Source organism: Cytobacillus purgationiresistens (assembly GCF_030813235.1).
GTDB lineage: Bacteria > Bacillota > Bacilli > Bacillales > Cytobacillaceae > Cytobacillus > Cytobacillus purgationiresistens.
In genome coordinates this window covers 1-115,343 of sequence record NZ_JAUSUB010000015.1, presented here as the reverse complement: position 1 = coordinate 115,343, position 115,343 = coordinate 1, and the positions used below count along the sequence as shown (strand labels likewise).

113 protein-coding genes and 3 pseudogenes (1 of these 116 running past the window's edge) are annotated in these 115,343 nt (G+C 38.6%); 35 read left to right on the top strand and 81 right to left on the bottom strand.

The window, feature by feature from the left end:
- The 11 genes from J2S17_RS16780 to J2S17_RS16730 form a co-directional block, all read right to left on the bottom strand.
- Window positions 1-664 carry the beginning of an FtsK/SpoIIIE domain-containing protein gene (locus tag J2S17_RS16780; protein WP_307476821.1) on the bottom strand. Its footprint begins 677 nt before the window's first position, so 664 of the gene's 1,341 nt are visible here — the first part of the coding sequence; the start codon lies at window positions 662-664; its stop codon lies off the left edge, out of view.
- Entirely contained in the window at window positions 664-1,044 is a 381-nt protein-coding gene (locus tag J2S17_RS16775) for a YdcP family protein (RefSeq protein ID WP_307476819.1), read from the bottom strand. The genes J2S17_RS16780 and J2S17_RS16775 overlap by 1 nt, the downstream gene beginning before the upstream one ends.
- Window positions 1,045-1,056: 12 nt before the next feature.
- Complete coding sequence (locus J2S17_RS16770) at window positions 1,057-1,371, bottom strand: YdcP family protein (RefSeq protein ID WP_307476817.1); 315 nt, start codon at window positions 1,369-1,371, stop codon at window positions 1,057-1,059.
- 107 nt (window positions 1,372-1,478) lie between these two features.
- Complete coding sequence (locus J2S17_RS16765; RefSeq protein WP_307476815.1) at window positions 1,479-1,664, bottom strand: hypothetical protein; 186 nt, start codon at window positions 1,662-1,664, stop codon at window positions 1,479-1,481.
- A 76-nt stretch (window positions 1,665-1,740) separates the two neighbouring features.
- The gene (locus J2S17_RS16760; RefSeq protein ID WP_307476813.1) at window positions 1,741-2,802 is read right to left on the bottom strand and encodes a DNA cytosine methyltransferase; all 1,062 of its coding nucleotides are present in this window, start codon (window positions 2,800-2,802) and stop codon (window positions 1,741-1,743) included.
- Between the two features lie 209 nt (window positions 2,803-3,011).
- Window positions 3,012-4,403: a 23S rRNA (uracil(1939)-C(5))-methyltransferase RlmD gene (gene rlmD / locus J2S17_RS16755; RefSeq protein ID WP_307476811.1), complete on the bottom strand. Its 1,392-nt coding sequence runs from the start codon at window positions 4,401-4,403 to the stop codon at window positions 3,012-3,014.
- Window positions 4,404-4,423: 20 nt separating this feature from the next.
- Window positions 4,424-5,278, bottom strand: a complete 855-nt coding sequence (locus J2S17_RS16750; protein WP_307476809.1) for a DNA-3-methyladenine glycosylase family protein — start codon at window positions 5,276-5,278, stop codon at window positions 4,424-4,426.
- A gap of 119 nt (window positions 5,279-5,397) precedes the next feature.
- Window positions 5,398-6,189: a delta-lactam-biosynthetic de-N-acetylase gene (gene pdaA, locus J2S17_RS16745; RefSeq protein WP_307476807.1), complete on the bottom strand. Its 792-nt coding sequence runs from the start codon at window positions 6,187-6,189 to the stop codon at window positions 5,398-5,400.
- 150 nt (window positions 6,190-6,339) lie between these two features.
- Window positions 6,340-7,884, bottom strand: a complete 1,545-nt coding sequence (locus J2S17_RS16740) for a fumarate hydratase (RefSeq protein WP_307476805.1) — start codon at window positions 7,882-7,884, stop codon at window positions 6,340-6,342.
- Between the two features lie 200 nt (window positions 7,885-8,084).
- Window positions 8,085-8,267: an SE1561 family protein gene (locus J2S17_RS16735; RefSeq protein ID WP_307476803.1), complete on the bottom strand. Its 183-nt coding sequence runs from the start codon at window positions 8,265-8,267 to the stop codon at window positions 8,085-8,087.
- 143 nt (window positions 8,268-8,410) lie between these two features.
- Entirely contained in the window at window positions 8,411-8,962 is a 552-nt protein-coding gene (locus tag J2S17_RS16730; protein WP_307476801.1) for a hypothetical protein, read from the bottom strand.
- 139 nt (window positions 8,963-9,101) lie between these two features.
- Between J2S17_RS16730 and yfkAB the strand changes: the two genes are divergently transcribed.
- Window positions 9,102-10,235 (top strand): radical SAM/CxCxxxxC motif protein YfkAB, encoded by a 1,134-nt coding sequence (gene yfkAB / locus J2S17_RS16725; protein WP_307476799.1) that lies wholly within the window; start codon window positions 9,102-9,104, stop codon window positions 10,233-10,235.
- 379 nt (window positions 10,236-10,614) lie between these two features.
- On the opposite strand, the gene J2S17_RS16720 is transcribed toward yfkAB, so the two are convergent.
- Together J2S17_RS16720 and cax are read right to left on the bottom strand one after the other, a co-directional pair.
- The gene (locus tag J2S17_RS16720; protein ID WP_307476797.1) at window positions 10,615-11,436 is read right to left on the bottom strand and encodes a YfkD famly protein; all 822 of its coding nucleotides are present in this window, start codon (window positions 11,434-11,436) and stop codon (window positions 10,615-10,617) included.
- Window positions 11,437-11,806: 370 nt separating this feature from the next.
- Window positions 11,807-12,865, bottom strand: a complete 1,059-nt coding sequence (gene cax, locus J2S17_RS16715) for a calcium/proton exchanger (protein ID WP_307476795.1) — start codon at window positions 12,863-12,865, stop codon at window positions 11,807-11,809.
- Between the two features lie 151 nt (window positions 12,866-13,016).
- On the opposite strand from cax, the gene J2S17_RS16710 reads away from it, so the two are divergent.
- Together J2S17_RS16710 and J2S17_RS16705 are read left to right on the top strand one after the other, a co-directional pair.
- Window positions 13,017-14,180 (top strand): MFS transporter, encoded by a 1,164-nt coding sequence (locus tag J2S17_RS16710; RefSeq protein ID WP_307476794.1) that lies wholly within the window; start codon window positions 13,017-13,019, stop codon window positions 14,178-14,180.
- 196 nt (window positions 14,181-14,376) lie between these two features.
- The gene (locus tag J2S17_RS16705) at window positions 14,377-16,305 is read left to right on the top strand and encodes a heavy metal translocating P-type ATPase (RefSeq protein ID WP_307476793.1); all 1,929 of its coding nucleotides are present in this window, start codon (window positions 14,377-14,379) and stop codon (window positions 16,303-16,305) included.
- 302 nt (window positions 16,306-16,607) lie between these two features.
- Here J2S17_RS16705 and J2S17_RS16700 read toward each other — a convergent pair whose 3' ends face one another.
- Both J2S17_RS16700 and J2S17_RS16695 read right to left on the bottom strand, forming a co-directional pair.
- A complete protein-coding gene (locus J2S17_RS16700) occupies window positions 16,608-17,432 on the bottom strand; it encodes a YihY/virulence factor BrkB family protein (RefSeq protein ID WP_307476791.1) in 825 nt (274 codons plus the stop codon).
- A gap of 17 nt (window positions 17,433-17,449) precedes the next feature.
- Complete coding sequence (locus tag J2S17_RS16695) at window positions 17,450-17,797, bottom strand: YtxH domain-containing protein (RefSeq protein ID WP_307476789.1); 348 nt, start codon at window positions 17,795-17,797, stop codon at window positions 17,450-17,452.
- 198 nt (window positions 17,798-17,995) lie between these two features.
- Here J2S17_RS16695 and J2S17_RS16690 point away from each other — a divergent pair, with 198 nt between their 5' ends.
- Window positions 17,996-18,223 carry a DUF1128 domain-containing protein gene (locus J2S17_RS16690; protein WP_307476787.1) on the top strand — a complete coding sequence of 76 codons (228 nt, stop codon included), beginning with the start codon at window positions 17,996-17,998 and terminating at the stop codon, window positions 18,221-18,223.
- A 542-nt stretch (window positions 18,224-18,765) separates the two neighbouring features.
- Here J2S17_RS16690 and map (J2S17_RS16685) read toward each other — a convergent pair.
- Entirely contained in the window at window positions 18,766-19,515 is a 750-nt protein-coding gene (map, locus tag J2S17_RS16685) for a type I methionyl aminopeptidase (RefSeq protein WP_307476785.1), read from the bottom strand.
- A 92-nt stretch (window positions 19,516-19,607) separates the two neighbouring features.
- The gene (locus J2S17_RS16680; protein ID WP_307476783.1) at window positions 19,608-20,123 is read right to left on the bottom strand and encodes a type 1 glutamine amidotransferase domain-containing protein; all 516 of its coding nucleotides are present in this window, start codon (window positions 20,121-20,123) and stop codon (window positions 19,608-19,610) included.
- A gap of 152 nt (window positions 20,124-20,275) precedes the next feature.
- Between J2S17_RS16680 and mnmH the strand changes: the two genes are divergently transcribed.
- Together mnmH and J2S17_RS16670 are read left to right on the top strand one after the other, a co-directional pair.
- A complete protein-coding gene (gene mnmH / locus J2S17_RS16675) occupies window positions 20,276-21,331 on the top strand; it encodes a tRNA 2-selenouridine(34) synthase MnmH (protein WP_307476781.1) in 1,056 nt (351 codons plus the stop codon).
- Between the two features lie 137 nt (window positions 21,332-21,468).
- Window positions 21,469-21,789, top strand: a complete 321-nt coding sequence (locus tag J2S17_RS16670) for a helix-turn-helix domain-containing protein (protein WP_307476779.1) — start codon at window positions 21,469-21,471, stop codon at window positions 21,787-21,789.
- A 73-nt stretch (window positions 21,790-21,862) separates the two neighbouring features.
- Here the strand turns inward: J2S17_RS16670 and J2S17_RS16665 are convergent, their stop codons facing one another.
- The gene (locus tag J2S17_RS16665; protein ID WP_370875050.1) at window positions 21,863-22,003 is read right to left on the bottom strand and encodes an anti-repressor SinI family protein; all 141 of its coding nucleotides are present in this window, start codon (window positions 22,001-22,003) and stop codon (window positions 21,863-21,865) included.
- A gap of 688 nt (window positions 22,004-22,691) precedes the next feature.
- Between J2S17_RS16665 and J2S17_RS16660 the strand changes: the two genes are divergently transcribed.
- Window positions 22,692-23,060 carry a helix-turn-helix domain-containing protein gene (locus J2S17_RS16660; protein ID WP_307476775.1) on the top strand — a complete coding sequence of 123 codons (369 nt, stop codon included), beginning with the start codon at window positions 22,692-22,694 and terminating at the stop codon, window positions 23,058-23,060.
- Window positions 23,061-23,135: 75 nt separating this feature from the next.
- Here the strand turns inward: J2S17_RS16660 and J2S17_RS16655 are convergent.
- A pseudogene (locus J2S17_RS16655) lies at window positions 23,136-24,047 on the bottom strand (pseudouridine-5'-phosphate glycosidase).
- Window positions 24,048-24,062: 15 nt separating this feature from the next.
- A complete protein-coding gene (locus tag J2S17_RS16650) occupies window positions 24,063-25,160 on the bottom strand; it encodes a carbohydrate kinase (RefSeq protein ID WP_307476772.1) in 1,098 nt (365 codons plus the stop codon).
- A 265-nt stretch (window positions 25,161-25,425) separates the two neighbouring features.
- On the opposite strand from J2S17_RS16650, the gene J2S17_RS16645 reads away from it, so the two are divergent.
- Window positions 25,426-25,842 carry a MarR family winged helix-turn-helix transcriptional regulator gene (locus J2S17_RS16645; protein ID WP_307476770.1) on the top strand — a complete coding sequence of 139 codons (417 nt, stop codon included), beginning with the start codon at window positions 25,426-25,428 and terminating at the stop codon, window positions 25,840-25,842.
- 60 nt (window positions 25,843-25,902) lie between these two features.
- Entirely contained in the window at window positions 25,903-27,114 is a 1,212-nt protein-coding gene (locus tag J2S17_RS16640; RefSeq protein ID WP_307476768.1) for an MFS transporter, read from the top strand.
- A 65-nt stretch (window positions 27,115-27,179) separates the two neighbouring features.
- Here J2S17_RS16640 and motB read toward each other — a convergent pair whose 3' ends face one another.
- The 3 genes and pseudogenes from motB to J2S17_RS16625 all read right to left on the bottom strand — a co-directional run.
- Window positions 27,180-27,938, bottom strand: coding sequence for a flagellar motor protein MotB (gene motB, locus J2S17_RS16635; RefSeq protein WP_307476766.1), 759 nt, complete (start codon window positions 27,936-27,938; stop codon window positions 27,180-27,182).
- Window positions 27,931-28,725, bottom strand: a complete 795-nt coding sequence (motA, locus tag J2S17_RS16630; RefSeq protein ID WP_307476764.1) for a flagellar motor stator protein MotA — start codon at window positions 28,723-28,725, stop codon at window positions 27,931-27,933. The genes motB and motA overlap by 8 nt, the downstream gene beginning before the upstream one ends.
- A 339-nt stretch (window positions 28,726-29,064) precedes the next feature.
- Window positions 29,065-29,229, bottom strand: a pseudogene (locus J2S17_RS16625) (DnaJ family domain-containing protein); the annotation flags it as partial.
- A 138-nt stretch (window positions 29,230-29,367) separates the two neighbouring features.
- Between J2S17_RS16625 and J2S17_RS16620 the strand changes: the two are divergent.
- Window positions 29,368-29,532 (top strand): hypothetical protein, encoded by a 165-nt coding sequence (locus J2S17_RS16620; RefSeq protein WP_307476762.1) that lies wholly within the window; start codon window positions 29,368-29,370, stop codon window positions 29,530-29,532.
- A gap of 39 nt (window positions 29,533-29,571) precedes the next feature.
- Here J2S17_RS16620 and hutH read toward each other — a convergent pair whose 3' ends face one another.
- Window positions 29,572-31,050 carry a histidine ammonia-lyase gene (gene hutH / locus J2S17_RS16615; RefSeq protein WP_307476760.1) on the bottom strand — a complete coding sequence of 493 codons (1,479 nt, stop codon included), beginning with the start codon at window positions 31,048-31,050 and terminating at the stop codon, window positions 29,572-29,574.
- A 248-nt stretch (window positions 31,051-31,298) separates the two neighbouring features.
- Window positions 31,299-31,751 carry a GNAT family N-acetyltransferase gene (locus tag J2S17_RS16610; protein ID WP_307476758.1) on the bottom strand — a complete coding sequence of 151 codons (453 nt, stop codon included), beginning with the start codon at window positions 31,749-31,751 and terminating at the stop codon, window positions 31,299-31,301.
- A 164-nt stretch (window positions 31,752-31,915) separates the two neighbouring features.
- On the opposite strand from J2S17_RS16610, the gene J2S17_RS16605 reads away from it, so the two are divergent.
- The 5 genes and pseudogenes from J2S17_RS16605 (at window position 31,916) to J2S17_RS16585 (ending at window position 38,954) form a co-directional block, all read left to right on the top strand.
- Complete coding sequence (locus J2S17_RS16605) at window positions 31,916-34,009, top strand: DNA topoisomerase III (RefSeq protein ID WP_307476756.1); 2,094 nt, start codon at window positions 31,916-31,918, stop codon at window positions 34,007-34,009.
- Between the two features lie 653 nt (window positions 34,010-34,662).
- Window positions 34,663-35,975 (top strand): annotated as a pseudogene (locus tag J2S17_RS16600) (short-chain fatty acid transporter).
- A gap of 146 nt (window positions 35,976-36,121) precedes the next feature.
- A complete protein-coding gene (locus J2S17_RS16595) occupies window positions 36,122-36,451 on the top strand; it encodes a PadR family transcriptional regulator (protein WP_307476754.1) in 330 nt (109 codons plus the stop codon).
- Window positions 36,448-37,629 (top strand): DUF2812 domain-containing protein, encoded by a 1,182-nt coding sequence (locus J2S17_RS16590; protein ID WP_307476752.1) that lies wholly within the window; start codon window positions 36,448-36,450, stop codon window positions 37,627-37,629. The genes J2S17_RS16595 and J2S17_RS16590 overlap by 4 nt, the downstream gene beginning before the upstream one ends.
- 92 nt (window positions 37,630-37,721) lie before the next feature.
- Window positions 37,722-38,954 carry an aminopeptidase gene (locus J2S17_RS16585; RefSeq protein ID WP_307476750.1) on the top strand — a complete coding sequence of 411 codons (1,233 nt, stop codon included), beginning with the start codon at window positions 37,722-37,724 and terminating at the stop codon, window positions 38,952-38,954.
- 188 nt (window positions 38,955-39,142) lie between these two features.
- On the opposite strand, the gene J2S17_RS16580 is transcribed toward J2S17_RS16585, so the two are convergent.
- Window positions 39,143-40,312, bottom strand: coding sequence for a hypothetical protein (locus tag J2S17_RS16580; protein WP_307476748.1), 1,170 nt, complete (start codon window positions 40,310-40,312; stop codon window positions 39,143-39,145).
- 276 nt (window positions 40,313-40,588) lie between these two features.
- Here J2S17_RS16580 and mscL point away from each other — a divergent pair, with 276 nt between their 5' ends.
- From mscL to tatC, 6 genes are all read left to right on the top strand, one after another.
- Window positions 40,589-40,972 carry a large conductance mechanosensitive channel protein MscL gene (gene mscL, locus J2S17_RS16575; RefSeq protein ID WP_307476747.1) on the top strand — a complete coding sequence of 128 codons (384 nt, stop codon included), beginning with the start codon at window positions 40,589-40,591 and terminating at the stop codon, window positions 40,970-40,972.
- 119 nt (window positions 40,973-41,091) lie between these two features.
- Window positions 41,092-41,730 carry a Bax inhibitor-1/YccA family protein gene (locus J2S17_RS16570; protein WP_307476744.1) on the top strand — a complete coding sequence of 213 codons (639 nt, stop codon included), beginning with the start codon at window positions 41,092-41,094 and terminating at the stop codon, window positions 41,728-41,730.
- A 222-nt stretch (window positions 41,731-41,952) separates the two neighbouring features.
- Window positions 41,953-42,711, top strand: a complete 759-nt coding sequence (locus tag J2S17_RS16565) for a gluconate 2-dehydrogenase subunit 3 family protein (RefSeq protein ID WP_307476742.1) — start codon at window positions 41,953-41,955, stop codon at window positions 42,709-42,711.
- 24 nt (window positions 42,712-42,735) lie between these two features.
- On the top strand, window positions 42,736-44,445 hold the full coding sequence (locus J2S17_RS16560) for a GMC family oxidoreductase (RefSeq protein ID WP_307476740.1): 1,710 nt from the start codon (window positions 42,736-42,738) through the stop codon (window positions 44,443-44,445).
- 21 nt (window positions 44,446-44,466) lie between these two features.
- Window positions 44,467-44,688, top strand: a complete 222-nt coding sequence (gene tatA, locus J2S17_RS16555; RefSeq protein ID WP_307476738.1) for a twin-arginine translocase TatA/TatE family subunit — start codon at window positions 44,467-44,469, stop codon at window positions 44,686-44,688.
- A 16-nt stretch (window positions 44,689-44,704) separates the two neighbouring features.
- Window positions 44,705-45,436, top strand: a complete 732-nt coding sequence (gene tatC / locus J2S17_RS16550; RefSeq protein WP_307476736.1) for a twin-arginine translocase subunit TatC — start codon at window positions 44,705-44,707, stop codon at window positions 45,434-45,436.
- Window positions 45,437-45,480: 44 nt separating this feature from the next.
- On the opposite strand, the gene J2S17_RS16545 is transcribed toward tatC, so the two are convergent.
- From J2S17_RS16545 to cls, 4 genes are all read right to left on the bottom strand, one after another.
- Complete coding sequence (locus tag J2S17_RS16545) at window positions 45,481-45,765, bottom strand: hypothetical protein (protein WP_307476735.1); 285 nt, start codon at window positions 45,763-45,765, stop codon at window positions 45,481-45,483.
- A 71-nt stretch (window positions 45,766-45,836) separates the two neighbouring features.
- Entirely contained in the window at window positions 45,837-46,559 is a 723-nt protein-coding gene (locus J2S17_RS16540) for a 5-formyltetrahydrofolate cyclo-ligase (RefSeq protein WP_307476733.1), read from the bottom strand.
- Window positions 46,560-46,698: 139 nt separating this feature from the next.
- Complete coding sequence (locus J2S17_RS16535) at window positions 46,699-46,884, bottom strand: GNAT family N-acetyltransferase (protein WP_307476731.1); 186 nt, start codon at window positions 46,882-46,884, stop codon at window positions 46,699-46,701.
- Between the two features lie 339 nt (window positions 46,885-47,223).
- Entirely contained in the window at window positions 47,224-48,738 is a 1,515-nt protein-coding gene (gene cls, locus J2S17_RS16530; protein WP_307476729.1) for a cardiolipin synthase, read from the bottom strand.
- Window positions 48,739-49,016: 278 nt separating this feature from the next.
- On the opposite strand from cls, the gene J2S17_RS16525 reads away from it, so the two are divergent.
- Window positions 49,017-49,361, top strand: a complete 345-nt coding sequence (locus J2S17_RS16525; RefSeq protein ID WP_307476727.1) for a GNAT family N-acetyltransferase — start codon at window positions 49,017-49,019, stop codon at window positions 49,359-49,361.
- A gap of 80 nt (window positions 49,362-49,441) precedes the next feature.
- Here J2S17_RS16525 and J2S17_RS16520 read toward each other — a convergent pair whose 3' ends face one another.
- The 4 genes from J2S17_RS16520 to J2S17_RS16505 all read right to left on the bottom strand — a co-directional run bounded on the left by J2S17_RS16520 (window position 49,442) and on the right by J2S17_RS16505 (window position 51,845).
- Window positions 49,442-49,768, bottom strand: coding sequence for an SCP2 sterol-binding domain-containing protein (locus tag J2S17_RS16520; RefSeq protein ID WP_307476725.1), 327 nt, complete (start codon window positions 49,766-49,768; stop codon window positions 49,442-49,444).
- A gap of 16 nt (window positions 49,769-49,784) precedes the next feature.
- Complete coding sequence (locus J2S17_RS16515; RefSeq protein WP_307476723.1) at window positions 49,785-50,210, bottom strand: NUDIX hydrolase; 426 nt, start codon at window positions 50,208-50,210, stop codon at window positions 49,785-49,787.
- A 117-nt stretch (window positions 50,211-50,327) separates the two neighbouring features.
- A complete protein-coding gene (locus tag J2S17_RS16510; protein WP_307476721.1) occupies window positions 50,328-50,843 on the bottom strand; it encodes an acyl-CoA thioesterase in 516 nt (171 codons plus the stop codon).
- A gap of 60 nt (window positions 50,844-50,903) precedes the next feature.
- A complete protein-coding gene (locus J2S17_RS16505) occupies window positions 50,904-51,845 on the bottom strand; it encodes a magnesium transporter CorA family protein (protein WP_307476719.1) in 942 nt (313 codons plus the stop codon).
- 171 nt (window positions 51,846-52,016) lie between these two features.
- On the opposite strand from J2S17_RS16505, the gene J2S17_RS16500 reads away from it, so the two are divergent.
- Window positions 52,017-52,280, top strand: a complete 264-nt coding sequence (locus tag J2S17_RS16500) for a YbyB family protein (protein ID WP_307476717.1) — start codon at window positions 52,017-52,019, stop codon at window positions 52,278-52,280.
- Window positions 52,281-52,311: 31 nt separating this feature from the next.
- Here J2S17_RS16500 and J2S17_RS16495 read toward each other — a convergent pair whose 3' ends face one another.
- Entirely contained in the window at window positions 52,312-52,833 is a 522-nt protein-coding gene (locus J2S17_RS16495; protein ID WP_307476715.1) for an RNA polymerase sigma factor, read from the bottom strand.
- Between the two features lie 101 nt (window positions 52,834-52,934).
- The gene (locus tag J2S17_RS16490) at window positions 52,935-54,260 is read right to left on the bottom strand and encodes a polysaccharide biosynthesis protein (protein WP_307476713.1); all 1,326 of its coding nucleotides are present in this window, start codon (window positions 54,258-54,260) and stop codon (window positions 52,935-52,937) included.
- Window positions 54,261-54,652: 392 nt separating this feature from the next.
- Here J2S17_RS16490 and J2S17_RS28910 point away from each other — a divergent pair, with 392 nt between their 5' ends.
- Window positions 54,653-54,799, top strand: coding sequence for a hypothetical protein (locus tag J2S17_RS28910; RefSeq protein ID WP_370875053.1), 147 nt, complete (start codon window positions 54,653-54,655; stop codon window positions 54,797-54,799).
- A gap of 101 nt (window positions 54,800-54,900) precedes the next feature.
- Here the strand turns inward: J2S17_RS28910 and abc-f are convergent, their stop codons facing one another.
- From abc-f to J2S17_RS16455, 7 genes are all read right to left on the bottom strand, one after another.
- Window positions 54,901-56,784, bottom strand: coding sequence for a ribosomal protection-like ABC-F family protein (gene abc-f, locus J2S17_RS16485; protein WP_307476711.1), 1,884 nt, complete (start codon window positions 56,782-56,784; stop codon window positions 54,901-54,903).
- A 182-nt stretch (window positions 56,785-56,966) separates the two neighbouring features.
- Window positions 56,967-57,092: an RAxF-45 family protein gene (locus J2S17_RS16480; protein ID WP_307476709.1), complete on the bottom strand. Its 126-nt coding sequence runs from the start codon at window positions 57,090-57,092 to the stop codon at window positions 56,967-56,969.
- A gap of 187 nt (window positions 57,093-57,279) precedes the next feature.
- Window positions 57,280-57,912: a response regulator transcription factor gene (locus tag J2S17_RS16475; protein ID WP_307476707.1), complete on the bottom strand. Its 633-nt coding sequence runs from the start codon at window positions 57,910-57,912 to the stop codon at window positions 57,280-57,282.
- A gap of 30 nt (window positions 57,913-57,942) precedes the next feature.
- Entirely contained in the window at window positions 57,943-58,962 is a 1,020-nt protein-coding gene (locus J2S17_RS16470; protein WP_307476705.1) for a sensor histidine kinase, read from the bottom strand.
- Complete coding sequence (liaF, locus tag J2S17_RS16465) at window positions 58,959-59,693, bottom strand: cell wall-active antibiotics response protein LiaF (RefSeq protein ID WP_307476703.1); 735 nt, start codon at window positions 59,691-59,693, stop codon at window positions 58,959-58,961. Before liaF ends, J2S17_RS16470 begins: the two co-directional genes overlap by 4 nt.
- 108 nt (window positions 59,694-59,801) lie before the next feature.
- The gene (locus tag J2S17_RS16460) at window positions 59,802-60,449 is read right to left on the bottom strand and encodes a PspA/IM30 family protein (RefSeq protein WP_307476702.1); all 648 of its coding nucleotides are present in this window, start codon (window positions 60,447-60,449) and stop codon (window positions 59,802-59,804) included.
- A 20-nt stretch (window positions 60,450-60,469) separates the two neighbouring features.
- Entirely contained in the window at window positions 60,470-60,820 is a 351-nt protein-coding gene (locus tag J2S17_RS16455; RefSeq protein WP_307476700.1) for a lmo0954 family membrane protein, read from the bottom strand.
- A 166-nt stretch (window positions 60,821-60,986) separates the two neighbouring features.
- On the opposite strand from J2S17_RS16455, the gene J2S17_RS16450 reads away from it, so the two are divergent.
- The gene (locus tag J2S17_RS16450; protein ID WP_307476698.1) at window positions 60,987-61,913 is read left to right on the top strand and encodes a VanW family protein; all 927 of its coding nucleotides are present in this window, start codon (window positions 60,987-60,989) and stop codon (window positions 61,911-61,913) included.
- A 113-nt stretch (window positions 61,914-62,026) separates the two neighbouring features.
- Here the strand turns inward: J2S17_RS16450 and rraA are convergent, their stop codons facing one another.
- Window positions 62,027-62,506 carry a ribonuclease E activity regulator RraA gene (gene rraA / locus J2S17_RS16445; RefSeq protein WP_307476696.1) on the bottom strand — a complete coding sequence of 160 codons (480 nt, stop codon included), beginning with the start codon at window positions 62,504-62,506 and terminating at the stop codon, window positions 62,027-62,029.
- 166 nt (window positions 62,507-62,672) lie between these two features.
- Between rraA and J2S17_RS16440 the strand changes: the two genes are divergently transcribed.
- Window positions 62,673-62,822 (top strand): hypothetical protein, encoded by a 150-nt coding sequence (locus tag J2S17_RS16440; protein ID WP_307476694.1) that lies wholly within the window; start codon window positions 62,673-62,675, stop codon window positions 62,820-62,822.
- A 750-nt stretch (window positions 62,823-63,572) separates the two neighbouring features.
- On the opposite strand, the gene J2S17_RS16435 is transcribed toward J2S17_RS16440, so the two are convergent.
- On the bottom strand, window positions 63,573-63,929 hold the full coding sequence (locus J2S17_RS16435) for a transporter (protein WP_307476692.1): 357 nt from the start codon (window positions 63,927-63,929) through the stop codon (window positions 63,573-63,575).
- 267 nt (window positions 63,930-64,196) lie between these two features.
- Between J2S17_RS16435 and hpaB the strand changes: the two genes are divergently transcribed.
- On the top strand, window positions 64,197-65,639 hold the full coding sequence (gene hpaB / locus J2S17_RS16430) for a 4-hydroxyphenylacetate 3-monooxygenase, oxygenase component (RefSeq protein ID WP_307476689.1): 1,443 nt from the start codon (window positions 64,197-64,199) through the stop codon (window positions 65,637-65,639).
- 418 nt (window positions 65,640-66,057) lie between these two features.
- On the opposite strand, the gene J2S17_RS16425 is transcribed toward hpaB, so the two are convergent.
- Window positions 66,058-67,197, bottom strand: coding sequence for a trans-sulfuration enzyme family protein (locus J2S17_RS16425; protein ID WP_307476688.1), 1,140 nt, complete (start codon window positions 67,195-67,197; stop codon window positions 66,058-66,060).
- A 324-nt stretch (window positions 67,198-67,521) separates the two neighbouring features.
- Here J2S17_RS16425 and J2S17_RS16420 point away from each other — a divergent pair, with 324 nt between their 5' ends.
- Entirely contained in the window at window positions 67,522-69,039 is a 1,518-nt protein-coding gene (locus J2S17_RS16420) for an FAD-dependent oxidoreductase (RefSeq protein ID WP_307476686.1), read from the top strand.
- 657 nt (window positions 69,040-69,696) lie between these two features.
- On the opposite strand, the gene J2S17_RS16415 is transcribed toward J2S17_RS16420, so the two are convergent.
- Both J2S17_RS16415 and J2S17_RS16410 read right to left on the bottom strand, forming a co-directional pair.
- Complete coding sequence (locus J2S17_RS16415; protein ID WP_307476684.1) at window positions 69,697-70,845, bottom strand: DEAD/DEAH box helicase; 1,149 nt, start codon at window positions 70,843-70,845, stop codon at window positions 69,697-69,699.
- A 139-nt stretch (window positions 70,846-70,984) separates the two neighbouring features.
- Complete coding sequence (locus J2S17_RS16410; RefSeq protein ID WP_307476682.1) at window positions 70,985-72,448, bottom strand: alanine/glycine:cation symporter family protein; 1,464 nt, start codon at window positions 72,446-72,448, stop codon at window positions 70,985-70,987.
- A 262-nt stretch (window positions 72,449-72,710) separates the two neighbouring features.
- On the opposite strand from J2S17_RS16410, the gene J2S17_RS16405 reads away from it, so the two are divergent.
- On the top strand, window positions 72,711-73,919 hold the full coding sequence (locus tag J2S17_RS16405) for an MFS transporter (RefSeq protein ID WP_307476833.1): 1,209 nt from the start codon (window positions 72,711-72,713) through the stop codon (window positions 73,917-73,919).
- 70 nt (window positions 73,920-73,989) lie between these two features.
- On the opposite strand, the gene J2S17_RS16400 is transcribed toward J2S17_RS16405, so the two are convergent.
- The gene (locus J2S17_RS16400; RefSeq protein WP_307476680.1) at window positions 73,990-74,250 is read right to left on the bottom strand and encodes a YiaA/YiaB family inner membrane protein; all 261 of its coding nucleotides are present in this window, start codon (window positions 74,248-74,250) and stop codon (window positions 73,990-73,992) included.
- Between the two features lie 895 nt (window positions 74,251-75,145).
- Entirely contained in the window at window positions 75,146-76,411 is a 1,266-nt protein-coding gene (locus tag J2S17_RS16395; protein ID WP_307476678.1) for a S8 family peptidase, read from the bottom strand.
- A 310-nt stretch (window positions 76,412-76,721) separates the two neighbouring features.
- Between J2S17_RS16395 and J2S17_RS16390 the strand changes: the two genes are divergently transcribed.
- A complete protein-coding gene (locus J2S17_RS16390) occupies window positions 76,722-77,258 on the top strand; it encodes a GNAT family N-acetyltransferase (protein ID WP_307476675.1) in 537 nt (178 codons plus the stop codon).
- Window positions 77,259-77,311: 53 nt separating this feature from the next.
- On the opposite strand, the gene J2S17_RS16385 is transcribed toward J2S17_RS16390, so the two are convergent.
- The 4 genes from J2S17_RS16385 to J2S17_RS16370 form a co-directional block, all read right to left on the bottom strand.
- Complete coding sequence (locus J2S17_RS16385; protein ID WP_307476673.1) at window positions 77,312-78,304, bottom strand: zinc-binding dehydrogenase; 993 nt, start codon at window positions 78,302-78,304, stop codon at window positions 77,312-77,314.
- 231 nt (window positions 78,305-78,535) lie between these two features.
- The gene (gene map, locus J2S17_RS16380) at window positions 78,536-79,279 is read right to left on the bottom strand and encodes a type I methionyl aminopeptidase (RefSeq protein WP_307476671.1); all 744 of its coding nucleotides are present in this window, start codon (window positions 79,277-79,279) and stop codon (window positions 78,536-78,538) included.
- Between the two features lie 158 nt (window positions 79,280-79,437).
- A complete protein-coding gene (locus J2S17_RS16375) occupies window positions 79,438-80,037 on the bottom strand; it encodes a nucleotidyltransferase family protein (RefSeq protein WP_307476669.1) in 600 nt (199 codons plus the stop codon).
- A gap of 289 nt (window positions 80,038-80,326) precedes the next feature.
- A complete protein-coding gene (locus J2S17_RS16370; protein WP_307476667.1) occupies window positions 80,327-80,527 on the bottom strand; it encodes a cold-shock protein in 201 nt (66 codons plus the stop codon).
- 254 nt (window positions 80,528-80,781) lie between these two features.
- On the opposite strand from J2S17_RS16370, the gene J2S17_RS16365 reads away from it, so the two are divergent.
- Entirely contained in the window at window positions 80,782-81,054 is a 273-nt protein-coding gene (locus J2S17_RS16365) for a CC/Se motif family (seleno)protein (RefSeq protein ID WP_307476665.1), read from the top strand.
- A 35-nt stretch (window positions 81,055-81,089) separates the two neighbouring features.
- On the opposite strand, the gene J2S17_RS16360 is transcribed toward J2S17_RS16365, so the two are convergent.
- From J2S17_RS16360 to J2S17_RS16350, 3 genes are all read right to left on the bottom strand, one after another.
- Window positions 81,090-82,904, bottom strand: coding sequence for a carbon starvation CstA family protein (locus tag J2S17_RS16360; protein ID WP_307476663.1), 1,815 nt, complete (start codon window positions 82,902-82,904; stop codon window positions 81,090-81,092).
- A gap of 133 nt (window positions 82,905-83,037) precedes the next feature.
- The gene (locus J2S17_RS16355; protein ID WP_307476661.1) at window positions 83,038-83,769 is read right to left on the bottom strand and encodes a LytR/AlgR family response regulator transcription factor; all 732 of its coding nucleotides are present in this window, start codon (window positions 83,767-83,769) and stop codon (window positions 83,038-83,040) included.
- A complete protein-coding gene (locus J2S17_RS16350; protein WP_307476659.1) occupies window positions 83,744-85,528 on the bottom strand; it encodes a sensor histidine kinase in 1,785 nt (594 codons plus the stop codon). The genes J2S17_RS16355 and J2S17_RS16350 overlap by 26 nt, the downstream gene beginning before the upstream one ends.
- A gap of 171 nt (window positions 85,529-85,699) precedes the next feature.
- Between J2S17_RS16350 and J2S17_RS16345 the strand changes: the two genes are divergently transcribed.
- Window positions 85,700-86,629, top strand: coding sequence for a ketopantoate reductase family protein (locus J2S17_RS16345; RefSeq protein ID WP_307476657.1), 930 nt, complete (start codon window positions 85,700-85,702; stop codon window positions 86,627-86,629).
- Between the two features lie 20 nt (window positions 86,630-86,649).
- Here J2S17_RS16345 and J2S17_RS16340 read toward each other — a convergent pair whose 3' ends face one another.
- The gene (locus tag J2S17_RS16340) at window positions 86,650-87,258 is read right to left on the bottom strand and encodes an exonuclease domain-containing protein (RefSeq protein ID WP_307476656.1); all 609 of its coding nucleotides are present in this window, start codon (window positions 87,256-87,258) and stop codon (window positions 86,650-86,652) included.
- A 41-nt stretch (window positions 87,259-87,299) separates the two neighbouring features.
- On the opposite strand from J2S17_RS16340, the gene J2S17_RS16335 reads away from it, so the two are divergent.
- Entirely contained in the window at window positions 87,300-88,076 is a 777-nt protein-coding gene (locus tag J2S17_RS16335; protein WP_307476654.1) for a DUF3784 domain-containing protein, read from the top strand.
- 236 nt (window positions 88,077-88,312) lie between these two features.
- On the opposite strand, the gene J2S17_RS16330 is transcribed toward J2S17_RS16335, so the two are convergent.
- From J2S17_RS16330 to J2S17_RS16275, 12 genes are all read right to left on the bottom strand, one after another.
- On the bottom strand, window positions 88,313-89,602 hold the full coding sequence (locus tag J2S17_RS16330; protein WP_307476652.1) for an MFS transporter: 1,290 nt from the start codon (window positions 89,600-89,602) through the stop codon (window positions 88,313-88,315).
- 4 nt (window positions 89,603-89,606) lie between these two features.
- On the bottom strand, window positions 89,607-90,080 hold the full coding sequence (locus tag J2S17_RS16325) for an ArsR/SmtB family transcription factor (protein ID WP_307476650.1): 474 nt from the start codon (window positions 90,078-90,080) through the stop codon (window positions 89,607-89,609).
- Between the two features lie 368 nt (window positions 90,081-90,448).
- Complete coding sequence (locus tag J2S17_RS16320) at window positions 90,449-92,545, bottom strand: catalase (protein WP_370875047.1); 2,097 nt, start codon at window positions 92,543-92,545, stop codon at window positions 90,449-90,451.
- A 147-nt stretch (window positions 92,546-92,692) separates the two neighbouring features.
- Window positions 92,693-93,838 (bottom strand): ABC transporter permease, encoded by a 1,146-nt coding sequence (locus J2S17_RS16315; protein WP_307476647.1) that lies wholly within the window; start codon window positions 93,836-93,838, stop codon window positions 92,693-92,695.
- Complete coding sequence (locus J2S17_RS16310) at window positions 93,838-94,941, bottom strand: ABC transporter permease (RefSeq protein WP_307476645.1); 1,104 nt, start codon at window positions 94,939-94,941, stop codon at window positions 93,838-93,840. The genes J2S17_RS16315 and J2S17_RS16310 overlap by 1 nt, the downstream gene beginning before the upstream one ends.
- Before the next feature lie 18 nt (window positions 94,942-94,959).
- Window positions 94,960-95,895 carry an ABC transporter ATP-binding protein gene (locus J2S17_RS16305; RefSeq protein ID WP_307476643.1) on the bottom strand — a complete coding sequence of 312 codons (936 nt, stop codon included), beginning with the start codon at window positions 95,893-95,895 and terminating at the stop codon, window positions 94,960-94,962.
- A 103-nt stretch (window positions 95,896-95,998) separates the two neighbouring features.
- Complete coding sequence (locus J2S17_RS16300) at window positions 95,999-97,099, bottom strand: sensor histidine kinase (RefSeq protein ID WP_307476641.1); 1,101 nt, start codon at window positions 97,097-97,099, stop codon at window positions 95,999-96,001.
- Window positions 97,100-97,741 carry a response regulator transcription factor gene (locus J2S17_RS16295; protein ID WP_307476640.1) on the bottom strand — a complete coding sequence of 214 codons (642 nt, stop codon included), beginning with the start codon at window positions 97,739-97,741 and terminating at the stop codon, window positions 97,100-97,102. It abuts the gene before it with no gap.
- A 16-nt stretch (window positions 97,742-97,757) separates the two neighbouring features.
- Window positions 97,758-98,570 carry a GNAT family N-acetyltransferase gene (locus J2S17_RS16290; RefSeq protein WP_307476638.1) on the bottom strand — a complete coding sequence of 271 codons (813 nt, stop codon included), beginning with the start codon at window positions 98,568-98,570 and terminating at the stop codon, window positions 97,758-97,760.
- Window positions 98,571-98,702: 132 nt separating this feature from the next.
- The gene (locus tag J2S17_RS16285; RefSeq protein ID WP_307476636.1) at window positions 98,703-99,623 is read right to left on the bottom strand and encodes a hypothetical protein; all 921 of its coding nucleotides are present in this window, start codon (window positions 99,621-99,623) and stop codon (window positions 98,703-98,705) included.
- Complete coding sequence (locus J2S17_RS16280) at window positions 99,607-100,140, bottom strand: RNA polymerase sigma factor (protein WP_307476634.1); 534 nt, start codon at window positions 100,138-100,140, stop codon at window positions 99,607-99,609. Before J2S17_RS16280 ends, J2S17_RS16285 begins: the two co-directional genes overlap by 17 nt.
- Window positions 100,141-101,201: 1,061 nt before the next feature.
- Window positions 101,202-101,675 (bottom strand): hypothetical protein, encoded by a 474-nt coding sequence (locus tag J2S17_RS16275; protein ID WP_307476632.1) that lies wholly within the window; start codon window positions 101,673-101,675, stop codon window positions 101,202-101,204.
- 172 nt (window positions 101,676-101,847) lie between these two features.
- Here J2S17_RS16275 and J2S17_RS16270 point away from each other — a divergent pair, with 172 nt between their 5' ends.
- The gene (locus J2S17_RS16270; protein WP_307476630.1) at window positions 101,848-103,101 is read left to right on the top strand and encodes an ATP-binding protein; all 1,254 of its coding nucleotides are present in this window, start codon (window positions 101,848-101,850) and stop codon (window positions 103,099-103,101) included.
- 37 nt (window positions 103,102-103,138) lie between these two features.
- On the opposite strand, the gene J2S17_RS16265 is transcribed toward J2S17_RS16270, so the two are convergent.
- The 10 genes from J2S17_RS16265 to J2S17_RS16220 form a co-directional block, all read right to left on the bottom strand.
- On the bottom strand, window positions 103,139-103,516 hold the full coding sequence (locus J2S17_RS16265; protein ID WP_307476628.1) for a VOC family protein: 378 nt from the start codon (window positions 103,514-103,516) through the stop codon (window positions 103,139-103,141).
- 3 nt (window positions 103,517-103,519) lie between these two features.
- Entirely contained in the window at window positions 103,520-104,365 is an 846-nt protein-coding gene (locus tag J2S17_RS16260) for a GNAT family N-acetyltransferase (RefSeq protein ID WP_307476626.1), read from the bottom strand.
- Window positions 104,362-104,835, bottom strand: a complete 474-nt coding sequence (locus tag J2S17_RS16255) for an NUDIX domain-containing protein (protein WP_307476624.1) — start codon at window positions 104,833-104,835, stop codon at window positions 104,362-104,364. The genes J2S17_RS16260 and J2S17_RS16255 overlap by 4 nt, the downstream gene beginning before the upstream one ends.
- A gap of 20 nt (window positions 104,836-104,855) precedes the next feature.
- Complete coding sequence (locus J2S17_RS16250; RefSeq protein ID WP_307476622.1) at window positions 104,856-105,329, bottom strand: DUF4188 domain-containing protein; 474 nt, start codon at window positions 105,327-105,329, stop codon at window positions 104,856-104,858.
- A 96-nt stretch (window positions 105,330-105,425) separates the two neighbouring features.
- Entirely contained in the window at window positions 105,426-105,995 is a 570-nt protein-coding gene (locus J2S17_RS16245) for a TetR/AcrR family transcriptional regulator (RefSeq protein WP_307476620.1), read from the bottom strand.
- Window positions 105,996-106,088: 93 nt separating this feature from the next.
- Complete coding sequence (locus J2S17_RS16240) at window positions 106,089-106,835, bottom strand: DUF3888 domain-containing protein (protein WP_307476618.1); 747 nt, start codon at window positions 106,833-106,835, stop codon at window positions 106,089-106,091.
- A 133-nt stretch (window positions 106,836-106,968) separates the two neighbouring features.
- Window positions 106,969-108,177, bottom strand: coding sequence for an L-2-hydroxyglutarate dehydrogenase (gene lhgD, locus J2S17_RS16235; protein WP_307476616.1), 1,209 nt, complete (start codon window positions 108,175-108,177; stop codon window positions 106,969-106,971).
- 19 nt (window positions 108,178-108,196) lie between these two features.
- The gene (locus tag J2S17_RS16230; protein ID WP_307476614.1) at window positions 108,197-109,456 is read right to left on the bottom strand and encodes a (Fe-S)-binding protein; all 1,260 of its coding nucleotides are present in this window, start codon (window positions 109,454-109,456) and stop codon (window positions 108,197-108,199) included.
- Window positions 109,449-110,864, bottom strand: a complete 1,416-nt coding sequence (locus tag J2S17_RS16225) for an FAD-binding oxidoreductase (protein WP_307476612.1) — start codon at window positions 110,862-110,864, stop codon at window positions 109,449-109,451. Before J2S17_RS16225 ends, J2S17_RS16230 begins: the two co-directional genes overlap by 8 nt.
- The gene (locus tag J2S17_RS16220; protein WP_307476610.1) at window positions 110,854-111,558 is read right to left on the bottom strand and encodes a FadR/GntR family transcriptional regulator; all 705 of its coding nucleotides are present in this window, start codon (window positions 111,556-111,558) and stop codon (window positions 110,854-110,856) included. The genes J2S17_RS16225 and J2S17_RS16220 overlap by 11 nt, the downstream gene beginning before the upstream one ends.
- 191 nt (window positions 111,559-111,749) lie before the next feature.
- Between J2S17_RS16220 and J2S17_RS16215 the strand changes: the two genes are divergently transcribed.
- On the top strand, window positions 111,750-113,432 hold the full coding sequence (locus J2S17_RS16215; protein WP_307476608.1) for an MFS transporter: 1,683 nt from the start codon (window positions 111,750-111,752) through the stop codon (window positions 113,430-113,432).
- A gap of 46 nt (window positions 113,433-113,478) precedes the next feature.
- Here J2S17_RS16215 and J2S17_RS16210 read toward each other — a convergent pair whose 3' ends face one another.
- Complete coding sequence (locus J2S17_RS16210) at window positions 113,479-114,669, bottom strand: class I SAM-dependent rRNA methyltransferase (RefSeq protein ID WP_307476606.1); 1,191 nt, start codon at window positions 114,667-114,669, stop codon at window positions 113,479-113,481.
- Window positions 114,670-115,343 lie beyond the last annotated feature (674 nt).

Here is a 115,343-nt window from a genome sequence, read left to right as displayed (position 1 = left end):
TATCGTATTCCCAATACATCGCATCCATCAGCTTTAAGCTGCCATTTTGTGCAATGACTTCATTAATAGAGATACGACTATTAATTGTGTCATAGAGCAAAATATATTCCACAAAGGAATCATGTAATTCTTTCGATACCAACTCACAGTACAAACCACTTTCCAGTTTATTTTCGAGGTTTAGTAACTGCTCTTGATATTTACCCAATGTGATTTCTGTTTGAATATGAAGCAATCCTTTTTCAAGCCGATAGTACATTTTAGGAAAGTGACTAATTTTATCTTTTGCTTTCCCATTTGGTATGTCCTTAAAGAAGCTACCTGATTGTACTTGTTTCGTTTCATACCAACCATTTTCCATAATCATTTTGGCGAGTTTTTGACGGTGAATAACTTGCCTGATACGATCATACCGATAGCGATAATAAACAAAAATATAACAAGCTACCATCACTAAACTAATCACCAATGAAATCAATCCATATCTACTGATAAAGTGTGCTTGAAATAGATCAAGCTGCCACGTTGTAGAAAGTAAGAATGACAGATGAAAAGGGATAAAGGAAGCGAGCCATACACCAACCAGTCTAAAGAATACAAATTGAAAAACGAGGGACACATCACTCGCTCGAATTCGTTTCCCTCGTTTTCTAAAAGTCTTCATTATTTTTCTTTATTAGATGTGGACTTTGGAACGCTACTAGTTGATATTGTCGCTTTTCCCTTTAAAACTAAATCATCTGCTTTAATGTACCAATCAACATCTGCCCCACGAAATGTTGCATTTGCGACCGTATCGGCGACAGGGTTAATGATTTCTACTTCTGCATTATAATCAAATTCTTTTAAGGGAACGGAAGCAGGAATACTCACTTGAATCATGCGACCTTGTTCACGAGACTTTAAGTCATACGTGCGTTCTTTTACCTCGGTTGATACCGTACCATCTTCATTTTGTAGAAAAACCTCACGTCGTAATGCAGAGAATTTTAATAATCCAAAAGTTTTTTCTTTATCAATGACAATACCTTGTGCTAATCTCATGTTTTTTCCTCCTTATGATTTGACCATATCATCCGCATGTAAAATATAATTTGTAAAACCACGTTCTCCAATTTTATAACCCTCTGCGGTGATTCTTGCATTGACTAATTTTATTTTTTCTTCATGTTCAAAGAATTTTTCTCCTGCTTCTTGTGGGAGAATCACCTCAACATCATCTGCACGTTGAATATCGGAATATAAATTATAGCTTCGAGAAAGAGTGGTCATGCGTCCATTAATCCGTCGCTGTTCAACTTTGCCTTCACCTGCGTATTCTAAATTTCCAAACGTTTTTTCCATATTTGGAACAACATGTTTTAATTCCATCATATAAACCTCTTTTCTTGTTTTAATTTTTGGTTATTTATCCATATGGAAAGCAAGGCGGAAGGGAGGAGAACGAGAAAAATACATCTTCATTTGTCAATCACTCCTTACGTTTCTTGTAAACGATAATCCACACGCCCATAAATCACACACCAAAATACAACCATTGTTTCTCCATTTTCATCTCGTATTAATTTCCCATGAGGAAAAAACGGAAAGTCTTCAATCTTAATTTCATTCATAACAAAGTGATCATCAATCCACTCCATTACCTTTGCTTCATTTCCTTCCAAAGAAACCACACCCCCATTGATATGGCCAATCAAAAAAGCATGACAGATGGAATTAGTCACACGTTAGTTGATTTATCTATAAAGCTTCTGCAATACCAGCCATAATATATTCGGCACATGGTACAGCAATCGCATTTCCAATCGCTTTATATCTCGCATAATCACTAATCGCTTCATCCTTATTTCCAATAGCTGTCCAGCCTTCTGGTAATCCCATTAAACGTTCACATTCCAATGGTGTAAGTTGTCGGATATAACCTTCTTTTTCTTTTCCCTCATACCAAAAAGAAAAAATATTAACTGAACCAGCTAGCAAAGTTGGGTAAGGGTCATTTGTCCGTCCGAAGCTTCCAGTGAATCCTGATTTGTTTTTATCCTTTGCGGTACTTCGCATCCGTCTTTCTTGAAAGGGTCGGACGACGGGTATTTTCCTCCTTGTTTTTTCAGAAGATACTCGACTGGCTGTGGTGGAGGGTGACCCGCTTTCTCCGCAAGTCGTAGGAAATGATTGCAGTTCGTGGGTTTTAAATAATATTTCTCTGGCACGTTTTCCTCCAAAATCTGCCACGAGGAAGATACGTCTTCTTCTTTGAGTAAGTGTGGGCTTTCCCCAATATCGGGCATCCAACACGCGCCAGCATATATCAACATCATTCCCTCGGACCATTCCAGCTTTTGCCCAGACTCCAGAAGCAGGCATTGGAATTTCGGTATTTGTGAACGACTCCAACACGGCTTTAAAATCCAACCTGTTATTTGATGAAAAAGCTCCCATGACGTTTTCCCAAACAGCGATAACTGGATATGCTCCATTCGTTGCACACCTCATTTCTTCAATAATTCGTATGGCGTGATAGAATAAACTGGATTGACTTCCTGCAAGGCCTTCTCGTTTTCCGATATTTGATAAGTTTTGACAGGGTGAACCAAAGGTAATGATATGGACAGGTGGTATTTTTCCACCATTTATTTTTGTGATGTCTCCCATGTGTAGTAAATCGGGAAAATGTCGTTTCGTAATCGAAATCGGTGCTTTCTCAATTTCACTTGCCCATGTTGGCGTAATCCCGTAACGGGAAGCTGCCAATGGAAATACACCAATTCCATCGAATAAACTTCCTAAAGTTATTTCAGTCATGTTCCACCCCTATTCTCTGTTTTTAGGCATAAAAAAAAGACGCTCATTTTAGTTGAACGTCTTAAATTTTTTTTATTCTATTGTGTTCCCACACCCCAGATCAATTACCACTGAAACGGTAATGTGGTTTTTCAGTATCTTATTTCTAGTTTTCTCGCCTTCTCCTATAAACACGAAATGCTTGTAAAAGTGTTTAAAACTAAGGATTTCTATATAGTTTTTCTTTGTAGCAACGTTACACACTCCACATGTGCCGTCTGCGGAAACATATCCACTGGCTGAATGCCTTTAACCTGATATTTCTTGCTCAAGACTGAGATATCCTTTGCGAGCGTCGATGGATTACAAGAAACATAAACCACTTTCTTTGGCTGAACTTTCAAAATGGTATTTAGCAGCTCCTGATCAAGGCCTGTCCTTGGTGGATCGACGATGATTACATCCGGTTTCCAACCTTCGTTGGTCCATTTAGGAAGCCACTTCTCAGCTTTACCAGTTACATATTGTGCGTGTTTGATGCCATGTTTTGCCGCATTTTTCTTCGCGTCTTGGATGGATTCTGGAATGATATCCATGCCGCGGATCTCCGCAGCATCCTTGGCAATCCAAAGTCCGATTGTACCGACTCCGCAGTAGGCATCAACTACTTTTTCCTTGCCTGTTAATTGAGCTGCTTTTTTGACCTCATTATAGAGCTTGACGGTTTGCTCCGGATTGAGCTGGAAAAATGTACGAGCTGACAGTTCGAACTCGATATCTCCTAGCATTTCTTGGATAAATTCTTCTCCATCTAAATGGAATGTATCTTCACCAAATATGAGCGAGGTTTTCTGGCCATTCACATTCTGAATGATTGACTTCACTTCAGGCAGACGCTTTTTGATTTCTTTGACGATGAGATCTTTTTTTGGGAGATCTTTTTTGCTTGTAATTAAGACAATTTGCAGCTCGCCCGTTTGGACGCCCACTCTTGTGACAATCGTCCTGACAATGCCTTTTCTTGTTTTTTCATTATAAATCGGGATTTTCAAGTCCTGCATAATCGCTTTTACCGTTGTCGTTGCCTTAATGGTATGAGGCTGTTGCACAGTACAGTCCTCGATATCGATTAAATGATGAGTGTTCATACTATACAAACCGGCGATGACTTTGCCGTCCTTAATTCCCATTTGGAACTGGCTTTTATTCCTGTAGCGCCAAGGATCGTCCATACCAATTGTTTCTCTAATATCCAGCTTTTCAGGCTGTAATTTAGTGTGTCTTTCCAACGATTGAATAATGATATCACGCTTTTCCTTTAGCTGTTGGTCATAGCGAAGATGCTGAAGCTGACAACCGCCGCATTCTCCAAAAAGAGGGCATGGTGCTTGAACACGATATTCCGATTTTTTTCGGATTTTCTTGATTTTTGCTTCAGAAAATTTCGGACTCACCTTTGTGGCTTCTGCGACGATCTCTTCGCCAGGCAATGCGCCTGGGACGAATACGACCTGTCTTTTAAAATAGCCGACACCTTCTCCGTTGATGCCGAGTCGTTTGATTGTGAGCGGGAAGGTTTGCTGTACTTTTAAGTTAGCGGTTTGCTCTTGTTTTTGTTTCACGGTGATTCATCACTCCAAATTTATTCGATGCTTCTCCATAGATAAAGGGAAGCATAGCTTAAGTAAGGATGCCAGCTCTTTGCATAATTCTCCATATCTGCATGAGTTGGCTTCGCTTCTAATTGATATAGTTTCTTTAATGCGTTCTGGATGCCGATGTCAGCAAGCGGGAACAGATTCGGTCTGCCCAGCCCAAACATCAGGAAGTTTTGCACTGTCCATGGGCCGACGCCACGCAATTTGATTAGTTTATCATAAATTGCCTCATCAGACATCCTCATCAACTCTTCAAAGTATAATTCCCCTTGGACTGCCGCTGTTGCAATTCCAATAACATACTCTGCTTTTCGACCGCTAAACTGCAGTTCACGTAGCTCCTCTACTGTGAGTTTGGCTACCCTTTCCGGCTGAGGGTAAAACCATACGCCGTCTTTTTCAAAGCCATAGGTTTTTACAAATCTCTCTGTGAGTGTATGTGCAAAGGCAAGATTCAATTGCTGATGAATAATGCATTTTATAATACAACTGTAGGGATCAAAGTCAAGGACTAGCGGCGTTCCATAATGAAAAGTAAATATATCTTTTAAATCAGTAGATTTAAAATGGTTATGAATTTCTTCAAGCGGCAAATGCCACTGAAACAGCTCGAAAATTCTTTTCTCTGCTTTTTCTTTACCTTCAATACCGTTGATGACGAATTCAGGTTCTTCGGTTGTCCCAATTGCTTTGACCTCGGCTACGATTGGTTCTTGTTCAACGATAAGAGGCACTTTGACTGTGCGATTCTTGAGGTCGATAGAATTGAGGGGGTCAAGAGAAAGCCGATCAAGTACAAGATCAAAATTATAAGGTCCTTTAATTTGTATTGTCTCCAAAAGTGATTCCGTCCTTTATCATTTTCCCCGTATTATAGCATTTTTCTGTCAAAAAGCCGACCTTCAAAGAGAAGATCGGCTTTTGTATTCTTTATTTCACTCAGACCCATTTCAGTTCATTAATAAAGCATAGGCTCTTCGATTGCTTCACTCCACATTAAATCATCGATTGTTTTAAAAGTATAGCCCCGCTTTTTTAAATCCTTAATCGCTTTTTCAAGAGCATCTGCATTGTCTTTCGAAACAGTATGAAGCAGAAGGATGCTGCCAGGATGAATTTGTTTCATAATGTTGTTATAGGCATACTCCCACCCCTTTTGCTGATCCGTTTTCCAATCAACATAGGCAAGTGACCAAAATATATGCGTATAGCCTTCTTCTCGGGCTTTCACCAGCGTTTTTTCACTAAAAATGCCACGCGGAGGACGAAGGTATGCCATTGATTTAATCCCAGTTAATTTTTCGGTTTCGGCGCGGACCTGTTCCAGTTCTTTTTTGGTTTTTTCATTGCTAATGGTTGTCATGTCCGGATGGGTCCATGAATGGTTGCCAATCGTATGACCTTCTGCTGCCATTCTCTTCACAAGGTCTGGCGCGGTTTTTAAATAATGACCTGTGATAAAAAATGCTGCAGGCACTTGTTCTTTTTTCAGAACATCTAAGATTTTTCCGGTATAACCGTTTTCATAACCATTATCAAAGGTAAGATAAATATCTTTTGATTCAGGACTTCCTTTATATACTGCTCCATGCCGTTCTAATAGGACATCAAGCTGCTGCCCAGCTTCTGCTGGCACTTCATCCGCTGCTTTTTTAATTCCCCAGTGTATCGGTGAATTTCCGTATTGAGCATGGGCAGGAGAACAAACAATAAGAAATATCACACTGAAAATGAAGATTGTTTTTTTCATGTTGTGCTCCTCCTGTTTTTTCTTATTATTTGTTTTTAAATGAAAATCATGCTAAGGATTATTTTTCCGAAAGCTTAACCGTATGTCCAAAATTGGGCAAAAAAAAGAGGCTAGCTCTGCCTCTTTCGTTTAAGAAAAAAATGAAATTAATTAATATACGCGCTCTTTGAATTGAGCTAATTTTTCTAATGAAGATTTATCTACGTCCTTGTGAAGACTGTTTCCATGAGAATCCATTGTGACTACAGCAGTAAAGCCTTCTACTTTTAGGTGCCACATCGCCTCAGGAATACCGAAGTTCATTAGATCTACACCTTCAACCGCTTTAATACAATCTGCATAGTATTGTGCCGCTCCGCCGATTGCGTTTAGATATACGCCACCATGTTCTTCTAGGGCTTTAAGGGTTTTAGGGCCCATTCCGCCTTTTCCAATTACTGCGCGGATACCGAATTTTTTCATGATGTCACCTTGGTAAGGCTCTTCACGAATACTGGTAGTTGGACCAGCAGCTTTTACGTGCCATCCACCTTCATCATCCTTCATCATGACTGGACCGCAATGATAAATCACTTGACCATTCAGGTCAACCGGTGCATCATTTTCCATTAAATGATGGTGAATTGCGTCACGGCCTGTATACATTCTGCCGTTGATTTTTACTACATCGCCAACCTTAAGTTCACGAATTTGTTCTTCAGTAATTGGCGCTTGAAGCGTAACAACGTTTTGCTCTGTTTCTGCAGATGCAGCTGTTTCTTTTTCGGTTTCAGAAGCGAAGTCGATTTTTTCTCCCTCTTGATACATCCAGTCATTGATTACTCCTGTTTCAGGATTAACAGCGACGCCAAGACGGCGATAAGCCCAGCAGTTGTATGCAACAGATACGAAGAAGCTTGCAGGAATTCGATTCATCACGCCAATTTTACAGCCTAATAATGTCGTTTCTCCGCCAAAGCCCATCGTTCCGATTCCAAGCTCATTCGCGTGTTCTACAATATAATCTTCTAATTTGCTAAGATCTTCGTTTGGATTAACATCGTCTACAGAGCGGAAAAGCTGTTCTTTCGCCAGATCATATCCTGAAGAACGATCTCCTCCAATACCTACTCCAATAAAGCCGGCGCTGCACCCTTGTCCTTGTGCTTGGTAAACGGAATGCATGATGCATTTTCGGATTCCATCTAGATCACGGCCTGCTCTGCCTAATCCGTCAAGCTCTGCTGGAAGGCTGTATTGGATATTTTTGTTTTCACATCCGCCTCCTTTAAGAATCAAGCGAACATCTATATAATCTTCTTCCCATTGGTCGAATTTAATGACAGGAGTTCCGCCTCCAAGATTATCACCACTGTTTTCACCAGTAAGTGAATCTACTGAGTTAGGACGAAGCTTGCTGTTTTTAGTTGCTAATGCAATGGCATTTTTGATTGCTTCTTTAATTTGAAGTTGGTTGACGCCAACCGGGGTTTTAATTTTGAAAGTTGGCAGACCTGTATCCTGGCAGATTGGTGATACTTTCTCATCCGCCATTGAAATATTATTGGTAATTGTAGCCAAGCTCATTGCTGACCTTGTTCCAGCGCTTTCCTTTGCCTTAGCCGCTTTAATTGCACGACGGACATCCTTCGGAAGGTTCGTTGAAGTCTCTACAATTAAATCGTACATGCTCTCCTGGAATCTCTCCATATTCATCTCTAAATATTCCCCTTTCCCTTGGTACCCTTAAAAAGCATATCTTATGTGAAAATTAGAATTATTATCGTATATCATTATAACTCTATCCCTCATCTATGGAAAGACAAAGGTTATTATTCTAAATGAAAGCAAAAATGTCGAAATGTGTCGGTGACAGGCACCGACACGTTTCGACATTTCCAATAAATTTATTTTATTTAATCGCGGTTTTTAAATTCACGGCATTTGGATTCAAGGTCGTCAATCATTTCGATTAGACGGTCAATATCCTCCAGCTCTGTGTTTTCAGGTTCGATCGCCTCAAGAACATCTAAAAACATATTTAAACGCTGTTTTAGGAAAACAACTTGGTTGTCTTTATTTTGTATCGGATTGCCCAAATCATTCTCTCCTTTCGTTACTGATAACATCCTACCCGAAAATCCGATAGGATGCAAACAGCAATTTGTCGAATCTTGGAGGTGACAGGCACCCAAAGGTGAATCTAATGCGCCTGCATGATTTGGTGATTGTAAACATATTTTTATTTGTGAGGGGTGGTTGTTGATGTGACAGGCTCCGGTTCTTTTCTTGGGTAGGCTGTTCCGGCATCTGTTCCGTAATATTCTAGCTTGTCTTGGTCTTTTGTAGATGATGGGTTATGCTCGATTGGGTTTTCCGTGAGCTCAGATTGAGCGTCTTTTACTTTTGAGCTAATTTTTGTGATATCACCTTTTGCATTTTTCACAGATGAAACGGCTTGGCTTGAAGCATCCTTCATGGCGACAAACTGGCTCGAGATATCTTCATTCACACGTTGGTATAATTTTTGTGCATCTAAAATTGCATCCTTTAGTGTATCTGATGCACTTTTAAATTGATTGATTAACTGATCCTTCACTTCACCAGGATGATTCTTTACTTCTGTTACCAATCTGGTTGAGGAATCCTTTAAGCTGACTGCCTTGCTTTTCACTTTCTTTCGGGCTGAACGATTCATCATGACTAGGGCTCCGCCAACCACTCCTCCGATGAGGATTCCTTTAAAAACCTTATTATTTTTTGGGTCGTTATTCGTTTCTAATTGCTGTTCCAACTTAACTCCTCCTCTTACAAATTTTGTGATTAGTAATCTTTTCCCTTTTAAATAAAAAGATAAACAATTCCTATTTTGGTTGACAGATTGCTCACTTAGATGAATAATGACTACAGATTTGATCTAAAGGAGTTTTTATATGCTTTCACAATCTTTACCGATTTCACCCGTCAATGATCCATGGGAAGCCTATATGGATGTAGAGGAATTCGGAAAATTAACATTATCTAATATAGAATTTACAACAACTGTTCTGTGCAATATGCGCTGTGAGCATTGTGCAGTTGGCTATACGCTTCAACCAAAAGATCCTAAGGGTCTGCCTATTGATATACTATTAAAGCGGCTGGACGAAATCCCTCATCTTCGCTCGCTTTCCATTACAGGCGGAGAACCAATGCTATCTAAGAAATCCGTAGAAAGCTATGTTGTACCACTGTTTAAGTATGCACAAGAAAGAGGCGTACGGACACAGATCAACTCTAACTTAACACTTGATCGTGGTAAATATGATGCGATTATTCCCTATCTAGATGTCTTACATATTTCTCATAACTGGGGTACGGAAGAAGATTTTATTGAAGGCGGATTTGCCAGAATGGAGAGAAAGCCGACAATTGAACAAAGAAAAGCTCTGTTTAATCGTATGATTGAGAATAGCCGGGAACTGGTTCAAGCAGGTGTTATGGTTTCAGCTGAAACCATGCTTAACAAACGGACCTTACCTCATCTTGAACATATCCATAAACAAATTACCGAGGAAATGCTCTGTCAGCGCCATGAGATACACCCAATGTATCCGTCTGATTTCGCATCGACTTTAGAGACCTTATCATTAAAAGAAATGCGCGAAGCCATTCATCATGTTCTTGATATTCGCAAGCAAGACACTTGGATGTTATTTGGCACATTACCTTTCTATCCTTGCAGTTCTGAAAAAGAGGATCTTGAGCTTTTGGAAAGACTATATGCTTCCAACAAAGTTACGGTTCGTAATGATCCTGATGGGCGTTCTCGCTTAAATGTTAATATCTTTACTGGAGATGTCATCGTTACCGATTTTGGCGACACTCCACCGCTTGGTAATATTCAAAACGATCGTCTACCTGATATTTTCAACAAATGGATGGATACAAAGCTGGCCAAATCATTAAATTGTCATTGTGCCGAGGTACGCTGCCTTGGTCCAAATGTACTTGTTAAAGACAGCTACTATAAAGACATAGATTTTCAAAATAGAACAACGAATATCACAGCCTCAGCCAGCCGTTAAATCAGCTGGCTTTTTTTGATTCATGAAATTCGTTCATTTTCCTCGATTAAAGTTTCTTGCAAAGGGATTTGTGCACACTGCTTCATCACATTATCATGCTTAAATCGCATAGAAGAGGATTATTAGCTTGTAATTTCCTCCCTTCCCATGCCTAAATCACCAGAGAAGGGCGTTATTATCCTGGATTTATCCCTTTCTCCTACCTAAAAAGCTTAAAAAAGGAATATTAACCTAAACTTCCCATCCCCTTCTCCTCTCTAAATCACAAATGGATCCTGGATTCATTACGTTCCAATGCTGCTCCTATGCAACAAAATCTATGACTCATTCCAGCTCTACATAAAAAAAACGCCAATCGCTTGGCGCTTTTTCGCAAAAATTAACGAGGTCTCTCTGACACAATGAATCCATAAGAGATATGATCCTGAACAGGAATCCATGCACCAATGCCTTGAGAGGTGATATTTTTAACAACGATCATTTTTTTATTTCCTTTTAGCATTAAATATACTTCACCATAAGTCACTTTACCTTTTTCATTAATGGCTGACGCATAGGCATACAAATATCCTAAACGATTAATTGGTGTATGGTATATATGATCTTTCTTTGTACCCCCGCCAATAATGGTTTCAAAGGAAAGGGGCAAGCCAGTTTTTTCCGTAGCTTTTAATAACATCATATTTTTCACGTCATCGGTATGGGGCACTTTAGAGGTGAGACCGCCTCTGACAACCTTTTGCATTTCCTGTACATAATGAATTTGATACGGGGCGCTTCCTCCGCGGTTATCCCAATAATTCGTATTAACCTTCTGATACTCCCAGTTAGGTGAGGTTTCAGACGATTCATAATTAAGCGGCCATTGTCCTAAATAAACAATTGCGCGATACCCTACAGCAAATGGTGTGCTGTTTACTGTCGTCTCATTTAACATACGGATAAGATCAGGATTTTCAATTTTAATTTTTGACGAGTCCATTAGCTCCTGGGTTAGTTCGCTTGGCTGCAATGTTGGCAGATCCTCTGCAGGATTAGGGTAAGTATTTTCCTTCGCTATATTTAAAACAGAACTTGGAATTGTAATGCCTGTTTGTTTCTTTTCTTCCTTTTTAGCAGGTGCTTTTTCTGCATTAGCAACCGGTTGAATGAGCATAAACATCATTATGGCCATACAGACGATCGAGAATATCTTTTTCATCGTGCTTGCTCCTTTCAATGCCTTTCATTTTCCTTAGTTTTTTCGGAGTTGGCGGATATTATCCTCATTGTCTGAGAAAAATGTAATGATATTGTAAAAATCTGAATATTTACAAATATCAAATAATAAGTTACAATGAATTTACTTTAAAAAAAGGAGGGCAGCTTGAAGCAATTCGCTTAAGATGTAGAGTGAAACATTGAATGATCTTGATTCGTTTTGATAAAAACAATGAAGGTTGGTGATTCATGTCTAGAAGCGAGTTCGACAGTGCAGTCCTATTTGGAACATATGACCCTTAAAAGATTACTTATCGTTTAAAGCAAAAACGGCTCCTACTGCCACCGCAGAAGCCGTTTTTTGTTTACTTTTATAATAAATAGAAACCAATTCCTATAATTAGATAGGCTGCAAGCAGGATAGCCCCCTCAAACCAATTGGACTCACCATCATTTGAAATAACCACCATCAGCAATACAGCCGACACCATTGTAACCAATTCTGGAATCGTAAAGACAAGCGGCATGGATACTGGGAAAAATAAAGAAACCAGTACGAGAACAGGCGCTACAAACATAGCAACTTGCAAGGTGGAGCCGATTGCTATCTCCACAGCCACATCCATTTTGTTTTTCACAGCCATGATAATGGCAGACGCATGTTCAGCTGCATTTCCGACAATGGCCACTATAATAACCCCAATAAACAGCTCAGACCAGCCAAATGTGTCTCCGACTGCCTCAAAGGTATGCACGAGATTTTCTGATACATAAGCAACAGCAAGGGTTGAAAGTGCAAGAACGCCAATCGCCTTTCCCTTCCCCCATTCCGGAGTTTCCTCTTCAGTATGTGAAGCACCCTTTGTTCCTGCCTGATAGACACCGCGATGGGTAACAAGCTTAAAGAATAATGCAGCTAAATATAATAAGATTAAAATAATTGAAATACCTATACTAAACGTCATCGTTCTTTCTTCATTTAACGACATCGAAAAGATTTCCGGAATAACAAAAGCAACAATTACTGCAAAAATTAACAAGCCTGAATTATGGCGTGCATCATATACATTGAAAACTTGGCGCTTAAATTTGAGCCCTCCTATAAAAAAGGATAATCCTGCTACGAGCAGCAAATTCCCTAAAACTGAACCTGTCAAAGAGGCCAGAACCACTCCAATTAAACCTTCCTTGAGCGCAAAAATCGCAATGATTAATTCGACCGCATTCCCAAAAGTCGCATTAAGCAAGCCTCCTATTCGTGGGCCGGTGACGATAGCCAAACTTTCTGTCGCACGTCCCATAAAGCTTGCAAGGGCGATAATTGTCACGCAATAGACCACAAACAAAATCGTACTGGACCAATGCAACAATGTACCGGCTACAGACAAAGGCAATCCCGCAATGACAATGCCTAAGAATACTTTATTCAATCCTTTCTCACTCCTATCTTTATTAGTGTATTATCCCATTACCATGGATAACTAAGCCCTTTTTGAAATAAAACCTTGCCAAGAATCATGATGCTCAGTTAACATCAGATTTGGAAGTTATATTCTCTACTTAAATCAAGAGGTAAAAACTATGAAAAACAAAGAAAACATGAGATTTTGGATTCTAGTCAGCATTGTTGCGATTTCAGGTTTTAGCCAAGGTATGCTGCTCCCGCTTATCGCGATTATTTTTGAGAGTGATGGGGTTTCCTCAAGCTTAAATGGCTTAAATGCCACAGGGCTATATATTGGAATATTACTCATTTCACCCTTCATGGAGCATCCATTAAGGAAATACGGATATAAACCGATTATTATTGCAGGCGGATTGCTTGTGGTCCTTTCGCTTCTTCTATTTCCAGTTTGGAAATCATTTTGGTTCTGGTTTATTCTGCGGTTTTTAATCGGCATTGGTGACCATGCTTTACACTTTGCTACACAAACCTGGATTACCTCATTCTCTCCTATTCATAAGAGAGGCAGAAATATATCCATTTATGGTTTATTTTTCGGAATTGGTTTTGCAGTTGGACCATTAATGGCGCCGCTTGTAAAAATAAATGAAGCACTGCCATTTATCGTCTCTTCTATACTATGTTTGATTGCCTGGCTATTTTTATTCACTTTAAAAAATGATTTCCCTGAACAAACGATTGCGGTCAACTCAATTAAAGAAACCTTTAAACGCTTCAAGGAAGCCACAAAATATGCATGGGTTGCATTCATACCCCCATTAGGATATGGATTCTTAGAAGCATCCATCAACGGCAGCTTTCCCATTTACGCCTTACGAATCGGGTTGGAAGTATCAAGTGTTTCTTTGCTATTAACCTCCTTTGCTGTCGGGGCCATTGTCTTCCAGCTACCACTCGGGATATTAAGTGATAAATATGGCAGACGGAATATTTTAATGATTATTTTATTTATTGGCTTTGCATTATTCACAGCAGCAGGTTTTCTAGAAGGGTGGGTGCTTGCCTTAGCTGTTTGTCTATTTGTTGCAGGAATGGCTGTCGGCTCTACGTTTTCACTCGGAATAAGCTATATGACTGATTTGATTCCAAAGAATTTGCTACCTACCGGGAATTTATTATGCGGCGTTTCCTTCAGTATCGGCAGCCTACTTGGACCATATATCGGCGGAATATTTATTCAATATTTCGAGTCACTTAGCTTTTTTAATATTATCAGTGCGATGATGTTATGTATTTTTATCATTATTACGTTTTTTGGAAAACCAAAAGAGCTGGTTTGATTTTAACCAATATTACAAAAGAAAAGTTCTTAATAAAAAATGATTATCCTTTTCATTGCTTCCATCATATTGTAGAATAAAAGAAATCATAATATTTATGAGATTTTTGCTGTCACCTACCTGGTGGCAGCTTTCGTCGTTTAATAGGGGTATTGATGTTGATTATCCTTCTCAACGGGAATGGAGGAACGAAAAAATGGAATCAGAAGCAAAAACATATGTACAAACAAAAATAAAAAATCAATCAGAGACGCATCTGGTGCAAAGAATTAGACCACATATAGAATTAATAGCTGCTTTGTTTAGTGGTGTCCTAATCCTAGCTGGATGGATACTCGATCGAAATGACCTTTCCACTGCGTCTGTCACTGCTTATGTTTTGGCATTCGTTATAGGCGGATTTGCGAAGGCAAAAGAAGGCATTGAGGAAACAATTGCCAATAAAGAACTAAACGTCGAGATGCTAATGATTTTTGCCGCTATTGGATCCGCCATCATTGGTTATTGGACAGAAGGAGCCATTTTAATATTTATCTTTGCTGTCAGCGGAGCACTCGAAACCTATACAATGAATAAAAGTCATAAAGAAATCTCAGCTCTCATGGATTTACAGCCTGAGGAAGCATTGCTCATTCGAGATGGAATAGAGAAGAAGGTCCATGTCTCCCACTTGCAGATTGGTGATCTTATTTTTATCAAACCGGGAGAGCGTGTTCCATCTGATGGAAAAATTGTAGATGGCTCAACCAATCTTGATGAAGCTGCCATAACCGGTGAATCCATCCCCATTTCAAAAGGAATGGCAGATGAGGTTTTTGCTGGTACAGTTAACTTAAATGGCGCGATTACAGTTGAGATTACGAAGAAAAATGATGAGACACTCTTCCATAAAATAATACAATTAGTCCAATCCGCTCAAAGCGAAAAGTCTCCTAGCCAGCTTTTTATTGAAAAGTTTGAGGGCAAATATGTAAAAATCGTGCTTGCAGTTGTTGTACTCATGATGTTCTTCCCACATTTTCTTCTTGGCTGGAGCTGGAATGAAACATTTTATCGTGCGATGATTTTACTTGTTGTCGCCTCGCCATGTGCGCTTGTTGCTTCGATTATGCCTGCGACTTTATCTGCCATCTCAAATGGTGCAAGAAAAGGTATCTTGTTTAAAGGCGGCGTTCATCTTGAGAACTTGAGTCATCTGAAAGCCATTGCGTTTGATAAGACTGGAACATTAACAAAAGGAAAACCAGAAGTGACTGACTTTATTGTAAAAACTGGGCTTAATCATGATGAGATCCTACAAAAAGCAGCTTCAATTGAGAACCAATCTACTCACCCGCTCGCAAATGCGGTCGTCAAGTATGCCAATAAGCATCTTCAGGTCTCCTTTATTCGACCGGAAGGCCTTGAAGATGTTGCCGGATGGGGAGTGAAGGCCAAAATTGGCCATGAATCGTGGAAGATAGGAAAAGCTGCATTCATTGGGAAGGACGAAGCATCAAGCTTTGCCAACGGTATAGCGAGCAAACTTGCTCAAGAAGGAAAAACCGTTGTTTTCGCGCAAAGGAATGAAGAAATTGTTGCCATTATTGCGTTAAAAGATGTAGTGAGAACGGAAACAAAAGACGCAATAAATCAATTAAAAAAACAAGGTATCTACACAATGATGCTAACTGGCGATAGTCAAACCACCGCTTATGCTATAGCAAGTGAAAGCCATGTCAATGACTTCATCGCTGAATGCTTGCCGGAGGAAAAAGTCAATCATCTTAAAAAGTTAAAAAAAGATTACGCTAATGTTGCAATGGTTGGTGATGGAATCAATGACGCACCTGCTCTGGCAACAGCAAATGTAGGAATAGCCATGGGGGAAGGCACAGATGTCGCTCTTGAAACGGCTGACGTCGTTCTTATGAAGAATGACCTTCCAAAAATTGCAGAAGCCATTGAACTATCACGCAGAATGAACAAGATTGTGAAGCAGAATGTGGTTTTCTCAATTACCGTAATTATGATTCTGATTGCCTCTAACTTTCTGCAAATTCTCGACCTGCCTTATGGGGTCATTGGACATGAGGGATCCACCATATTAGTGATTCTTAACAGCTTGCGATTGCTTAGAAATTAACATTTTAGAAAAAGGCCCCTGCCATGGGGCTTTTTTTTGTACTTATTCTTTTTATTAAATATCAAAAAAAGCGGTAAAAGTCATTCTAAAATGACTTTTACCGCTTCTAATTAATGATATCCATTTTGTCCGTTGGCAGATCCTGATGTTTTATGCTTTGGCTTGTTTTTCCCTTTTTGCTTTGTTCCGCCGTCTTTTTTTGTATGCTTTGTCATATCAATTGCCCCCTGAATTCGTAATTGGTCTTGCAATTATAGTATTTGCAAACAGACTAACCATTAATAAGGTAACTTCTACTATCACTATTCCGCATGCGCTTTTTTGCTTTTATTAATCATTGCGTTGATTTCTCCACCAATCATAATTATGATTCCTGACAAATAAAACCAAATCATGAGAATAATGATAGCGCCAATACTGCCGTATGTCGCTGAGTAATTTGCAAAATTACTTACATAATAAGAGAAAGCATAGGATGCGACAATCCAGCCAACCGTTGCAAAAATAGAGCCGGGAAGAACGGTTACCTTCGTTAGCTTTTTATTCGGGGCGAACCAATATAAACCGGAAAAGATCAGAAAGATAATCATAGGACTGGCAAGCCAACGGAGCATATTCCACAATGAGAGGAATTCATCCGACAGTCCAAGTCCATTAAATAAAAGCAAACCGATTTGTTTTCCAAATACAGGAAGTAACAAAGCGACAACAAACACAAAGATCATGGATATCGTCAACAAAATAGCAACACCTCTTGCTACCAAGAATGATCGGCTTTCCGGAACATCATAAGCACGGTTAAAAGCTCTTACAATTCCATTAATCCCATTCGAGGCTGACCAAAGGGTGGCAAGTACTCCAAATGATAATAGCGTTCCATTTCTTGTGGACATTTCATTGAGATTATTTTCAATTAATGACATCGTTTCTTTTGGAGCAAAATCTCGTACAATCCCAAAAATATCTTCCTGTGTAATAGGCAAATATGGAAGTACGGATATTAGAACAATTAATAAAGGAAAGAGGGATAATAAAAAGAAATAAGCCAACTGTGCTGCTATGCCAAACACATCGTCTTTTTGAACCCTGTTCCAGAGCTCCTTGCCAAATCCAACGGCTTTTTCCATTCTCCACCTCCATAGATCTATATTTGAGGTTTGTTTACCTCTTCTTTTTCGATGTTTCCAATTCTTGAACTTCCTTGACTGAAGGCATCCTTTGTATTTTCGGCCGCTTCTCTGAGATCTTCAACCGTATGAGTGATAAACGCAACATCTTCACTAACTTGCTCTGCGGCAATTTTTATTCGTGCTGACACATCCTTTACTTGATGAACCACTTCATCAGGATGTTTTATGTAATAAGTGATATTGCCAGTTGTTTGTTTACACTTTACTTTTGCTGTCTCTCTTGTACTGCGATCGAGCATACTCAAAGCTCCACCTGCTATCGCTCCCGCTAATACACCTTTCCAAAACAATGATTTCCCCATTTTGACATTCTCCTTTTTTTAAAATACTAGATGATTTTGTATATGAACTCTACTTCTACATTTTCTGCTATTTCCCCATCTTCATGCAACCAATAAGAGAAAGATTCAACCTGATGCCTCTCATTTTGCGGTTGACTTTTCTCCCCTAACATGGAAAGATGAAAATACCTATGATTAACAAGGGGGAGGAACCACTGCATGAACTTATCACAAAAGTCTATTGAAAATGTGGATTATATGATTGAAAAAATTAAAGAGAAATTAAAAGTATTAAACTTTGGGGCAATCAAGCCATCCCATTTTGATGAAGAAATGTATGAAGAGCTGAAAGAAATTTATGAACTAGTAATGAAAAAAAACTCATTCAGCCCTAATGAAATGCAAGCCATCGCCGAAGAACTAGGCAACCTAAGAAAAAACAAGTGAAAAAAGAAATGCGTAGGTGGCTCGTTCAGGGACGACAAGCTTAAGATGGATATGAAATGAAGGTTGATCTTCACCTTCAATTCATATCCGGCTTAAGACCTCGAGTCCCTAGCCACCGTAGCTAGACAAAAAGAAATGCGTAGGTGGCTCGTTCAGGGACGACAAGCTTAAGATGGATATGAAATGAAGGTTGATCTTCACCTTCAATTCATATCCGGCTTAAGACCTCGAGTCCCTAGCCACCGTAGCTAGACAAAAAGAAATGCGTAGGTGGCTCGTTCAGGGACGACAAGCTTAAGATGGGTATGAAATGAAGGTTGATTTTTACCTTCAATTCATATCCGGCTTAAGACCTCGAGTCCCTAGCCACCGTAGCTAGACAAAAGAAATGCGTAGGTGGCTCGTCCCAGGGAAGATAAACTTAAAGCAATTCTGAAAAAGGTTGATCTTCACTTTCTGGGAGCAAGGCTTAAGGACTCGAGTCATTAAATACCGCAGATAGAAAGCAAATGCAGCCATTCAAAATGGCTGCCTTGCTTGTTTTAATCTTGATCTGTTAGTATGATTGGCCCCTTGGTTGTGATAGCAATTGTATGCTCATATTGTGCTGACAAAGATTCATCTATTGTTCGGGCAGTCCATCCATTCTGATCCATCCTCGTTTGATATTTGCCCATATTCACCATTGGCTCAATGGTAAATACCATTCCTTCCTTTAATCTTGCTCCTTTACCAGGTAAGCCGAAGTGAGGAATATCAGGCTTCTCATGTATGACTGCTCCTATCCCATGACCAATGAAGTCGCGCACTACCGAAAAGCCCTCCTGTTCAACAAAGGTTTGAATGGCATGACCAATATCTCCTACACGACTTCCAAATTGAGCATGCTCAATTCCCTTATATAAGGATTCCTTCGTTACATTCAACAGCTTCTCTGTCTCATTTGAAACATCACCGATTGCATATGTCCACGCTGAGTCAGCTAAGGCACCGTTGTATTTTACGACCATATCGATTGTGACAATATCGCCTGCAGATAGCTGCTGCTTCCTTGGAAAGCCATGGCATACTTCGTCATTCACACTGGCACATGTGGCGTACTGATATCCTCTATAGCCTTTTTGTTCAGGTGTTGCTCCATGCTTCCTTAAAAACGATTCAACAAACTCTTCAATTTCCCAAGTTGTTATGCCTGGCTTTATTAGCTTGGCAATCTCTTTATGGCATGTAGCAAGTAATTTACCAGCATCGGCCATTTTCTCAATTTCCCTCGGTGATTTAAGTACAATCATATAACGACCTTCCTTCATCTATATATACTTTAGAATATTACAGTCTTCTATTTAATATTATCGCTGAAGGAAAGGTTTTTCAAAAATATCTTTTAAGATAATAATTCCAATGACTCTTTTGTAAATGCAGGAATATCATCAGGTGTTCTACTAGTAACTAACTGATTTTGGCAAACAACGACTTCTGTATCCTGAACTTTCGCACCTGCATACTCCATATCGACTTGAATGGATTTATAGCCTGTTGCATCTCGATTCTCTAGAGTTTTTGCAGTAATTAATAGCTGTGGTCCATGACAAATGGCAAAGACAGGCTTCTTCGCATTCATCATTTCTTTCGTAAATTGCACGAAACGATCATCCGCACGAAGAATATCTGGTGAAAACCCTCCTGGAATGAATAGAGCATCAAAGTCATTTGCACTTACTTCATCGATTCCTTTGTCTATCTTTACGTTTGCATTCCCTTGTTTTCCTTCTACTGATTTCCCTTTTTCCTTTTCAATAGTAATTACCTCATGACCTGCCTCTTTATAGCTCTTAGCAGGATCTGTATATTCAGAGTCCTCAAACATATTTGTGATTAAGCAAGCAATTTTTTTTCCCATTGATTGTCACTCCTCATTAGAAATATAATACTATTATGAGGGTTTCCCTAAAAATTCATCCTTAAAACCTATAGTTGCTTATTTCAGAACCATAGATTTCCCTCAATGAACTAGATATAATGATGTCACACCGTAATTTTCGGAGGCAAATGATGAAAGAAATAACTGTGGAAGATCTTATGAATTTGGACAAAATGATTCCAGTAGATATTAGATCACCACTAGAATTTAATGATTTCAATATTCCTGGATCAGTTAATGTGCCTCTCTTCTCAGACAATGAACGTGTTGAAATTGGAACATTATATAGAAAAAAAGGTGCGGACGCAGCAAAATGGAGAGCAATGGAAGTCGTCTCTCCAAAAATACCATCTATTCTTACAGAGGTGACAGCTCTCAGTAAAAACGGTTATCAACCATTTATTTATTGCTGGCGCGGTGGAATGAGAAGCAAAGCAGTTACTACCTTTTTAGAATACGCTGGTACACCTTTTCCGCGGTTAATTGGTGGATACCGTGCATATAGACAATATATATTGGATGAAATTCCACAATTAATTCCCCCCAAAGCCATTGTTTTACACGGAATGACTGGTGTAGGCAAAACACGAATATTAAATAGGCTAGAAAAATATGGCTACCCTGTTCTTGACTTAGAGAGAATAGCGAACCACAGGGGTTCCATCTTCGGTCATATTGGATTGGGTAATGCTAACAATCAAAAAACATTTGATGCTTCATTATTTCAATCACTACTTAATAAGAAACATGCACCATTTACTTTTATGGAAGCAGAAAGCAAAAGAATAGGAAGGGTTGTGCAGCCAGATAAGCTGCTTGAACTTAAGCAAAATGGTCTTCATATTGATGTGCATGCAAGTTTAGAAACCCGAGTAATGCGAATTTATGAAGAATATGTTATTCCCTATGAGAAGGAGGCTTGGTTTGCAGACAAAGTAGCAGAAGGAATATCTTTAATTATCAAGCGGATAAAGGGTAAAGAAATCATCTGTTTGATTGAAACTGCTATAAATGAACATAACTATTATACATTGATCTCTCTTTTATTAGAGCATTATTATGACCCAAGATATACCTTTACGCTTAAACAATATGAAGGAGATTTCTATCCTATTTATGCTGATGATTTAGATGCCGCGATAGACCATTTAAAACAACTAATGATAGAAGAAAATCTTCAAGTTTAATTTTTTGTTCACATTATTACAAATAAAATACTACCAGATTAAATTTTTTGTACAAAAGGTAACATAGAATATATGCTAGCGTATTCTCTGATATGATATTGTTACCAACAAAGAAAGATAGATAAGGTGTGAGATGAATGATTGGTAATCGTGTAAAAAAGATGAGACAAGATAAGAAAATGTCATTGTCAGAATTAGCAGATCAAGCTGGTGTGGCAAAATCGTATTTAAGTTCATTAGAAAGAAACCTTCAAACAAACCCTTCTATTCAATTTCTAGAAAAAATTGCTGGCGTTTTACATGTTCCCGTCGACCATTTAATTCATGAGCAAATAAATAAAGATGATTTAGACTCAGAATGGATGAATATTGTTAAAGAAGCAATGGAATCTGGCGTCTCGAAAGAAGAGTTTAAAGAATTCCTAGATTTTAATAAATGGAAAGTGAATAATAAATAAAGCATCTGATACTTATAAACTCTTACCATTATGAAAGCCCAAAGGTCTTTAAATAAAGACCTTTGGGCTTCTTTTAAAGCGCTTTACTTTCTCTAAATTCTTTCTGAAGAAATACTTTAATCTCTTCTTTGTCTATACCTAAATTTTTCGCGTCCAAAATGAGTTGCAACCATTCAGCGTCAATATTTTCAAATGCCTTTAGAGAATCATTCAACATTATCCCTCCAAAATAAGACTCTTAACGAGGCAATCTGCATCAAGGTTGCTCTTTACTCTTAAATGTAGCTGATTCCCTATTATCTCTACTTTATGCCTAGGTCATTTTACACTTACGGATACTTTCAAACTGATTTTGTAATATATTTCTATTGTAACTCCAAATAGTCTGAAAATGAGAGATTTTCTTTCTTCATTTTCCTGCAAAATGCGACAATTGAATGTTTTATATACTTTTTTGAATAATAGGGGATTTGCTTTGAATCAAATGATCACCTTTCAGCTCATAACCCTTTCTATTGGGACATTTTTCTAACATCCTTGTTGGAAAGTTAGGAAAATGATCTAAGTTAGTCTGACAATAGGGACAATTCCAGCCTTTCATCTCACTGCTGCTATATGATGGGCGATTACATCGAAAACAAATCTTCAATAACATGTCCTGCACACCTTCTTAACAGTCTTTCTTTATACTGTTTTATATATGTTCTCACTAAAGAACGATAAGTAAATTATAGTTCATTTGAATTATTTTATAAAATAGGAAAGAATGGAGAATTTGCGTTATAAAGAACGATTTTCGCAATAATCCTTTCTCTTTCACTCATTTACTCAATATTTCATTTATTTATTCTTTTTTTATCGTTCGTTATAATGAAAAAAATACTATAAAGGAGCTTAAACTCATGATTGGAAACAGATTAAAGACTTTACGTAAAGAGAAGGGGTATTCTATCAATGAGCTAGCAGCAAAAGCTGAGGTTTCCAAATCATATATTAGTTATATCGAAAGAGGAATCCAGCAAAATCCTTCTCTTCATGTTCTTGCAAAACTTGCAAACTCATTGGAAACAACTGTAGAAGAATTACTCTACCAAAGAAACAATGGAATCGATGATGAATGGATTTCCATTATTAACAGAGGAATTGAACAAGGAGTTACGAAAAGAGAACTTATTCAATATTTGGATTTTATGAAGTATTTAAAGCAAAAAGAACTAATTAATGAATCAAAATCTATAAAATTCAGAACTGCTATACACCGTTCTTTATAAACCTGAGCTCTCCTCAGCCAAGATTTAATGTAAAAAAACAGCTCACCCGATTAATCGGATGAACTGTTAAATAAATTATTTTTGTAAGTCAACTGCTATTTGAGCTCCTACTACTGCATTATGTTTAACTAATGCAATATTGGCTATTAAGCTCTTCCCTTCTGTTAGTTACTTCACTTTACCGAGTAAAAATGGCGTAACATTCTTTCCGTTAATCGAGTTTTCTTTTGCTTCTTTCAGTGCCAGATTAATAATATTTGTAATGACTTCTTCATCCATTGCATCTGCTTCAGGAATTGGATTAGCAATCACGATGCCGCCGTTCAAGCCTAAATCCCATTTCGCTCTGATTAAGTTTGCTGCTTCTTCTGTTTGATCTACTCTATAATTCACATTAAATGGACTTGTACGTGTATAGAACGCTGGAAGCATATCAGTTTCAAACCCAACCACTGGTACACCATGTGTTTCTAAGTATTCCAAAGTCAATCCGATATCAAGGATGGATTTTGCACCTGCGCAAACTACTGCAACATTTGTTTGAGCAAGCTCTTGCAGATCTGCAGAGATGTCCATTGTACGCTCTGCTTCTCTGTGAACACCGCCAATACCGCCCGTTACAAAGACTTCAATACCTGCAAGCTGTGCGCAAATCATCGTTGCCGAAACAGTTGTAGCCCCATGTTTTTTTGTAGCTACCAAGTAAGGGATATCTCTGCGGCTAGCCTTTGCAATATCATTACTTGTAGCTAAAAAGTCAAGCTCATCATCCGATAAGCCAATTTTTATTTTGCCATCAATAATAGCGATTGTCGCAGGTACTGCACCATTTTGGCGGATAATTTCTTCCACTTCTTTTGCCATTTTTACATTTTGCGGATAGGGCATTCCATGTGAAATAATTGTTGATTCAAGCGCCACAATCGGTTTATATTCTTTCTTTGCTTCCAATACCTCTTCTGAGTATTCCAACCAATTTTCTGTCATTGTCTCATCGTCTCCTTATAAAAAATTCTCTTGGAAAGTTTCTTGTAATCTTTTATGGTTTAAACTAGGATTCACTGTTTCGTTCGACTGTAATGTTAAGTTGGAACATGATATGCCTATTTTACATGCATTTTCTACATCCATCCCTTTTAAATGGGCGTAAATAATCCCTGCAACAAGAGAATCACCGGCTCCTGTTACATCTGACACCTTTACTTTTGGAGGTAGAATGACGCCTGCTTCTCCCATTTTTGTAAAGTAAATAAGCCCTTTATCGCCTCTTGTAATGACAACTCTTTCAACACCCTTTTGCATAATTAGCTCAGCGGATTTAAAAAAGTCGCCCTCCTGCGTAATTTCAATGCCTGATAAGGCTTCCGCTTCATCTCTATTGGCAATGAGCCAGCTTACGCCATTAAGGATGCCAGGAAGCTTCTTTACTTTTGGTGCAGATACAGGTGTGATGCATAATGGAATATCATCTTCCTCACATCGTGTAATGATTTGCTCCATCACTTCAGCAGGAAAGTTTGTATCTAAAATGACCATTTCAGCTGATGCAAAATAACCCCATTTTTTTTCAATGAACTCTCGACTGATGCTGTCATAGATAGACATATCTGCAAGGGCAACAGCCATTTCACCTTCATTATCAAGAACCGCTGTATAGGTACCTGTCGTTTGATCCGCCAATGCTTGCGAAGGTGTGATATCAACAAAACATTCGGTTTGCTTCATTAGCCAGCTGCCTTCATGATCCTCGCCAACTGCAGTTAATAAGGAAACATCCGATCCTAGCCGACCTAGATTTTCTGCAATATTTCTAGCCACTCCACCACAAGATTGTGAGCTCTGGGCCGGATTGGAAGTTGCAGCCTGCAGCTTTTCAATGCTTTGGATCTTTCTATCTATATTCGATCCCCCGACGCAAAGGATATCTTTCTTATTCGGAAGCACATAAGCTCTTCCATGAATATTCCCCTGCTTTGTCAGCGAGGAAATATATCCTGCAACCGCTGAGCGTGAAAGGCCAGTTTTAGCTGCTAGGTCTACTTGGGAGATGAATGGATCCTCTTTTATTAACTGCAATATGACCGCTTCTTTTTCATTCATTTGATTCCCCCCTTTAATAAAACCGCAAGCGCCTTGCTCACCCTCAGGCTTAGACCATAAAGGGGGTAGACGCTGGAGCTAGACATTATTCTAACTTAAAAAGTTAATCTTTCATTTTAATAAACCAACTTTTGTTTACATTATAGACTTTTGTTTATAAATAAATCAAGCATTATATATTTCGTTATGCGAAACTTTTAATAGACATTTACCTATTTTTCGATTATAGTTAGCTAGGTAACTATTTTATGAATTGGGGATGTCAATGAATCAGCATAGCGAACTTTTTCACTCTATTAACCAAACATCACGCCATTATTCAAAATTATTGAATGAAAAACTTGTTCCACTTGGATTGTATGCTGCACAGTGGAGCATCATTTTTCTTTTAAAAAGAGATGGTGCACTATCTCAAAAAGAAATCTCTCTCTATTTGGGAGTAGAGGCGCCAACGATGACGAGAACCTTAATAAGAATGGAGAAATCTGGTTGGATCAATCGTGCAACTGGAAACGATAAACGCGAAAAAATGATTCAATTAACTGCAGCTTCTGACAATGAATATCCCAAATGGATAAATGCGGTGCGGGAAGCAGAAGAAGCTACGCTCGAGAACGTTAATGAAGAAGAAATCAATGGTTTCCTCAACACCATGAAAAAACTAAAAAATAATTTGGAATAAAGTCAGGCGGCAATCAGCTTGGCTCATTGTCACCTGACCTCATTACGTTAGGAGGACATCATGAAGAAAGAATCTTTATGGACAAAAGACTTTTTAGGCATATCTTTTATTAGTTTTTTTCTATTTGTTGTATTTTATATTTTGCTAACTACTCTTCCAATTTATGTATTGGAGGACTTAAATAGTAGTGAATCAGCAGTTGGTTTAGTTACAGGCATCTTTCTAATTTCAGCCGTACTATGCAGACCCTTTACAGGAAAATGGATTGATTCGATTGGCAGAAAAAAAATTCTTCTTTTCTCCGTTTTTATCTTTTTCTTTTCCAGCTTGTTTTACCAATGGGCAGATTCAATTCCTTTCTTAATTGCGTTAAGATTTTTCCATGGCATCGGTTTTGGTATGGCGACAACCGCCACTGGAGCGATCGTTGCTGATCTTATCCCTGAAAAAAGAAAAGGTGAAGGCCTCGGATATTATGCTCTTTTCATGAATTTGGCGATGGTTATTGGTCCTTTTACCGGGTTAACGATTGTCCAATATGCTAATTTCTCTTGGGTGTTTACGCTTTGTCTTATCATGACGGTGATTGCATTACTATTATCATTCATCGTGCGGTTTCCCGAAGCAGCCGTATCATCTGAACCACATGCCTTAAAGAAAAAAGACTTTTCTCTGTCAAGTTTCTTCGAGACAAAAGCGATACCCATTGCCATTGTCGGTGGAATTTTAGCATTGGCTTATTCAGGCGTGCTTTCCTTCATTTCCATCTATGCAAATGAGTTAGGTTTAATGGAAGCTGCAAGCTTTTTCTTTGTCGTTTACGCAGCTTTTACTATCGCATCACGGCCGTTTACTGGGCGATGGTTTGATATTTATGGCGAAAACCGAATCGTTTATCCCGCAATTATTTTATTTGCAGTCGGAATGTTGTTGCTCAGTCAAGCAACAAATACCTTTTTCTTTCTTCTTGCAGGCGGATTAATTGGGCTTGGCTATGGAAATCTCTCACCTGCTTTACAAACCATTGCCATTCAAAACGCAGATCCTGCAAAAAGAGGACTTGCTACATCCACATTCTTCACCTTTTTCGATACCGGAATCGGATTAGGCTCATATGCATTAGGTGTAATTGCTGTGTATACAGGATTTTCATCTCTTTATTTCATACTAGGCGGTGTAGTGTTACTTGCTTTAATCGCTTATTATTTCCTTCATGGGAGAAAAGTAAGCTGGAATGGAAACGTTATTCAGCCATCAAAAAACATCACCTGATTATTCTCAGATGATGTTTATAACATAATAGTTAAAGATGCAGCTCTCTTTAGCAGGATGCATCTTTAATTTTTTTCTACTTCACTTCTAGGCAAAATTAATATTTCTACACGGCGGTTCTTTGATTTCCCTTCATTTGTAAGATTATCAGCGGTTGGCTGGTATTCTCCAAACCCTTTTGCACTAAACCATGCAGGATTCAATTCTTTATTTTTTAAAAGAACCTTCATAAAATTGACTGCCCTCATCACACTTAATTCCCAGTTTGATTCATATTGAGAATTCCTGATTGGAACATTATCTGTATGGCCGCTAATAATGATATTTCGAGGTGGATTAATAACTAGCAGGTCTGAGATTTCCTGAGCAATACTTAAGTCCTTAGATCTCACATCTGCACTTCCTGAATGGAATAGGACATTTTCTCTTATTGTGATTAATAGGCCTTCGGTGGTTAATGATGTCTCTAGCTTATCTGTAAGCTCCTTATCATCAATGTATGTCTCCACTTTCATCTGAAGCTCTTTTAATTCTTCCTGATCCTTTTCCTTATCCATATAATCATTTGGAATGGATTGCTTTTTTATCGGTTCCATATTGCCATCTGGCATCGGGCTAGGGAAATCTAATACACCCGTCCCTCCTGAAAATACTTCGTTAAATGAACGGGAAAGCTTTTCAAACTTCTGAGCATCGACAGAGCTCATAGCGAATAGAACGATAAATAGAGCAACGAGCAAGGTAAGTAAATCCGCATATGGAAGCAGCCAGGATTCATCAATATGATCCTCATGATTACCCTTCTTACTTCTCCGTTTACTCATTTGAGTTCACGCTGCTTTCTTTCAGAAATAATGTTCTTTCACTTCCTGGCAAATATGAAGCGAGCTTTTGCTCAATGACACGCGGTGCTTCTCCTTCTAATATGGATAAAATCCCTTCGATCATTATCTGCTTCTGCTTTGCTTCTATTTTTGATTTTCTTTTTAACTTATTTGCAAACGGATGCCAAAGGACATAACCAGTAAAGATACCCATCATCGTCGCTACAAATGCTGCACTAATCGCTTCACCTAATAGATCCGTGTCATTCATATTTCCCAATGCTGCAATTAAGCCTATGACTGCACCCAGCACACCTAATGTAGGGGCATAAGTTCCTGCCTGTGAAAAGATTTGCGCTCCCGATTGGTGTCTTTCCTCCATTGCGTCTATTTCTTCATTTAACACATCTCTTATATAATCTGCACTTTGACCATCCACAGCAAGTGATAGACCATTTTTTAAAAACTGATCCTCCACTTCATCTATTCTTGCCTCTAAAGATAGCAGACCTTCTTTCCTAGCAAGTTGTGCCCAGTCTGAGAAAAGTCTAATTAATTCTGCAGGATTCATTTCAGTTTTTTCTTTGAAAAGTACACCCACTATTTTGGGGATGCGCTTTATTTCACTCGTAGGAAAAGCTGTAATCACTGATGCCGCTGTTCCGATGACAATAATAAGAATGGCTGCTGGGTTTAGCAATACTCCTAATCCGACCCCTTTGAAAAACATACCTAAGACGATCGCAATTAAACCCAATACAACCCCTATCCATGTTGCTTTATCCATTAAGTATCACACCTATCCACATAATATAACTTTAGCCCTGTATAACTGTATTTTTTCGGAATTAATCTTGGTTAAAACAACCTTGTTATTTATTATTTCGACAAAATTCATTGTTTTTTAAGATAGAATACAAGGTCTTTTTACCTATTTATCATATAACACAGATAATAAATGAACATCCCGAGGGCTAAATGCATAAGAATATGCTCATAAATTGTGGGTTGGATACAATTCATGGTGAGATAAAGCAAGCTTGTAAACGCATACCCGAATGAAATAAAGTAAAACAAAAAAGCAGATAGGAATCATCCTATCTGTTTAAAGTAAATGTTTATTTATGTACCCTGCATTCTTTACCACTCGGTATGCCATGCGTAAGCTTTCCGGTACAGAGGCTAAATCATCATTAGGAAACGGCTTCCCATAACCTGGTAAACCCTCGAATTCACACTCTCTCTGGGCCTTCTTAATCCGTTCTTCCGCTCTCATCCAAAAGAAATCCATTTCGATCCTCTCCTTAAATGAAATGCCTGAATCCCTAAACTTCATTAGAAAACCTTATATTCATAATACGTATTTTCATACATACGAACAAAAAGAATGGTAAAACTACTGGGGTGAGATGAGAAAGGAGCGATGAATATGTCTCGTGGAGAACATTTTAATCATAAGAAAAAACAACACCCAGGTGAATTGCCTGAAAATGCAATAATTGAAAAAAAAGCAACAGAAGCACAGGAAGATGAAGAATTCCTAGTAGTTCAGGAAGCATTTAAAAACCGGATTGAAGAAGATGAAAACAGATAATTATTTAGAGAGTGCACTATTCGTGTCACTCTCTATTTATCAACAATGCTTTAACCATTCTGCACATGCTTCAATATCTTTAGAAAACACCCGGTCCTTGGTAATCGATGGGACTATCTCTCTCCCCTTATCGTAAAATGCTCTAGTGGCTTCAGCCATTTTTTCTACTCCCCGCTGCTCTACTGCCTGCATGGCACATATTAACTCAATCGCTAATACCTTATTAACATTACGAATGATTTGATGGGCATGACGGGAACCTATTGTACCCATACTTACATGGTCCTCCTGGTTAGCAGAAGACGGGATTGAATCCACGCTGGCAGGATGAGCCAGTGTTTTGTTTTCTGATACCAGCGAGGCTGCACAGTATTGCATAATCATCGCGCCCGACTCTAGACCAGGATTGGGACTTAGGAAAGGTGTGAGATCGTTTAATTGCGGATTGACTAGTCTTTCAATTCTTCTCTCAGATATATTCGCTAATTCTGCCACCGCAATTTTCATGAAATCCATCGCAAATGCAATCGGCTGGCCATGAAAATTACCTCCTGAAATGACTTTATTGCCATTATCAAAAATAAGCGGGTTATCTGTAGCTGCATTCATTTCAATTTCCAACTTTTCCTTTACATAATCAAGCGCCTGCCATGTAGCACCATGAACTTGAGGAATACAGCGAATAGAGTAGGCATCCTGTACCCGAATTTCTCCTTGCCTTGTGGTGAGCTTGCTTCCCGACAAGAACATCCTCATTCTTTTTGCTGTATCTACCTGCTGCTGGTAGCCTCTTGCAAGATGAATCTCTTCTTCAAAAGCATCGATGATTCCGTTTAATCCTTCCATTGTGATGGCTGCAATCAGCTCACTTTTAAAAGCAAGGTTTTCCGCCTCTAAATAGGCAACTACCCCCATAGCTGTCATCGCTTGTGTTCCATTGATCAGCGCCAGCCCTTCCTTTGCTTCCAACGTGAGAGGAGCAATCCCTTTCTTCTCTAATATTTTTAAAGAAGGATAAATTTCTCCTTGATAGAAGACCTCACCCTCGCCAACGAGGGCTAATGCCAAATGAGATAAAGGTGCTAAATCCCCGCTAGCCCCGAGAGAGCCTTGCTGTGGAATCACTGGGTGAACCTCTTGGTTAATGAATGCAACCAGGATTTCAATTAGTGCTGGTCGCACTCCAGAAAAGCCTTTGATTAGCGCATTCGCACGTAAGAGAAGCATCGCTCTCGATACAGACTCAGGGAAAGGATCACCAACACCACAAGCATGGGAGCGTATCAGATTAATCTGCAGCTCCTTCACATCACAGGCATCAATAAGGACATCACTAAACTTACCGAAGCCTGTATTAATTCCATAAATCGTTCGATCATCTTGTACGATTTTTTCCACTGCAGCATGGCTGTTCATCACGTCCTGCATGCTTTCAGCAGCTACCTCTACTTTTTCCTTTTGAAATATGACTCTTTTAACCTCTTCAACATTCAGTGTTTTCCCAGTTAGAGTAACCATCTGACTTGCCCCCTTATCACGGTAATAGAATAAAGAAAAGACCAAGTATCAAATAAATTGCTTGATACTTGGCCTTTTATTGAAATTATGATTTATTAATGGGATTCTTCTCATTTTCATCATTCCTATATAATCTGTCTTGTTAATTATTGTACGGTTTACTCATTCATAAAGTCAATTAATATATTCCATTATTTAACAAATTAGATTGGTAGATGAGTAATGTACTAAAGGAAAAAACACCTTTACTATAGTTCTTTTTTAAACTGAGCTATACGAATTCCTTCACTTACAGTGAATTCATCGTGAAACTGAAAACCAAGTTTTTTATATAGGTAAACGGCTGGTTTATTTAAACTTGCAGTTGCTACAAGAACCGTACTGACTTTATTCTTCTCCATTGATAATACACTCTGAATCATTTTTGCGGCAATCCCTTGGCGAAAATACTGGGGGTTAACCATGACTCTGTGGATATCCAAAACAGATTGATCCACTTTATAAGAAATGACTCCTGCAAGTTCCTTTCTATCAAATTCCCCATAAAAGGTTTCTCCGCTATTCATTAAATCCGCTGCCGATTCCTTTAAGGGCGGCAATTCTGTTGAACCAATCAGGCTCGCTTCTATCGCATAGGATGCAAGCTGTAAATTCAGCACTTTCTCTGCAGTTTGCTTTTCTGTAATCTTTAAGCCTTCCATCTTATCACTTTCCTTCTTCTTGATACCTTTATCATAATCTTTAATGTATAAGGTTCACAATACAAATTATCCTCCTTTTCCGCTATACTTGTATAGGAAGCTGAAAGTATCTCACCCTTTATGGCGAGGGTAAAAATGTTGTTTTAGAAAAGAAAGGGGCCATTATGAAATCACTTGTTCTAGCAGAAAAACCCAGCGTTGCACGCGAAATTGCCCGTGTCCTCGGTTGCAGCGGGTCACATAAAAGTTATTTAGAAGGAAGTCAATATATTGTCACTTGGGCACTAGGACACTTAGTTGAGTTGAAAATGCCTGAGCACTACGATAATAAATATAAGCAATGGAATCTTGAAGACTTACCGATCATCCCTGATCAAATGGGACTAAAGGTCATGAAGCAAACAAGTCATCAATTTAAAGCAATTGAACATCTTGCTAAGCGAAACGATATTAAAGAAATTATTATTGCAACAGATGCCGGCCGGGAAGGTGAGCTCGTCGCTCGCTGGATTCTAGAAAAAATCCGGTGGAAGAAGCCGATTAAAAGATTATGGATTTCTTCTGTCACTGACCGCGCGATTAAAGATGGATTTAAACAATTAAAGCCAGGAAAGCAATTTGATGATCTATATCAATCAGCCGTTTGCCGAGCGGAAGCTGATTGGCTCATTGGTTTGAATGTTACTAGAGCACTAACAACAAAGTATCAAGAACCGTTATCAGCAGGGCGTGTACAAACCCCTACTCTATCGCTTGTCATGGAAAGAGAAAAGCTGATTCAAAAGTTCGTTCCTAAAGAGTACTGGACAATTAAGGCGCAAGTTGGACCGCTCCATGCCGATTGGGAAAAGAATGGAGAAAAGAAGATTTTTTCTAAGGATACCGCGGACAATATTGTAGAAAAAGTAAAAGGACAATCTGCCACCATTCAAGCAATTAATCGCAGCGAAAAAACGGAAGCACAGCCTATGCCGTATGACTTGACTGAGCTACAAAGAGACGCAAATAAACGCTATGGCTTCTCAGCGAAAAAAACTTCAAATGTTCTGCAAAAGTTATATGAGCAGCATAAGCTTGTGACCTACCCTCGAACAGATTCTCGTTATTTAACAAAAGATATGGAAGGCACGATGATCGATCGTCTTCATGGGATTTCTTCAGCTTATAAAGACGAAGTCAAGCCAGCTTTGATGAATAAGGGAAAGGTTATGGCGAAGCGTGTATTCAACAATGAAAAGGTGACAGACCATCACGCGATTATTCCAACAGAGGAGCGCGTCCATCTAAGGGACTTAGATACAGATGAACGTAAATTATATGACTTAATCGTCAAACGTTTCCTCACACTGTTCTATGCACCTTATAAATATGAAACCATCCATGCTGTCCTTAACATGAACAAAGAAACATTCATTGCAAGAGAAACTGCAGTCATTGATTTAGGCTTTAAACAGATCACTGGAAATACCGAAGAATCCAATAGCAAGAATAGCTTAACAGCTCTCACACAAGGAAAAACCTTCAAGGTGCAGTTGGTGGAATCAGATAAAAAATTAACCGAGCCCCCACTCCGTTACTCTGAAGCAGATATCCTTCAGCAAATGGAGAAATACGGTCTTGGCACCCCTGCAACAAGAGCCGAGATTATCGAAAGGCTCCTTGCCACAGAGGTAATCGAAAGGCAGAATGGCCGTCTCTTCTCAACTCAAAAAGGTAAGCAGCTAATGGAGCTTGTGAACGAAGATCTAAAATCACCTGAGCTCACAGCTAAATGGGAAAAAGAGCTGGAACAAATTTCTCGAGGTAAAGCCGACGCAAAAGCCTTTCTAAAAAACATTAGAGAGCAAACAAGGCACCTTGTATCAGAAGTAAAGAAAAGCGATAAATCTTATAAAGCCCATAATTTAACCGGCTCCAAATGTCCCGAATGCGGTTCCTTCTTAAAAGAAAGAAATACGAAAGAAGGAAAAGTACTCGTATGCTCGAGCCTTGATTGTAATTTCAGAAAGAGAAAAGATCCGAAATTATCCAATCGCCGTTGCCCACAATGCCATAAAAAAATGGAAATGCATAACGGAAAAGCAGGTACTTACTTCCAATGCCGTCCATGTAATGTCGTTGAAAAAGCAACCGATAAGAAAAAGAAAATCAATAAACGCGAAGAACGACAGCTTGTACAAAAATACACGCAAAAAGAGGACTCCTTCGGCACAAGTCTTGGAGACCTATTGAAGCAAGCAATGAAAGATAAAGATTAAACCAATTTTGGAGGAGCGATTAACTATCGCTCCTTTTTAAAATAGAGTGTGTTCTATAGGAAGTTGAATTGAAGAGGCTTTGGTTAGGGGTGATATCGGCGATCATTTTCTTTGATCGGCTATTCCGCCGCTAGAGCTAAGGTCAGTCTATCTGAAACAAAGCTTTCCCTCAAAATGGTGGTTGCCTACTCGAAAAAGTCATCGTCTGATAGGATATCGACCAATTTTTTTAATATATCGACGATCATCTGAATATATCAGCGATTTTCATTTTTTATCGGCGATCTTTTAATTTTATCGGCGATCTTTTAATTTTTTTCGGCAAATCCACTTTATTGAACAAAGATTAGTCTATCTGAAACAAAGCTTTCCCTCAAAATGTTGGTTGCCTACTTGAAAAAGTCATCGGCTGATAGGATATCGACCAATTTTTTTGATATATCGACGATCATCTGAATATATCAGCGATTTTCATTTTTTATCGGCGATCTTTTAATTTTATCGGCAATTCCACTTCTTGAACTAAGTTCAATCCCCGGCTATTCTACCCGCACTCTTCTTTTTGTCATAATACGCTTGTCCATTCCATAGCATGTACAGGCAGCCATTGTGCTGACCTTTTAAAAAAGGGAGTGGATAGATTGTTAAATAGAATGGCTAATCGTTTTTCAAAGCTTGTTGAAAAATACCTTCCTGATGCCTTTGTAATTGCTGTCCTTTTAACTCTTTTTGTTTTTGTTGTTGCCTTTTTTATGAAGCCCGCAGATCCTTTATCAACATTTAAATCATTTGGAAATGGTTTCTGGTCGTATCTTACTTTTACGATGCAAATGATTTTATTATTAATGACTGGAATGGCTTTAGCTGCCGTCCCTTTTATTCAGCGCTTTTTAACTGCTTTGGCGTCAAAAGCCCAAACCGCGAATCAGCTTATGTACTTACCTTTCTTGTCTCTTCTGCTGCTTATTATATAAACTGGGGACTTGCTGTTATTGTGGGAGCAATCATTGCCCGCGAGGTTGGAAAAAGAAATCAGAATGCTCATTTTCCATTATTGGTTGCTGCAGCTTATGCGCCAACTGTCATTTATACCGCAGGACTATCAAGTTCAATCGGCCTCTCTGTTGCCACAAAAGGCCATTTTTTAGAAGAAGTAATTGGTGTGATTCCTACATCTGAAACAATCTTTCATCCTGGCACAATTACAATTCTAATCGCCCTCGTCATCACCATGCCAATTTTCATTATTTTAATGGCTCCAAAAAAAGATATTATTCCATTTACATCTTCTAATAAAACCGAAGCTAAGAGTAAAGCTATTGCTGAAACGGATAGCTCAGAAAACTATCCGGCGATTAAACTGGAAAAAACGCCGATTCTAGGAATTTTATCTGGATTAATCGGCTTAATCTATATTATTGCTGAATTTATTAATGGCAGGGATCTTGATCTAAACATCATTAATCTTACATTTTTATCTTTAGGGCTATTGTTTCATCAATCCTTATCCCAATACGCACATGCATTTAAAGACGCCGCGACATCTATCTCTCCCATTATTCTGCAATTCCCTTTCTATGCTGGAATTATTGCTGTACTCGGGAGCTCAGGATTAGCTGAATCTATTGTCAATTGGATGGCTTCAATTTCAAATAAGGATACTTTTGATGTATTCACGTACTGGACGGCTGGACTTGTCAATCTGCTTGCCCCATCTGGCGGTGGCCAATGGGCTCTGCAAGGCCCCCTTCAAGTTGCCGCTGGCGCTCAGCTTGGTGTTGACCATTCAATCACCGCGATGGCTGTCGGATGGGGAGACGGCTGGACGAACCTTATTCAGCCATTTTGGGCATTGCCTATTTTAAGTGTGGTCGGATTACACATACGCCATATCATGGGGTATTGTATTCTTTTAAGCATTTGGGTCGGTGCGCTCACCACTGTTCTCTTGTTTTTCGTTTACTAATTCCCTTATTAAATGCGTTAGTCATTTCAGCGTATCACTCCCTGACGAGTGTTACGCTTTTTTTGTATTTTTTACTTTCCCTCTTGCCCAACTATGTCACACCGTGATATAGTCACGATACGACATAGTTGGATGAGGTGCTTCATTTGGACATTGAAAAGGTTGTAAAAAAGTATATCCCCATGTCTGAAACAGCATTTTATATTTTATTGTCCTTAAAGCAGCCGCGGCATGGATATGGAATCGTTAAGCATGTAGAAGAAATTACAGCGGGGCGCATCCATCTAGGGTCTGGCACTGTCTATGGGACACTGATTAAAATGCAAAAAGATGGGATCATTACTGTTTTTGCAGATGAACAACGCAAAACCGTATATGAAATGACAGATGTTGGAAAGCAATTAATGAGTTACGAAATCAATCGATTGAAAGAGCTTTACGAAAATGCATTAACATACGAGGAGGATTTGTTATGATGAAGGTTTTTAAGCCCTTTTGGAGCTATGATATTCATAAGACAGAGGCTTGGTTAAATGAAATGTCAGCTAAAGGTCTCCATCTAAATACATTTAATCGTTGGACACGGTACTTCTTTTTTCAAAAGGGAGAACCCAAAGCTAATTATTATCGGATTGGGTATGATAAATTACAGCAGAATCCTGCATCCTCTTCTTTAATATCTGATGGCTGGAAAATCGTTTGCAAACAAAACAGTTGGTATATTCTCTCTAACGATAAGGCGATGAAAGACATAAAAACAAGTACAGTCCGTACCGGAATCATTAAACGGAATCGAATCCTTTCGATGCTTTTCTTCTTCCTGTTCTGTTATTTTACAGCTACAATGATTACTAACTTATCGCTCGTAAGTTTAAACCTCATAAACGATGGAGAAATCAGCTTCGTCAAGAGTCCCCTTTGGAGTATTACCTTTATAGTGTTGGGACTGGGCATGGCCTTTTATATCCTATTGATATACTCAATCGTTAAATTGAAGAAAATCAATCGGATATTACTGCTGGAAAATGAAATACCTGAGATGATACAGAGCAGCTTAGATCAACCACCTTCAAAGAAACAAGAAAAATTGCTCAAGCGTGATGGAAAAATCTTCGTCAGAAGAAAGTACGGCTGGATGTACGCACCCGATAAATTGGAAACATGGTTGGAAGGCATGGAACAGAAAGGTTTCCATTTATACAGAGTAAATAAATTTGGCACATCCTTCTATTTTAAAATTACAAAGCCTCGACTAGTCAGCTTTTGTACAGATTATCAAAATATTTCGGATGAGTCTTACTTAGATATACATAAAGAAGCTGGCTGGCATCATGTATTTAGCTCCTTCTCCTCCTTGCAAAAATGGACTATTTGGAGCAAGGAATATACAGACGGAGAGTCAAAACCGCGCATCTATACTGAACCAACTCATATAATCAAACAGGCAAAAAAGGTAGCCTTAGCCTATTCTATACTATTCATGCCGCTGATCATCATGTACCTCTTTATTTTTGGAATAACATTACAAGCTCCACCAACTGAGGAAGCTTTTACTATTATGCATTGGAACCTTCTCATGTACGCGATAGCCATGATTATGTTCGGCTCTTTTGTAGTAAGATCGTGGCTTTATTATTTTAGAATGAAGATATAATATCATATCCACGAGCAGTTAAATATGTTTCTTTTTTCATTTAGAAAAGCTACAATGGAAATGAAGATTTTGTAAAAAGGAGTGTACATAAAATGAGTAATTTTAATCAAAACCTAGAAAAATATGCCGAGCTCACTGTAAAGGTTGGCGTCAATGTGCAAAAAGATCAAACGCTTGTAATCAACACAACGCTTGACTCTGCTGAATTAGTCAGATTAATTGTCAAGAAGGCTTACGAAGCAGGAGCGCATAACGTAGTTGTCAACTGGAGCGACGACACAGTTACACGCACAAAATATGAAATGGCTCCAGATAAAGCCTTTGAAGAATATCCGGAATGGCGTGCAAAAGAAATTGAAGCGCTTGCTGAAAATGGCGCAGCCTTCATCTCAATTGTTTCTGCAAGCCCAGATCTATTAAAAGGCATTAAGGCAGAAAAAATTAGTACTTTCCAAAAAGTATCTGGTCAAGCGCTATCTAAATATCGCCGATTCATTCAATCAGATAAGGTGAGCTGGACGGTTATTGCAGCACCATCTGAAGCGTGGGCTAATATGGTTTTCCCTGACTCACCTGCTGAGGAGAGAGTAGAAAAGCTTTGGGATGCTATCTTTAAGGCAACAAGAACAGACTTGGATGACCCGATTGAAGCATGGAAGCAGCATGATGCGAACTTACATGAGAAGGTTGATTATCTAAACAGCAAGCATTATAAGAAACTCCACTATAAAGCTACTGGAACAGACTTAACCATTGAATTACCTGATACACATCTTTGGGTAGGTGCAGGCAGTGTCAATGAACAAGGTCATGAATTCATGGCCAATATGCCTACAGAAGAGGTATTTACCGTCCCGCATAAAACAGGTGTAAACGGTACTGTTGCCAGCACAAAGCCTCTTAGCTACGGCGGTAATATTATCGATAATTTCTCAATTACCTTTGAAAATGGACGAATCGTTAAGGTTGAAGCGGAGTATGGAGAAGAAATCTTAAAGAATTTAGTTGATACGGATGAGGGCTCGCATTATCTTGGAGAAGTGGCTCTTGTACCGTTCCAATCACCGATCTCACAATCCAACCTGCTCTTTTACAACACATTATTTGATGAAAATGCATCCAATCACTTAGCAATAGGAAGTGCTTATGCATTTTGTATTGAAGGCGGCAAAAAAATGAACAGCGAAGAATTAGCTGAACATGGTCTTAATGAAAGCTTGACACATGTTGACTTTATGATTGGTTCTGCTGAAATGGACATTGATGGAATCACAGAAGACGGCAAATCAGAGCCTGTATTCAAAAATGGCAATTGGGCATTTTAATTTTTCCATTCCCAGCTGTAATCCTTACAGCTGGGATTTTTTTAAAAGATAAGGAAGTATAACTTTTATAAAGCAGGAAAATGTCTAGGTCCTAACACTTTTAAATGAAAAGCAAATAGACCGCATCTTCCTGTTTTTTGAAAAAATCAGGGTGCAGCCTTGTGAATTTTCCCACATGTTAAAAAATGTTAATTCCTTCTCAGGAAAGCTCTGTTTAACTCTCCATTTTCTTCAGTGTCTAATTCGATCGTATATTTATCCGCATGGTAAATGGCAGTCAATTTCCCGTTCTTATCTTTTTGATATTCTGGTTCACCAAATATCGTTATTACTTCATTTAATGTCGTTTTCATTCGTTCACCAGGAATAGCTACCGCTGTAACACTTCCAGTTTCAGCTTCAAAATAATATGTCGTTTCAGGGTACATTAGGAATTGCGATCCATTGACGGTCCCCTCTTTAATAAAGTTCGGGTTCGATTTTTTTATTTCACTAATATTTGTCCCAATCGGGTAAGGACTTCCCATAGGAATACCAAGCTTTGCACGCTCAATTACTTCCGTTGTTATTTCAAAGTTATGATAAGGGAAAAACTGTTCCTCTTCTTCGTTCCAGATGTCAATCCAACCATTTGTTAAAAGACCATCTTCACCAATTTCATCTTCCTTCACCATGGATTGATCATGTAATGAAACTGACATAGATTCTCCATCCATCACCCAAGTTGAAAATGCCCAGCTATTTTCAGATGTTAAATGTTGAGCTGTTTGAATAAAACGCTGATTTAAAGCCTTTATCTTCGAACCAGTGAGATTGATCAGCTCTCCGTCTTCCGATTTTACTTCATGGAGCTTGCCTTCTTCTACTGCCAACAGGTTTAAACGTGAATGTTCCTCATCCATTTCCTGCGGCAAAACAATCAATGTCTTTTTACTTGTATTTAACGTATAGACGCCATCTCTATTTAATTCAAATGTATAAGGTACATCCGCTAAAACTTTTTGCTTATAGGCTTTTTCTCCATCCAACTCACCTATATAAAATGAATAATTCCCAGTGAAAGTCACTGTGTCTTCCTTATTGGAAGATGTTTCATTTACTTGAGTGGATTGTTCTTCATTTTCAGCATATAAGAAAACTTTGTAGTCTTTTTCGTTATCTGTGATCTCGAATTGGTAGAGCGCTTCATCTTGTAATATAGCAATATCTTTTACTTCGATTTTATCTATTTTATCTTCTTGAGATTGTTTACCTTTAGGCTCAAGCACTTGATATTCAGAATTTAAAGTAGCATTGTTTTCTTTTAAACAGCCGGCTAATACGACTGAAAACATTAATATATATAAATAACTTTTCATTAGAATCTCCCTAACTTGTTAGAAAAAACAACATTTTCACGCCGTTTTCTCTTGGGTAGTTTATTTCCATTCTAAAGTGTAACAAATTTGAAACAATACTACAAATGTAATAAGAATCAGTTAACTTGATGTAATGTCCTGATTTCTTCAGAATCCTATGTTTAAATAGAAATATGTATGGCTAAATAACTAAAGTCTCAATTTTACATAAAAGTAGTTAAAAAGTGGATATTTTAGTACAATAAGCCTTAAATTAATAAGGAGGGTGATTATCCTATGATGAAGGAATTTAAAGAATTCGCCCTGCGAGGCAATGTCCTCGATCTCGCCGTTGGGGTGATTATCGGTGCAGCTTTCGGAAGTATTGTGACTTCTCTAGTGGATGATATTATGATGCCTGCAATAGGTATTCTTATGGGGGGCGTTAATTTCTCTTCATTATCCTTTACATTTCATGACGCAACAATCAAATATGGCGTATTTATTCAAACTGTGTTTGATTTTCTAATTGTCGCCTTTTCTATCTTCCTTTTTATTCGCATCATCAATAATAGGTTAAGAAAGAAAAAAGAAGAAGAACCCGCGGTCGAGGAAATAGATACGAAAGAAGAATTATTGATGGAAATTAGGGACCTTTTGAAAAAAAACAACAATATATAATGTTTATCAAGTAGCTCAGGCCTTCTGCTAGAAGGGCCTGAGCTATTCTTTCTTGTACATGAAACTTTTTAATTGTTCCACCGTATGTATAGATACATTAAATTAGAGGTGAAAACGAGATGTATGCACAAACAGTTTATGAGGGAAACTTGCCAGCTGTCATGCGGGCCTTCGCAATATCTTTAGGAGTTGCTACAATCGGTGTAATGCTCGGTGTTTTTGTACCGCCTTCGCTATTCTTGCCACTGGCGATTATTGAAATCGGGATGCTTATTTTTGCGTTTTTCTTACGCAGAAAAAAAGCGATTTCCTATCTTTTTCTCTACACTTTTACTTTTATTTCCGGTCTTACTATGTTCCCAATCATTAATTACTATATGATGTCCATTGGACCACAGATCGTCCTCATGGCACTTGGAACAACAACCATAGTTTTTGCTGGTATTGCGATTTACGCATCGACGACTAAACGGGATTTTACTTTTTTAGGCGGACTTTTAGGAGCAGCTCTGCTGGCATTAATTGTGATTGCGATATTCAATCTCTTTTGGCCAATGAGTTCTACGGCTATGCTGGCCTACTCATTCATCGGAGTGCTCGTGTTTAGCGGATACGTATTATTCGATTTTAACCGCATGAAAAAATACGGAGTAACCGCACAGGAAGTTCCAACAATGGCTCTTAATCTATATTTAGATTTTATTAACCTATTTATTAATATATTAAGGATCATGGGGATTTTAAAAGATAGAAATTAATTTTAAGACCAGCAGGCATAGCTTGCTGGTTGTTTTATTGTTATCTATCAAGTATTTTCATCCTCTTGCTGTGGCTGTACTTTCATCTCCTTCTAATTTCCTCATTATTATTTCCTTGGGAATTTTTTGTCGAATGTTTAAGAAATTTGTTATTTTATTGCATAACTTTGTATTACTTTTTTCATACTGGAAATACTAGGAATAAAAGGAGGTTTCTACTGAATGGCTGATCAAAATATAGACAAGAAAATGTCACGAAGAAGGTTTATACGCAACTCTAGTTATGTTGCTGGGGGACTCGTAGGTGGCGGTCTTATCGGTGGTCTTATCGGTTCTAATCTTAGCAATGACAACAAAGATGAATCTGGTACGAAGGGGCAACAGCATGAAAACACTGCCTACCAACAGGCTCCTCTTTATTTTACGAACCCGGAAATCTTTGCAATTCTAGTTGCTGCAACAGATAGGATTTTTCCAGAGGATGAAACGGGTCCAGGTGCGAATGATTTAGGTGTTCCATTCTTTATCGATCATCAACTGGCAGGTTCATGGGGAAATAATACTCGGGAATACATGCAAGGGCCATTTTTCCCTGGTTCGAATTTTCAAGGGTATCAATCTCCATTAAAGAGACATGAAGTATTTGATGCTGGACTTCAAGCCATACAAAAGTATAGCAATGAAAAATTCGATAGTAACTTTGCAGAATTAGAAGGCGAACAGCAGGACGAAATCCTCACCGCCTTTCAAAAGGACGAAGTTAAAATTCATGGTGTGACATCTAAAACATTTTTCAATATTCTTCGGCAAGCCACAATTGAAGGCGTTTATGCTGACCCAGCTTACGGCGGAAATATTAATATGGATGGCTGGAAAATGAAGGGCTTCCCTGGTCACCAAATGAGCTATCACGGCCAAATTGAATCGGATGAGTTTATTGAAATTGAACCAAATAGTTTACATTCTTATACAAACAAATAAATAACCCAAACAGGAGGATTATACATGGCTGAAACTTTACCTAAAACGGATGTTGTCATTGTTGGTATGGGTTGGGCAGGCAGCATCATTGCAGCTGAATTAGGAAAGGAAGGACTCAAAGTCATAGGGCTTGAGCGTGGAAAAGAACGCGGTCTAAAAGACTATTACGTCGTTCATGACGAGCTGCGCTATGCTATTCGTTATGAGCTAATGCAAGATTTGTCTAAAGAAACCATCTCTTTTCGCAATAATATGAAGGAACGTGCATTACCTATGCGTCAGCTTGGGTCTTTCCTTTTAGGAGAGGGTCTTGGCGGTTCCGGCGTACACTGGAATGGCCAAAGTTATCGATTTCTCCCATATGATTTTGAAATCAAATCAAAAACAATTGAGAAATATGGTGAAGGAAAGATTAAAGGCCTGCAGCTTCAAGATTGGGGCATTACTTATGATGAGCTGGAACCCTATTTCGGCATGTATGAAAAGGTAGCTGGAATTAGCGGAGAGGAAGCTCACTTTGGGCCTAAACGCTCGATTCCTTACCCAACACCACCAATGAAAGAAACACCGCTCACTAAAAAATTCAAAGATGCCGCAAAGTCACTAGGAATGAATCCGTATCATATGCCATCTGCCAATTTAAGTGAACCATATAAAAATACATATGGAGCAACGATTGCAGGTTGCCAGTATTGCGCATTTTGCGAGCGTTTCGGCTGTGAGTATGGTGCTAAGGCAGATCCAACAGTTGCAGTTATCCCCTTTGCACGCGAGACGGGCAATGTTGATATAAGAAATTATTCAAATGTGACTGAGATCATCCATGAAGGCGGAAAGGCAACTGGAGTAAGATTCGTCGATGTGCTGACGAAAGAAGAATTTATCCAGCCCGCTGAAATGGTTGTTTTAACTAGCTATGTAATGAACAATTCAAGATTATTGCTCTCCTCCAAATTAGGTAGACCCTATAACCCTGATAATGGTTCTGGTGTCATTGGCAAAAACTATTGCTATCAGATCCTCCCTGGTTCAACAGGATTTTTTGAAGAGGAGCAATTCAATACCTTTATGGGTGCCGGTGCGCTTGGTGCAACTGTCGATGATTATAATGGTGATAACTTCGACCATTCAGATGTTGATTTCATTCACGGCGGTTCCATATCCATTAACCAATCGGGCAGTCGTCCGATCGCTAGCAACCCAGTGCCTTCCGGAACACCAAACTGGGGCAAAGAGTTCAAAGCACAATCGGTTAAGTATTACACTCGTTCATTAGGGATTGGTTCACAAGGTGCTTCTATGCCAACGAAAAACAACTATATGGATCTCGATCCAACCTATAAAGATGCCTATGGGCTGCCATTACTGAGATTGACGTATGACTTTACTGATCAGGATAGAAATCTTTATAATTATATTGGGAAAATTTCCGATCAAATCATGCGTGAAATGGGTGCCAATAATGTTAATGAAAGATCGAATCTTGAAAGTTATGACATCGTACCATATCAAACCACCCATAATACTGGGGGAGTGATTATGGGAGCTGAGCCTGAAACATCAGCCGTTAATAATTATCTGCAAATGTGGGATGCAGATAATGTGTTTGTTGTTGGAGCATCAGCGTTTGCACATAATGGAGGCTATAATCCTACCTCAACAGTAGGCGCTCTATCCTTCCGTGCAGCAGAAGGAATCCTTAAATACAGCAAAGAAGGCGGACTGCTCGCCTAAACATCAAAGGAGCTGATTATCATGGGTTTATCGAATATCGGAATTCCCGGTTTAATCATTATTCTCGTCATCACCTTGATTATTTTTGGCCCAAAAAAACTTCCTGAAATCGGGTCGGCTTTTGGAAAAACACTATCAGAATTCAAAAAATCGACAAGGGAAATCATGGATGATAGTGAAAAAGAACCAATCACAACGGCTGCTAAGCAAGAAGAAGAGGAACCGAATAAAACAACAACTTAGATAGGGGAGCTTGCATATGGAAAATAGCGAGCAAACTTTAGTAGAACATTTAACTGATCTTAGAAAAGTGCTCATTCGTTCACTCATTTTCTTTCTCTTATGCTTTATCATTTGTTTAGTGTTTATCAATCGGCTTATCCCATTGCTTGCGAATCATTATGAACTCGTTATGCTTGGACCTCTGGATGTCATCAGACTCTATACAGGAATTGCCGGGAGTTTAAGTCTCGGCGTTTCCCTCCCATTTATCGCCTTTCAAGCATGGCTGTTTATCAAGCCTGCTTTGAGTGATAAGGAAGCTAAGATGTCTGTTTTGTTTTTTCCAGCCATTTTATTAAGCTTTGTAGTGGGCTTATTATTTGGATTATTTATTGTTTTTCCGACTATCTATGGTTTTCTTATGAAGCTTGGAGAAACAAACTTTGCTATGATGATTACGGCAAGAGAGTATTTTTCTTTCTTGCTGATGTCAACGATTCCATTCGGGTTTCTATTTGAAGTGCCCCTATTACTAGTTTTCCTAACATCAATCGGCGTAGTTACACCTGATATGCTCCGTTCAATTAGGAAATATGCCTATCTCGTTTTAGCAGTGGTGTCTGCTTTAATTACACCGCCTGATTTCTTTTCGCAAATCTTAGTAATGATCCCATTAATCGGGCTATACGAATTAGGCATTCTGCTCTCGAGAATAAGCTTTAAAAAGCGGGTAGCCGTTCAACAGGATATTCAGCCGAATGACGCTTAACAAACAAAAAAGAAGTAACCATCGTGGAGTTTTCATCCAGTTGGTTACTTCTTTTTTAATAGCTTATAATGCTCGATAAAATCATCAGGCGCCTGTTTAACATAGAACGGGAAAACACCTCTATTCGTATGCAAGTATAATACACCCATACTCGCTTTTGAAATTTTGTAGGAAACATCGAAAACATCCTCAATGGATACTTTTTCTTCCATCCAAATAATCGTTTCATCGTACAATTCTATTGTTCTTATTTCTTCATCATATTTTTGAACATTCCAATCTATTTTTCGGGTCACTTTTATATAAGGATGTGTAGTAATTAATTTCACAGTTGCCTCCCCTCCAATGATCGATATAATTTAATTGAAACATATCACTATAATCCGGTTTCAAATGTGGTTCATTGATAATTTTTTTTAGTAAGGCCCCTTATTTCTTTTAAAATCGGCATTTCTTCCAGCTCATTTTCCGTCACTAGCTCCCATTGTATCCCCTCTGGTTTAGGATACGGGGTATCCGTCTTAATGAGTTCTTTTTCCGTCGCAATCCAATCGACCGTTAAATCATAGCGGTCCCTTGGTATATCCGCTGTCGTCAACTGTGCGCTATGAATGGTTCCAATCACCGGAATCAGAGGATTTCCCAGCTCCATAATAATTGCATACTCTCTATCTGCATAGCCTTCCCCTTTACCAACTCGCCTTCCATCATGATGTAAAGCCACTGATCCTGCAAAGAATAGATCGATTGTTGGAATTTCTGTTAATTTCACTTCTTTACCATACGACTTTATATGTGAAAGACTTGCAGCTTTTCTTTCCTCCCCTTCAGGCACCCATTCCGGCTTGATCATAATGAACCCTGCCTTTAACCTCGGTGTTGGTACTAATAATGTTTTACCATCACGTAAGATTTGTGCTCTGATTGGCAGCTGCGGAGAATCTGGGTTTACTTTTATTATATTTGCCTTTTTATATTCTGGCATCATTGTGACAAAATGGGCGGCCTTTTCTGCTCCTTTAAAATTGGGAATGCGATTTTTCAACGGAAAAGGAAATCTTCCAAGCTTTTGCTCTTCAAGCAATGTCCATATGTATTCGCGAATCTCACGCTTACTTACCAAAACTTAAGCACTCCTCATCCTCTTTTATATTATATTCTTCCCTTAAAACACTATAATACGTCAAATCAACCGGTTGACCAAAACAAATGGCATACTGCCACAGCACACCATCATGTTTGAAGGCCGTCTTCTCCATTATTCACCATGATCCTGGGTTACTGGTTAACGCACCCGCGTAAATGCGATTCAGTTCTAACTTCTCAAATTCATATTCGATGATAGGCTTGACTGCCTCTGTTCCATAACCTTTCCCCCAAAAGGTCTTACCAATCCAATAACCAAGCTTGCCCCTAAGATGTGCACCTGTGATACTTATATTAATCAAACCGATAAGTGACTTTGTTTCTCTAAGGATGACAATAAAAATCGCAACCCTGCCGTTTCACTCTGCCATTAAAACCCTTTGAATAAAGGGTGTGGTATATTAATTGTGGTCTTACCCCGATCATAACCACTGGCAAATTCTTCAATTTCTTTGGCGTCGATCGTAGGTAAACCAGATTTCCTTCCATTCTTGTCATCATTGTCTCCTTCGATTTTACAGTGGCTTTTCCCTTTTAAAAGTAAACATTCGGAAGCTACTTTCGAAATGTGCAGAGGGTCTGAACAAATCGGAAGCAGGGTCCGAAAAACACAACAAAACCCGCCAATTTGGCAGTTTCTATCATAGTACCCCAGAAAAAAGCCGAGCAAATGATTCTTTTGATTTTTCCCAGAATCCTCGTTTATAAAATTGAACAGGACTGATTCTCGTACTCTCTTTCATATCATCTTCAAAGTCTGCAACAAGATCCCGTATAGAGCTTGAACCGTATAAGAATACATTCACTTCAAAATTAAGATGAAAACTGCGCATATCCATATTCGCGGTACCGATAGAAGCTAAGTTCCCATCTACGATGATTATTTTTTGGTGAAGAAAACCCTTTTTGTACGAATATATTTCTACTCCATATCGAAGCAGTTCAGGGAAATATGACCTGCTTGCATATTGCGTCAGAAAACTGTCGTTTATTTCCGGTACAAGAATTCTTACTTCAATCCCTTTTGCTGCCGCTACTCTCAACGCGGTTCTAATTGCCTCATCAGGGACTAGATAAGGGGTCGCAATCCAAATCGATTGTTCTGCAGAGGAAATCATAGAAAAGTAGAAATCGCCCATAATTCCTTGTTGTGTATCGGGTCCGCTCCCAACCACCTGGACAGCCCCGTCCAACACTTCATCCTGAACCGTTGTGCGGTAGCATCTATAATCCTCCAGTACATCTTCACCTGATATGTATTCCCAATCTAATAAAAAGATCGTATGGAGTGTGTATACTGCTTCTCCCATAAGGAGTAAATGTGTATCTCTCCAGAACCCTACTGACTCATCCTGGCCTAAATATTCTATACCAATGTTCAACCCACCCGTAAATCCTACTTCACCATCAATAATAATTATTTTCCGATGATTACGAAAGTTGAACTTCTGATTAAAAAAACCATATTTTAATGGAGAAAATGGCTTAACTTTAATACCTGCTTTATCCATTCTTGTTATATCATCAGCCATTAGCTGCATACTGCCGGCGGCATCATAAATAAAGAGTACTTCCACACCATTGTTTGCTCTTTCGATTAGAATATCGATAATCTCTTTCCCTAGTCTGTCAGAGCGAAAGATATAATATTCCATATGAATGAACTTTTTAGCCATCATTAATTTTCTCTTAATTTCAAAAAAGGTCGCATCACCATTTTTCAAAACCTTAGCCTTGGAGCCTGTGGTCATAGGAGTTAATGCGGTATTAATTGCGAACTCTGCAAAGCGCATTTGACCGTCCTGCAAAAAAGAAACATCAGGATCGTCCTCCATCTTCATAAGGTTCTTCCATTCTTCGCGATTGCTGCTGCGTTTACTCTTGAACAGATACCCCTTCATGTAGAGCTGACCTGAATATAAATAAAAGAAATAACCAAAAACCGGGAAGAATACGATTACATAAATCCATAGCAAGGAGTGCTGAGGTGAACGGTTCTCAAGCATAATAGAATAAGCAATAATAAAAATTGTACCTAAGTAAAATAATAAACAAAGAATCACAATTAATTTACTTGTTTCTACAAAAAAGCAAATATATAATGTAGCTACTAATATAAATGCAAACACAAATTCAATTCGACGACGACTTTTCATCACATTTTTCTCCATATCTAAAAAATACCTTGCCTAGCAATAATACCCTATATGTTAATTTAGGAAACTAATGTATAAATATCTTTTCCTATTTTGATGATTAAATGACAGCTTTCGGAGGTTTATATGGAAATTAGAAAAATACAAATGGCCGATGCAGAGATGTATCGCTCACTCAGATTAGAAGGATTAAAAAAGCATCCTGAAGCATTTGAGCAAGTTTTGAAGAAGAAGCGCAATATACAATTGATACATATAAAGAAAGATTGCAATCACCAATGTCAGAAACTTTCGGTGCATTCATTGATCATCAATTGATAGGAGCTGTAACGCTCTTCAAAGAGTCGAAATTAAAGATGAAGCATAAATCTTCTATATTTGCCATGTATGTCCTTGAAGAAAAGCGCGGATTAGGAGCAGGAAAAAAGCTGATGCTTACAGCTATTAAAACAGCAAGGGAAACCCCTGAAATAGAGCAAGTTCAATTAACGGTTATGTCTCTGAATATCCCCGCTTTGAAGCTATATGCTTCTTTAGGTTTTGAACCATATGGCAAAGAGCGGCACGCCTTGAAAATAGATGACAATTACTTTGATGAAGATCATATGGTCTTATTTTTATAAGGAAATTAAAAGCAGATCCATGCTACCCTAAAAGGAAGTAATCAGCCAGCTTCCAATGCTGAGAGCTGGCTGAGTATTAACTATTGATATTTTTTTACAATTTCCTGCAGCTTTAAAGCGAGGCCCATTTTGCCTTCGACCTTTAGACCGCCTGTCATAAAGGCCACTGTTGTGTTTAAAGTGCCTTTAAGCAAATTGGAAAAGTTTTGATCAGTCAATTTTAATGTGACCTCAGCTTGATCCGAAATTCCTTCCTCCGTGTGAACCTTACCCTCTTTTAATATTATTTGGATTGGACCGCTCTCTTTTAAATCAATTTGGTAAATACGATCTTTTTCATTTTCAATATGCTCAGGATTCTCATTCATTTTCTCTGTTAATTGATGTAGTTCAGTTATTACTGACATGTTGCTCCCCCTCTTTTTACTTTTTTCTTAATTTTTCTGCTGCAAGGATGCTCTCCTTCAACCACACGGGTGCTAGTGGATGATGGATTATTTCTTTTGTGGTTAGCCAGTGAACGGCACCAACTTCATCAGAACTTTTTTGATATGCTTCTCCGCCTTCATACTGGCATAAGAAAACAACATCAATAACATGGGCACCGTCGTCAGCCACAAAGGATGTGCTTCTGACATAATCCATCTGCTGCTTAACCTTCACACCCACTTCTTCAAATATTTCCCGTTGCACACTGGTTTCTAAAATATGTTTTGCAAAGCCTTCTCTGTCAACCTTCCCACCTACTAGTGAAAGCGTTCCAGCTGCATGATCCTCAAGCAAGCTCCTTTCAATAACCAGCCACTTACCTCCGAAATGCACGGCACCTTCTACATTGACAATAAACATCTACTCACCCCGTATAGTTACATTCAACTTTATTTGGACATTTTCCTGCAATAATATGAATGGCTGTTCATTTTTTTACAAAAAATATGCAGCGCCTTTGTCTGACGCTGCATTTTTCTATTTCCAAGGTAAATCTGTGCCAAAGTTTTTTGCACGAAGCTCACTATCTTTTCTTCGCTTTTTCCGATTGTCAGCTCTCTCTTTCGCACTTTCGTACAGACTTTGTTCCTCATCAGTTACAGGAACAACTGTGGGAATCTGAACAGGCTTGCCATTCTCATCCACTGCCACCATAGTTAAAAAAGATAGGGCGCAAACATTCCGCTCACCTGTCAATAAGCCTTCAGCAATGACCTTAACGAAAATTTCCATTGATGATCGGCCTGTATATGTAACAAAGGCTTCCAAGCATACTGCATTTCCTTCATAAATAGGATGTAAAAAGTCCACTGAATCAGTTGATGCGGTTACAACCGACTGCCTTGCATGCCTCATGGCTGCTATTCCAGCAATATCATCTATATATGCCATAAGTTTTCCGCCAAAAAGGGTCCCATGGCTATTCGTATCTGGCGGTTGAACAATGCTCGTTTTCACAACATATGATTCTTTACAAAATTTCGATTCTCTCATGATGTCCTCCTTTCATTGATGAATCAATGATTTACATCCTTTATCATAACCGATATTTCGCTATTTAAAAAAGGTATTTTTCTTTTTGGATCGCAAAGTATCACCGGTCCAGCCTTTTTTGACCAGCAAATAATATAGGGCAAGTGTAGAAAGGAGAATAATGCATAGGGCAATCCCATAACCCCACTTTAACCCTAGTTCAGGCATGAATTTGAAATTCATCCCCCATAATGCTCCCCAAGCACTGACTGGTGTGAACAAGGTCGTTATGACTGTCAGTGTCTTAATGATTTCATTCCCTCTATGCGTGGACACCATCTCTTCGAAGTTAACAAGATGATCGATTTCTTCCTGATATTCTTTAATCAGCATCATACTTCTTTCCATTCGTTTGGATGTCCGCTTATACGCTATTGATGAAGTAATCCCTTCACCAAAGGCTTCTTCAAGCGCTAGTCTGATTTCTTCAAACGGAATGATAAAATTTTTCCAAATCAATAACTCATGTCTTAATTTATATATTTCTTCAAGCCTGTCAATCCCGTTTTTCTTTTTAATTTTCCATAAAACATCATTTAATCGAATTTCAAACTTATCAATATTGATAATGCTCTCATTTAGCATCTCTCCAAGAAGGACAAAAAATCCGTCAATTGCTTGATTAGCTACATCCATCTTTTTTAGTAAAACACTCATTTCTAAATGTTCTTTAATTTCCACTTCAGCATTAATGGTGATCAGAAATTTTTTCGTTAAGAAAAAATGAAGGATTCTATTCTCATTTTGGGCTTCTAATTTTTGCTGATAAATAAGGGTTCCACTAATTGATTCATTATCGTGGTTTGTTGTATTTATTCTTAAACGATTGGTCTCGCGCTGTGAAAGATCATGATACCATTTTTTTATATCATCCGAATGCCTTTCGTCGTAATCAATTTTCATTTCACTCATATCGTCTATTTTGAACCATTTCCACTTATTCTCATTAAAAGCCCACTCCATATCCATGGCCCTCACTTTCATTTTTCATGTAACTAATCAAGATGATTCCCGTTTAGTATGTGAATTGAAACAAAATGATAGAAACTATGTTTTCAATTTTTCAAAAAGGGTAAATACTTATTAAGTTAAAAAAGCCCTATCATTTCAAATGAAAAAAGGAGGAGTACAAAAATGAACTCTCGTCCAAAAAACTCTTATATTTTAGCAGGGGTTGGGATTACAAGTGTTTTACTTTTAGCAAACAAAGGCAATCGCAGCCGCTTGCAAACATTGACTGCAAAAATTAAAAACTATCTTCCATACAAATATAATAAGCAAGACGAAACAATGATGAAAACAGGGCATCCACACCCACAAGATACAGGGGATAATAATATGGTTAGTGAAGGTGCCTTATATTCAGTCAATTACTTTAATGAAAAAGAACAGCAATAACCTAAGGGAGTCTCCCTTAGGTTATTCTTTTTTAAAGGCTCATCTGCTTTACTTTTGGTAATAGCTTTTCCTTCCCCCGCCTCATCCTTGTTTTGATGGTAGACAGCGGAAGATTTGCTTCGTTGCTGATTTCAACTAAAGTTTGATGATGATAATAAAATAAAAACAGAGGCTCCTTATAAATATCAGGCAGCTCACTCAACTGCTGCTCAACCTCCTCTTGATGGCATTTCTGAATGCACTCCTCCTCTGGGACAGGGGCTGTCGACATACCATCAGTATATAAATGCACCTTTTCTTCCCAAAACTTTTTAGCTGTCTTTTCCTTCCGCCAATGGTCTCTGCATTTATTTAATGCAATTTTAAATAGCCAATTCTTTACTTTTGCTTCTTCATTAAATGATGGGAGTGCTAGATAAGCGGAAATAAGTACTTCTTGATAAAGATCCTCAGCAAGCTCTTTATGGTGTACTAACGAATATATATATCGGAAAAGCGCATGTCCATGCTCACATACACACGCTTCAAAATAAGTTTCAATTGATTCATTCATCTTTTTATTGAGCGGGAAACCTCATTTCCCTTCCCCCTTTTTAATCTCTCACCCTATTAGACGAATGAAATCAAATTTACCCCTACACTTTTCAACATTTATTAATTAAATCTTTTGATTGGCACAAGGATAAGAGAAACTCCAATCTTTTTACATATCGTTAAATAATGCATCATTGTGAGAAGCACTGCTCCAAGGTTGATTCCCATAATGACACCCCCCATTTGCAGAGAATCCATTGAGCCGAACACATACATACCAACAAATGAAATGATGGTAGACCATACAGAATGATAAAAGGCGTCCTTCATTAAACCGAGTCCAATTAAAAAGGCTTGCATAGGCATAATAAAGAAATGTAAAAGAAAGAATGGCCATAATAATTGGACATATATTGCAGCGTCTGTTGAATGAAAGAAACGGCTAGTCAAAGGTTCTGCGAAGAAATAAAAGAATGTAACAGCAGGAACCCCGTAAATGAAAGTGATAAAGAACACTTGCTGTAGAAGTTTTTGTAAACGGTCTAACTCATGTTCAGCGAATGCCTTTGATACGGTTGGAATAAGCATGACCATAAAAGAATGGGCAATAAATGCGGGGAATAGACCAATCGTCATCGCAACCCCTGCAATCATTCCAAAATGTTCAGTGGCTATATCAGCCGATATCCCCGATTTCAACAGGGCAGCTTTGATTAAGAAAGGCTGAATAGCGTGTGAGAGTGCATGAAATATTCTTAACCCAGTAGTTGGAATCGATACGCCCATTAGGTTTCTCCATACGGTCATCCCACTTAAACTTTCATATGGCGCTTTTTTCATTTTTTGATATTGGATTACGAACATGTGGATAAAGTAGGCAAAGATGGCGAGTTCACTGCCAACAAATGTACATATAGCAATAAATACTGCCGTACCTGTGTCGAACTGAAAAAAATGATATAATGCGACTAAAAGTGAAAGCTGAATGAGCTTTCTCAAGAAATTTGCAGTCGCTATCTTGCCCATTTGTTCCCTTCCCATAAAAAAACCTCTAGCAATGGAGGAGAATGATACAATCGGGATGAGGATAATGGCCATCCAGCGCATAAGCGGGTGATATTCATTAAAAACTGTAATAAACGGAAGAGTAATCACTGCAATTGGAATGAGAATCATAGAAAAAATAACTGTCAATCTAATTACATGATTAAGCATGCTATAGTGATATCTTTGATCTTTTTCAGCTATAAACTTTGAAATAGAAACAGGCATCTCAAAGCTTGCCAGCAGCACAATGAGAAAAATGGTCGGCAAAATCGACATATACATTCCGAGGCCATGTTCACCTAATTCTCTTGCAAGCACCATATTCAATAAAAATTCAATACACTCACCTGCAAAAGCTGCTAAAACAAGTAAAGTGAGTCCTTTAAAAAACTTGTTCATTTTGCCTCTCCTTTATGTCTGCCTATTATTAAAACCTTGTCCTTTTTTCATGATATGAGACTAGCCTCCAAAATATATCCCTTAATCAACAAACCTTCATTTAGACTTGAGAAGTAAATATTTTTAACAAACAGGTATTTTCACTCTGTTGCTTGTATATAGTAGTGATTGCAATAAATTTAAAACGGATGAATGATTATACATGGGTCTATATGGTTTTGTTTACTCATTCATATCATTGCCGCAGTTGCCGGATTAGGTGATAGCTCCTTGTTGCCCCTGCTCACTCGGACACCCCAGTCAGCTGAGCCAGCTCGCTTTTCTTTAAAGCTCAATCATCAAATTGAAAAGCTTGTAAAGTATGGAGTCTCTTATTACTATTTACTGGTCTTATACTAGGGTTTATCAACACTTTTCTCTTTGCGCAAGGATGGTATATTTCCAGCATCGTCCTTTTCTTGGCCGCTCAGGTTAATGCAATTTTCATACAAAAGAAATATAAGGTAATGAATGAAATCATCCCTATAACCTCTTTTTAAATGCCAGCGTTATTATTTTGATTATTCTTATGTCAGTAAAGCTAAAAAATAGAAGAAGCGATTAACCTTTATTACGCGGTTAAAAGCTTCTTCTTCATCGTTTATATAAGCAATTCCCATGTTTCATAGAGCTTGCGTTTTTTTTGCTCCATTTCTTCTTTTTCCTGATATAGAATTTGTAGACGATCCAAAGACGTTTCTAAAGCGAGATCCCCATTTAATTTCTTCAGCAGTATTTCCACATGCTCAATGTCTTTCTCAACTTCAACTAAGCTAACAGACACAACCTCTTTTGTTTTCCTTTCTCTTAGGCTTCTTGCTTTTGGCTCCTGTTTCGTCTCTTCTAGCATTTTCTGTTCTTTTAGCTTTTGACTTGCCCATGTGAATTCTCCATCGAAAAAGAAAACTTTCTGCTGATCAATGAAAAAGACTTTGTTGAACAGCCGTTTGATAAAATAACGATCATGAGAAACCGCTAGGATGGTTCCAGCAAAGTCATCTAACGCCTCTTCTAGCACCTCTCTTGATTCAATGTCTAAATGATTGGTAGGTTCGTCCAGTACAAGGAAGTTAATATCCTCATGCATGAGCTGAGCTAAACGCAATCTCATTCGTTCGCCTCCGCTTAATTGGTTCACCTTCCTAAACACAGCGTGTCCATAAAAAAGAAATTTGGCTAAAATGTGCCGAGCATCCCCCTCTGTCACAGAAAAATTTTCACGAAAAGCCTCTATCACACTCAACTGTTCGTATCCATTATGAGTAAAAACATGCTGAGATAAATAACCCACTTTCCGATTGCTTCCGATTCTTACTTCCCCGGTATCTGGCTTCATTTCCTGTAGAATAATTTTAAATAAAGTTGATTTACCTGTGCCATTATCACCGACGATGACTGCACGATCCTGATAGCGGATATGCATTTGTACGTTATCAAACAGTACGGTGTTGCCAAACCCCATTGCTACATCTTTAAGGATTACAGCATCCTTGCCGCTTCTACCTGAAACATCCAGTTCCATACTGATTTTTTTACGATTCAGTATCGGCCGGTCGAGCTTTTCCATTCGATTTAATGCCTTTTCCATACTGCTTGCTCTCTTATGAAGTCCTGCATTCGGCGGATTGGCTTGATTTGCCCATTCTCTCAATCTTTTAATCGTTTCTTTCATTTTCTTAATCTTTTTTTGCTGCTCCTCATAATGTTGAAATTCTATTAGTAGCCTTTCTTCCTTCTCCTTCACATATCCAGAGTAGTTTGTATGATACTGGGTCAACTCACCATCTTCAAGATCTAAAATGTGGTTAACCGTTTCATCTAGAAAATAACGATCATGAGAAATGACCACCACCGTACCATCCGATTCATTTAGAAACTTTGATAACCACTCTACAGCTGACATATCCAAATGGTTCGTCGGCTCATCAAGAAGCAAAAGCTGTGGTTTCTTTAGTAAAAGCTGTCCTAAGCTGACCTTGGTCTTCTCTCCTCCACTTAAGCGGTCAAAGTCTTTTTTCAATAATCCCCTGATATTTAATCCATTCGCCACACGTTCAACATTGGCTTCCATATCATATCCTTGTTGATTCGTAAAACTCTCTTGCAGTTCCCCATATTCTTTAATAAGCCTATCAAGTTCATCTGTTTGTATTTCATTGCTCATCATTAATTCAATTGCTTTCATTTTTTGCTCAATTTCCAATAAATCCTTAAACGCTGTTTTTAGTACATCCTTTGCTGTTGTTCCTTTTGCGAATTGGGGTATTTGTGCGAGATAACCAATTTCACAGCCTTTCTGCCAATGAATAACGCCTGAATCCGGTGTATCCGCCTTCGCAAGCAATTTGAATAAGGTTGTTTTTCCGCTGCCATTTCTGCCGACAAGACCTACTCTTGCTTTTTCATGTATTTCAAATTGAAGATCTTCAAATATATTGGTTCCCCCATACATCTTGCCCACTTGCTGTCCACTGCAAATAATCATAACTGTTTCCTCCAGATAGATATTTTAAAAACACAAAAAGACCATAGGAAAGCATCCTCCCAATGGTCTAAAAAGGGTGAAAAAAAAGAGAGCTGATTGAGCCCCCATTTCACCATTTTAATATTTAAAGCAAACGGCCGCAGCCTGCTTTAATATTGGTATAAAGAGATGTTCTCACTGTTTTATTTTTCATATGAAATTGCTAAAAAGGGCATACTTGTCCCGTTGACAGCAACTTCATGAAAAATTGCACGAAAAATAGTTAAATGCTCAATCCATTCTTCACGCGCTAAAACAGCTCCACTCATCTCTATTACACCTCCATTTCTTGTATATTGTTTATAGTTTAATCGGTTTTCAGTTTTTTTGCAATAGTGAAATAGGAAAAGCACAGCACTTTGCTCTGCCTCAGGCTCGGCTTTTTTCTAACTTAAAAATTTTTACGTATTTAAAAACAACAAAAAAGAGCTTATCATGGATAGCCCTTTTAACAGTTTATTTTACTAATGAATTTTTAAAAGCATAGATCACTGCTTGTGTGCGATCTTGGACATCTAATTTGCTTAATATATTACTGACATGAGTCTTCACTGTTTTTAAGGCGATAAAAAGCTCATCAGCGATTTCCTGATTTGTCTTCCCTTGAGTGATTAACAGAAGGATTTCCATTTCTCTTCCTGTTAACTCTTCATGCAAAGGATGTTCTTTTTTTTGCCTCATTTTCACCATCATTTTTCCAGTGACCTCAGGTTCCAATACAGATTGTCCTTTGTATGTGTGACGGACAGCATCGGCGATTTCACTTGCCTTAGACGTCTTAAGCATATAGCTGGTGGCTCCTGCTTCTAAGGCTGGATATACTTTCTCATCATCCAGAAAGCTCGTGACGATGATGATTTTCGCTTCTGGCCATTGCTCTATAATATTTCTAGTAGCTTCAATACCATCCATTTCCTTCATCACTAGATCCATTAGAATAATATCCGGCCTCAATTCAAGTGCCATTTCAATCGCTGTTCTTCCATTATCAGCCTCCCCGATTACTTCTATATCAGGCTGGGCAGTTAAATATGAAGAAACTCCTATTCTCACCATTTCATGATCGTCAACAAATAATACTTTAATCAAGTGATTCACCTCCAAGTCACTTACAAAAATCTAGATAATCGGGACCTTTACTTCCAGTCTTGTTCCTTTATCAGGCAAGCTGATGATCTTCAGCGAACCGCCTACTTCCATTGCTCTTTCATACATATTTTGCATACCATAGGAACCAACCTTCGCTTCCTCCACATTGAAACCAATGCCATCATCCACTACTCGTAAAATTGCATAGCCATCGCGCTCGATTAATAACACCTCAAGGGAATTCGACTTGGCATGTCGCAGTGTATTGGACACAGATTCCTGAAGAATTCGGAATAAATGGTCCTCGACTCCTTTATCAAGCGGAAAGTCTTCAACCTTCCAGGTTATATCCATCGTCACCTTTTGAACTAATTCTACTAATAGTTCTTCTATGCCTGCCATTAAGGTCTTCCCTTTTAAGGCAACTGGTCTTAAATGCAAAAGCAGGGCTCTCATTTCCAACTGCGACTGATGAATCATACTCTCCACCAGCTTTAATTGCTTCGTCCCTGAACCACCTGATTGACCTTCAGTCTCCATTATGGCAGACATGAGCATGGAAGCAGCGAATAATTGTTGGCTAACAGAATCATGCAGCTCTCTTGCTAACCTATTTCTCTCCTGAAAAATAATTTCTTGCATCCGATTATCAAAATCCTCCGCTTTTTCATTCGCTAACTTCTGCGATAACTTTGCCTGCTCTACAATTTGCTTCTGGATTTTATCCACTCTCTTTGATATCGGCTGCAAATCGCTGCTCGCTTCATGATCGTTTAAATCTATTTGACGGCCTTCTTCAACCTGATGGAGCCAGCCGTCCACTTGTTTGAGCTGCCTTTGCCAGCTATAGCCGGATAAAAGACCGAACATGATGCCAATAGCAATGCTGACTCCTGGGACAAAGATAATAAATGGTATATCCATAATTTGTGTTTTCCATAAATCTGATATAGACACAGGAAATATATATGAAAATGATAGAGTGAAACTGGCGAGAAGTAGAATAGCAATTCCTACCCCAATAAGCACTTGGCGTTGGATAGTATTCATACTCGCTTCACCTCAATATCGCCTACCAATAAGGAAGAAACAATCTTTACCCGCTGATTTGCCTGCTCAAATCCAGCTGTTTGCACTTGAAGGTTCTGGTTGAAGATTCGTTTTTCACTCACTTCAAATATTTGAGTTGAACCTGCAATAACTGAATGATTGATGCTTGCCTCCACATCATATGGCACAAGCACCTGAATATTTCCGATGAGGTTTTTAATAATGATAACTGTTTCGCCTTTAGGAAGAACGGTGTAGCTTAAATCTATAACCGTATCCCCCATTCCACATTGAATATTAACATCGCTCCATTCAAATACGGTTTCAGGCGTTTTTTGATGACCGAAAAATACATTTGATAATACCGACTTCTTTTTGACCATTGTTTCCTTATTTAAATCGACAACCGGTTCTTTTATTACCGGCTTGATTTCCTGTGGATTCTTTTTCGATTGGGCAAACTGAATTAGAAAATGAATCAAAATGGCCAATAAAAGAAATTTAAAAGTAATCATGCTGAGAATACTAATGATGAGTAAAAAGATCCCCAGCCAAAATAGGATTTTTCCAGTCATCTTTGGCATCCATTTTCTGCCGAAGTAAATCATTCCAGCATTAAGAAGAAGAGAGAAAACCACGCCATGATTAAAAAATACAATTTCTAAAAATAGCACAACAATGCCTACTAAAAAAATCCAACCCATATAATCATTTTTAAATTTTTCATACATTAGGCATCCCTCCTCTGCAGCTGTTTCTCCGGCCATTGAATGATAACCATGATTGATTAACTCTTAAAAAGACGCAGACAATCTACGTCTTTTTAGCATACCATTTTTTTAAGAATTTGACAGTGTGTCATCCTTTTTTAATGTTTTTTCGAGCTTTGCCACTTTCGCATCAATATTGCTGCGGAAATACGAGTTTTGAACTTGTTCTTCTAAACGCTCAATATAGGATTCAATTTCTTGGAATTTAGAAAATGAGCGATCGGAATACTCTTCGTTATGAAGCACCTTACCCATTTGAGTATGTGCACGAGTGACATTTTCACGACCCATGAGCTCCATGCGACGAATTTGCATATCCTTAAGCTTAAGCTTCATTTCTTCATATTTTCTTTCCAGCTCTGCCAATTGCTTCTCTGCTTCAACAAGCATCGAGAGTAATCTTTGTGATCTTTCTTCATATTGGCCAAATTCTGCTAATGCGAATTCATGAAGCTCTGTTTCGCCTGCTTGTGAAGCAATTTCAGCTTGACGCTTGCGTTTTTCTGCTAATTCTTGAGCCTGAACATATTCCCGATGAAATTCTTCCTTTAGCTTATATTGTCGCTCCAGCAATTTGCGCACTTTTTCTGTTTCTTGTTCACTTTCACGCAAGTATTGATTTAACATGGCAATTGGATTCTTTTTTTCCTTTTTATCTAAAACCTCATTGATATCTGCTAATACTGTATTCTTGATTCGGGCAAAAATGGTTGTCATTTTCATCTCTCTCCTCTAAATTAGTTTTTTGTTATATCTGACCATTGCTTTTCGAAGTTAGCGAATGGATCTTGCTGCTTCTTCTCAACGATCGTTGATTTTGTTTCATTCCAATGTTTATAAACAAGGTATAAAACATAAGCAGCTGCGATACCGATTACTGCTGGGATATTTGCTATAGAGATGGATAGAAGAACTACGCCAACGATCCCCCACGCCGCTTTTTCCCATCCTGAATTTGATTTAATAAATTGTTTGAACACTAAGTAAAGAACAGCAACGCTAATTACCAATCCGACAATTGAACCTAAGTTTGCCAGCAATACGACCGCTGCAATTCCTCCTGCTAAAATCAATCCGAATTTTTTCATTTCGTTTTCCTCCTTTCCTGTTACATTCATCTTACCTTTTGAGGAAAAATTTCATAACGAGCCTGAGCTGGATTTTCCACTAAGACCTGAGACGCAGACAATATGAGACTAGGTATACATGAAAGCAATCCATAACGTTCATAATAAGCTGGGAGGTGTGTTGCAATTGAAAATCACGTGGGTCATTGGACTTTTGCTTTTCTTTCCAACCGCTAGTTCTGCAGACAGTTTGATGATTGAACAAGAACATGAAAATATTGCTCAAATGAATCGAGAGGAGTATGCGATTCCATACTCAGGGGTTCCCTTTGTAGACATAGAAAGATTAAAGGAATTCATCGCAAAATTAGATGAAGAAACCTATGAACCACCAATAGATGCTTATATTGCTGATTCTGGCCGAATCATACCTGAGCAAATGGGAAGCAAGCTTCACCGAAAAGTCCTAATTGATCATTTCTATGCTTATTTTTATGAAAAGGGCGCTTCTAGAATAGAGCTTCCGATGTTATCGGTTCCCCCAAGAGTAGATAGCAACTTATTGAGTGAGATCAACGTAAAACCAATCGGACAATATATTACTTACTTTAATAGCAGAAATAAGAACCGTTCTCATAATATTTCACTTGCTGCAGAAGCCATCAATAATCATGTAGTATTTCCTGGAGAAACTTTTTCTTTTAATAAAGTCGTAGGTAAACGGACAAAGGAGCGCGGTTATACACGAGCACCTGTCATTGTTCGTGGTGAATTATCAGAGGACATTGGTGGAGGAATTTGCCAAGTTTCCTCAACCCTCTTTAATGCTGTCGACCGTGCTGGAGTCAAAATCGGGGAACGTTACTCCCATAGCAAGCGCGTTCAGTATGTGCCGCAGGGCCGTGATGCAACAGTCAGCTGGTATGGGCCGGATTTTACTTTTATTAATTACTATGACTTCCCTATTCTCATTCGCGCAAAAGCGATTGGAGGGCAAATGATCATTCGTGTCCTATCCTCAGATGAAATTGATATAGAACCGAGGACTGTACCAAAGGCGTCGAAAATGCTGCCACAGGAAATCACTGTACATGGGCAACAAGGAATAGACTGATTTAACCACAAAAAGAAGATGCCTACCAAATTGACGATTGGTTAAGCATCTTCTTTTTCAATTCCTGACATGAGTTAAAACAATAAAATGCCGCTGCAGCAATGACTGCTTTCTTATACCAAATTTCTTGCTGAAACAACGACACCATCCTCGTCAGCATAAACATACTCGCCAGGCGACCATTCAATTCCACCAAATTTAACCTCTACATCCACATCTCCCTTACCTGCCTTTTTGCTTTTCAAAGGACAGCTGCCAATCGCAAGTATACCGGTCTCCATTGTTGCCAGTTCTGCTGTATCCCTTACACACCCATAAATAATTACACCTGCTAAGCCACGATCTTGAGCAACTTTTCCAAGTCGGTCTCCCATTAACGCACATCTTCTGGAACCTCCCCCGTCAACAACAAGGACATTACCAGCAGGTATCGTTTCTAATGCATTCAATACCAATACATTATCTTCAAATACTCTCACAGTCGAAATCGGTCCTGAGAATTGTCTTCTCATCCCATACGCCTTAAATTCCTGCTGACAAACTTTAAGTTCACCGCTGAACTCATCACATAAATCTGCAGTTTTAGATGTCATGTTCATTCCTCCTTCATTACCCTCTTGCTTCTTATTCGTCATCTCGTCTTTCGTTCCCTTTCATTTTTTTAATTTGACAAGAAAATGAGTTGCTCCGCATATAAGTTAAGTAAGTGCATCTAAAGAATAATGCAAAAAACAGAGAACATGAAAAGGGGAGATCCGTTTGGCGATGTTATGGATCACAACAATCGGCTTCTTAATTGTCATTGGTTTAGCAGCCGGCATTTTTATCTTTGCACTAAGAACCGCCCTGCCCTCTAAAGATTCCATTGAAGTAGATGAAGTAAGTAAAGACGAAAACGTTCACTTATAACACGAAATGCGGAACCGCCCTCGTTCAGGGGCGACAAGCATAAGACGAATCGCCTTGGAGGTTTGCACTTTAACCTCCGAGGTGGTTTGACTTATGACCTCGAGCCTCTAGGCGGTGGAGCTGGACAAATCGAAATGCGGAACCGCCTCGTTCAGGGGCGACAAGCATAAGACGAATCGCCTTGGAGGTTTGCACTTTAACCTCCAAGGTGATTTGACTTATGACCTCGAGCCCCTAGGCGGTGGAGCTGAACAAATCGAAATGCGGAACCGCCTCGTTCAGGGGCGACAAGCATAAGACGAATCGCCTTGGAGGTTTGCACTTTAACCTCCGAGGTGATTTGCACTTTAACCTCCGAGGTGATTTGCACTTTAACCTCCGAGGTGGTTTGACTTATGACCTCGAGCCCCTAGGCGGTGGAGCTGAACAAATCGAAATGCGGAACCGCCTCGTTCAGGGGCGACAAGCAAACACTCTCAATCCTTAGACGCTCAAGCTGAATATTAGAAAAGCAATATGTTATATGAGGGCAGGCACCCATTCCAAAAGACATTTTTCAATTCACCTAAGCATAAAATAATAAGACCTCTGCATTGAACAGAGGTCTTATTTTATGCTCATTCCTATTTGTAAAGAACGCCTTAATCCAAGTGGGTAAAGGCATATTTCGGTTTCTTATACCTTTTTTCCTGGGATATTCTAGGGAGATGCATGCCATGTGAATATGCAAAGATTTACCTAGCCAACTTTTTATAAACAGGTAAATGACACAATCTGTCTTGTATCCACTCCAAAAATTGTCCAGAACCTTCCTGTCCATCTAAAACCAGCAACTGATCTTGGCCCTACAAATACAGGGTAAAACCAGAAACCAGAACCATCTCTCAGCCATAAAAATGTATTGCGAAACAAACATAATGATATGGCTCGTGGATCAACTGCAAACTGCGTAGCAGTTTGTTGCGCTGGAACAAATGCTGGGGGAGGAGCAGTTGGTGCTTGTTGCGGATTTAGTGCAGGGAATGTCCCCGGGGGCCTGGGCGGGCTTGAGGGAGGCTGAGGCCCAAAAATCCTTTCATAGGAATTATAATTCCTGTAATTGTCCATATTAAATTCACCTCTTTATTTAATTGCTACTTAATAATATATGGGTAATGAGTCTAAAATGTTTCGGCAAATTTGTAAGTTCATTTCAAATATAGTTCTCTTGTGAATTGGTCCGACCATCACTAAAAAAAGAATCAATCTCAAACGATACCGTTCTAATGAGTTATTGAGGAAGGTTTTTTGTTTTTTTAAATAATCGGTTCACACCTTAGTAATAAAGGAAAAGGTAGCATAATATGATATCACTAAAGAAATGGGGTGTGGCATTTGCCAGCTATAAATGGAGATGAATATATTAGTCGGATTGACCAGTTAAAAACAACTGTATGGATAGAGGGTAATCCTGTAACAGGCAATATTTCTGAGCATCCTGCATTTAAAGGAGTAATGAACAGTCAAAAGAAGTTATATGATTTGCAGTATAATGAACAATTAAAAAACCAATTGACCTATCAATCTCCATTAACTGAAGAACCAGTAGGAATGTCTTACTTACAGCCACGCACGATCGATGATTTAGTGAAAAGACGTACAATGATTCAATACTGGGCAAAATTAAACAATGGAATGATGGGCCGGAGCCCAGATTATATGAATACAGTATTGATGGCATTTGCTTCATCTGTAGATTTATTAAGAGGGAAACCAAATTGTTTTCCAGAAAACATAACAAGGTTCTATGAGTATGCTCGTGAAAATGATTTATCAATCACTCATACATTTATTGATCCACAAGTAAATAGAGCACAATATTATTTCGAAGATTCAGATGAGCCTATTGCAGCAAAAATTGTAAATAGGATCGAAGAAGGAATAATTATTAAAGGTGCAAAATTACTGGCAACACAAGGTGGTATAACAGATGAGATATTAGTTTTATCTGCCGCAGGATTCGATGGTAAAGAGCGAGGCTTCTCATTTAGTATTCCCAGCAACAGTAAAGGTTTGAAGTTTATTTGTAGAGATTCATTTGTAGGAGGGAACTCTGCTTTTAATTATCCATTAAGTTCAAGATTTGAGGAAATGGATACGATTGTTATTTTTGATAATGTATTAGTCCCTTGGAATCGGGTTTTTTATTACGATAATGTAGAAATATCAAATAGTTTCATAGAAAAAAGTTCATATTTAGCTTTTACCTTACATCAAGTTGTTTCTAGAAGAATTGTTAAAACTGAATTTGTATTAGGTGTTGTACAGTCCATTATTGAGACAATAAATATTATGGATTACCAGCATGTGCAAGAGAAGGTTTCTGAAATTATTGTAGCATTAGAGACAATGAAGGCCTTAGTGCTTAAATCTGAAATAGAAGCTAAAGTAGATGACACGGGATATATGAGACCAGACCAACTAACACTTCAGATAGCTATTAATTTGTTTCCGAAAATTTATCCTAGGTTTACCGAGATCATTCAACTGCTAGGTGCAAGTGGATTAATGACGATTCCAACAGAAAATACATTTCAATCAAGTATCAAAAAAGATTTAGATCAGTATTTACAGGCTAAATCAAAAAATGCAGAGGACCGTATTAAAACTTTTCGTTTAGCTTGGGATTTAACTATGAGTTCATTCGGTACACGGGAAACATTATACGAACGTTTTTTCTTTGGAGATCCAATCAAACTTTCAAGTCAATTATATTTTTCTTATGATATGAAACCTTATCTTAAACGTGTGGAAACTTTTTTGAAAACTGATAATTGATCATATGAGTCTTTTACTTGAACCCTTCATCCAGAAGAAAAAAGGTATGTACAGCTAAGATTCCAGTGTTTCTTATATTAATTTATGTTGTCTTTTTTAAATATGAATAAAAGAAAACACCCTATAGGTAGACTTAATTTCCGTCTACACTATAGGGTACGTTTAAAAGTAGGTACGGTCTTTTATTTAGGCTGTTATCGTATACTTTGGTGCTTTTCGCAGGTAGTGGTTGATTTCCTCTCCAGGTGCTCGCTTTCCGCGGGGCGGGCGGTGAGCCTCGCTATGCTCCTGTGGGGTCTCACCTGTCCCGCTGCTCCCGTAGTAGTCTCGCACATCCGCTCCAATCAACATTGTTATCAATGGTTAGACTTATCAACACCTATGAAAAAACAATAATCTTTTAGAAAAGAGCTTTTATTTAAGACTGAATAGAGTGATCAATCGCTTCAGCTAACTGAGCGATAATATCATCCGCATGCTCTATCCCTACTGAAATCCTAATGACCTTTTCCGTAATGCCGAGCTCCGCACACTTCTCAGGCGGCAATGCCCTGTGCGATGTCGTTAATGGATGAGAGACAGATGTTTCAACCCCAGCGAGTGTGGGTACAATTTTTATCCACCCTAAAGATTGGAAGAATTGACTTACATTAGCACTGTCACTTAGAGTAATTGTGACCATTGCTCCAAATCCATCCTCACCATGTATAAATGGGTAATATACCTTCTCTACATAGTTATGCATTTGAATAGCTTCTGCAACTTTTTTAGCATTGGAAGACTGCGCCTTCATCCTTAAAGCTAACGTTTTTGCCCCTCTGGCAGTTAACCAAGCTTCAAATGGACTTAAGTTGGCTCCCAGATTGACTACTTTGGCTAAAGCTTTGCCCATTAATTCCTCAGTACCTACAATCACTCCAGCAGTTACATCACTGTGGCCGCCAATATATTTTGTCGCACTATGGACAACCATATCGACTCCTAGCAAGTACGGTTTACAATGGAAAGGTGTGGCAAAAGTATTATCTATTAATGTTTTTAGATTATGTTTTTTTGCTAGAGCTACGATTTGCTCTAAGTCTTCCACTCTCAGAAGGGGATTGGTAATCGATTCGGTATAGAGAAGCTTTGTATTCGCTTTAATTGCTCTCTCCACCTCCGCTATATTCGTAAAAGGAACAACACTTACCGCAATACCAAACTGTGTCAATTCTTCTGCAATTAGATGAAAGCTGCCGCCGTATAAATCATCGGTTGCGATAATATGATCTCCGCTTTTTGCAACGGCTAGCACACCTGCCATGATAGCCGCTAACCCTGATGATGCTGTTACACCTGTTGGCGCCTCTTCTAATCTAGCCACGATTTCGCTTAGTTCATCTGTATTCGGATTGCCTACACGTGTGTATAGATAATTCCCGTTTCCTTGATAAAATCCTTCAAGCTCTTCTAAATTATTAAACGTAAACGCGGATGTTTGGTAAATAGGTGTTGCTTTACTTTTGATGGTTCGATTCGCTTTATTTTTGCTATGTAATAGAGCTGTTTCGAATTTCATGACTTGCTATCCCCTTTTAAAAGAAATAAAGGCCCAAAAAGTGTTTAGGACCTCTCTTAGTTAAGAAAAATTCATATTTTCTGTGTTTTCATTATAGCTCACATAACTTTTTTACGTCAATTGGTGAAAGTTTGTATTAATTTGACATCGATAGTATACATTTTTTTATTAAAGGAGAAGTTATCGATAGAAGAAGTAAACTAGATATGTTGGCTAGAACTTTGCCTCACTCTTACATTCGTTTGATTTTGAGGTTAACGAGCTTTCCGCCATCATGAAAATCTAGGAAAATGACCAATGCAATTAGTTATGGAGGACGATAAAATGACTGCATCAAATTACAGCATGCCCCAATATCCTGAGTCATATTGGCAAGATGAAAAAGTAAATGGCTTTGAGAAGTTAAATTCTGATGTGAAGACAGATATTGTAATTGTAGGCGCTGGAATAACCGGAATCACATCCGCCAATCTCCTCATTAAAGAAGGCTTTAAAGTAATCATCATTGAAACCGGAAAAGTAATGAATGGAACAACTGGTCATACTACCGCAAAAATCACCGCTCAGCATGGACTGATTTATGATGAATTAATAACTAATTTAGGAATTGAAAAAGCTAAACAATATTATGACGCACAAGAGGATGCAATTAAATTCATTCAAACTACCGCCAACAGCATCGATTGTGATTTTAGCCAGGAAGATTCATTTATTTATTCAACATCTGATGAATATAGCGAAAAGCTCACAAACGAATTTGATGCTTATCAGAGACTTAAGATCAATGGCAGCTTAGTTGATAGTATCCCGTTTAATATCCCTACTACTGGCGTCCTTGCCATGCATAATCAAGCACAATTCCATCCAGTTAAATACTTAAAAGGATTATTGGATGAGTTTGTAAACAATGGCGGAACTGTCTACGAGAATACAACCGCCATAGACGTAGAAGAAGGAACTGAGCCCGTTGTCATTACGAAGGATGGCAATCGCATCACGTGTAAGTTTGTTATTTCAGCTAGCCACTATCCTTTTGTAGATATGAAAGCATTCTATTTTGCAAGGTTGCTTCCTGAAAGGTCGTATGTGCTGGGTGTGAAAACTACATCTGAATATCCTGGGGGCATGTACTATAGCGCTGACCAGCCCAAGCGCTCTTTGCGATTTACCCCTTACAATGGAGAAAAGCTTATTCTTGTAAGCGGTGAAGGACATAAAACAGGAAAAGGTATCGATACCTTAAAGCATTATCGTGCGCTTGAGGAATTCGCTTCCGAAACTTTAGGCATCACTGATTACCCGTATCGCTGGTCAGCTCAAGATTTAACCACATTAGATGACGTCCCTTATATCGGCCCTATTACATCCAAGCAAAACAATATTTTTGTGGCGACAGGCTTTAGAAAATGGGGAATGACAAACGGAACAGCAGCTGCGCTTTTGCTTAAAGATCTTATTACTGAAAAAAGCAACCCATATCAACAATTGTTTACACCATCCCGTTTTGCGCCAAATCCAAGCATAAAGAATTTCATCTCCTACAACACGGATGTGGCAGGGCAACTGATTAAAGGCAAGCTTGAGTATGTGCCAATGCATGCGGAAGACTTGCAAAATGATGAAGGCGCAGTAGTCAAAGTGAACGGAAAACGGGCAGGTGCATACCGTGATAAAGAAGGAAAGCTACATATCGTGGATACAACATGTACCCATTTAGGATGTGAAACCGAATGGAACCATGGCGATCGAACATGGGATTGCCCATGTCATGGCTCAAGATTTTCATATAATGGGAAAGTGCTTGAAGGACCTGCAGAAAAACCACTGGACAAGATTGAGTGAGTTTGATTGGGTGTGCGTGGCTGCCGGGATATGATTGTTTGGACTGATTTTTATGATATATCGGCGATAATTAGAAGATATCAGCGATTTTTATGATATATCAGCCATAATTAGAAGATATCAGCGATTTTTATGATATATCAGCCATTTTAGAAATTGAGCATGAATTCATAGCTATTAAAAACGCTCAGAGACTATTCGCTCTGAGCATCTTTAATAACGGCTTGTTGAAGGATATTTTTTCCGTTTATCGGATTATTTAAGTTTTCGCCGGATTAATCTCATATCTGCTGGAATGTTCGTGCTTTTCGTCGGATTGCTCGTGCTTTTCGCCGGATTAACCTCCCATCTGCCGGATTGTTCATGCTTTTGCCAGTTTAACCTCATATCTGCCTATTTTTTTATGTCTTCACCAAATGTTTCTTATCTTTATAGTTGCCAATTTACAAATAACCTCACAAGCGATTCACTTTATAGCATTAAATCAATGTTACTATCAGTTAAGAAGGTTTCAACAAATTACCAAGCCATTCGGTTTGTTCTCTAGGAAGCTATTTCATTTCTCAAAAATTTATAATAACGAGGATTAGAAAGGACCAAATCAAAATGCGATTTGGTCTTTTTAATCACTATGATTCGCAATAAAGCGATTACTTCTTATTTTCGAGAAACCTTTGGCTCGACAATTTCGCCGCCACGGATGATTTTCATTTCAGGATGGATGCCGAGATCTTTTGTAAATCGCTTTAAATCTCTTTCTTCACTTGGTGTTACGAGTGAGATGACCGTTCCACTTGCTCCAAATCTACCTGTACGTCCAGAGCGATGGACGTATTGGTTGATATCCCTCGGAAAATCAAAGTGTATGACATGGGTGATGCCTTTAATATCAAGCCCTCTCGCTGCTACATCTGTCGCAAGTAAAAGGTTGGTTTTATTTGCACGGAAATCTTTCATGCTTGTTTGACGTTCCATTTTATTCAAGTCACTATGAAGAGAACTTGCTGGGATTCCGTTGAACTGCAATTTCCCAGTAATAATCGTTAAGTTTGGAATGTCTTTAACAAATACAAGCCCTTTCATGCCTTCCATTCTTGAAAGCTTTTCTAACAATTTAATTTTGTCTCTTAGTTCAGCAACAAAATATAAATGATCTACTGCCGATGCATCAAAGGTATCATCCTTTTTCACTTTAATCACTTCAGGTTCATTCATTAAATCCCTTGCTATTTTTTCCACATGTGCTGGCATCGTTGCGGAAAATAGGACAACTTGTCTATCACTCAATGTTGATTTCACAATATTATTAACCGTTTCTACATGTTCCTTGACTAAAAGCTGGTCGCCTTCATCAAGAACGACTGTTTTCACTTCATGCATTTTCAACTTTTTTTGCTTAATCAGTTCAAGCATTCTTCCTGGTGTACCGATGGCAATGTGAGGATGCTTTTTTAACTTCTCAAGCTGTCGTTTAACATTTGCACCACCGATAAAGGAAGCTGCTCTTATTCCGCTCCCTGCTCCCCATTTTTGAACTTCCTCTAAAATTTGCATGACAAGCTCTTGTGAGGAAGCTAATACAACTGTTTGTACAGCCTTTTTGTCTGCATCTATTTTCTCAAGCACTGGCAAAAGGTAAGCGAGTGTCTTTCCTGTTCCCGTTGGTGATTCTGCAATCACGTCTTCTCCATCCAGAATTGCTGGAATCGCTTGTGCTTGGATGGCTGTCGGCACTTTAAATGCTGATTGCTCCCAAACTTCCTGTATGGAAGGTTTTAGTTTATTGATTAACTCATTTTCTGTCATTGTGTACTCCTTTAATATTTCATCTATAACGTATAACGTATATTATACCTAAAACCTGTATGTAAATGTACTAGTCTACCATCATTCCTTTTTATAATGAAAAAAAGTGTCAGACTAAATGAGCCCGACACCCTTATCATTATGATACTTTCTCTTTTTCGGTTTCTTCCTTATAGCCATTTTCCCAGTATTCTGCATTTTTGATTCCTAGCTTAGTTGAATTAAATACTGGATCGAGGCCTTGTTTCTTTTGCGCTTCGTAATCCCTCAATGCTTTAATAGCCGTTTTGCTGAGCAAGAGTATGGCTATCAAGTTGAGCCACACCATAATGCCCAACCCTACATCTCCGAATGCCCAAGCAAGATCGGCTGTTCTTATGGCGCCAAAGAAGGTTGAGGCCAGAAGAACAATTTTCAATAGGAACATCGCTGGTTTTCGCACTCTTTCGCCTATTAAATAAGCCACATTCGTTTCAGACATATAATAATAAGCCATAATCGTTGTAAAACAGAAGAAGAATAGGGATACTGCAACAAAGCCTGCTCCAAATCCAGGCAATACTGATTCTACAGCTGACTGTGTATAGCCTGCTCCTGCTTCTATTCCTGGAATATTCTCTACTACCGGGTTTTTGTCAGCATCATACGTATTAAATGCCCCTGTAAAAAGAATCATAAACGCTGTAGCAGTACATACAAACAACGTATCAATATAAATGGAGAATGATTGAACGAGTCCTTGCTTAACTGGATGTGATACCTCTGCAGCAGCTGCGGCATGCGCCCCTGTTCCTTGTCCTGCTTCATTAGAGTAAACTCCTCGTTTAACGCCCCAAGCTATTGCGCTACCAACTAATCCGCCAAATACTGAATCAATAGCAAATGCACTTTTGAAAATGAGTGAGATCACTGCTGGAATTTCCGTGAAATTCATCGCAATAATGATAAGAGAAACCAATATATATCCAATGGCCATAAATGGAACCACATATTGAGCAACTAATGCAATCCTTTTAACTCCGCCGAAAATAATTAGAGCCAGTAATGCAATAACGATAAGTCCAGTGATTGTTGGAGATACTCCGAATGCATTTTCCACACTGACAGAAATGGAGTTAGATTGTATTCCTGGCATTAAAATGGCTAATGCAAGAATGGCCGCCAATGCAAATAAGACAGCAAACCATTTAATTCCTAATCCTTTTTCAATATAGAATGCTGGTCCCCCACGGTACACGCCGTCTTTTTTCACCTTATAAATTTGAGCCAAAGTTGATTCAATGAAGGCTGTTCCCGCGCCAAGAAAAGCCATGAACCACATCCAAAAGACTGCACCAGGGCCCCCCATTGCAATCGCCGTTGCTACACCCGCGATATTACCTGTACCAATACGGCCTGATAAGGCAATAGATAAAGCTTGAAAGGATGAAACACCTGCTTCGGATTTTTTCCCGTTAAACATTAGTGTCCACATATCTTTAACATGCCTAACTTGTAAAAACCTAGTAATAATAGAAAAGAAAAGACCAATTGCTAAAATGATATAAATGACCGGGTTACTCCATAGCACATTTTCATTAAGCCATTCTATAAAAGACTCCAAAACTATCCCCTCCAAAATTTCCTCGTTTTTTTCTATATATTCAGAATTATAAAATATATTTTGATATAAGACAATTCTTTTTTTTAAATCCTGTTATACAAGAGCGCAGTTTAAAAACTTTCATTACGAACTTGTTTTTTATGCTTTTATATCAAACAAGCCTAAAATCCTTATTATGTCATATCCCTTTTTATTTTTAGAAAGTTCGGTTATTATATATTTAGGTAAACGAAATATATTGCCGGAAAGAAGTGTTTATAAAATGGATCTTCAAGCAACGAGAAACATAAGGGTTATGTGGTTTGCCAATTTTTTCATCTCAGCAAGCATGACAATGGTGCTTCCCTTTATTTCCTTATATATCGATACTTTAGGTAATTTTTCAACTGCTTATGTACAAAAATGGTCAGGATGGATATTTGCAATTACTTTCGTATCAGCCTTTCTTGTTGCACCGATATGGGGCAGAATCGGTGATTTATATGGAAGAAAGAAAGTCCTCATCATCTCAGCATTTGGGATGGGAATTTGTATTTTCCTAATGGGATTTGCAACCACCGTTTGGCAATTATTTTTGCTCAGATTACTAATGGGTGTATTCACAGGCTTTATCCCCCTATCTCAAGCATTTATAGCTACTCAAACCCCTAAACATATTGCTGGCCGGGTACTTGGAACCTTGCAGACAGGAAGCATCACAGGGTCATTAATGGGTCCGTTAATTGGCGGTGTCTTAGCCGATATGATAGGGTTTGCGGCGACGTTCAACTGGACCTCCATTGCTATTTTCATCTCAGCCTTTCTTGTATTTTTCACTACAGAGTACAAAATTGAGTCAACAACATCCGGGAAAACGAAATATTCCAGTAAAGAGGTCATTCAGCATATTTTTAGAAATCCTGTATTACTAACGATCTTGTTAATCTCTACACTTATACAAATTGCCCACTTTAGCATTCAACCGATTTTATCCTTGTATGTCAGTGAAATACACGGTCCTGAAAACCTTGCCTTCTTTGCAGGAATCGCCTTTTCAGCTGCAGGTGTCGGGAACCTAATGATGTCGCGAAATTGGGGAAAACTTGGAGACCAATATGGCCATGTGAAAATATTAATCATTCTTCTATTTCTTGCAGGAATTGTGTATTTACCCGGTGGATTTGTAACGGAGATGTGGCAGCTTGTCCTCGTGCGCTTTGCCCTTGGCATAACCATCGGCGGAATCATACCTGTTCGAATTGCTTATATTCGTCAAGAGGCACCTTTTGCGATGCAAGGAGAAGTGCTTGGCTACAACACAAGTCTTCGCTTCCTCGGAAATGTAATAGGACCCGTTATGGGCGGATTAATTGCCGGCTATTTCGGATTTACAGCCGTATTTGTGCTTACGAGCGCTATCCTTATTTTAAGCGGTGTAATCTTATTGGTGGCCATGACAAAAAAAGCTCATTATGCTAAAGAATCTTATTGATAGTCAAAAGGAGAGAATGCCATGAGTCGATTGCATTCTCTCCTTTTAATACTTGAATGAATTTACAACATTATTCTGCCTTGTTTAAATTTTGTCTTCTTTCTTGCTCAGCAATTAATTCATCGTCCTCCGCATTATCTCTCGTTACTTTTTGTGTTAATATCGCTCCAACTGCCACTAAAATCATGACTGCTATATAATATCCATTTTCATTTAATTGCAGAGCGTCCGCATTGTATAGACCGATACAAAACAAGGATACGCCGGCAAAAAGGGTGAAATATGCCAGTACTGTGAAGGCAGGTGTGTTTCTTCTCCTATGTCTTTGCATTTTTACCTCCTATAAATACTAAAATATCCTTTCTCTTAAAATGTATTTCTTCAAAAATGTAATATTCTTCTTTTTTATTAAGAAAAGCATTGGGCGCCTTGCTCATCGCCGTACAAACACAGAAGGGCTTGTTCTTTCGATAAAGGAAACACTGTGAGAGTGAGCGAACCGATGTTGACTTATCGCAGGGAGCAGACCTGAAGTTTGCGTGGAGTGGTGAAAGGTCGCTCGCGCTAGACATTTACTAATTGAAAATTTTATACTTCTTATCTTTTCAAAAGGCTCTTTTCTAAAAGATTGTTGTTTTTTCATAGGTTTCCGATAAGACAAACCAATGATAACAAAGGTGATTCGAGCGGATGTGCGAGACTCATGCGGGAGCAGCGGGACAGGTGAGACCCCGCAGGAGTGAAGCGGACGAGTTAGTTTCGATTAATATCAAGAGGGAAAGAAAGTGGTAAAGTCATAACGGCAGTAGCAGGAGAGCTAGCAGGTTTTATTTGGGCAATCACGCAAGAATTAGACGAAGTAGTACCAAAAGCTTAAAGATGTACGTTTCACTCGGCAAACAGTACATTAAAAAACAGATGAGTGAGAATAGGGCTCGAAGGCAAAGAGAAAAACCGGAAAGGAAAACCCACCTGCCTCCTCTGTGCTATATCTATTCAGATTAACGCACGTCACGAGTTAGTGGATAATTCCTTTATACAGAAAGATAAAATGTGAGAACCCACGAATATCAGAGTGCTAACCACAGTCGATATTTTTGCCTTCGTGCCGTGCCCTTAACCATCTATTCCAAAAAAGAAGAAGGAGTCAAGTTTATTCCATACGAAAACAGCCTTTCAAAAAAGAATAAGCCACATCCTAGTGGATGCAGCTTATTCTCCTTCATTTATTTTACTCTTGGGTAACCAAATCCAGATGCGTAATCATCACCTGTTCCTGCTCCATACCCGCCTTTAATATCATAAGTTTTTGCTCGGTTTTGCAACTCTGTGCGAAGGCTCCTATTCGTCAAAGATGAATTTGATGCCCAAAGTTTCGCTGCTAAGCCAGCAACATGCGGAGTAGCCATTGATGTACCGCTAATCGTATTGTATCCTCCATTATACCAAGTTGATTCAACATTAGATCCTGGTGCAGATACCTCAATATCACGTTCTTGAATTAAGTAATCCCCTGCTGTAGAAGGATTTCCTCTAGATGAATAGTTCGCTACGCGATAAGTACCATTTTCTTGAACATTTTCCAGTGCAGCAACCGCTACTGCATTAATTAACGCTCCAGGGTAACCAATCGTATTGCTGCCGTATCCGCTATTCCCAGCTGCCGCAACAATTAAGACCCCTTTTCCATATGCATAATCAACCGCACTTGCGATTAATGAATCTTTCACTGATGAACCGAGAGACATATTGATAACCACTTTAGATCCTGTACGAGATGCTTCATCCGCAACATGTCTGATTGCTGCTGCAATATCATCAGAATAGCCACTGCCGTTATCTCCTAACACTTTATATGCCCAAAGCTTTGCTTGTGGCGCAACTCCATAGACTCCTTGCCCGTTGCTTCCTCCATTAGCCAAAACCGTTCCAGCCACATGTGTACCATGTCCCTGGCGATCAGTACAAGAACCATTCACCAGCGGATTAGACTGTGTGAAGTCCTTACATTGCTCAGATGCTCCTGCTAAATCAAGGTGGCCAGTGTAAACGCCCGTATCAAGAACGGCAACTTTGATTCCGCTGCCCCCAGTAGTTTTCGTCACCGTATTATCATTATAAATTGACTTTATTCCCCATGGTGTCGGTGTGCTAGGTACGGCAGAGATTTCTGCTTTAGCAGTTGCGGCATCTGTTGTTGAAGATTCAAGCTTTATTTCATTTACTTGTTCAATTTTAATATCTTTATTGCTTTGAAGTGACTGAAGCTGCTTTACATCGACATTTGCTGTAAAGCCCTCCTTACCAAAATCCCAGCGTACATTATATTGTGATTGGATACTAGCCTTTGAAGTCGACGGTGCTTGAATTAATACGCGATAAGAGTCTTTTTCCTTAACATCAGCCTCTTTTGCAAATGCACCTGCTGAAAATACGGATAGCCCCATAGTGATACTTAATAGTGTTGCGGCAATCGCTTTTCTTTTTTTCATTCCATTTCTCCTCTCAAAAATATTTTAAAGCGCTCCCTTACTTAATCAGTATATTTTAAAAATTCGGTAATAAACAATGTGTGAATTTCTTTATTTTAATTTTGTAAAAATTGGTAAAAAAAGCACGAATTAAAAAAAGTATCAGGTCCATAGACATTTTTGTTATAATAAAACCATCCTTTATTTGGTAATTAATCAATTAAATTGCTAATTACCTATAAAATAACTCGGAATTACCCGAGAAAATAGGTATACAGAATAGGTTAAAGTGTAATATTACATCTGTTTTTTTATGAAAGGAGTTCGATGGATGCAGTTATTCCAAAATAACCTTTTAGTCGTGCGAGAATTGAAGCCTGGCGATAATCATCTGCTTGCTAAATGGTTATCTAACCCTGCTGTTTTACAATACTATGATGGACGAGATCAGCCATTCGATATCGACCGGGTGAATGCTACATTTTACAACCGAGAGAATGGGGTAAATCGTTGCATAATAGAATACGAGAACAACGAGATTGGCTATATTCAATTTTATCAGCTGGAAGATGAAGAAAGAATGCTATACGGGTATGGAGAAAATAAGGATATTATATATGGAATCGATCAATTCATTGGCGAGCCAGCCTATTGGAATAAGGGTATTGGGACATTGCTCGTCACAGCAATGGTTCATTACTTAAAACAAGAAAGACAGGCCGATTTCATCGTAATGGACCCACAAGCATCGAATGTACGCGCACTTGCCTGCTATGAAAAATGCGGATTTAAGAAAGTAAAGTTACTGGAGAAGCATGAACTGCACGAAGGTGAGTATCGGGACTGCTGGGTAATGGAATATTATTGAGGGCATTCCTACTAAAAAGAACCAAGACATGAATCATGTCTTGGTTCTTTTACTTAGCTGATGCGGAAGGCGATTTTCCCAACCTGCTCCGCCTTCTCCAGTCTTGCAAATGCTTCCTCATATTGTTCTAAAGCATAGGTTTGATCCATTACTGGCTTGATTTGATGCTTTTCGACTAGCGAGAGCATTTCCTTATATTCCTCCGCACTGCCCATTGTAGAACCGAGGAGGTTATGTTGCCCATAGAAGAAGTTGCGCAAGTTAAATTTCACTTCATCCCCAGTAGATGACCCAAAAATAACGAGTGTTCCACCTGGACGCAAAACCTCCATCGATTGGTTAAATGTTGCTGCTCCAACTGATTCAATAACCAAATCCATCTTCGTGTCGCCAAGTGCTTCCTTCCAATCTTCATTACTGTCAAAAGCCCCGGTTGCACCAAGTTCCATTGCTTTTGCATTTTTCTCTACAGATCGAGAGCTAACGTAAACCTCTGCCCCTGCAGCTAAAGCAAATTGCAGAAGGAAAGTCGCAACACCTCCCCCAATACCAGGAATGAATACCTTCATACCAGACTGTACTTTACCTCTTGTGAATAATGCCCGATAAGCAGTCAACCCAGCTAAAGAAAGGACACCGGCTTCTTCCCATGATAAGAATGAAGGCTTTGCAGCGGCATTTTCAGCGGGAATGACAATCGATTCAGAGAAGGTTCCATTATAAGGGAAGCCAACAATCTCAAAACCGTTTGGAGGTGCATCGCTATTATCCTTCCAGCCAAGTCCTGGGTTGATTATGACTTCATCCCCAACTTGCAGCCCTGAAACCCCTTCCCCTATTTCCGCCACGATTCCTGCTCCGTCAGAACCAATAATAAGGGCAGGTTCAGTTGACTTATGCCGATGTAGCACGAACAAGTCTCTATGGTTCAAGCCTGCACTTTTTAACGTTATTCTCACTTCACCGCTTCCAAGTTCTTTTGCCGTAATTTCTCCATATGATACACCTGACATTCCCGCTTCACCTTTATGTATGATTGCTTTCATCTTCCCACTCCCTTTGTAAATATTGATCTTCATGCTTTCTTCTATGATACTTCTAAATGGAAGCTAAGTTAACTAAAAAGTATTAATTCCGAATAGTTATTGCGTTCTGGTGGTTCTCTTATCAAATGAAGCGCCTTATTAATTGGCAGGCTGTTTCTTCCTTATGTCCTCGAACATTTTTTAATTTGATACGCATAATAAAAAGAGCAAGGTTTCCCCTGCTCTTAAACGTTATTCCGTAATAATAATCGGGCCTTCTTTTGAAACAATGATTGTATGTTCACATTGTGCAACAAAGCTTTTATTTGGGGTGATATATGTCCAGCCATCCCCCTGCTCCTCCACTTCTTCATCACCTGTTGAAATAAATGGTTCAAATGCAATGACCATGCCTTCTCTTAAAAGCTGGTTATCCCATGAATCAAAGTAATTCAAGATATGATCTGGCTTTTCATGCAGTGACTGACCGATTCCATGACCAGTCAAGTTCATAATGACTGTATAGCCATTTTGACGTGCTGTTTTGTGCACTGTTTTACCAATCATACTTAATTTAGCACCTGGCTTAATTTTCTTTAAACCCTCAGCAAATGCTTTTTTTGCCGTCTCACATAAATCATTTAGTTTTTCATTTGCACCGCCAACAACAAACGATAAGCCAGTGTCAGCAAAAAAGCCATTCTTAGAACCTGACACATCAATGTTCACAAGGTCTCCTTCTTGGATCACTCGGCTGCCTGGGATCCCGTGAGCCACTTCCTCATTCACGCTAATACATGTGTAACCAGGGAAGTCATATTCTCCCTTTGGCCCTGATAATGCACCGTTTTTTTCAAATAGCTCTCCTGCCAGCTCGTCTAATTCCTTTGTTGTTACACCTGATTTCGTAAACGCAATCATTTCATCACGAATCAATGCGACAATTTTTCCGATTTCTTTTAATCCGACTAATTCTTCATCTGTTTTTACAATCATAATAATTCCTGCCTTTTTTTTAAGTGTATCCTTCTATTATAATCTATTTTACCTTAAGTTAGTAAGGGCGCGCTCATAGTTCCCAATTTTAAAATTTATTACATTAGGATAGAGCATGAATAGATCATTAATTGTTACTACTTAATTCCGTGCATTCTTCACTTATTTCCATTAAAAATCACATTCTGGTCTAAGCCAAAAACTATCAGCTTCGGCCAGGTTTCTTGCCATTTCTTTTTTTCAATTCTTTGCTGATAAATCCCTTTTTTATCATTATTTTCGATAATAAACGGCGTAGGCTTTACTTCCATATCGATAACATCCTGAATTCCCCATGGTGATGCCAAAATAAGTTCGCCATTCATATCTATTTTCACTGCCAATGCTGTTGCTGTTTCTGGAAAATGTGCGATTGCATCGAATGATGATAGGTAGGGAGGTGAGCTGTTGAGCTCATGCATTCTTGCTTGATTTTTAACTGACCAGGGCAATTGCGGTGAGATTTTCAGTAATGCTGCTTCATGATTCTTTTCAACTGCCACACTTATTTCGTCTTTATTATAATAAACCACGTCAATATCCGCTAAATCTGTTCTTTGCTTAAATCCATGCAGATGATCCCAAATCTTTGAACGAACAAATCCTGCACACACCCACCAATCTGACAATTTCAAGGTCTGAGCCGTTTGCAAGACCTCCATCATCCATTTATCTTCTAGGATCATGTGTTTGATATCTTTTTCAGTTCTTAAGTCCATTAATTGAATCTCCTTTCGAACTTCTATAAAAAAATATGATACTGATAATTGCTAAACATTGAGATAACAAATTTTTTTGATAAAGAATTGTTAGCAGTCTAATGATAAATAAAGCGATGAATTGAAAGAGGGTGAATAAATCTGACCTGTCATTCTTTTTTGTTTCTTCCAAAAATACGATATATAATTTAGTGGACGATCTTCCTATATAAATTAAAAATACCACAGCCGCAAGACTGTGATAGAGAAAAAAAACAGGCCCTTAAAAGGGCCTGTCCGTCATTACAAATTAGATTTTTGTAACGTTAGATGCTTGAGGTCCGCGTTGGCCTTCTTCAACATCAAATGATACTTCTTGACCTTCGTCAAGAGTTTTGAATCCTTCGCTTTGAATAGCTGAGAAATGAACGAATACATCTTGTCCTTCTGATGTTTCGATGAATCCGAATCCTTTTTCTGCATTAAACCATTTAACTTTTCCTTGCGCCATATTAATAGCCTCCTCGTGTATCCTTACACAATGTATTACTATTCTTGTCCAACATATTCAGGGCGATAGTTTCAAAACTAATCTTTCCTTACACTCCGAACAAAAATAATCTCTTTTATAATAACAGATAGTGGAAAACTTAGCAAATAAACTATGAATATTTATTAAAACTTCTTTAAAAAGATAGAATATACCTAGTCCCTACTACAAAAAAACTATGCTATTCTTTATAGTAAATAAGAGGTGAGGCAAGTATGGAAATTCTAATTGATTCTGCTGCAAAGAAGTGGATACATGCAAAAGGAAGCCATTTAACAATTAAAAATCTTATAGTTAACAGCTGCTGCTCTCCTGGCATTCAGGATACTATTGCTGTTCCAGGAACACCCAAGGATTTAAATCGATTTAAAAAAATGGTCGTTGAAGATATTGAGATTTATCTTGAAAAAAATATTAAAATCCAGGGAAGTGTTTCCATCAAGCTTTCTGGTTTCGGGCTTTTAAAGTCTTTATCTGTAACAATATAAAAAGCACCCGTTCAAATTTGAACGAGTGCTTTTTATTACATCGGTATCTCTTTTGAAGTTTGTTTAACAAGTTCTGCTTGCGGAATTTTCCAAAGCTCAATCCATCTTTTAATGGAACTGATGATAATGATTACGCCAAGTGTCAACATGATGATCGAAAGGACACCATTTAAAACATTAAAGCCCGGATTATCTGGGTTTAAATAAACATTTTTAACCATCCAGTACCCAGCTACGTTTACTGTTACATACAAGTAAGCAAGCGGTACTAAGCATGTCAGCATATACCAACGTTTATCAGCTATCTTCAAGACAACCGTTGCACCAACAATCAGACCAATTGAAGCCATGAGCTGATTGGATACGCCAAACAGTGCCCATACAGAGCTGATGTCCCCTGAATATAATAGATACCCCCAGAAGAAACATGCAATCGCACTCGCTATAATATTAGCTGGCACTGAATCTGTCTTCTTCAATGGCTTGATAAAGTTGCCAAAGAAATCCTGAATTAAGTACCGCGCTACACGTGTTCCACTGTCGATAGCGGTTAATATGAATACAGCTTCGAATAATATAACAAATTGATAGAAATAAGCAGCCATTTTCTCAAATAAAGGAATCTCTGTGAAAATATATGTCATCCCTACAGCTAACGTAACTGCTCCACCTGTTCGTCCTTCTAAGTCCATTCCTATTTCTTCACTTAATGTAGCTAAATGAACCGTTTCCATTCCTAAAGTTTCAAACTTTTCTGGAGTTGAATTAATTGCGAAATAATCGCCAGGCATTAAAGATACAGCAGCGATTAATGCCATGATTGCTACTAAACACTCTACAAGCATGGATCCGAAGGCAACACCTTTAGCATCTCTCCAGCGATTAATCATTTTTGGAGTTGTGCCTGATCCCACGAACGCATGGAAGCCTGATATTGCACCACAGGCAATAGTAATGGATACAAACGGCCATACCGGACCGGCAATAACTGGACCACCGCCATTAATAAATTCAGTAAAAGCCGGGAATTGAACTGCTGGATTAACATAGAATACTCCTAGAATTAACGCAACAAAAACACCGATTTTCATGAATGTACTTAAGTAATCACGCGGTGCAAGCAATAACCATACAGGAAGCGCCGCTGCAAAGAAAGCATAAATAGGAAGTGCAAGTGCAAGTGTGCTCTTCTCTAATGTTAATACATCACCTAACCAGGTTCCTTGAATATTCGGGCCAAAAATAATTGCTAATAAAATAAGTCCAAAACCTACAATTGTTGCTAATTTTAAATTTCCAGTCTTCTTATGATAAAGACCTACTGCCATTGCGATTGGAATCGTAATACCAACTGTAAAAGTACCCCATGGGTTATGTTCCAATGCACTTAAGACAACTAGAGATAAACCTGCCATGGTAATCGTAATGATGAACAGCATCGCGATACCCGCACAAAATCCTGCAACAGGTCCAAGCTCTTCTTTTGCTACTTCAGATAAGGATTTACCATCTCTGCGCATGGAAGCAAAAAGAACAACCAAATCATGTACTGCCCCTCCGATTACTGCCCCGATGAGAAGCCATAACAGTCCTGGCAAGTAACCAAACTGAGCTGCTAAAATTGGGCCAACTAGCGGTCCCGCTGCAGCAATCGCCGCAAAATGGTGACCAAACGTGACCCATTTGTTCGTGGGCACATAGTCTTTACCATCTTCTAATTTATGAGCTGGTGTCGGTTTATCATCAAGTTGATCCAGCTTTAGTACTTTTGAAGCAATGAATGTACCGTATAAACGGTAAGCAATTAATAGAATACATATAGAACCAATTACTATTGTAATCGCATTCATCCTTATTTCTCCCCCCATCCTTCTTGTCTACAAACCTAATTTTACAAAAAAGAAACGCTTTCATTTTGTTTTCAAGTTAAAAGACATGAATGATTGGCTGAGTTGCATAAATGAAATGACGAAATACAAATTTTCAGAAACCTATATGTTTTTTCAATTCTTTAACATATGTCCTGCTCACTGGAACTTTCATTTCCCCTTTCATTATTAAATTGAAAGTTGAATTGACCCATGGCTCAATTTCCTGAACGTGATCAAGGTTCACGATATAACTGCGATGAACACGGAGGAATTGACATGGATTTAATTTTTTCTCCAATACAATTAATGCGTCACTCACAATATATTTATGCTTCAAAGTATGAATCATACACTTGCCTTCAAACGTCTCTAAGTGAATATCGGTTAAAGTGATTAACACGATTCTCTCATCTGCCATCACTGCCAGCTTGCCGTTTCTATTCATTTCTGGATGTGTTTGAATCGGTTTCTCGCTATTAATCTCTTTTACTTGCTTTAATTTCTCCAGGGTTTTATGCAGCCGCGCTTCATTAATGGGCTTCAATAGATAATCTGCTGCATTGAGATCGAATGCCTGAAGCGCATACTCGTCGTAGGCTGTAGCAAAGACAATTGCAGGCTGCGGTTCAACTGATTCTAACCATTTCGCTAAATTCAATCCATTTCCCTCTGTTAATTCAATATCAAGAAACACGATATCAGGCTTTAGCCGCGGGATTTCTATGATTGCATCATCTATGCAATCACTCTCTCCAAGTACCTCCACCTGTTTACTTCTTTGCAGCAGATATTTGATTTCGTCTCTTGCTAAAGGTTCGTCATCCACTATATACGCTTTTAACATCTTGATCTAAAACCCCTTTACTATTGAGAGGAATAGTAATACTTATTTCTGTTCCACCCTCGTTTTTACTTTCTATTGTTAAATGAGCATACTCGCTATAGATCCCTTTCAGCCTTTCACATATATTAAAAAGTGCTGTACCATTTCCTTTTTGTGAAGGTACGACTTTCTTCCCTAGCCATTCCATCCTATCCTTCTCAATGCCTTTTCCATTATCAGACACTACAATATGAAAATATTTACTCTCAGAGAATATACGAATTTCGATTTCACCTATTCGATTGTTTTTTGGAAATCCATAATTAATCGCATTCTCAACTAAGGGTTGTAAAATAAATGGTGGAATCAGCACCTTCTCTAAACCTTGTTGCATTTCAAAATTAATCTTAAACTTATCAGGAAAACGCGTTTGTTCCAAAGAAGTATAGGCATTCACATTTTCTATTTCCTTTTCTAAAGGGATCAATAACTGCCTGGCGCCTTGAAGATTTCCTCTAAAAAATGAGCTGAGCTGCAATAGCAACTGTCTAGCTTTATTCGCATCTGTTCGGCAAAGAACTGAAATGGTATTAATACTATTAAATAAAAAATGCGGATGAATCTGAGCTTGCAAAGCCTTAATTTCTGCATCCTTCAAAAGCTTCGTCTGCCTCTCTGCTTCTGCAAGCTCGAGCTGGGTTGAGAAAAGATTTGCTAAACCCGCTGCCAATTGCTCCTGCACTTTATCCAATTTTTCCGGGTAAGTATAATACATTTTTAATGTGCCGACGATTTTTTGCTTTACCTTTAAAGGCAGGACCACAGCTGCTTCTAATGGACAATTTTCATGAAAGCAATAAATATCTTTTTTCGTTTTGGCTACGGCGATGTTTCCTTCTTCCAATACTTTTCTAGTCAGATTCGTACCGATTCTTCGATCTGAAATGTGGTGGTCAGAGCCTGCTCCTACATGGGCAAGCACATCGGTATCATTGGTAATTGCCACTCCATCTGCTTCAGTTAATTCCAGCATGATTTGCGAGATTTCCTTACATGAATGAACATTTAATCCTTGGCGGAAAAACGGCAGAGTTCGATCGGCAATTTGAAAGACCATATTGGTTTGGTTTGCTCTTGCACGAACCTGATCACGCAGGGTGGACTGGATGATAAACATAAATAATAAAGTGCCAAATCCATTGATTAATATCATCGGAACCCCGATGATTTGCACAAGATTCAAAGCTTGCTCGAATGGTTTAGCAAAAACTAGAATAAGAATCATCTGCAGAGCTTCTAAGCTCATGCCAATTCCTACAGCAAACCCGGTAGAAATGTTCTTTCCCTTTTGCTTTCGTTTCATGCCAAAATAACCTGCAGCCACTCCAGCAATTATTGTTGAAAGCGAGCATGATAAATCTGTAAATCCACCGAGCGAATACCGGTGAATTCCCGCCATCAAGCCTGCACCCAGCCCCACAGTCGGGCCGCCTAATAATCCGCCGATGACCACACCCATGACCCTCGTATTGGCCAAGGCGCTTTCTGGATTCAATTCCTTCAGCCATTCTGCTTTACTGACTGTGCTTTGATAAATCTCAATTCCTGTATAGTTGCTAATCACTCCAAATGTACCGAACAGCAGGATAAGCAGAAGCTTTTCATTGAGACTATGCTCTTTTTCAATAATCTGCCGGAATGATTTTATCTGCGATAGCAAAAATGCCACAATAACGATAATGCCAACTTTTTCAATCATGATCGGAGCTAGACTGAGCATATTTACCATTCCTTTTTTGTTATCATTAAATTTAAAAAACTAGCTTAACTAATTATAAGAAAAATTCCATATAAAGATAGACTGGTAAACACAATCTCTTTTCAATATATTTTCTATTTTCCGACTAATTAATTTATAATATATCTATTAGTATACTGGGAGGCGTTTCATTTGAGAATACTAGTTGTCGGCGCAGGTGCCATTGGCGGTTATTTTGGCGGAAGACTTTTAGAAAAGGGGAAGGATGTGACTTTTCTTGTAAGGGAGAAAAAGCAAAAAAAACTGGATAAGGAAGGTCTCATCGTTAAAAGCAGTTACGGTGATATCTGTTTGCCTGCCACAACAATTACTAGCTATGAAAAAAGCGAACCATTTGATGTGGTTATGATATCGACAAAAGCCTATCACCTGGCAGATGCAATGAACGATATTCAGCCATTCATTAATGAGGAAACGATGATTCTTCCGTTGCTTAACGGGGTTTCCCATATTGATGATTTAACATCTGTCTTTGGGGAAGAACGAGTGATTGGCGGTTTATGCTTTATTGAATCCACCCTTGCAGAGGATGGAACTGTGGTGCATACAAGTCCAATGCATGAGCTCGTTTTTGGTGAGCGATCTGGAGAAAGCACACAGCGCATCCTCGCCTTGGAAAAGGTTTTCTCCGGCACAGTAGCAGATATTAGACGATCCGATCAGATAATGACTGATGTTTGGCAAAAGTATTTATTTATCGCAACAATGAGCGGAGTAACCTCCCTCTTTCGTTCAACGATTGGGCCCATTAGAGAACAGCCAACCGGCATGGCAACGATAAAAGGCTTGCTTGCTGAAGCATATGAAATAATGACATCGGCTGGAATGCCTGTTGATTCACGAATCATTGATGTCCAGTTAAATAAAATCAATTCACTTAATGCCAATATGAAATCTTCTCTGCAGCGCGATATGGAGAAGGGACAGCCGCTGGAAGCTGAGCATTTCTTTGGCTATCTCCTGCAAAAGGCAAAAGAAAAAGAACTGGATACTCCAGTCCTTTCATCTGTATATGCAAATCTAAAAGTATTTGAAAACACAAAACAGACATTTACTCGTTGATCATTCAGCGAGTAAATGCTTTACCCAAGTCTTGTTTGGGCAGCTGGCTGATATTTCCTCATTGGTCCTTTTGTAAGTGCATCCTTCATATATAACTCGCCGTTTGGCCCTGTTTTTTTCATTAGCTCCATTAAATATGTAATATCATCCATCGCTCTATGAGTCTGGTAATTTGTGATTTTATGCGATTGCAATAACGTGAGCAGTTTACTATTTTGAAACCCATATTTTTTCCATGGAATGCCCCTCATTGTGCAATACCAGTTCAATTCATTGATATCTTCCGGATACATCCGATATAAGAAACTACGATCAAAAGATGCATTATGGGCAAAAATGGCATCTGAATGATAAAAGAATTTTTTGATCAACCGATCATCAAAGCTTTTGCCTGCCACCACTTCATATGGGATGCCATGCACCTTAAAAGCACTGCTGTAATTCCTTCTTGCTGTTTCAGATAAAGGCTCCCTTAAAAACGCACCCTCGTCCTTTATATCAAGGATCTCTCCTGTTTCCTCATGAAAAGAAAATAACTTAACTGCCAACTCAATCATTTCATCTGAATTTGGTCCAAGCCCTGTTGTCTCTACATCAAGAACAAGACCCAGTTTTTCGTTGTTTTGCAATGTGATCCTCCTCTTGCCATTTTTTAAAGCATATAATAGGATTGAGAGAAATTCCAGCAGAAAGGATGGATGGACATCACATGATAGCCATTATAGTGATAGAATTATTTATTGCTTTATTATTCATCATAATGGGCTGGATAGTCCGTTTTAAAAAAGTATACGGACTTATCTCTGGCTTTAATAATCGACCGGAAGAAGAACAAAAACAGCTCATTGAAAATGGATATCCACAAAAAACGGGCAGCTTGCTTCTTATTACCGGCATCGGCATGATCGTCCTTCTGCCTTTAAACCTTGCCTCGTTTACATACGCAACTGAAATGGTGTTTGGGTTTATGCTTATACTATTGCTAGGCGGGATGATTTATATTTCTAAATTTGAGGTAAGTCATAAAAGGAAGCGCAGCTACCTTGTTAGCTCGATATTATTTTTTGTGATTGTAGGCGGAATCGCTGCTATCACCCTTTTTAGCTATCAAGGGTATAGCTTGGTCGTTAAAGACGACAGCTTCGAAGTCACTGGAATGTACGGTAAAGAGTGGAATTATGACAGCATAACTGAAATAGAGCTACTGGAGGAGCTGCCTGAAACAACATGGAAAGAAAACGGCGTTGGACTGCCTACATTATCGAAGGGGCATTTTAAGGTTGAGGGGTACGGTAGCAGTTTACTACTCTTTATACAGCATCACTCTCCGCCATACATTTATATACAAGCCGGTGACAAGCCTATATTCATTAATGATAAAGATCCTACGGTGACTAAGAAATGGTTTTCTCAAATAGAGGAAAAAATAAAGAAGGGTTCAGAATAGGATTTGCATCAATATTATTTGGGTGTATTCTAGCTGGGTCCGGTCTATTATTCTGAATAAATCGGACCGCGATTGCTTTCCTCATTGACAAAATCTATGGAACTGTCTCTCCCTATGTAGAAATTAGCGGAAACATGCAAAGCATGAATTCGCTTTTCAACCGGATTTATGCCTTTTTCACGAAAAGAACTGCACTCTCATTTGGGTGCAGTTCTTTTCGTCTTCCTTATTAACTTCTAAACCTGAACTTTCTCTGCAATAGCCATTTTTACTTCTCTGTTTTCAAGTTCATTCATGTGTACAAAGAAGGTTTTTCTCCATAGGTGGTAGGCAACCATCCCTATTATGCCAAGTCCGCATACAGTCATTGTTATCCACAGTGGAAACTTATCTAATATCGCTCCAAATAGGATATATCCGAGCGGCGTCATGGCTGTTGCTCCCATTTCTAGTAGTGCCGTGACTCTACCTCGATAAGTATCTGGCGTACTTTTTTGCAATAGAACCATTACAGGCATATTGATGAGCATGATGAATGCTGAAAGTACGAAAACCAATATCATGAGATAAGGAAACACAAAAGCATTGGATATGCCCATTAATGCTGGCAAGTCAGGCATGCCCATTAATATTAATGTGATTGGCAAGATGATTAGCCCTATGGTGATTGCCCGATCCTTCCTTTTAATTTCTCCCCTGGTAGATAATATTACTGCCATAATCAGCATTCCTACTGAGAATGTTCCTTCAATGATGCCAAGCTGATAAGCCTGCATTCCTCTAATTTGCAATACAAGATAAGGCATTGCCACAGGGAAGATGGCAAACCAGAAGTTCAGCCAAACTGAGATGAAAATTAAATTAAAAATAAATGGTTGATTCTTTACATAAACAAAGCCTGATTTAATATCCTGAAGGACGCTGGAAGGGGCTGCTGCCACTTTTTCTTCAGCAAAAAGATTATATTTGATTAATACACTGGCAATTCCTGAAATAATAAAAGTAATCGTATTGATCAGCATGAATGTCTCGATAGGAACCATTGCAAAAAGAATTCCTCCTAGAACTGGACCCAAAATAGTTGATAAGGAAACAGCTGCTTGGTTTAAGGAGAATGCTTTCTGTAGATAGTCGGCACCGACCATATTATGAATGGCAGATGTGACTGCTGAGGAGTAGAATGTGTTGAGGATGCCTAGTACCGCTGCTGCCAAGTATAAAACCCATATTTCTGAGTAAACGAAGTTGAATAGAACAAATATGATACCTAACCAGATTGCACAGGCAAAATCGGTAGTGATGATGATTTTTTTTCTATCCATTCTGTCGGCGAGTGTCCCTGCTAATGGTGAAAGAAGAATCCGCGGGAGCGTGCTTAGGACAAGTGTAATGGCGAAGCTTAGGCTGGAACCTGTTTCAGCGAGAATATATAACCCTATTGCAAAGCCGAAAACGGAAGAGCCTAATACTGCTGTAAACTTTCCAATCATGAACAATATTAAATTATTTCTGACCGCTGTTATCATGTTACTACTCCTCCTGGCCATCGCTTATTTTATTAAAGATTGCTGCTACTTGATAAGATGAACGATTGGGCTGATCCTTTATAGTCCTTTTGATATATTTAATGAATAATTCTTCGATTTCATGATTAAATTCTTCTTTCTCGGCATTGTTCAAGCTGATATTAATTGATATTTGTTCTTCATTTTCTTGATTGGTCATTTCAGTATTTTGTTTACCCATACTAAAATGTGTTGCTTTTGAGAGATAATACTTTTCAATAATCCCCCGATTCTCCTTCGTCTCTACAAGTTCAATAATGCCATGGCTCAATAGCTGTTGAATGTGGTAATGAATGCTTCCTGCTGTCTTACCCATTTCATCTGCAACCTGCTTCGCCGTCTTTGGATCTTCTGCCAACAAATAAATGATTTTTGATCTTAACGGACTTGAAATGACTTTTTGCTGCTCCAATGTTATATTCATCATTTTCTTTTCCACTCTATTTCGAACCCCTTTCTATATTTCCTATTCGATTTAATTTTATTATACATTCTAACTTTTTAGAATGATATATATTTTGTTATTATTCCAAATCGTTTTTATCCACTGCGCTTTTTAGAGTGTTGTTGGGTGCTTTGTCGGTGCCTGTCACCCCCACATTTCTACAAATTTCGACATTTGAAGGGCGTGAAAAAGCGATTCACATGGGGGATGTGAATCGCTTTTTTTGTTCTTTTTTTTATTTTGGTGATTTGCTGATTTATTGATTAATGAATTTTTTTTATTCATTTGTGTGTTTCGCCGTATGTTATCCACTATTCATAATGTTCAGTGAGAACACATGATTTATTCATTAACTTCCGTGTTTATACCGCTCGTCCCCAGTGACGGTGATCGGTGATGGCATTGATTAATTCCTTGCTAAAGCCTGTTAAGTCATCTGAATTTTGGACGGCTACGATGCCTTCGTCAGTATAGACTTTTCCTTCTGTATCAGGGATATCGTCTATTCTCGCCTCTTTTGCAAATTGAATACCCTCATTTACGACTCCAATAGGTTTGAAGTGTTTATACGCATGGGCAAGGAAAGCAATCGCATCAAAATTTGCAGCAAGTTTATCTACATGTTTGCCGCCGGGTACATATACCGCATCATATAGAACTGAATCCGCTGTTAAGAATGTTTTATCTACTTCCAGCTCTTTACCTTCCTCGCTAGCTATCTTGCCTAAAGCCGAGCTGATTATTTCAGGGATGATCCCATCCTTCTTAAGTTGCTCAACTATGGTTTCTATTTCAGCATGAGTATAGCCACTCTCCGCTAGTATGGCAACTTTTCTTGATTTAGGCGTCTTAATTGTATTTTCTTGACTCAAGGCCGGTGACGATTTTGTAACCGTTGATTCATTTTCACCTGCTGGCTGACTCGCACCAATCCCTTTTGCAATTTCCGAGGCCAACTCAGCATCAACATGGCTGAACATATCTACAACCTGCTGCTGTACTTCCTTGCTCTCTACCTTTCCGAGTTCAAAGTGAAAAGCACTAATGATATGCTTTTTCTCCGGTTCAGTCATGCTATTCCAGAACATCTTTGCCTGGCTGAAATGATCTTTAAAGCTATCGCTTCGCGCACGAATTTTACGTCCTTCAATCTTTTCTTCATAATGAACATATCCCCCCTCTTCTTCTGTTGCAGGGCTCGGATCATTATTTTGCAAAGAATTTTTATGATAAGCGACCGGGCCTTTATTAATTGTCATGCGATGCTGGCCGTCATATTGGTTATTATGGAATGGACAGACTGGTCGATTGATTGGAAGCTCATGGAAGTTTGGGCCGCCTAAACGGATGAGCTGTGTGTCTGTGTATGAGAAAAGTCTTCCCTGCAGTAACGGATCATTTGAAAAATCAATCCCTGGGACAACACTCCCGGGATGGAATGCGACCTGTTCAGTCTCTGCAAAAACGTTATCCTGATTACGATTTAAAGTCATCTTACCAATCTTTTTAACTGGTACTTCTTCCTCAGGCCACAGCTTAGTTGGATCAAGAATATCAAAGTCAAATTTGAATTCATCCTCTTCATCAATCATCTGCACGCCAAGTTCATATTCTGGATAGTTGCCCATTTCAATTGACTCCCACAAATCTCTGCGATGGAAATCAGGGTCTTTTCCAGCGACGGTAAGCGCCTCATCCAATACTAATGAATGCACCCCCAGAACCGGTTTCCAATGAAACTTAACAAATCGCGATTTTCCTTGTTCATTAACAAATCTAAAGGTGTGGACACCGAAGCCTTCCATCATGCGATAGCTGCGGGGAATGGCCCGGTCAGACATGGTCCACATCACCATATGGGCTGTTTCCTGGTTGTTTGCAACAAAATCCCAATGTGTATCATGAGCAGTAGATGCTTGAGGCATTTCATTATGAGGCTCTGGCTTGAATGCATGAACCAAGTCTGGAAACTTAATCGCATCTTGGATGAAAAACACTGGAATATTGTTTCCAACGAGGTCATAATTCCCTTCTTCAGTATAAAACTTTGTTGCAAATCCCCTTGCATCACGGACTGTATCACCAGAACCTCTTGAACCGGCAACAGTAGAGAAACGCACAAACACAGGCGTCTTCACTTCAGGATCTTGAAGAAACTTTGCTTTTGTATAATCCTTCATTGACTCATACACTTCAAAATAGCCATGTGCACCATACCCTCTGGCATGGACAATTCGCTCAGGAATGCGTTCATGATCAAAATGCGTCATTTTTTCACGAAAATGAAAGTCCTCCATCAAAGTTGGGCCTCTCTCCCCAGCCTTCAGGGAATGCTCATCCTCTGAAACACGGAGGCCTTGATTCGTTGTCATCTTCTTCCCGCTATTATCTACACGGTATTCTTCTAACTGCTCCTGTTTACTATTCTCATTGATTGTCTTTGTTTGCTTCTTATCCAAGTTTATATCCCCTTTCATTGGTAAAATCCTAATCTATTAATATATTAGGAAATTACCCCATGCAAAAAGGGATAAAACTCGTTTACTAAAAATATTGATAAGCTTTTCGACACATTCCTCCAAAAAAACCAAACCTACTTTTACTATTTACTTAAATATGGTTATATCCGTCCTTCTGCTAAATTTATATACGGCAATGAGGAAAAAGGTAAGAGCAAATGCAGCCAATATAAGATAATTCATATAAAGGCTTGTAAAAGCTGCCCCCTGCTGCAAACTTGAAACAGTTTCAAGCACCCATTTTTGCGGAAAAAAATTAGCAAGCCTTTGTACAGATTCCGGCATAATCTCTATTGGAAAAAAACAGCCAGAGAGCATGCAAGTCGGAGTGATAATCACATTTTGGATTGCACTTGCAGCCGAAGAGGTTTTGGAAAACGCCACAATGCAGAGAGATCCCCCCACTGTCACCACCGCAAACAGAGACATGACAATAATCATTTCATAAATAGGAAATCTTAATTCAATTTTAAATAATTGTGTCATTAATACAATTGTCAATATTACTTGGAATATCATAAAAAGTGTATTGACCAGCGTATTCGAAGTAACATATTGCTTTGAAGTTATGGGTGTTGCGATTAATCTAAAATACGTTCTATTTTCCTTTTCTTTTAAAATCATACTCGAGAGTGTGCCCGCTGATAAGAACATGATAATAATTAGGAAACCCATCGTTCTCACTGTCATCATACTGTGCTTTGAGGTGTCCTCGACAGAATGGGCATGAACTCCAAATGATGACTGCTTGTATTGATCGTATATTTTTCTAAAACCTATATCTTTGCCTTCTATCTGTTCGGATATCATGAGGATATTTCCTAAATATTGATATAAATATGATTCAATAAAAGCTGTAACTTCAGCTCCCTTAATAGAGATTAATTGAATGTTCTTAGGATTACCCGCTTCAATGCTTTCAGTAAATCCATTTTCAAATACAACAACTGTATCCACTGACCCTGAAATAATTTTGTCTTTCATTTCTGTTTGATCCAACTTCTCGACTTTTACATTTTTTATAGTTGAAAAAAAGCTGACTGTATCATTCGCAATATATCCTCCGTCTTCATTGACTACACCTATTCGCAGTTCACTTCCAGTCCAATCCCCATATGCAGCAACAGCTATCATGACGCTTATAACAGGGCCAAAAATATAGATTAGAACATTTTTCTTGTTTTTAAATATGACTCTTAATGCATTTTGCATAAGCCAGATAATATTTCGCATTATAAGCCCTCCTGTCTGCGCAAGTAGAAGACTGTAATAAAGTAGCAAAAGCCGGCGATACATAAATTAAGGAGAATCACAGGATAAGCCGCTGCAGGATTCTGTCCATAGATTACTTCACGAATTGCCTCATTTGACCAGGTTAAGGGTGAAAGCGAGGCAAAAAAACTAAAAAGACCTCCTGATGAAGTATCAATTGGAAAATAAACCCCGCCTAAAAAACAGGCAACCTGAACAAATAAAACCGAAATGGTTGCTGTCGCTTCTGGTGTTTTTGCTATAAAGCTAATGGCAATGCCTAAGCAAATTGCAAATAATATCAAGGAAAACAATAGAGTGATAACTACTAGCAGATGATCTCCCCATTCAGCGTTAAAGACGTATTTACTAAAGAAAATCATGATCAGCAGAAAGAAGGCATTCATAGAAAAGGTAGCTGCAACCTTACCAATGAGTATTTCGCTTTTTGCGATAGGAGCAGCCATTAATCTATCTCCCGTCCTTAATGTTTTTTCTCCACGGAATAAATTATAGCTTGCATACAAGCTGAAAAAGCTGATCATCACTGCCATTGCTACAGCATAATAATCCATTGAATCAGGTTGTTTGGCACCATTCAAAGAAGAATGCTGTATATAATCATGTGGAACAGAGGATGCCTGATCAAGATCAATCTGCTGCTGATAAAGATTGTATTGATCTGCAAAGGCAGTCATCATACCATGTATAATACTTGTTTCAATTGTATTCAAATCACTTCCATAAATATCAATGCCTGCATCGTTAAGCACGATAAAAGCATGCGCTTGATTTTCTTCCACTGCCTGGATTCCAGCATCAACAACTTCGGCCTCTTCAAAAGTGAATCCCTGCTTTCCCGCTTCATATAACAGCCCCTGAAAGTGAGTTAAGAGCTCTTCATTCCCATCACTTTTATATAAAACGGTTATCTCATCTAAGGTGATGCCAGACGTAAAAGCATTTGATAATGCTGTACCAAGAATAATCATTAAAATAATCGGAAAGGCGAGAAAAAAGATGAAGGTTTGTGAATCGCGAAAATCACTTTTCATTTCCTTTGTATAAATATTTAAAATATTCACCGCGTTATCCCTCCTCCCTTAATCTCTCAAATTTCTACCTGTCAACGTCAGAAACACGCTCTCTAGATTAGGTGCATTTTCCTTTAATGAACGGATTTCTATATTCATTTTCATAAAATGGAGAATGATATCATTTAGATTATTAACCTCTGCATCAGAGTGAATTTGAATCGTATGGTTGACTAGCTGCACAGCTCTTATCCCTTTAATATTTTTTAGTTCTTCGAGATCGATATCGTCAGAATTCTTTACTTCAATCCAGATATCCTTCGTATCTGTAATAAGGGTTTTCAACTGTTCCTTCGTTCCTTCAGCGATGACCTTCCCATGGTCGATAATCGCAATTTTTGTGCAAATCGCTTCTACTTCCTCCATATAATGACTTGTATATATAATTGTACAGCCCGTTTCATTCAGCTTTTTAACTGACTCCAATATATGCTTGCGCGATTGGGGGTCAATCCCCACTGTCGGTTCATCCATAATAATCAGCTTAGGCTTGTGAGCAATGGCGCAGGCAATATTCAACCTCCTTTTCATTCCGCCAGAAAACCTTTTCGGATAGCTTTTTTCTTTATCGCCTAAACCAACAAACGCCAATGCCTCTGTCACTTTTTGATTCAACTCCTCTCCTCGCAAGCCATACAGTCCTGCAAAGAATTTAACATTTTCAAAAGCAGTTAAATCCTCATATATTGCAATATCCTGTGGGACAAAACCAATATTCATTTTGGCAAACTTACTGTTTTTTTTAATGTCCTTCCCCAAAAGTTTGATCTCACCTTTTGTTATCTTAAGTAACCCTGCAATCATATAAATTGCCGTGCTTTTTCCAGCTCCATTTGCCCCAAGCAGACCAAAGATTTCTCCTTCAGCGATAGAAAAAGAAACACCATCTACAGCGATAAAATGATTAAACTTTTTTGTAAGCTGTTTTATTTCCAGCACATTCATCTACTCAACTCCCAACCATACTTTTAACTCAATATCATTGTATTAAAATTAAAAAAACTTCTGCAGTGCAGAAGTTCATTTCTTTTACATGAGAAACCTCATATTAATTTGCTAATGGTAATAATGTTGTAACAGCAAAACCGTCAGAGCCATCGACAATCACCTTGCCATTCACACTAGCTGCTCTTTCCTCCATGCCTGCAATTCCTAAACCTTTTGTATAGCCCAAGCTTCCTCGCCCATTATCTTTAATCACGATTTTTATTATCTGATTTAAAACATGAATATCAACATGAATATTTGTGGCATCACTATACTTGATAGCATTCGTCAAGGACTCCGTTACATTTTCAAAAATGATTTTCCATTGTATAGGTGTGATTAAATCAATATTCCCTTTATATAAGAAGGTCGTAGACAAACCATGCTTAACGATAAAATCATCAATAATTAATTTCAATCGATGAACACCCATTTGCTCTGTTTTAGGCTTCAAATTTTTCAATGTTAGACGGATGCTTTCAATTCCATCACTGGATATATGTATCGCATTTTGCAGCAGTTCCACTGCTTTTGCCTGATCGCTTTCAATCAGCCTCTTGGCCGCTTCCATCTGAATAAGGGCACCTGCCATATTGTGGCCTATTTGATCATGAATCTCTTGAGATACTCGATTTCTTTCCTCAAGCTTAATCGTATATTCCAATTGCCGATTGTATTCTTTGTTCTCATTGAGTGCTTTCGTCAAGCGATTAATCGAATGCCTCATTTCATCTTCATTTTTTTCCAAGTATGACACTTTTTTACTGAATTGACTAACCATAAAAACTTGTATCAAGCTAATAGCCGCAATCACTCCATAGAGAACCTGCAACTCTATTCCAATAAGAAGGACCGGGAGAAACACCATGACCATTGGCAGCAAATAATGACCCGTCCATCTATTAATCCATTCACCTATATTCAGAGGAAGCAAAAGGATAAATACCGGATCTACATAACTAGTTGCCACAATAACCAGCACAACTGTAACCAGACTCATTATTTGCTTAAAAATCGACTGATGAAAAATATTAATAGCAAGATTACTGCATATATAGAGAAGACAGAAGAGCAAGATTACTGAAGGGTTTTGTCCATCCAGCAGTGTTAACGCAACATATCCAACAAGTGCAAACTTACTTGCAAGCAGCCATTTTTCCATTTACTCGGCTTTTCCTGTTAAATAATAGATGGCTATTTTTGTACGATGCTTAAGATTTGCTTTAGAGAGGATCGTACTAATATAATTCGCAACCGTTCCTTCGGATATATAAAGCTCCTTTGAAATTTCTCGATTTGAAAAACCTTTTGCCACTAGCTCCATAACACCTATTTCACGGTCAGTAAACAAAGCTTTATTGATTTTTAGAGCTTCTGTCTTTTTAATTAAGTTAAGCTTAATTTTATCAAGTACAATGTTTTGCATGACATTTTGTCCTTTATGTACCATCTTAATAGCATCACGGATTTGTTCGGGATCATTATTCTTTAATAAGTACCCCTTTGCACCATTTTGAATCGCTTCAAGAATGTAGTCATCGTCGTCAAAAGTTGTTAAGATCAAGGGCTTAGCTGTTGAATTTTCCGTTAACACTTTCGTTGCCTCCACACCATCCATGACCGGCATGCGAATATCTAATAACGCAACATCCACTTCATTTTCCATACAGTAGTCCACCGCTTCTTTACCATTCTGAAAAGTAGCAAGCACATTAAATTCCTCATACGAATTTAATATAATCTTCATTCCTTCACGTACAAAGGAATTATCATCCGTAATGATGACACGAATTTGTTCAATCATTCCTTCCTCACCTTCCTTAGAGGAGCTTTTTCCAAACCGCATTAGTATACGCTATGCCCAGTCCTGCTCTTTCCATATTTTCATGACTCATACTGTTAAAACCAGCCTGGCTTACAGCGAGCACAGCTTGATGTTCACTTGCAAACTTCAGTCTCTTTTGGATCAATGCTTGATGAATGCCTTTTCTCCTGTATTCTGGAATGACAGCTGCTGCTCCAAGCGAAGCTATCCGCTCATGTAAAAACAGGACGCCAACTCCTGCAGGCTGTCCATTATATAAAGCTAAATAAAATTTCCAACGCTCATTCCCATATAAGATAGCGTTGTTCTCCTCTATCCCTTTCTGTGTGAAATCTGGAAGGCCGAATCCCTTTATATAAAGATTCGCAAATATAGAAAATTCATCGCCATTCAATTCACGGATTGCTATCCGCTTATCTAGTGATGCTGATTCTTTTGCTAGTGTCTCTGTATATAAGGATGTATGAAAGCCACATTGATACAAGCCTCTCTTTGCCATCGCTGAAAAAAGCGAATCGGAAGCAGCATTTGGGGTAATTTCAAACTGAAAGGGAATCTCTCTTTCACCATAGAAATTCAAAATATCGTCAAGACTTTCAATATTTTCATCGGACAAACCTTTCACTTTATTAAATGACGGACCGGGTATTTGTTTCGCCGAAAAAGCAATCGCTTGTCCATACTGCTTCATTTCTACTTCCATTGGATTGCCTGGCATCGCTTGTATCGCTGATAATCTTGATACAAGCGCATTTGTTTCCGTTTGTTCGACAACCCGAGACAGTCTCTGTTTTAAAAGTAATGGCATATCTTCTCTCTCCTTAGTATTGTTAATCCTTAATTCAATAAATGTAAGTCTATTTCCTTTGATGTGGCAAAAAAGATAACAATCAATCAGATGACCTCGGCAAAAAAAACCTGGCAGTTTATTCTGCCAGGGTCATTCGTCCTCTTGGTTTGTATACTGATACTTATATACTAGCTCATCATCATTCCATGAGATTTCAACTATCTCTCCACTAGATTCAAACGTGATTTCTTTGCCGATGCCAGGAACTCTAGACCACCCAGATGCTTCAAGCTTTTCTACATAGTGGGCAAAACTCTCTTGAGAAGGATTCTCCCAAATATAGACAGCTTCATCATATTCAACGGTGACCGGAATTAAATCAGTTGGATAAAGAAAAATTCCGTAACCATGATTCACATAAAGAGGTTCATTATGAATATAAGGCTCCCGGTCTTGTATTTTTAAAGTAGATATTAAATTAAAAATCTCAGCATATTCAAGCTTGGGATAATCAAAGACAAAGTAAATCCAATCCTCATGGTCGGGGATAAAAAAATGATATCTTAGAACAGTATCTTTCATTTTCACATGCTCAATATACATTTCTGTAGGATAAGGAAATTCCGCTAATTGCTTATCCACATACATGGCTCCAGATTGTGTGATTTCTTCCTTTTCCTCTTCTGAAACCAATCTGGCATTCCCTACAGGAACCTCTTCATTCTCTTTGTAAATAACGAGTCCTTCTGCTTCCTTTTTAGCATAAACACCCTCTAATCCCCAGCTAAATTGGCTTAAATCAAGCGGTTGAATTTCAGGTTGATTCCCCTCGTCTCCACCATTTTGACCTGAAAGGTTATTATTCATAATAACTGCCAATAAACCTCCGCATACGAGAATACTTGAACAAGCTGTAATCAATCCTCTCCATTTATTCTTCGTTTTATTGCCCTTCAGGCCCTCTCCTTCATTCCGAATCGACTTCCATAGTCGGTGTCTTCCATTTTCCTTTGCTTCTTCAGGAGGGGCATAGGACTTAAGTTCATCCCAATCTTCATGTGATTTGCTCAATTTGCCTTCCCCCTTTCCGATCTCGTGATTCCTTTAACGACTTCATTGCTCGCGATAAAGTTTTTCTCACCTTTGCTTCTGACCAGTTCAGAATCTCCGCCATCTCCTTTGAAGAGCATTCGTCAATGTTTTTCAGTATCACAACCATTCGATAATTTGGCCTGAGCTTCTCTATTTCGGTTAACAGCTGCCGCACTTCTTCTCTATTTTCCAGCCATTCCTCCATATTAAAGAGAGACGGTATCTCTTTCACACCATTCGTAAAAGAAAATAAACTTCGTCGCTTTCTTTTCCGAATTTCGTCCAATACGATATGCTTTGCAATGCTGAATAACCATGTCTTGACACTTGAACGATTATCAAACCCTTCAACCGCAGCATAAGCCCGCACAAAAGTATCATGTACAAAATCCTCACATACCTGTTGATCACCAAGCATAAATAAAATAAACCGATAAATATCGTCATAATATAAGTCATACCACTCCATCACAAGCTGCCGTTTATCCTTTTCCACCCCTCAACCTCACCTGCCTTTTTCCTGCTCTTAATCATCAGTCGTAGAAATTGATTATTTGTGACACATTTTAAAAAAATTTTAAGCCGATATTTTGATTAAGAAAAGGACTTCATCAAATTGAAGTCCTTTTTGGATTGGTGCCTAGTTTGGTTTAACGGGACAATCAGCTTTTGGCTTTATATTGCTTGATTGGAAAGGATATCGGCGATTTTTGCAATATATCGACGATAATTTATTTATATCGACGATTTTTTTGATTTTATCGGCGATAATCGAATTATTTCGTCGATTTTCCAATGAAAGCCTAAAAACAGGCTAACATCCTGGGATTCTCAACCCTAAATAGAGTCGCCGTTTCGAGCTAATATCGATTCTGCCATTTTTGCAATATATCGACGATAATTTATTTATATCGACGATTTTTTTGATTTTATCGGTGATAATCGGATTATATCGTCGATTTTCCAATGAAAGCCTAAAAACAGGCTAACATCCTGGGATTCTCAACCCTAAATAGAGTCGTCGTTTCGAGCAAATATCGATTCTGCCATTTTATCGGCGATTTTTGCAATATATCGACGATAATTTATTTATATCAGCGATTTTTTTGATTTTATCGGCGATAATCGGATTATATCGTCGATTTTCCAATGAAAGCCTAAAAACAGGCTAACATCCTGGGATTCTCAACCCTAAATAGAGTCGCCGTTTCGAGCTCATATCGATTCTGCTATTTTATCGGCGATTTTTGCAATATATCGACGATAATTTATTTATATCGACGATTTTTTTGATTTTATCGGCGATAATCGGATTATATCGTTGATTTTCCAATGAAAGCCTAAAAACAGGCTAACATCCTGGGATTCTCAACCCTAAATAGAGTCGCCGTTTCGAGCTCATATCGATTCTGCTATTTTATCGGCGATTTTTGTAATATATCGACGATAATTTATTTATATCGACGATTTTTTTGATTTTATCGGCGATAATCGGATTATATCGTCGATTTTGTATTTGCAACTAAAACACGGCCAATACCCTCAAACTAAAATGGATTAACTTTCTCTTTTAATCTCATATTCTATCGATTCCTGTTTTAATCGATAGGATTTTTCTACGATTGAGTATCCCTTTGACATATGAATATCAATTGAGTGCCTATCTGCAAACTCATTCAGCTCGGTAAAAACTGATAATGGCTCGAATAATAATATGCGAATATTGAATCCTGGTCTTGTATGGATAATCGCCTTTCTCTCATTCCAGCCTGAACGCATAAATCTGATTGCTGTTATATTTACCGGCAGAAGTGTTCTTGTGTACATAGTCAGCTTGAAAAACTTTATTTTATATATACACTCATGCTTAAATATAGATAATTCGAATTTTATCATTAATAAGTTAATCCATATTAAAGGCACGACAAGGTTTATAAGAGAAAATGGAGATTGTAAAGAAGATACAGACCCCATTGAAAGAGCTAGGATCACTAGAGCAAACCAAGGTGGAGCAGCTTGTTTAAAAACCATAACCTACACATCCTGTATTTAAATTAGATTAATCCCTTTAACAATTTAAAGTTTATACGTTAAGATAAGTATATAACAAAAGTGTTATAAATTTCTAAATTTTTAATTTTCTCATTGTCACTTCACTAAAAACAATATAAAATTTGCGTATATGTTAAAGAGGGTGCAAAAAATGGAAATCACCAGTCATTATTTCTTTAATTTAGCATTATTAACGATTATTCTATTCATTTCACTCGTTTGGATTGATAGGAATGTCAGGTTGAACTACTCAAAGGCTGCCGCATTTTTTTGTCTGACAATTATGATATGGATATGTTTTTTATTTTCATATCAACCCGAACCTGGTTTCCTATTTGATTTGCGAATCATCCCTGTCATCCTTGGAGGACTCTATGTGGGGGTTGGACCTCATCTGGCCGTTGTTATCGTTCTGTTAAGAATGTTTTATGGAGTGGACGCTGGATTTATTTTCACTTCCATTGAATTTCTAATCCTAGGTGTTTTATTCTGTTATCTGCACAAGAAATTTTTAAAGGTATCACCCAAAAAACGAATTTGTTTTTCTGTTGTTCTCACCACAGGTATCAGTTTAATAACTATTATTCTATTAGAATTTTCTCCGTTAGCTCTAAATCAATTTGATTTATGGTTAGCCATGCTTCTCATCCCTCCTCTTGGTGTTGGAATGGCTGCATATATTATTGAATTTGTTATTAAAACCATCGATATGCAGTCTAAATTAATTAAGACGGAGAAATTAGAAGCTGTCGAACAAATGGGCGCCGCCATTTCCCATGAAATACGCAATCCCCTGACAGCTGCTATCGGGTTTGTGCAATTATTAAAAGAGCAAACCCTACCTCCGCAAAAAAGGGCGGAATATTTATCCATAGTCCAAACTGAACTCGAATCAGCAGAAAGAGTCATTCAAAACTATTTAACTTTTTCCAAGCCGGCCCTAGAACGAATTGAGGATATCAATGTAAAGAGGGAACTTTCACATGTCATCAGCATTCTTAAGCCAATCGCTAACCAGAATTCTGTAGAAATTATCACAAACTTTTCTATTCTAGGTACAATCGAAGGCGATAGGCAAAAGTTTCAACAATGCTTCCTCAATGTGATAAAAAATGCGATTGAATCCATGCCAAGAGGCGGGCAATTATACATAAACACGACCTATTCGATTTCCGATATTCGGATAGAAATTCAAGATACAGGGTCTGGCATGTCAGAAGACCAGTTAACAAGATTAGGAGAGCCCTACTACTCTACTAAAGGAGCAAAGGGCACAGGTTTAGGGATGATGGTCGTATTTAGCATCGCGCGCGCCATGAAGGGCACCATTAAAGTGAAGAGCAGTGTTGGCAACGGGACAACCTTCACCTTTACTTTTCCCAACTTTCACCAATCCTCTTCATAAAAAAAGCCGCCTGCTATAATCAGGCGGCTTCTTGCAATTATCCTGAGGTAACTCTGATAAAATAGCCATCCGGATCAGCCACTTTAAATCCTCTCATATCCCAGGAGTAGGTTTCGATTTCGTCAATGATTGGATAGCGGTGATTCATACATCGCTCGTATACCGCCTCTATGCTTTCAACTACAATGATGAATTCAAATCCGCTTCCCTTCATAGAAGTGGATAATTGTTTATTAAAATAATGATCTTTTTTCAGGACTTCATCGCTTGTGAGGAGCAAAGAAAAACAATCATAATTGAAACGAAGGCATCGTTCATTTCTTCCGTACAGCTCTAAGCCGATGATGTCTTTATAAAATGCGAGAGAGTCTTCAATATTTTTCACATATAGCTCTACCCTAAATAATACGCTCATCCTTTAATCCCCTTTCATCGGAATCACGACGGCGGAACAAGCTTTTTCATAGAATTCGATTGGTCCCGCTTCGCCTATAATCGCATAGGCATAACCAATCTCTTTCATATCATTTAAACAATGATGCAGCAATTCATAACCGATCCGCCTCATTCTCGAATCATGAACGACACCCATCGGACCAAAGTAACCTTTATAGCCTTTGTAAGAGTCATATGCGGCAAACCCGATGATATCTTGCTTAGCTCCTAATGCAATGTATATTGGTGGAGGTTGTTGTGCCAAGCCGATCTCAACCGTCCTTGCCCATTCAAAAGAAAATGCCCCTTCAACAAATTGAACTAGTTTTTCATAATCCTCTTTTTGTACTCTTCTAATCGATACTGTCTGAAATAGCGGAAAAAAATATGGTTCTAGGCTAACAATCATATCTCTGGAGGTCGTGCCTAGTTGTAGGAGAAGATTCTTTTGTTCTTCTGTGAGGAGTTCATTAATTGACTTAATGTTTAACATTGCTTTTAAAAGATGACCTTCGTTTAAAATCACTTGATTGTAATTTTGCATTATTTGATGGGCGGCTTCATAAATCACAAGAACATCAGCTGTGATTGAAATAGAGAAAAGCTCATGGGTACATATCTTTTGATCTTCCTTTATACTCGATGCTCTTAATGAGGTTATATTAATTTGACTTCTTTGAAAAATTTCATTGTATACCCCTGTTCGTTCCTGCAAAAATGCTAATAAAAGATGTTCTGGTGAAACAGCTTCGCTTTCTGTCACAATTGCTTCCCGTTCAGCACAATTAAAAATCCGCTTGAGTCTATCAGTTAATAATGCTGTCTTCATCCCTTTACCTCAAACAGATGCGTTTCGCTTAATTCCAAGCTTCTGCGATCCTTTACATAGTTTAATATATGCGCTTTCATATTTGGGTATAAAGTAATCTGCGATAATTCATGAAGCGGTATCCATTTCACACCCGTTTGATTCTCATCAGGAGTTTTTGGCAGTGCAGGAACAGAGCCTTCTTTCAGCTTGCATTCAAACATTAAACCGACTGAATGGGGTTTGCCTTTTCCATACTCCACCATATGAGATGCAAATTCATAAACAAATGCCAGCGGTCCTACTTCCACATCCACTGAAGCCTCTTCCATTGCTTCTCTTTTCACTGCCTCAATTACGGTTTCACCAGGTTCAACACCACCAGCTGGAAAATTATAATGAAGCCCGCTCTCGTCTTTAAATTCAGCTAATAAAATCGCTTCTTTTTCTATAATAATTGCCCCTGCCCTAACTCTTATGTGAATCGTCAAATGTGCTTCCCCCTTAATCTCTATGTCTTTTTTAATCTTTGTCTCGATGTATGGTAATCTTTAGTGATTAAATGATGGTTAAATGCTTTTGCGAGTCCAAACTGAGGCATATTGCTGTACATTGCCTCGCATCCGCTTTTTTCTACTACATACGTTTCATGAAAAATACCGACAGAACCATCTGCTCCAATCTTCTTGTTGAAGTTCCTCCATGCTGCCGAATGAGTTTTCCCTTTTGCATAAGCCTCCAATTGATCATAGCTCCGCCAATATTGCGTGAGCATCACGGTGCGCCAGCCTATCGTATACTCTGTATGCAAGAAACCCCATTCAGGATTTTGATAGAGCTCCTTAATCATTGGCCCCATTGCTTGAGCCACTGGAACCCATTTAGAGAGTGCCGTAAATTTATTAATGCGCATCCCTATGATAAATACAATAAAATCCTCCTCCACCATTGCTGTATATCTGCCTTTGAAAAGTTGATTATTCATTCTTCATTCTCCCTCCCTTTTTTTATTTCCTTCTTTCATCCATTATTTTTTATTAACCATTGGTCAATTAGGCTTGAAATAAAGACTGACATTTATTTAAGTCAATCCTTTTAATATAAATTGGACATGCCCTTCTGCTGCTTCCTTTACTTCGTTGAAATCAGTTACATATCCACAATGATGTGATACAAATCCATGTAAAGCAATAAAAGCTGAATAAATTGCATCCTGTTGAACCTTTTCATTTTTTAATTTAAATACGGCTTCAGCAAATTTATGATAGCTTTGCATTGAGGCTTCATGTGAAAGACTATCCACTTCATCATTTTTCATCATAAACATAAATTCATACTGCTTCTGTTGGTTCAAACCGAAGCGTATGAAGCACAGAAGTATTTCATGAAGTTTTTGCTGATTCTCATTCGGTCCACTAACAACATCTTTCAGTAGCTGATTTAAATGAGCAAAATCCTTCTCTACTACAGCATAAAATAATTCAGCTTTGTTTTTAAAGTAATAATAAAGTGCTCCATGACTACAGCCCAGCTTGCTTGCCAGTCCCCTCATTGTCACCTTTTCATATCCTTTTTCAATAAATTGTTCTCTTGCTCGATAGACTATTTCTTCTTTCGTTAGCTCTTCTGCTGATGATTTACGCGGCGTCATTAGAGATTCTCCTTTTATTGACCAATGGTTAATAAAAGTATATCATGTTTTCCCTCTTTGTGGATATTTCAGAAAATTCATCTACAGATTATACTACATATACCAAAGCAGTTCCTTTTTCATCTCTTTACCAGATTTACTGTCTTTTAACTTCACAATCCAGTTATTTTTTTCATAAACAAGACGATATACAACGTTTGAACCATCTGATTTTTTGAAAAGAATATAGCCTTGTTTTCCTTTTATAAATGTAACCGGGTTGATACTGTTTTTATAAGGAGGCTTTATTGTCGGGTTTAGCTCTTCAATAACGATGTCAGCAACAATATTTGCTAAGGATTGATATTCTGGCTGCCTTTCTGCTAAATAGTGTAGTTGATTATGGTTATATTTTTCGTAAGCGTTCAGCCTTAAATGAAATGATTTGTTTATATCTCTTAAAGCATCCCTATAAAATTGATTCAGTTTTGCTTCATCTTCATCGCCTCTATGTTTAAATTTGATTGTTTTTATCCCAATTGGACTTACGTCAAACTTAATCTTTTCTTTGCCATATGGAGGGTTATGCGCAGCTTCAAAGGTTTGGACCTGCACAGTGACAATAAAGTGATAGCTGCCTTTTTCCGTTCTTTTTATTTTCTTTATCGTTGTATCATATAAACCATATTGTTTGTGATATCCATAGTAAGCAGCCACTGCCTCAGAAATATGCGGTTCGAGCGTCGTCAATAATGTGTCATAGACTAGCTTGGACTCTATTTCTGTTTCAGCTGCCATATTAAGTGGGTGTATCCATAAAATCAAAATACTGAATGAGAGTCCTATGAATAGTTTTTTCATTTTATTACCTGCCTAGGTTTTTATATTTAATCTCCCCAGTTCAGTCGATAATACAATTCATTTTTAAAATTTGAGATGGCATTTTATTTATTAAACCTGACACCAAATAATCATTGATGTCAGGTTGTATTTTTTATACTGGCGTATGAACGGGTGATATCTGCTCAATTTGATTGACGATTTCTTTTCCTATTTCAATAGATGCAGTTGCCGCAGGAGATGGAGCATTCAAAACATGAATAGAGTGCTTACTCGGGAGGATGTAAAAGTCATCAACGAGTGAACCGTCATCCTTTAGAGCCTGGGCACGCACACCGGCTGGGGCTGGAATTAAATCTGATGCTTGAATGTCCGGCATCAGTTTTTGGACATTTTTAAGAAAGAGTTTTTTGGATGCTGACCGAACCATTTCATCCATTCCTTCCTTCATATACTGGCCAGCTAATTTCCAGAAGCCTTTATAATTTAATACTTCGAATAAATCACCCAGATGAACATCGGTTTTTTTATAGCCCTCTCGCTTAAACCCAAGCACGGCATTTGGACCAACATCCACTGCCCCGCCAATCATTCTTGTAAAATGAACACCGAGAAATGGAAAGTTGGGATTTGGAACAGGATAAATCAGGTTCTTAACCAATCCTCTCTTTTCTTCCTTTAATTGATAATACTCTCCCCTAAATGGGATGATTTTTACATCTGTTAATAAATTTGCTTTTTTCGCGACACGGTCGGAATGCAGGCCCCCGCAATTGATATAAAAAGAAGCTTTTAATTCACCTCTATTTGTTAGGATCACTGCTTCATTTGCTGTTTCCTCAATTGAGAGAACTTCATGATTTAATCGTATTTCTCCGCCCTTTTGCCTAATGATTTCTGCCATTTTCTCAGACACGTTCTTATAGTTAACAATCCCAGCCATCGGGACGTGGATCGCTTTCATGCCATTAACATGCGGTTCAATTTCGCCTAGCTCTGACTGATCAATCAGACGAATATTGAGACCGTTGTCGATACCGCGCTTGTATAATTGATCCAATAGGGGCAGCTCCTCCTCTTCACTTGCAACAATTACCTTTCCGCAAATATCAACTTCCAGTCCATGTTCCTGACAAAACGCGACCATTGTTTGACTGCCTTTTTTTGCAAGCCTCGCTTTCTCGCTTCCAGGCTTATAGTAGATTCCCGAGTGAATGACACCGCTGTTATGACCGGTTTGGTGTGCTGCAACATGACTTTCCTTTTCCAAGATTGCTATTTTTACATGTGGGTGCCTGTTTAACAACTCCATCCCAACAGACAGACCGACAATGCCTCCCCCAATAATTAAATAATCGTACATTCTATTGCATCTCCCTCTTTTACTTAATTCCACAAGCCTCTGCCAGCAATTCAACAATATGAACCACCTTAACCTTATGAGCTAATCCTTCACGCTTAACACCTAAGCTCATTTGCAAATGACAGCCGGGATTAGACGTTACAATCATTTCAGGTACTATTTTTTTCACATTTTCCATCTTGCTATCTAAAATATCCATTGATTCATGATAGTGGACTACATTGTAAATACCTGCAGAACCGCAGCACATATCCCCCTTTGGCAAAGGGATATAAGTGATTTCAGGGATAGATCTCAGCAATTGAACTGGCGCCTCTGAAACCTTTTGGACATTTAATAAATGACATGAGGGCTGATAGGTTGCTGTAATATTCATTTCTTTATTAAAAGCAATATCTAGTTTATTTAAGATGACACTGACATCTTTGTTTTTTTCTGCAAATGCTTTTGCGCGGCCTGCCCACTTCTGCTCATCCTTAAGGAGCTCATCGTATTCTACTAACATTGCACCGCAGCCGCCGATGCTATTAACGATGTAATCATAATTTCCTTGTTCAAAGGCCGTGATATTTTCCTTGGCTAGTTTTTTCGAAGTTGACCGATCTCCATCATGATTTTGCAATGCTCCACAGCAGGTTTGTTCCTTTATCACTGTAACCTCGCAGCCCGCATGCTGTAATAGCTTAATGCTCAGGTCATTGATCTTTGCAAAAAACACATCCATAATGCAGCCGGTAAAAAATGCAATTCTCGCTTTTGTTTGAGAGGGGGGAAATTGCACAGCTGCTCTGAGCTTTTTATCCGGTTTTTCTATTGCCGGGGTAATCTCTTCAAAAGCTTGAAGTTGGTCTGGCAGCAAGCCTAACAAATTCGTTTTTCTTGCTGCCTTATTCAAACCTGAATTCTGATAAAGCTTTAAAGAGGATGTTAGGACACTTAATATTTTTTTATTAGGCAGCCCTTTTTGCATCGCTAGTTTATTTAAGATGAAAGGTTTCTCTTCTTCTGCTTTCACTTCTTTGTAGGATTCAAGAATTTTTCCATATTGAACATTGGTTGGGCAGACTGTTTCACAAGCTCTGCAGCCTAAACATAATTCCATAGAATCCGTAATCTCTTCAATGGATATTTTTCCTTCTGCTGCCATTTGGACTAGGTTGATTCTGCCCCGCGGCGAATGGCTTTCCTTCCCGATTGATACGTATGTGGGACATGCGGGAAGACAATAGCCGCACTGAACACAATCAAAGGTTTCTTTATATGCCAAGTGTTCAGTCATTTATTAACACAAGCCTTTGATCTTTGGACTCGGGGAAGATTTTCCCCGGATTCATAATATTGTTGGGGTCCCACACTAATTTAATCCGTTTCATCATATCTAGGCCTGCTTCACCAAGCTCCATCTCCATAAATGGCGTCTTCATTGTTCCTATCCCATGCTCTCCTGAAAGCGTTCCCCCCAGTTGGATCGCTGTTGCAAATATTTCTTCTACCGCTTTTTCAACCCTTCTCATCTCTTCCCTATCCCTTTTGTCTGTGATGATATTGGGGTGAAGATTCCCATCTCCCGCATGACCAAAGACAACGAGATCGATATCATATTTTTCTTTAATTTCCTTTAATCGTTTGAACATTTCTGGGATTTTACTTCGCGGTATGGTTGCATCCTCTGAAATTTTTGTTGGTTTTTTTCTAACAATAGCTGGCGAGACAAGCTTTCTTGCTTTCCATAGCCGGCTTGCAGACTCGTCATCTGCTGCAATAATGACCTCTTTGGCGCCCACGGCAAGACAAACCTTTTTAACTTGTTCACATTCATCCCCAATAGCAATCGGATGTCCATCCATCTCGATTAAAATTATCGCATCTACATCTAGCGGCAAACCGATTGGTTCATACGCTTCTACAGCAACAATGGATGATTGGTCCATTATCTCCATTTTTGATGGCAACAGTCCCGAAGTTAGTACGGAGGAGATCGCTTTCCCGGCATCCACGATATCATCAAAGATTACCATCATCGTTTGAGCTGCCTGCGGCCTTGGAATAAGTTTTAAAGTTGCTTCCGTTATGACGCCAAGTGTACCTTCCGATCCAACAATCAGTTTGGTTAAATCATAACCAGTTACGTTTTTAATTGTTCTTCCACCTGTTTTAATGATTTCACCCTCAGGTGTCACAACCTCCAGCCCCAGCACATAGTCCTTTGTCACACCATATTTCAGGCCCCTGGGACCTCCTGCATTTTCAGCAAGATTTCCTCCAATGGTCGATACATGTGCACTGCTGGGATCGGGCGGATACATGAGGCCATGCTTGCTTGCCGCATGGTCAATCTCTGCCGTAATCACACCGGGCGAAACAATCGCCACTGTATCATCACTGTCAATTATCAGCTTCTGATTCCACTGAGAACAATCGAGGACAATTCCGCCATGTACAGGAAGGGGGCCACCGCTTAAGCTTGTACCCCTTCCACGAGGATAAATAGGGACCTTCCAATGATTCGCTGCCTTTACAACTCCAGACACTTCTTCTGCCGAGATAGGCTGAAGAACAAGGTCGGGTATATAAGAACCGAAGGAAGCATCATAGCTGTAAGAAACTAAATCGGCTTTATCTGTTAATACACGTGCACTCGATGTTATTACTTTTCTTAACTGCCTAAGCATCTCATCAGTTATCATAACGACCCTCCTTTAATTTTTTGATGACATTTTGCAGATGTTCCTTTACGGAATCTACAGCTTTTTCTTCATTCTGCTCCTCAATCGCTCGAAAAATATTTTGATGCTCTTGAAATACACGCTCTCTTGTTTCCATCCGGCCAATATTTTTTTGCAAAGAGTAGGAAACTGCTTTGCGATACATGGCCTCAATGTTTTCCATCACTTGCATCATGAAGCGATTTTTTGTTGCTTCAATCATAAATTTATGAAAATTCACGTCAGCCTGGTCTCCCACCTCATCTGGATAAGTCAAAGTCATTTGAAATTGATCCAATGCCTCTTTCATTCTTGCTAAATCTTGATGATCTCTGCGGCTCGCCGCAAGTGCTGCAGCCTGTGTTTCCATAATTAATCTCATTTCAAGCAATTCAAATATTTGTTCCATTGAGATATATTCCATTTTTAGCTGATCAAGCATACTTCTAAGGTCTACTTCTTTCACATAGGTACGCCCACCCTGTCTTGTTTCAATTATTCCACTTGCTTGTAGAACACTTAACGCTTCTCTTACCGGCGCACGGCTCACTCCAAACATCTTAGCGAAATCGTTTTCTGATGGAAGCGGGTCATTGGGAGGGATTTGCTGGCTCAACAGCATGCTTTTAATATGCTCTAACACCTGACCAGAAATTTTCTTCCGTTCAATCTTCATTTAGTTTAGCTCCTTCAATAAAACGCTACTTGTATAACAAGTATACAAGATATTAATCAAAATACAATGAAAATTATAAATATTGTTATGGTGAAACTTTTTCAAACATTGGTCGTATACATAGATGGGAATCATTTTCGCTAACCTCATCATTTTGGATATACTGATACATAATAGAAAGGGGTATTTATATGGGTAACATTTTTATATTTTCACTTATAGTTGGATTAGCTTCTGCCTTAGTGCTGATTCCATTTACTAAAAAACCTAAAACCGCTGAGGAGAAAAAATCCACATTTAATACAAGCGGTTTAATTGCTTTAATTGTCTTATTAGTTGGTGGAGTCTTTCTTTTCTATTACTTAAGCAATTTGGATAGAAACCCATCATCAATTTGGATATTAGCTATTCTTATCACCGGCGCTGGCGCTTTTTTTGCCACTGGAAAAGAAAGAATGATCAAAGTAGTTCTGTTTTTAGCCAGCTTACTTGCAGCCATTTTCTTCCTTACGTCCTTTCTTTTTAATGCGGATGAGAAATTTGAAACCGCCAAAATGACTGTGCAAACTGAGATTGAAACTTTCGATGAGAATGAGACACCAGCGAGCGTTCCACCAAAATTTGCTCGCAATAAAATGAGAAAAGCGTTTGGTCAAGTGCCAAATACAAGCTACTATGAACTGGGCAACCTGCAAATCCAAAAGGTAAACAATGAATATGTATACATTGCTCCAGTTGAATTTTCCGGTTTCTTCAAGTGGTTTAAAGGGGATTCGACACCGGGATACTTTACAGTTAGTGCGACCGATTCAAATGCCAATCCGAAATTCATGAAATCAGAGATGGTTTATACACCTTCATCTTTTTTCAATAAAGATATTGAACGGCATATTAGAATGCAATATCCTCAGCATATCTTTTATGGCGATGTTCAACTGGAAATCGACGATGAAGGAAAGCCATTCTATGTTCGTACATTTGGCGAATTCATCTCAGCTAGAAATGGTTTTGAAGCAAAAGGAATCGTTGTAGTAGATCCAAAGAGCGGAACCACGAAAGCGTATAGCTTGAAGGATGCGCCTGCATTTATTGACGGAGCGGTCTCTCCGGAAGCCGTTAGCTTGCATAATAGCTATTTCGGAAATTATATTAACGGCTTTTGGAACAGTAAATTTAGCAAGTCGGATGTAAAGCTTCCTTCAGATGAAGGCACAGAGGCGAATGTAAGTCCAATCTTTGATGAAAATGGAGATATGTATTATTTCACTGATTTCACTAGCCCTAAAGAAGGTGTTGACTCCATGCTTGGATATTCACTCACCAATTCCAGGACTGGAGAAGCAACCTACTATACAGGAAATCTTGAAGAATCTTATATGGATTCCCAAGGCGCATTACAAATTATTGAAAAGAAATTCATCGAGAAGAAATGGTCAGGTGAAATGCCGATTATCTACAACTTCTATGGCGAGGCAAGCTGGCTGACACCTGTAATGGATGCGAATGGATTCTTGCAAAATTACTTTATCGTTTCAGCTGCCAATCCGGAAATTTCCGCTTTTGGAGACACACCAAATGAAGCCTTGAAAATTTATAAAACTGCATTACAGCGCGGCGGAGGCAGTGTTGACGGAAGTTCAAAGGCTGAGGAAAAACAAACGACCGGAAAAGTAGTCAGACTATATAAAGAGAAAACTGGTGATGTCTCTACCGTTTCATTCCTATTAGACGACGGTCGTAACTTTATCATTTCTTCTGAGAACAATCCGCTCTCAATCTACCTACAGGAAGATGATGAAGTGGAAGTTGTCTTTTTAGATACAGGCGAGACATTTTTACCTGTTAAAGAGTTAATCATTAAAGGATTAGAATAATGCAAAAAGGTGCTGCTCCTAGGATGGAGCGGCACCTTTTTTTCATTTAAAGCTTTTTCACGAATAATACCTTTAGATAATCACCCTCAGGAAATTCCTTTATTGTTTTAAAATCCTCAGGAAGACTAAATTCTTCAAGGATTTTATATTGTCCACCCGTTTGTTCGAATGCTTTTTTAACGAAACTTTTAAATTTATTCATATTGAATGTACTGCAATTGGAGGATGCAACAATCACCCCGCCATTGTCCGTTATTTTAATCGCTTGCTCTAGAAGTGCAGGATAGTCCTTCCCAGCGCTAAAGGTATTCTTCTTAGACCTAGCAAAGCTTGGTGGATCCAGAATCACCATATCAAATTGCAATTGTTTGCGTACAGCATATTTAAAATAATTAAATACATCTTCGACTATAATGTCTTGGCTCTGATAGTCAATTTCATTCACACTGAACATTTCAATGGTTTTACTTTTACTGCGATTAGCAAGGTCAACACTTGTCGTCTTTACAGCTCCGCCCAATGCCGCCGCCGCAGAGAATGCCCCTGTATATGAAAACGTATTTAACACTGTTTTCCCTTCGGCATATTTATCTCGAATCGTTTTTCGAACATTTCGTTGATCTAAAAAGACTCCGACCATTGCGCCTTCATTTAAATAGACTGGATAATGAATGCCATTTTCTTTCACAATGATTGGAAACTGCGCTCTTTCCCCTAAGATGAAATCATCATCTTCTATATAGGTTCCTTTAGCAGCAAAGCGTTTTTTCTCATATAGACCCTTCATATCTGCAACTTTTGTGAGCGCTTTTATGATTAGATCCTTAAATTGATATATCCCTTCGCTATACCAGCTGATTACATAGAATCCTTCATAATAATCGATGGTAATCCCGCCAAGTCCATCCCCTTCGCCGTTCACTACACGAAAGGCTGTTGTATCATTAGCTGCAAATAGCTCACTTCTATGTTCAATTGCTTTTGCTATTTTCTTTTCAAATAATGCTTGATCAATGTCGTCTTGCGGATTTTTAGTTAAAATCCAGCCTCGTCCCTTATTCTGAATCCCGTAATATCCTTTTCCAAGAAAACGATTTTGATCATCAACCAAATCAACGATCGCACCTTCTGCCATGTTGGGCAGTTTGCTAACCGATTCAGCTGTAATAAGCGGATAACTCGCTTTGTATTTATTCACATACGATGATTTTACTTTTAACCGTACCGACTGATTCATGCTTTCACCCTACTTCACGTCTGAATTTCTTTGATTATCCTATGTTACCATAATGCTTGTCCTGTTCATAGGCTGCTGGAGGGGTGTTTGGAAGAGAAGGTGCTGGTTGGTAGCTAGTCCAGGGATTATGGAAAATTTCGTTTATCTAGTTGCCCAATTACTGCATTTCTTTCCTCTACTGGCACTAGTTTGATTATCTAGTTAACCCTTTTCTACTTTTCTTCCCTACTCAGGCACTAGTTTGATTATCTAGTTAACCCTTTTCTCCTTTTCTTCCCTCTACGGGCATTAGTTTCATCATCTAGTTAACCCTTTTCCACTTTTCTTCCCTACTCGGGCACTAGTTTGATTATCTAGTTAACCCTTTTCTCCTTTTCTTCCCTCTACGGGCATTAGTTTCATCATCTAGTTAACCCTTTTCTCCTTTTTTCCTCTTCAGGGGCACTAGTTTGATTATCTAGTTAACCCTTTTCTACTTTTCTTCCCACTTCGGGCACTAGCTTCATCTTCTAGTTAACCCTTTTCCACTTTTCTTCCCTACTCGGGCACTAGTTTGATTATCTAGTTAACCCTTTTCTACTTTTCTTCCCTCTACGGGCATTAGTTTCATCATCTAGTTAACCCTTTTCCACTTTTCTTCCCTACTCGGGCACTAGTTTGATTATCTAGTTAAC

Bases quoted from the DNA above. Each gene is read 5' to 3' on its own strand.
- mnmH (WP_307476781.1), top strand. From the start codon at position 20,276: ATGAAAGAAATAACTGTGGAAGATCTTATGAATTTGGACAAAATGATT.
- J2S17_RS16690 (WP_307476787.1), top strand. From the start codon at position 17,996: ATGAACTTATCACAAAAGTCTATTGAAAATGTGGATTATATGATTGAA.
- J2S17_RS16605 (WP_307476756.1), top strand. From the start codon at position 31,916: ATGAAATCACTTGTTCTAGCAGAAAAACCCAGCGTTGCACGCGAAATT.
- J2S17_RS16645 (WP_307476770.1), top strand. From the start codon at position 25,426: ATGAATCAGCATAGCGAACTTTTTCACTCTATTAACCAAACATCACGC.
- J2S17_RS16520 (WP_307476725.1), bottom strand. From the start codon at position 49,768: ATGTCAGTAATAACTGAACTACATCAATTAACAGAGAAAATGAATGAG.
- J2S17_RS16560 (WP_307476740.1), top strand. From the start codon at position 42,736: ATGGCTGAAACTTTACCTAAAACGGATGTTGTCATTGTTGGTATGGGT.
- J2S17_RS16720 (WP_307476797.1), bottom strand. From the start codon at position 11,436: ATGAAAAAGATATTCTCGATCGTCTGTATGGCCATAATGATGTTTATG.
- J2S17_RS16215 (WP_307476608.1), top strand. From the start codon at position 111,750: ATGGGTAACATTTTTATATTTTCACTTATAGTTGGATTAGCTTCTGCC.
- J2S17_RS16330 (WP_307476652.1), bottom strand. From the start codon at position 89,602: ATGATAACAGCGGTCAGAAATAATTTAATATTGTTCATGATTGGAAAG.
- J2S17_RS16370 (WP_307476667.1), bottom strand. From the start codon at position 80,527: ATGGCGCAAGGAAAAGTTAAATGGTTTAATGCAGAAAAAGGATTCGGA.
- mscL (WP_307476747.1), top strand. From the start codon at position 40,589: ATGATGAAGGAATTTAAAGAATTCGCCCTGCGAGGCAATGTCCTCGAT.
- J2S17_RS16565 (WP_307476742.1), top strand. From the start codon at position 41,953: ATGGCTGATCAAAATATAGACAAGAAAATGTCACGAAGAAGGTTTATA.
- motA (WP_307476764.1), bottom strand. From the start codon at position 28,725: ATGGATAAAGCAACATGGATAGGGGTTGTATTGGGTTTAATTGCGATC.
- J2S17_RS16305 (WP_307476643.1), bottom strand. From the start codon at position 95,895: ATGAATGTGCTGGAAATAAAACAGCTTACAAAAAAGTTTAATCATTTT.
- J2S17_RS16295 (WP_307476640.1), bottom strand. From the start codon at position 97,741: ATGATTGAACAAATTCGTGTCATCATTACGGATGATAATTCCTTTGTA.
- rraA (WP_307476696.1), bottom strand. From the start codon at position 62,506: ATGACATCTAAAACTGCAGATTTATGTGATGAGTTCAGCGGTGAACTT.
- J2S17_RS16660 (WP_307476775.1), top strand. From the start codon at position 22,692: ATGATTGGAAACAGATTAAAGACTTTACGTAAAGAGAAGGGGTATTCT.
- J2S17_RS16590 (WP_307476752.1), top strand. From the start codon at position 36,448: ATGATGAAGGTTTTTAAGCCCTTTTGGAGCTATGATATTCATAAGACA.
- J2S17_RS16245 (WP_307476620.1), bottom strand. From the start codon at position 105,995: ATGACGCCGCGTAAATCATCAGCAGAAGAGCTAACGAAAGAAGAAATA.
- J2S17_RS16270 (WP_307476630.1), top strand. From the start codon at position 101,848: ATGGAAATCACCAGTCATTATTTCTTTAATTTAGCATTATTAACGATT.
- J2S17_RS16400 (WP_307476680.1), bottom strand. From the start codon at position 74,250: ATGCAAAGACATAGGAGAAGAAACACACCTGCCTTCACAGTACTGGCA.
- J2S17_RS16290 (WP_307476638.1), bottom strand. From the start codon at position 98,570: ATGCCATTACTTTTAAAACAGAGACTGTCTCGGGTTGTCGAACAAACG.
- pdaA (WP_307476807.1), bottom strand. From the start codon at position 6,189: ATGAAAAAAACAATCTTCATTTTCAGTGTGATATTTCTTATTGTTTGT.
- J2S17_RS16525 (WP_307476727.1), top strand. From the start codon at position 49,017: ATGTCAGAAACTTTCGGTGCATTCATTGATCATCAATTGATAGGAGCT.
- J2S17_RS16480 (WP_307476709.1), bottom strand. From the start codon at position 57,092: ATGAGTGGAGCTGTTTTAGCGCGTGAAGAATGGATTGAGCATTTAACT.
- J2S17_RS16505 (WP_307476719.1), bottom strand. From the start codon at position 51,845: ATGGAGTGGGCTTTTAATGAGAATAAGTGGAAATGGTTCAAAATAGAC.
- J2S17_RS16315 (WP_307476647.1), bottom strand. From the start codon at position 93,838: ATGCGAAATATTATCTGGCTTATGCAAAATGCATTAAGAGTCATATTT.
- J2S17_RS16490 (WP_307476713.1), bottom strand. From the start codon at position 54,260: ATGAACAAGTTTTTTAAAGGACTCACTTTACTTGTTTTAGCAGCTTTT.
- map (WP_307476785.1), bottom strand. From the start codon at position 19,515: ATGATTGTACTTAAATCACCGAGGGAAATTGAGAAAATGGCCGATGCT.
- J2S17_RS16620 (WP_307476762.1), top strand. From the start codon at position 29,368: ATGTCTCGTGGAGAACATTTTAATCATAAGAAAAAACAACACCCAGGT.
- J2S17_RS16470 (WP_307476705.1), bottom strand. From the start codon at position 58,962: ATGAATACTATCCAACGCCAAGTGCTTATTGGGGTAGGAATTGCTATT.
- J2S17_RS16640 (WP_307476768.1), top strand. From the start codon at position 25,903: ATGAAGAAAGAATCTTTATGGACAAAAGACTTTTTAGGCATATCTTTT.
- J2S17_RS16210 (WP_307476606.1), bottom strand. From the start codon at position 114,669: ATGAATCAGTCGGTACGGTTAAAAGTAAAATCATCGTATGTGAATAAA.
- J2S17_RS16695 (WP_307476789.1), bottom strand. From the start codon at position 17,797: ATGGGGAAATCATTGTTTTGGAAAGGTGTATTAGCGGGAGCGATAGCA.
- J2S17_RS16770 (WP_307476817.1), bottom strand. From the start codon at position 1,371: ATGGAATTAAAACATGTTGTTCCAAATATGGAAAAAACGTTTGGAAAT.
- J2S17_RS16220 (WP_307476610.1), bottom strand. From the start codon at position 111,558: ATGAAGATTGAACGGAAGAAAATTTCTGGTCAGGTGTTAGAGCATATT.
- J2S17_RS16375 (WP_307476669.1), bottom strand. From the start codon at position 80,037: ATGGACTTAAGAACTGAAAAAGATATCAAACACATGATCCTAGAAGAT.
- liaF (WP_307476703.1), bottom strand. From the start codon at position 59,693: ATGTATGAAAAATTTAAAAATGATTATATGGGTTGGATTTTTTTAGTA.
- J2S17_RS16585 (WP_307476750.1), top strand. From the start codon at position 37,722: ATGAGTAATTTTAATCAAAACCTAGAAAAATATGCCGAGCTCACTGTA.
- tatA (WP_307476738.1), top strand. From the start codon at position 44,467: ATGGGTTTATCGAATATCGGAATTCCCGGTTTAATCATTATTCTCGTC.
- J2S17_RS16415 (WP_307476684.1), bottom strand. From the start codon at position 70,845: ATGACAGAAAATGAGTTAATCAATAAACTAAAACCTTCCATACAGGAA.
- J2S17_RS16395 (WP_307476678.1), bottom strand. From the start codon at position 76,411: ATGAAAAAAAGAAAAGCGATTGCCGCAACACTATTAAGTATCACTATG.
- lhgD (WP_307476616.1), bottom strand. From the start codon at position 108,177: ATGTACGATTATTTAATTATTGGGGGAGGCATTGTCGGTCTGTCTGTT.
- J2S17_RS16740 (WP_307476805.1), bottom strand. From the start codon at position 7,884: ATGAATATGGAGAGATTCCAGGAGAGCATGTACGATTTAATTGTAGAG.
- J2S17_RS16425 (WP_307476688.1), bottom strand. From the start codon at position 67,197: ATGAAATTCGAAACAGCTCTATTACATAGCAAAAATAAAGCGAATCGA.
- J2S17_RS16265 (WP_307476628.1), bottom strand. From the start codon at position 103,516: ATGAGCGTATTATTTAGGGTAGAGCTATATGTGAAAAATATTGAAGAC.
- J2S17_RS16390 (WP_307476675.1), top strand. From the start codon at position 76,722: ATGCAGTTATTCCAAAATAACCTTTTAGTCGTGCGAGAATTGAAGCCT.
- J2S17_RS16515 (WP_307476723.1), bottom strand. From the start codon at position 50,210: ATGTTTATTGTCAATGTAGAAGGTGCCGTGCATTTCGGAGGTAAGTGG.
- map (WP_307476671.1), bottom strand. From the start codon at position 79,279: ATGATTGTAAAAACAGATGAAGAATTAGTCGGATTAAAAGAAATCGGA.
- J2S17_RS16510 (WP_307476721.1), bottom strand. From the start codon at position 50,843: ATGAGAGAATCGAAATTTTGTAAAGAATCATATGTTGTGAAAACGAGC.
- J2S17_RS16455 (WP_307476700.1), bottom strand. From the start codon at position 60,820: ATGAAAAAATTCGGATTGATTTTAGCAGGAGGAATTGCAGCGGTCGTA.
- J2S17_RS16275 (WP_307476632.1), bottom strand. From the start codon at position 101,675: ATGGTTTTTAAACAAGCTGCTCCACCTTGGTTTGCTCTAGTGATCCTA.
- J2S17_RS16460 (WP_307476702.1), bottom strand. From the start codon at position 60,449: ATGACAACCATTTTTGCCCGAATCAAGAATACAGTATTAGCAGATATC.
- J2S17_RS16760 (WP_307476813.1), bottom strand. From the start codon at position 2,802: ATGACTGAAATAACTTTAGGAAGTTTATTCGATGGAATTGGTGTATTT.
- abc-f (WP_307476711.1), bottom strand. From the start codon at position 56,784: ATGATTATTTGCAGTGGACAGCAAGTGGGCAAGATGTATGGGGGAACC.
- J2S17_RS16420 (WP_307476686.1), top strand. From the start codon at position 67,522: ATGACTGCATCAAATTACAGCATGCCCCAATATCCTGAGTCATATTGG.
- J2S17_RS16435 (WP_307476692.1), bottom strand. From the start codon at position 63,929: ATGGACAATTACAGGAATTATAATTCCTATGAAAGGATTTTTGGGCCT.
- J2S17_RS16680 (WP_307476783.1), bottom strand. From the start codon at position 20,123: ATGGGAAAAAAAATTGCTTGCTTAATCACAAATATGTTTGAGGACTCT.
- J2S17_RS16775 (WP_307476819.1), bottom strand. From the start codon at position 1,044: ATGAGATTAGCACAAGGTATTGTCATTGATAAAGAAAAAACTTTTGGA.
- J2S17_RS16355 (WP_307476661.1), bottom strand. From the start codon at position 83,769: ATGTTAAAAGCGTATATAGTGGATGACGAACCTTTAGCAAGAGACGAA.
- hutH (WP_307476760.1), bottom strand. From the start codon at position 31,050: ATGGTTACTCTAACTGGGAAAACACTGAATGTTGAAGAGGTTAAAAGA.
- cls (WP_307476729.1), bottom strand. From the start codon at position 48,738: ATGAAAAGTCGTCGTCGAATTGAATTTGTGTTTGCATTTATATTAGTA.
- J2S17_RS16360 (WP_307476663.1), bottom strand. From the start codon at position 82,904: ATGAATGCGATTACAATAGTAATTGGTTCTATATGTATTCTATTAATT.
- J2S17_RS16240 (WP_307476618.1), bottom strand. From the start codon at position 106,835: ATGAAAAAACTATTCATAGGACTCTCATTCAGTATTTTGATTTTATGG.
- tatC (WP_307476736.1), top strand. From the start codon at position 44,705: ATGGAAAATAGCGAGCAAACTTTAGTAGAACATTTAACTGATCTTAGA.
- J2S17_RS16230 (WP_307476614.1), bottom strand. From the start codon at position 109,456: ATGACTGAACACTTGGCATATAAAGAAACCTTTGATTGTGTTCAGTGC.
- J2S17_RS16365 (WP_307476665.1), top strand. From the start codon at position 80,782: ATGGAAATTCTAATTGATTCTGCTGCAAAGAAGTGGATACATGCAAAA.
- J2S17_RS16260 (WP_307476626.1), bottom strand. From the start codon at position 104,365: ATGAAGACAGCATTATTAACTGATAGACTCAAGCGGATTTTTAATTGT.
- J2S17_RS16250 (WP_307476622.1), bottom strand. From the start codon at position 105,329: ATGAATAATCAACTTTTCAAAGGCAGATATACAGCAATGGTGGAGGAG.
- J2S17_RS16405 (WP_307476833.1), top strand. From the start codon at position 72,711: ATGGATCTTCAAGCAACGAGAAACATAAGGGTTATGTGGTTTGCCAAT.
- J2S17_RS16670 (WP_307476779.1), top strand. From the start codon at position 21,469: ATGATTGGTAATCGTGTAAAAAAGATGAGACAAGATAAGAAAATGTCA.
- J2S17_RS16570 (WP_307476744.1), top strand. From the start codon at position 41,092: ATGTATGCACAAACAGTTTATGAGGGAAACTTGCCAGCTGTCATGCGG.
- J2S17_RS16580 (WP_307476748.1), bottom strand. From the start codon at position 40,312: ATGAAAAGTTATTTATATATATTAATGTTTTCAGTCGTATTAGCCGGC.
- J2S17_RS16350 (WP_307476659.1), bottom strand. From the start codon at position 85,528: ATGCTCAGTCTAGCTCCGATCATGATTGAAAAAGTTGGCATTATCGTT.
- J2S17_RS16610 (WP_307476758.1), bottom strand. From the start codon at position 31,751: ATGGAAGGCTTAAAGATTACAGAAAAGCAAACTGCAGAGAAAGTGCTG.
- J2S17_RS16385 (WP_307476673.1), bottom strand. From the start codon at position 78,304: ATGAAAGCAATCATACATAAAGGTGAAGCGGGAATGTCAGGTGTATCA.
- J2S17_RS16495 (WP_307476715.1), bottom strand. From the start codon at position 52,833: ATGAATGAATCAATTGAAACTTATTTTGAAGCGTGTGTATGTGAGCAT.
- J2S17_RS16500 (WP_307476717.1), top strand. From the start codon at position 52,017: ATGAACTCTCGTCCAAAAAACTCTTATATTTTAGCAGGGGTTGGGATT.
- J2S17_RS16225 (WP_307476612.1), bottom strand. From the start codon at position 110,864: ATGATAACTGATGAGATGCTTAGGCAGTTAAGAAAAGTAATAACATCG.
- J2S17_RS16710 (WP_307476794.1), top strand. From the start codon at position 13,017: ATGAAAAACAAAGAAAACATGAGATTTTGGATTCTAGTCAGCATTGTT.
- motB (WP_307476766.1), bottom strand. From the start codon at position 27,938: ATGAGTAAACGGAGAAGTAAGAAGGGTAATCATGAGGATCATATTGAT.
- J2S17_RS16650 (WP_307476772.1), bottom strand. From the start codon at position 25,160: ATGAATGAAAAAGAAGCGGTCATATTGCAGTTAATAAAAGAGGATCCA.
- J2S17_RS16705 (WP_307476793.1), top strand. From the start codon at position 14,377: ATGGAATCAGAAGCAAAAACATATGTACAAACAAAAATAAAAAATCAA.
- yfkAB (WP_307476799.1), top strand. From the start codon at position 9,102: ATGCTTTCACAATCTTTACCGATTTCACCCGTCAATGATCCATGGGAA.
- J2S17_RS16300 (WP_307476641.1), bottom strand. From the start codon at position 97,099: ATGGAAAAATGGCTGCTTGCAAGTAAGTTTGCACTTGTTGGATATGTT.
- J2S17_RS16700 (WP_307476791.1), bottom strand. From the start codon at position 17,432: ATGGAAAAAGCCGTTGGATTTGGCAAGGAGCTCTGGAACAGGGTTCAA.